Here is a 115343-nt window from a genome sequence, read left to right on the forward strand (position 1 = left end):
GAACGTTGAAGTGGCCGTTGCTGGCCGCATGATGACCCGTCGTATCATGGGCAAAGCCTCCTTCGTGACCTTGCAGGACGTGGGCGGCCGTATTCAGCTGTACGTTTCCCGTGACGACCTGCCGGAAGGCATTTACAACGAGCAGTTCAAGAAGTGGGACCTGGGCGATATTCTGGGCGCGAAAGGTAAACTGTTCAAAACCAAAACCGGTGAACTGTCTATCCACTGCACCGAGCTGCGTCTGCTGACCAAAGCCCTGCGCCCGCTGCCGGACAAATTCCACGGCCTGCAGGATCAGGAAGCGCGCTACCGTCAGCGCTACCTGGATCTCATCTCTAACGATGAATCCCGCAAGACCTTCAAAATTCGCTCCCAGATCATGGCCGGTATTCGCCAGTTCATGGTGAACCGCGACTTTATGGAAGTGGAAACCCCAATGATGCAGGTGATCCCTGGCGGCGCGTCTGCGCGTCCGTTCATCACCCATCACAACGCCCTGGACCTGGACATGTACCTGCGTATCGCGCCGGAACTGTACCTGAAGCGTCTGGTGGTCGGTGGTTTCGACCGCGTGTTCGAAATCAACCGTAACTTCCGTAACGAAGGTATCTCCGTTCGTCATAACCCAGAGTTCACCATGATGGAACTCTACATGGCGTATGCAGATTACAAAGATCTGATCGAGCTGACCGAATCCCTGTTCCGTACCCTGGCGCAGGACATCCTGGGCACCACGCAGGTTCCTTACGGTGAAGAAGTCTTCGACTTCGGCAAGCCGTTCGAAAAACTGACCATGCGCGAAGCGATCAAGAAGTACCGTCCGGAAACCAACATGGCGGATCTGGATAACTTCGACTCTGCGAAAGCGATCGCGGAAAGCATCGGTATCAAGGTTGAGAAGAGCTGGGGTCTGGGCCGTATCGTGACCGAGATCTTCGAAGAAGTGGCCGAAGCGCACCTGATTCAGCCGACCTTCATCACCGAATACCCGGCTGAAGTCTCTCCGCTGGCGCGTCGTAATGACGAGAACCCGGAAATCACCGATCGCTTCGAATTCTTCATCGGCGGCCGTGAAATCGGCAACGGCTTTAGCGAGCTGAACGATGCGGAAGACCAGGCTCAGCGCTTCCAGGATCAGGTTGACGCGAAAGCGGCAGGCGACGACGAAGCGATGTTCTTCGACGAAGACTACGTGACCGCGCTGGAGCACGGCCTGCCACCAACGGCTGGTCTGGGTATCGGTATCGACCGTATGGTGATGCTGTTCACCAACAGCCACACCATCCGCGACGTGATCCTGTTCCCGGCGATGCGCCCGGTGAAATAAGTCGTTTAGTTGTCAAAAAAGCCCCGAAAGGGGCTTTTTTATTGCGCCGCGAAGGCTTTGAGTTTTTCGCGGGCGGTCGTCGCTTCCATGACCATCCACGGGCTAAAGGCCCAGGGCGTCGCGTCCAGCGCGCGGAATAACGCGTCCAGCTCAACCCACTGATAGTCCATCACTTCATCTTCGTTTATCGTCACGTCATTGGTGATGCGGGCGGCGAATACAGGGCAAATTTCGTTTTCCACAATCCCCGACGGGTCGGTTTCCCGATAGCGAAATTCAGGGGCGACGGCGGTGATATCGGCTAGCTCAGCGCCCACTTCAAAGCGGCAGCGGCGGATTATCGCCTGGACTGTCTCTTCGCCGGACTGTGGGTGCCCGCAGACGGAGTTGGTCCAGACGCCGGGCCAGGCCTTTTTGCTTAAGGCGCGTCGGGTGATCAGACACTCGCCTTTTGCGTTAAAAAGCCAGGAAGAGAACGCCAGATGCAGCGGGGTATGTAACGTGTGCGCGGCATATTTTTCCTGAGTGCCAATCACCTTTCCCTGGTCATTTACCAAAATAACGTGTTCTTGAATACTCATTGATGCTCCAGTGCCAAAATGCCGAGTGGTTCAGCACCATCAGCCGGATCATTATACTGCATTCTTATACGAACGGTTTGGCGCGTAGAGCGGAAAAGGGCATGACCCATATTCGTTTTGGCTGTTATCATAGTGCGCCATTCACGCTGACCGAGGATCTGTTTTGTTTGCAGGAAGCCTGACGAGAAATCCCATCATCGCCATTTTTTGCCTGACGCTGACGCTATTGCTGGCGGGCTGTTCAGGGAGCAAATCTTCGGATATGGGTAGCTATTCCGGTTCGGTCTATACCGTTAAGCGCGGGGATACCCTGTATCGAATTTCGCGCGCAACGGGGACCAGCGTGAAGGATCTGGCGCGTCTGAATAATCTCTCACCACCCTACACCATCGAGGTGGGGCAAAAGCTGAAGGTTAGCGGCGGCTCGTCCTCGGGCAAAAAATCCTCTTCGAAAGGCAAAACCGCCAAAGTGACGCCGTCCTATCAGGTGCCGCAATCGTCATGGCCGCCGGTCGGTCAGCGCTGCTGGATCTGGCCTGCCAGCGGTAAAGTGGTCGCCCCTTACTCGCTCTCTGAAGGTGGCAACAAGGGTATTGATATCGCCGCTGCGCGCGGTACGCCGGTTTATGCCTCCGGGGCCGGGAAGGTGGTTTACGTGGGTAACCAGCTGCGCGGCTACGGTAACCTGATCATGATTAAGCATGGTGAAGACTACATTACGGCCTATGCGCACAACGACACGATGCTGGTCAACAACGGGCAGAACGTCAAAGCCGGGCAGAAGATTGCCACCATGGGCAGCACCGGTACGGACGCAGTGAAGCTGCACTTCCAGATTCGCTATAAGGCAACGGCCATCGACCCGCAGCGCTATCTTCCTGCGCCCGGCAGCAAACCGAAGTGCTAAGTGATTATTTAATCGCCGGTTAGTTGTGAATAGGCTTGTATGAAGGTGCGTAAGGTCTATAATGCCTTACGCACCTCAAAGCGGGCGTAGTTCAATGGTAGAACGAGAGCTTCCCAAGCTCTATACGAGGGTTCGATTCCCTTCGCCCGCTCCATAATTTCCGCTTGTAAACAAGTATTTAAAGCCTTTTCTATCAGGAACTGAAATAGTTACCTATTTTTGTAACCTATGGGTTCTACCATTCTGATCCGCCCTTGGTAACTGTCACGCTAAGTTACATGGTGAGATGACCGTATAACTCAGCGTTGGCGGCAGTTGCATCCTCACACCTCAATAGCAAAACGTGAAGAAAAAGCCCATCCAGTCATCGTTATGTCATCGACAGATTGATCACATGCATTAAAGCCCGACGTGCGGCCTTATGAGCCATGTAAACAGGTATGGTACAAACGATATGTAGGCTCTATCAGCGTTTCAATCACGCTCCGCAAGGGTATACGGTTATCCTGATAAGGTGTGATCCCTCTGACAACCTGATGAAGTCGCTACGCTCCGCTTGTTGTTGTATCACCAACGGGGCTTTATGACTTCTATTGTCCTAAATCTGTTAGTTGCGCGTTTTATGCTCCCTGGATACCCTGATATAAATCATACAAGGAGGACAATTAATGAGCGCACAGGCAGAGGAAGGAACATTACGCCGGATGACGTTAGGCGAGATTGCAATGGCTCGTAGGGTGTTCGGTGATTCGATAGTTTATAGCCGTGTCTGGATTCATTGCGACAGTTATTTACCATTCGGACTACAAAAACAAAACTACGCGATGACTCCAAACGGAGAGTTATGGTACAGAAAGTCGATGTACAGAGAAGACTTTTCCGCAAACTCGATTTTCATCGAAGATAAATATGTTTTCATCCATGAGCTGGGGCATGTCTGGCAACACCAACACGGGCAATGGGTGAGAATGCGGGGAGCTTTTAGCTGGGCAGCTGAATATACCTACAGGCTGGATAAAGAAAAACTCATTGATTACTCTCTTGAACAGCAAGCCTCTATTTTAGCTGATTACTGGTTACTGCTGGTTTATGGGGTCAGTAAGTGGTCTTACTATCAGAGACCAGGGCGCATGGGGATGTACAGGGGCGTAGATTTGTTGCAGGATGTCCCTTCGCTTTACCAGAAAATCGTAACAGGGAAGGGGCGTTAAACATGAAGAACAAAATGTTGCTGGGTGTTGTATTCATCTTAACGGGATGCCCTGGGCCTGGTGATCGAATGGTAGATCGTGAATCTACAACGGCATTAATCAAAGATAATCAAGTTTGTGTGGTGTCACCACTGGAGCCACAGGAACGGATCACTGCTATCCAAATCAACAGCGATAATAGCGACTCTCTTCACAAGATTTTTTATGACAAGCCCGTGTATGTTCAAAAGGGCGGGTGTCTTCCTGTGTTCGGATTTAAGTTTGCACCTGGAGAGCGGTATAACTTCGCGTATGACGTCCAATCTGGTAAATCAGAATCGCATTTAGTCACTGCTGAATTTTCTTATCCCAAAGAATAAGGGGGCAAACCGCCCCTGAATCACCACGGGTTTAACAGAGACCTCAAAGTCATTTATAGATTTACTCCGCCCCGGCAGACGATTCTGCCCTATCTAAAAAAATGAGGATTTTTGGTACGCTGTTCCTGTTTTCTAATGTAAAAAGGCTGCATTACGCAGCCTTTTAAAATTCACCCTTTCGGGAACACCCACACATGCTTCTCCGGCAGCGAAAGATGGCAGTGCTGCGGATCCCGAACCTCATGCCCATACGCGCGAATGACAAAATCATCTCCCACCGTGCGGAACAGGTACTCCCAGCGGTCGCCGAGATACATGCTGGTGAGCAGCGGCAGCTCAAGCTGATTTTCCCCTGGCCCCTCGACCACCGCCACGCGCTCGACGCGTATCACTGCCGTGGCTTCTTCACCGCTCTGCACCCCTTCACCGGCCTGACCCCACAGCACCCAGCCTTTTCCTTCGATACGCGCTTTGCCGTCGCGCACATCGGTGACTTTGCCGTGCAGGCGATTGTTGCTGCCCATAAACTCGGCGGTAAACAGCGTTTTCGGCGAGCCGTACATCTCCTGCGGCGTGCCCTGTTGCTCAATTTTGCCGTTGTTAAGCAGCAGGATGCGGTCGGAAATCGACATCGCTTCGTTCTGGTCGTGCGTCACCATCAGCGCCGATAGCCCGAGCTTGATAATCAGCTCGCGCAGGAACACGCGGGCCTCTTCGCGCAGCTTGGCGTCGAGGTTGGAAAGCGGCTCGTCCAGCAAAATCACCGGCGGGTTGTACACCAGCGCCCGGCCAATCGCCACGCGCTGCTGCTGCCCACCGGAGAGCTGGTGCGGGTGACGTTTGCCAAGATGGCCCAGACCAAGCTGGTCCAGCACGTCCTGCACGCGCTGCTGGATCTCTTTGGCCGGGACTTTGCGCAGCTTGAGCGGATAGGCCACGTTCTCAAACACGGTCTTGTGCGGCCACAGGGCATAGGACTGGAATACCAGCCCCAGGTTACGCTCTTCCGCCGGGACCTCGCTGCGCGGCGTGCCGTCGTAAACCTTATTGTTGCCAATAACAATCGACCCCTGGGTCGGTTTTTCCAGACCCGCGACGGCGCGCAGCAGGGTGGTTTTACCGCTGCCGGAGGGGCCTAACAGGGAGACCACTTCGCCGCGCTTCAGGTTCATGGAGACACCTTTTAAAACAGGATTGTCGCCGTAGGTTAAGTGCAGATCGTCAACCGCTAATTCAATCATGTATTTTCACTCCGAAACGAAGGGCAATGCCCAGACCTACCACGACCAGCAGGATGTTAATGAAAGAGAGCGCCGCCACGATATCGATGGCACCCGCGGCCCAGAGGGAAACCAGCATCGAGCCGATGGTTTCCGTGCCGGGTGAAAGCAGGTACACACCCGTTGAATATTCGCGCTCAAAGATTAGGAACATCAGCAGCCACGAACCGATCAGACCGTAGCGGGAAAGCGGAATGGTGACGTGGCGGGTGATCTGCCCGCGCGTCGCCCCGGTACTGCGCGCCGCCTCTTCAAGCTCCGGCCCTACCTGCAGCAGCGTGGAAGAGATCAGCCTCAGCCCGTAAGCCATCCACACCACGGTATAGGCCAGCCAGACGCTGAAAATGGTGCTGCGCAGCGAACGCAGCCAGACGATGACGTTTTCGCGCATCCAGTCGGTCCAGGCGAACCCGGAAAGCCAGCCGGATTTCAGCGAGTTATCGAGCCACATCGGCAGGAACAGGAACACCCACAGGAACGCCAGACCCGCCAGCAGGCCAGGCACGGCGCGAGGCACCAGCACGCTGTAGTCCAGAAAACGCGTGGTGTTGTCCGGCTTGCGGTGCATGGCAATGCCGACAAACAGGTAGCACACCACGGCCAGCGCGCCGCCAATGACGCCAATCGCCATGGAGTTGACGATGGCGCGCAGCAGGTTGGGCTGCGCCCAGATTGTGCGGAAGGTGTTCAGAGAAAGCTCGTCCCACAGCGAAACGCCCACGCCCCAGTTGGAGATAAACGCGCGCAATACCACGCCGAGCAGCGGAACGCCGATGGTGACGGTGAGCCAGAAGGCAATCACTCCGCCAGCCACCCAGCGCCATTTACCCAGCGGCAGCGCGCGGGCCTGCGAGGCTTTGCCCTTCATGGTGACGAAGCGGTTGGCGGTGCGCATCAGGCGACGCTGGAGCATCACCAGCGGGATGGTGATGCAGATCAGTACCACGGCAACCGCCGCCATCAGGTTATAGGATGGGGTGCCCATCTTGTTCGTCAGCTTATAGAGATAGGTCGCCAGCACCATGTTGCCTTCCGGGTCGCCGAGGACCAGCATCAGGCCGAACACTTCCAGCCCGAGGAAGAACAGCAGCACGGTGGCGTACAGAATGGACGGGCGCACCATCGGCAGGCTGACGGAGGTCATTACCTGCCAGGGCGACGCGCCCGCTGTGCGCGCGGCTTCTTCCACATCGGAGCCCACGCTGCGCAGCGCAGACGAGATATAAAGATAGGCGTGCGGGACGTGCGTCAGGCCGGCGATGACCACAATGCTCGACATGTCGTAGATATTCCACGGCACAAAGCCGATCAGCGCCTGAGCCCACTGGGAGAGAAAGCCCACCGGACCGGCGGCCACCACGTAGCCGAAGCCCAGCACCATCGGTGAAACGAAAATCGGGACCAGGATCAGCGGCTCAATCAGCCGGCGGCCGGGCAGGTCGGTACGCACCATCAGAAACGCCAGCACGCCGCCCAGCGGTATGGAGATAAAGACCAGCCCGAAAGCAAGAATAAAGCCGCTTTTCAGGGCTTTATAAAAATCAGGGTCGGTGAAAATAAACTCAAACGATTCAAAGCTCCACTCTTTTGACGGCGAAAAGAACGGGGCGGACAGGAAGCTCTGTATCACGATAAACGACAGCGGGGTGTAGATAACCAGGGCGGTTATCAGCACGACGATGCCTCGCGGCAGGCTTTGCCACTTTCTGCGTAATGTATTCATGGGGTATCCCTGGTGTTGCAGCCCAGAAAAACGAACTCAGTCGATAAGGGAGCGCGGCGGCCTGCGCCGCGCTCAGACGCTTATTTACCGGCGGCGGTACGCCACTCTTTGATGTACTCCAGGCGTTTTTTCGGCTGCAGGTATTCCAGCAGCGTTTCATCAACCGGAATTGGCTTCAGCGCGTTGCCGAGGATTTTGGTCAGGCCGTCGATATCATTTTTCCCTTCGATATCGTTACGAATGGAGGGGATGTCCGCCTGACTGGCCAGAATACTTTGCCCTTGTTCAGACAGCACATAGTCAAGCCACAGCTTCGCGGCGTTGCTGTTTTGCGATTGCTGGCTGATGAACGACACGCGCGACAGCACCAGGGTGTAATCTTTTGGATAGGAGATGCCGAGCGACGGATCGTTCTTCGCACGCGCTTCCGCGTAGGAACCGAGGATGTTGAAGCCGATCAGGTTTTCACCGGAGGAGACGCGCTCCATCATGGTGCCGGTAGAGGACTGCACCGATAAGCCACCTTTGGCGACGTCGGCCAGGGTTTTGAAGTAATTAGGATCGGCGTTGTGATCCTGAACTGAGAGCATAAAGCCCAGACCCGATTTTTCGATGTCGTAGGTGGTGACTTTGCCCTTGAATTTATCCGTCTGGCTGGCAATCAGCTTCGCCAGCGCGGCGTGAGAATCCGGCACGTCGCCGGCCGGGATCAGGCGCTTGTTGTAGATGAAGACCACCGGCTCATAGGTAGTGCCATAAGCCTTATCTTTCCAGACCGCCCATTTCGGCAGCTGGCTTTGCTCCGGCGATTTATACTCCATGGCGTAGTCGGTGGCGAGCTTCAGGCCGGTGTCCATAGAGGAGCTCCAGACCACGTCGCCGCTCACCCCACCGGAGGCCTGTTCGCTGATAAAACGGTTGTACAGCTCGGTGCTGTTCATGTCGTTATATTCAACTTTAATGCCCGGGTAGGTTTTTTCGAAGCCCTGGATCAGCGGCCCGGCGGCCTTAATGTCGGTGGTGGAGTAAATAACAACCTTGCCCTCTTTCGTTGCGGCATCAACAACTTTTTGATACTCAGCAGGATAGCCCTGCGGCAGGGCAGAAAGTGCAGAAGCAGAGAACAATACAGTAGCGGTAAGCAGAGAAATTCGGAACGTGTTCGACATTATAGTTAACCTTTTAGTTACATTTGAGGAACTAATTGTCAACATAGCGTATCGGGCTCCACCCACAAGAGGGTGAAGCGGGCAATGATTCCGAAGTGTGATTGTCGCCGTCGTTTCAGCAATTAACACCATAAAATCCGCGAACGTTAGCCAACGAACGGTTACGGATCACGGTTTATCGGGCGCTTTGCGGTATAACCTGCGCGGATGACCAATATTGCCGTACAGCATTTCAATGCTGATTAACCCGCTCTCCACGCAGTATTCAAGGTAGCGACGCCCCGTGGTTTTGCTGATCCCCACGCTTTCCACCACCTCTTCAACCGACATCGCGGTGTCGGGATACTCGGCGAACAGGCATTTAATCCGTTCCAGCGTCTGGGGTTCAATGCCCTTCGTCGACGGCGTAATGGAGGCTTCCGCGGCGGGAAGATTAAACAGGCGATCCAGCGCATGCTGGTCGACCACCTTCACCTGCTGCACGGTGTGGATGAAGCGCATAAACCGTTCCAGCGAGGCGTGCAGGCGCTGGAAAAAGACGGGCTTAATCAGGTAGTCAAACGCGCCGCTGCGCATGGCGTGGCTGCAGGTCTGCATATCGCTGGCGGCGGTGATGAAGATCACCGAGCATTCATAGCTTTTCAGCAGCGGATTATCGATGAGCTCCACGCCTTTACCGTCCGGGAGATAGTTGTCCAGCAGGATCAGCCGCGGCTGATGCTGACGAATCAGGCTGCATGCCTGCTCAATCGACGCGGCGATGCCCACCACGCGCAAATGAAAATTCTGCTCAATATACTCGCGATGCAGCTCCGCCAGGTGCGGCTCATCTTCAACGATCACAACGTCAAGTGGTCGGGTCATGCTTTTGTCCATTCGGGATAAACACAGAAAAAATAGTGCCCTGCGGGGTGTTGTCGGCAATCTCAATGCTGCCGCCGACCTTGTCGATATATCCTGCCACCAGGAACAGGCCGATACCGTGCTCGGTACCCACAATGTCGTTTTCGCTGTTCGGCTTACTGCTGAATCCCTGGCGGAAAATGTGCGGCTTCAACGCATCGTCCACCCCGCAGCCCCGGTCAGCCACCTCGATCAGCAGCTCCTGGTTACGATCAGAAATGTAGAGCTCTACCGGCGCGTGAACCGGGGCGTTGAGGGTCGCCTCCACGGCGTTGTCCAGCAGGTTACCAATAATGGACATCAGCTCCGTTTCACTCAGCGCGGCAGGCATGCGGGTGAGCTGGCAGGCGGGGTCAAACAGCAGCTCGATGCCTTTTTCGCGCGCGCTGACGTATTTTCCGAGCAGCAGCCCGCACAGCGCCGGGGAGACAAAATGGGCTGAGACAAAGTCCAGCACGCGCTGCGCGCCTTCTGACTGTACCTGAATGTAGCGGATCGCCTCGTCATAGTGCTTCATCTGCAGCAGCCCCACCAGCGTGGCGGTCCAGTTCAGCTGTTCGTGGCGCATAATGCGCAGGTTATCCGCATAGCGTTTGATCTGGCTGAGCTGGCTGCTGAGCGTGTTGATGTCATTTTTGTCGCGAAAGCTGTACACCCAACCGCTTTCAACGCCCGGTTCGACCTCAATCGCTACCCGGTTGACGATCACCTCGCGCTGGTTCAGCACCGCAATCTGGTCATGGCTGCCGCTGCTTACCGAGGCGTAGCGCTGGGATAAAAAGCCCGGCGCCGTCTGCAGAATGTCTTCCAGCGGTTTACCGATAAGCTCTTTCTCACTTTGCCGAATATCCAGCATTTCGCGTGCCGCGCGGTTAATTAAAATCAGCTGCTTCTCGCCATTAACGGCAAATACGCCCTCGTACATGGCTTCTAATAGTGCGCGCTGCTGCAAAACCAGCTGAGCGATATCTTTCGGCTCCAGCCGGAACATCTGTTTTTTTAAATTGCGGGTAAACAGCCAGGAGAAAATAAACAGCAGCAGCAGAAGCGCTGCGCCGTAAAGCCCGGCCTGCCAGAGAATGCGGGCGTTAATATTGGCAATATACGACGTCAGATAGCCGACCGAGACAATGCCAATCACCTGGTGCTGCGCGTTAAAAATCGGCGCTTTGCTGCGCAGTGAAACCCCAATTCCGCCCTGACGTACGGAAATAATGGTTTTGCCCTTTAACACCTCCGCATTATCCCCGCCGATCATCGGTAAATTAATCCGCTCCGGGGATTCCGAATGATAGAGGTGCTGTTCCTCGGTATCGCCAATCACAATGTAGCTGGCATCGCTTTCGGCGCGCAGCGGCTGAATTAAGCGGGCTATTCCCGGAATATCCCTGGCCGCAACCATTGCCGCCAGACCCGGCATCAGCGCGATCTGGCTGGCCTGAACCCGGGCGCGCTGGCCGAGATCGTGGTGGAGCTGACGGTCAATAAAATGAAACAGGATTGTTCCCAGCAGAACTAACAGCAGGCAGGAGAAGCACACCAGCGCTAAAAACAGCTTTACCTGAAAAGAGAGTCTGCGTTTCATTCAACCTGCGGAAGTTATGTAAAAGTGACATTTGCCGAGCCTGACATGGGCCAATAGCGGACGCAATCTGGCGAGAAAAGAGTTGTGACCTGGCTTTTCGTTTTCGGCGTTATACCCTAAATAATTCGAGTTGCGGGAAGGCGGCAAGGGAACGAATCCCCGGGAGCGTACATAAGTACGTGACTGGGGTGAGTGAGTGCAGCCAACGCACCTGCAGCTTGAAGTATGACGGGTATATAGCCATCAGGATCCCGTAAGGCTATGCTTCATTCAGCACGATAATAATTACAGAGGCAATGTCATGGATAAAGAACTACTGGATGCGGGTTACCGGGCCTATACCGGCGAGAAAATTGACGTTTACTTCAATACCGGGATCTGCAAACACTCAGGTAACTGCGTGCGTGGCAGCGCTAAGCTGTTTAATCTGAAACGTAAGCCGTGGATCATTCCCGATGAAGTGGACGTTGAAACGGTTGTACGCGTAATTGATACCTGCCCGAGCGGTGCGCTGAAGTATCGCCAAAAATAAGCGAGGAACCATGGATATTCTGGAAGGCCATAACAAGTTTTACGTCAATGATGCGAACGGCAACCAGGTTGCGGAGATTGTCTTCGTGCCGACCGGCGAGCACCTGAGCATTATCGAGCACACCGACGTGGATGAGAGCCTGAAAGGGCAGGGCGTCGGTAAACAGCTGGTGGCGAAAGTGGTGGAGAAGATGCGCGGTGAGAACCGCAAAATTATCCCGCTGTGCCCGTTCGCGAAGCATGAGTTTGATAAAACGCGGGAATATGACGATATTCGGGCGTAAATAACACCGGCGATGGCCGGTGTTTTTTTATCTTACCTGCTCAAACAGCAATACCATCGCGATCAGCACCATTATCCCTCCCGACGCCCTGCTCACCAGACGCGCTGCCTGTGGCCGGGTCGCCAGTACCGCTTTCGAACCATACCCCACCAGCATATAGACCAGCGTACAGGTGATAAGGTGCATCACGCCAAGCGCGGACATCTGCATCGCTATCGACCAGCTTCCGGTCGGGTCGGTAAACTGCGGAAGCAGCGCCAAAAACAGCAAAAAAACTTTCGGGTTAAGGCCGCTAATGCAGAGCCCTTTCACCGCCCACTGTTTCCAGTTTCCCGCGTGGTGGCTGGCCTTTTCCGGGGCGGCCGGATGACGCAGCAACGTTATGCCAAGCCACAGGAGATACGCGGCCCCCGCGACGGTCAGCCCGGTTAACGCCATCGGGTGTTGAGCAATCACTACGCCCACGCCTGCCACCACAATCAGCGTGGCTAACAGATGCCCGGACATTAACCCCATCACCGCCGGTACCACGCGTCGCCCGTTAATCCCGGCGCTAATGGCGTAGGCCCAGTCGGCGCCCGGCGTCATGATAAGCAGAAAAGAAACCACCCAAAAGCCGGCCACAATACTCATTTCCATCGTCCTGAAGACTCCCGCAGTGCGTCAAAAGTTGAGAAAAAGAATATCGCTAACCCTGCGAAATAGGCTTTCAATGTTATGCTCATAACACCGTGAAAATGAGAAAATCTTCCACATGGATAGCATCGATCGAAAAATTCTTGCTGAGCTGCAGTCTGATGGCCGTTTATCCCTTACCGAGCTGGCGGAAAGAGTGAATCTGAGCCTCTCGCCGTGCCATCGCCGCGTGCGGGCGCTGGAGCAAAGCGGGGCGATAACGGGATACCGTGCCAGCCTCGACCCCGCCAAAATGGGATTCAACTTCCTGGCGATAGTGTTTGCGACGCTGAAGGAGGGTGACAGAAAGGCGGTTAGCGCGTTTGAAGCGGCGGTGGAGGAAATTCCGCAGATCGTGCTGGCACAGCGTCTGTTTGGCGATCCCGATTATCTGATGCACGTCGTGACCCGCGACCTCTCCGCTTTCCAGAAGCTCTATGACGAGAAGCTCTCCGCCATGCCTGGCGTGCAGCACCTTCGCTCTACGCTTGTCATGAAAACGGTTGTGCAGGACAGGCCTTTTCCGCTGTAAGCAATGGCCTGCCCGGCAGAGCACCGGGCAGAAAAGGGGATTAGCCGACAAACATCACCGACACGCATAGCACGCCGACGATCAGCGTCAGCAGGTTGCCAATCGAGCGGTACTGTTTCAGGGAGGGGATCAGATACGTCGACAGCGTCGGCATGATAAACAGGATCATGGCGATAAGCGGGCCGCTGATGGCGTAAATCATCGAAATGGCGTTCGGGTTAATGCAGCAGACGGCAAAGGTGATTAACGACACCCCCATAATGGAAATCGCGCGGTTAAAGGCGCGGCTCTTTTTCACGCCTATCTGATTGAGCGACGACTTCACGATCTCCGTCGCCCCTTCAATCACTCCAAAATAGGTGCCGAGGAACGATTTCGACATCGCAATAATCGCCACGATAATCCCGGAAATGCCCAGCCACGCCGGTGAAGAAGGCATCATCGACAGCGCGGACAGGATCGTTACCCCTTGCTCTTTGGCGGCCACAATATACGACGGCGGAATTGAGAGCAGGCAGCTGAAGACAAAGAATAGCACGCTCAGGCAGATGATCAGGTACGCCATCTTCATGATTTTCTTGCATTTATCCATGGCGCCGTCGGCAAACTTCTCGCGACGGTCAACGGCAAACGTTGAGATAATCGGGGTATGGCTGAAAGCAAACACCATCACCGGAATCGAAATCCATACCTGGTGCAGCGTATGGCGATCGAACGCCATCTGGCTGGTCAGCAGCGAGGGTTGCCAGCTGACGGTCAGATAGAGCGAGACAAACAGAAAATAGGCAATCAGCGGAAACACCAGGAAGCCCATCACTTTTATCGTGATATGGCGCCCCATCAGGAAGATCAGATTCAGGACCAGCACCACCCCCAGGCTGACCAGCACGCGAACGGCGGTATCCACCGTCAGGTGTTTCGCCAGCTGCTCGGTTAACGAGTTGGTGATGGCCACCGCATAAATCTGCACCACCACAAAGAAGGCGATGAAATAGAGCGTGGTGATCAGGTTGCCAATCTTCCTGCCGTAGTAGTGCGAAACGGCGCCAGTGATCCCTTCGTTGCCTTTTGTTTTCGACGACAGGATAAATTGCGCCAGCGCTTTATGCGGCCAGTAGGTTAAGGGGTAGGCCACGAGGGCGGTAATAAACAGGACGATAGCGCCTGCGGATCCCAGCTGAATGGGTAAAAACAGCGTCCCTGCACCCACGGCAGTGCCGTAGAGAGCGAAACTCCAGAGAGTCTCATCTTTTGACCAAATTTTCGACATTAGAGCAACGTATCAACTATCAAACCATCGGAATGGAGTGCAATTTACCATAGTTATGCACGGAGAGCGCAGTTGCTTCGAAGGAGTTTGGCCGGAACGGGCGTCCGGCCAGAGGCTATTTAGCCTGCCAGGGCGCGCCGTTGCTGGCGACGCTTAAGAAATTTCTCGCGAAGGCAATCGTATGCCCAGTTATAGAACATGGTGTACGGCAGGAAGAACAGGAAGAAACCTATTTCCAGCGTGAATGCCTGAAGCAGGGTAACGCCCAGCACGGCGGCGACAATCGACACGCCAATCACGATAAACCCGCATTCGAACCCCAGCGCATGCAGCGCACGCACTTTTGCGGTACGTTTGACGCGCTGAACGGGCCAGAAACGGTCGAAGCCGAAGTTATAAATAATGTTCCACAGCATGGCGGTGGTGGCCAGAATAATGGTCAGCCAACCCATCTCCACCACGGAACGCTGCATGAGCCACGCCGCCGTAGGGGCGAGGATCGCCGTCGCAATCCCTTCAAAACAGACAGCATGAAAGATCCGCTCCGGCAGTTTACGTTGGAGTGCATCCTGATGTTGCATAGTCATAGACCTCATTAATTCGCCGGTATGGGCGTTGATGTGGCCTATTTTTATCGCTAAAGCTGATATATTAAAGATGGTATCCATCGCTAAAGTAGATAGGTTATGCGCTATTCACCCGAAGCCCTTAAGGCGTTTGTCGAGACCGTTGCGGCGGGCTCTTTTTCTGCTGCCGCGCGAAGGCTGCGTAAAAGCCAGTCGACGATCAGCACGTCCATTGCCAATCTTGAAGCCGATCTCGGTTTCGAGCTGTTTGACCGCTCGGCGCGCCAGCCGGTGTTAACGGTGCAGGGAGAACAGGTGCTGGGCTACGTGCAGGCGATCCTGGCCGCCAGCACGCGGCTGGATGAGCTGGCGGTGTCGCTAACGGCGCAAACGGAGGCGCGTTTGACGTTTGTCCTTTCCGATACCCTCAACCCGGACGTGCTGGAAGAGATGATGAAACAGTTTGACGCGCGTTTTCCCCATACGGAATTCGAATGTCTGATTGGTGAGGAGGAGGACGTGATCGATCTGCTGCAAAAGGAGCGAGCGCAGATTGGCCTGACGGAAGCGCGAGACAGTTACCCTACGGATATCGGTGTCATCCGCCTGCCGATGCAGACCCGCATGGCGATCTACGTCGCGACCACGCATCCGCTGGCCGGACAACATGACGTTCAGCATGACGAGCTGCACGGCTGGCGGGAGCTGCGGCTCAGCACCTATCTTGAGCGCGAGGCTGAGATCGCGCGCGGGCCCGTCTGGTCAGCGCCGAATTACCTGTTACTCTTGAGTATGGCGGTACAGGGATTTGGCTGGTGCGTGCTGCCGTGCGCGCTGGTGGATGAATTTGCCGCCGCGAAATCCCTGGTACAGCTCAATGTTCCCGGCTGGCCGCGGGCGATCGGCATCGATCTGCTGTGGAATAAACGATCCCCTCCCGGCGTTGCCGGAAGCTGGCTGCGGCAGTATCTGCAGGATGCGCGCTGATCCTTGTGATTAAACTCACTATTTTTAAACAATTAAGATAATTGCCAGTAACAATCCTCTACTATCGTCATGTCATTTAACACAGAGGTCGTGATGAAAGATGTCGTAATAGTGGGTGCGTTGCGTACAGCTATCGGCTGTTTTCAGGGATCGCTCGCGCGTCACTCGGCGGTTGACCTGGGCAGCGTAGTGGTAAAAGCGCTGGTGGAACGCAGCGGGATTGCAGCACATGAAGTTGATGAGGTGATCCTGGGACAGGTCCTCACGGCCGGTGCCGGGCAAAACCCTGCGCGTCAGGCGGCGCTGAAGGGCGGGCTGCCCAATACCGTTTCGGCCATCACCATCAACGACGTCTGCGGTTCAGGATTAAAAGCGCTGCATCTCGCGACGCAGGCCATTCAGTGTGGTGAAGCGGATGTGATCATCGCGGGCGGGCAGGAAAATATGAGCCGCGCGCCGCACGTGTTGACCGACAGCCGGACCGGCGCACAGCTGGGCAACAGTCAGCTGCTCGACAGCCTGGTGCATGACGGGCTGTGGGATGCGTTCAATGACTATCATATGGGCGTGACGGCGGAAAACCTGGCGCGCGAGTACGGCATCAGCCGTGAGGTGCAGGATGCCTATGCGCTAAGCTCGCAGCAAAAAGCGCGCGCGGCGATTGATTCCGGTCGTTTTCGCGACGAAATTGTCCCGGTCAGCACGCAGCGTCAGAGCGGCGAGCGTATCCTCGTTGATACCGATGAACAGCCTCGCACCGACGCCAGTGCCGAAGGCCTGGCGAGACTGAACCCCGCGTTTGAAATGCAGGGCTCGGTGACGGCGGGAAATGCCTCTTCCATTAACGACGGCGCTGCCGCCGTGATGATGATGAGCGAAAGTAAAGCCCTTGAACTCGATCTTCCCGTCCTGGCCCGCATTAAAGCATTCGCCAGCGTAGGGGTTGATCCTGCGTTAATGGGGATCGCACCGGTCTACGCGACCCGCCGCTGTCTGGAGCGCGCGGGATGGCAGCTTTCGGATGTGGATCTGATCGAAGTGAACGAAGCCTATGCCGCGCAGGCGATCTCCGTCGGAAAAATGCTGGAGTGGGATCCCCTGCGGGTCAACGTTAACGGCGGCGCGATCGCGCTGGGTCATCCTATCGGTGCGTCCGGCTGCCGGATCCTGGTTTCGCTGGTCCACGAAATGAAGAAGCGCAATGCCCGCAAAGGGATTGCCACGCTCTGTATAGGCGGCGGGCAAGGGGTGGCGCTGGCCATCGAACGCTAACTTCTCCTTATTGAAAATGACCTCCTTCGGGAGGTTTTTTTTCGCCTTCTTTTTCTCCCTGCGGCTTAAATGTGATCCGAACATCATTTTCGTTATAAACAAAAATAAAAATGAAACGTTGTTTTAAATATAATTGAAAAGCCCACTTTATGCCGATAGTATGTGCTTATTATGAAAAACGGAACGCTGTTTCGTTTATTTCCGCCTTAGGGCATGACCACATCTGGAGGTTACCGTGGACGTCAGAGAAAGCATCCACAGTGCGCACGCCAAAACGCTGGATACTCAGGGGCTGCGCAATGCATTTTTAGTCGAGCAGGTATTCGAGGCCGACAGGTACACCATGGTTTACAGCCATATCGATCGCATTATTGTGGGCGGGATTATGCCCGTCACGAAAAGCGTCTCCGTGGGCGGTGAGGTCGGTAAACAGCTGGGCGTGAGCTACTTCCTGGAGCGTCGCGAGCTGGGGGTGATTAACATCGGCGGGCCGGGCACCATCACCGTAGATGGAAAGTGCTATGAGATTGGCCATCGTGAGGCGTTGTACGTGGGTAAAGGGGCGAAAGACGTAGACTTTGCCAGCATCGACGGCAGCAGGCCTGCGAAGTTTTACTACAACTGCGCGCCGGCTCACTCCACCTACCCAACCAAAAAAGTGACCACCGCAGACGTTGCTCCCGTGACGCTGGGCGACAACCTCACCAGCAACCGCCGCACCATCAATAAATACTTCGTGCCGGACGTGCTGGAGACCTGTCAGCTCAGCATGGGATTGACCGAGCTGGCACCGGGCAACCTGTGGAACACCATGCCGTGCCATACCCACGAGCGCCGCATGGAAGTCTACTTCTACTTCAATATGGATGAGGACGCCTGCGTGTTCCACATGATGGGACAGCCGCAGGAAACGCGCCATATCGTGATGCACAACGAGCAGGCGGTGATTTCACCGAGCTGGTCCATTCACTCCGGCGTAGGGACGAAAGCCTACACCTTTATCTGGGGAATGGTGGGTGAAAACCAGGTCTTCGATGATATGGACCATATTGCGGTCAGCGATCTGCGCTAGTCGCGGGCGGTGAAGCATAAATCTGCCTGTGAGTGACAGGCTCTGAAAGAGTAAGGAATAAACATGATTCTGGATGCATTCTCTCTGCAGGGAAAAGTGGCTGTGGTTTCCGGGTGCGACACCGGGCTGGGTCAGGGGATGGCGTTAGGCCTGGCGGAAGCGGGCTGCGATATCGTCGGAATTAATATCGTTGAACCGACTGAGACGATCGAACGCGTGACGGCCCTGGGCCGCCGTTTCCTGAGCCTGACCGCTGACCTGCGTAAAATCGATGCCATTCCTGAACTGCTGGACCGCGCGGTGGCTGAATTCGGTCATATCGACATTCTGGTGAACAACGCCGGGCTGATCCGCCGCGAAGACGCCATCAGCTTCAGCGAGCGCGACTGGGACGACGTGATGGATTTGAACATCAAGAGCGTATTTTTCATGTCCCAGGCGGCGGCGAAGCATTTTATTGCGCAGGGGAAAGGCGGCAAAATCATCAATATTGCCTCTATGCTCTCGTTCCAGGGCGGCATCCGCGTGCCGTCGTACACCGCGTCCAAAAGCGCCGTAATGGGCGTGACCCGCCTGCTGGCAAACGAATGGGCGAAACATGACATCAACGTGAATGCGATTGCGCCGGGCTACATGGCGACGAACAACACGCAGCAGCTGCGTGCGGACGAGCAGCGTAGCGCGGAAATCCTCGACCGCATTCCGGCGGGACGCTGGGGTCTGCCGAGCGATCTAATGGGGCCGATTGTCTTCCTGGCCTCCTCCGCATCGGATTACATCAACGGCTACACCGTGGCTGTAGACGGTGGCTGGCTGGCGCGTTAATTCCACCTGTATTAAGAACCTCTGCCTGTGGGCGGAGGTTTTTTTTGCGCAATAATTGGCTTAGTCCATATCGATAAAGATGAAAAATCCATACTAAAAAATCACAAATGACGGTAATCACATTTTTATTGCTTAAATATTAACTGATTAGTAAAAATGCGTGATTATTCGCCACGAGTTGAAAGTGTAATGTCCATCACAGAACCGTATGCCGTAGCGGAATAATCCATAACTTCGCGATTTCCGGCCTGACACTTTTCCTCGCTTTCTCGTAATTTCAGTTAACGAATTTTGCTGTTGAGGCAGGAAAAATATGACATCGATAAATGACTCTACCCTAATGCCCGCTGCGCTGCGCGATACTCGCCGCATGAACCAGTTTGTCTCCATTGCCGCCGCCGTGGCGGGTCTGTTATTTGGACTGGATATAGGCGTCATTGCCGGCGCTTTACCGTTTATTACCGATCACTTTACCCTCAGCAGTCGCCTGCAGGAGTGGGTAGTGAGCAGCATGATGCTCGGCGCGGCCATTGGCGCGCTGTTCAACGGCTGGCTGTCGTTCCGTCTGGGGCGCAAATACAGCCTGATGGTCGGGGCGATTCTGTTCGTTGCCGGCTCCATTGGCTCGGCGTTTGCCGCTAACGTTGAAATCCTGCTGCTCTCCCGCGTGCTGCTGGGCGTGGCGGTGGGGATTGCGTCCTACACCGCGCCGCTTTATCTCTCCGAAATGGCGAGCGAAAACGTGCGCGGCAAGATGATCAGCATGTATCAGCTGATGGTCACGCTGGGTATTGTGCTGGCGTTCCTGTCTGATACCTACTTCAGCTACAGCGGCAACTGGCGCGCGATGCTGGGCGTGCTGGCCTTACCGGCGCTGGTGCTGATCGTCCTGGTGATTTTCCTGCCAAACAGTCCGCGCTGGCTGGCGCAAAAAGGGCGTCACGTGGAGGCGGAAGAGGTGCTGCGCATGCTGCGCGATACCTCGGAAAAAGCGCGCGAAGAGCTGAACGAAATCCGCGAAAGCCTGAAGCTAAAGCAGGGCGGCTGGGCGCTGTTTAAGATCAACCGCAACGTGCGCCGGGCGGTTTTCCTCGGCATGCTGCTGCAGGCGATGCAGCAGTTCACCGGCATGAACATCATCATGTACTACGCGCCGCGCATTTTCAAAATGGCCGGGTTCACCACCACGGAACAGCAGATGATCGCGACTCTGGTGGTCGGGCTGACCTTCATGTTCGCCACCTTTATTGCGGTATTCACCGTGGACAAAGCCGGGCGTAAACCGGCGCTGAAAATTGGCTTCAGCGTGATGGCGCTCGGCACGCTGATTCTCGGCTACTGCCTGATGCAGTTTGATAAAGGCACGGCCTCAAGCGGACTCTCCTGGCTTTCTGTCGGGATGACCATGATGTGTATCGCAGGTTACGCGATGAGCGCCGCGCCCGTGGTGTGGATTCTGTGCTCCGAAATTCAGCCGCTCAAATGCCGTGACTTTGGCATCACCTGTTCCACGACCACCAACTGGGTGTCGAACATGATCATCGGCGCGACGTTCCTGACGCTGCTGGACGCGATTGGCGCAGCGGGAACCTTCTGGCTCTATACGGTGCTGAACGTAGCGTTTATTGGCGTCACGTTCTGGCTGATCCCGGAAACCAAAGGCGTGACGCTGGAACACATCGAGCGCAAGCTGATGGCTGGCGAGAAACTGCGGAACATCGGCGTGTGATTGTATTGCCTGTTTACGTATCCTAACGTATGCAGAAGCTAACCGATTTTTGTTTAAAAAGGCGCTGAATAAAGCGCCTTTTTTTATGTACTTCGGTTGTGTTACAAAAGGAACAAAGAAAAGGAGGGATGATGAAAACGATCGGCCTGTTAGGTGGAATGAGCTGGGAATCGACAATCCCTTATTACCGCCTGATTAATGAAGGGGTAAAGCAGCGTCTTGGCGGTCTGCACTCCGCCAGCCTGCTGCTGCACAGCGTTGATTTCCATGAAATCGAAGCCTGCCAGTCGAGCGGGGAGTGGGATAAAGCCGGGGAGATCCTGGCCCAGGCGGCGCTGGGGCTGGAGCGCGCCGGCGCCGAGGGTATCGTGCTTTGTACCAATACCATGCACAAAGTGGCGTCGCATATTGAGGACCGCTGCGCGCTGCCGTTTCTGCATATCGCGGACGCAACGGGGCGTGCGATTGCGGCATCCGGGATGCGCCGCGTAGCCCTGCTGGGCACACGCTACACCATGGAACAGGATTTTTATCGCGGGCGTTTGCACAGTGAATTTGGGATCGAGAGCCTGATCCCGGATGAAGAAGATCGGGCGCGCATCAATCAGATTATCTTTGACGAGCTCTGCCTCGGTACCTTCAGCGAATCTTCCCGCGCGTATTACGTCAGCGTAATTGAAAAGCTGGCGCAGCAGGGGGCAGAAGGCGTGATCTTCGGCTGCACCGAGATTGGCCTGCTGGTGCCGGCCGATCGAAGCCCCGTCCCGGTATTTGATACCACCGCCATCCATGCCGCGGATGCCGTGGCGTTTATGCTGTCATAACGGGTTTTGCAGGTCAGGTAAGCGAAGCGCCACCTGACGCGCATGCTCCATTAAGTGTTCGGTGAAAGCGTCCACCAGCGCGGAAGCCGGACGGTGCAGCGGGCGGATCAGGCTCACGGTGAACGGGACGGAAACGCTAAAGCGGCGGATGACGATCCCGCTTCCGGCATAGTCCAGCGCCGTGAGCGGATTCACCACCGCGACGCCGACGCCCGCACGCACCATCGCGCAAATCGAAGCCGCGCTGTGCGTTTCCACCACCATTCGCCGTTTGACCTGATGCTCGGCAAATAGCGTATCCAGCAGCTGTCTGTAACTGTCGGTCTGCGACAGGCTAATGTAGTTTTCCCCGTGGAAATCCTCTGGCGTGAGCACCGCCTTACCGGCAAGCGGATGCCCGGCGGGCAGAACGCACACTTCATCTAACGAGATCAGCTCCGTGCGCGCCGTTCCCGCCGGTGTGGAAAGGGTTTCGGTTAGCCCTAAATCATGGCGCTGGGCCGAAAGCCACTCTTCAAGCAGAGGTGATTCCTGAGGCACGATAGTGAGGCTGACCTCCGGGTAACGGGCCAGAAAGGGCTGCAGCAGCATCGGCAAAAAGGATTGCGAAAAGACGGGCAGGCAGACGATCGACAGCTCGCCCTGGCGAAACTCGCGCAGGCTTTCCGCAGCACTCACTATTCTGTCCAGTCCGTACCAGGAGCGCTGAACTTCCTCGAACAGGCGTAACCCCTGCACCGTCGGGTGAAGCCTGCCCCGGGTACGCTCGAACAGCTTCAGCCCCAGCACTTTCTCGAAGCGGGCCAGTTCGCGGCTCACCGTCGGCTGCGAGGTATGCAGCATCTGTGCGGCTTCGGTGAGATTGCCGGTGGTCATCACGGCATGAAAAATTTCGATGTGGCGCAAATTGACGGCGGGCATAGGGCACCTGAAAGCAGAGAACTGTGCATATCATTTTTGCATAGACTCGCGATAAAACGATATTTTTTATTCTCTTTGCGCTGTGGCGTAATCATCAAAACGCATTTATCCGGAGAAGACCATGCCACGCCCGCTGAACCAGACTGATACCGATTTGAACGCCGACAACCTGCTGCGCCTGCCTGCCGAATTTGGCTGTCCGGTGTGGGTCTACGACGCGCAGATTGTCCGCGAGAAGATCGCCGCCCTGCATCAGTTTGACGTGGTGCGTTTTGCCCAGAAGGCATGCTCCAATATTCATATTCTGCGCCTGATGCGTGAGCAGGGCGTGAAGGTGGATTCCGTCTCGCTTGGCGAAATCGAGCGTGCGCTGGCGGCCGGATTCGATCCGAAAGCCGACGGCGACACGATCGTCTTCACCGCCGATGTGATCGACGATGCGACGCTTGCGCGCGTCCATGAACTGCAGATCCCGGTGAACGCCGGTTCTGTGGATATGCTGGAGCAGCTGGGGCAGGTTTCTCCCGGCCACCGCGTCTGGCTGCGCGTGAATCCGGGCTTTGGTCATGGTCACAGCCAAAAAACCAATACCGGCGGCGAAAACAGCAAGCACGGGATCTGGTATGCCGATATGCCTGCCGCGCTGGAGGTATTACAGCGCTACGGCCTGAAGCTGGTGGGTATTCATATGCATATTGGCTCTGGCGTGGATTACGGCCACCTGGAGCAGGTGTGCGGCGCGATGGTGCGCCAGGTTATCGACTTCGGCCAGGATCTTGAGGCGATCTCAGCCGGCGGCGGTCTCTCCATTCCTTATCGCGAAGGCGAAGAGGCGATCGATACCGATCACTATTACGGTCTGTGGAGCGCCGCGCGTGACCAAATCGCCGCGCATCTTGGCCACGCGGTGAAACTGGAAATTGAGCCGGGTCGTTTCCTGGTCGCGGAAGCCGGCGTGCTGGTTTCACAGGTGCGCAGCGTGAAAGAGATGGGGTCTCGCCACTTCGTATTGATTGACGCAGGTTTTAACGACCTGATGCGTCCGTCCATGTACGGCAGCTATCACCACATTACCGCCCTGGCCGCCGACGGCCGTGATTTAACGCAGGCGCCGCGCGTTGAGACGGTCGTTGCGGGCCCGCTGTGCGAATCGGGTGACGTTTTTACCCAGCAGGAAGGCGGCAAAGTGGAGACCCGCGCGCTGCCAGAGGTCAAACCGGGTGATTATCTTGTGCTGCATGATACCGGTGCCTACGGGGCGTCGATGTCATCTAACTACAACAGCCGCCCGCTGCTGCCGGAAGTGCTGTTTGATAACGGCAAGGCGCGGCTGATCCGTCGTCGCCAGACCATTCAGGAACTGCTGGCTTTAGAACTCATCTGATGAAAGTACGGCCCCGTTGTGACCGAATCGCGTAACACCAGCGTGCCGGTAAACGGCGGGATGGCATCGACCGGCTGGTTTTTTGCCAGCCGGATCGCCTGATCGATGGCCGTGACAATCATATTGTCGATGGGCAGATAAACCGATGAGAGCGCAGGCTCCAGCCATTTCGCGCTTGGGGCATCGTCAAAGCCGAACAGTGAAATATCCTGCGGAATTTTAAGCCCCGCCTGGTGTAACGCTTTGGACGCACCCAGCGCCATATCGTCGTTACAGGCAAACAGGGCGCTAAACGGTACTCCGTCGGCAATCAACTCTTTACACAGCTCGTATCCCCGCGTCATTCCCGCATCGCCGTACTTTATCCGACGCTCGTCCAGGCGAATGCCGTGCTTTTCCAGCGCCTTACGGTAGCCCATCAGCCGTGCTTTCCCGGTTGGGGTGTGGATCGGAACGGTGATACAGGCGATCTCCCGATGGCCCTGGGCGATCAGGTAATCCACGGCCTTAAACGCGGCATCCTGCTGCTCGAAAAACACGCAGCGATCCGGCGCCTGGCTCACTTCTCGGTTAATGACCACCAGCGGCGTTTTCACGGTGTTCATCAGTTTGACTATCGCTTTTTCGCTCATGTAGCGCGTGTAAAGCACGATGGCATCGCACTGGCGATCGGCCAGCATCTGTACCGCCTGTTCTTCCTGTTCCGGCGCGTCGTGACCGTCGGTGACGATCAGCTGTTTTCCGTGAGTTTCCGTCTGCCGCGACGCCTGCTGGAGAAGACGACCAAAGTAAAAGCCGTCGAAGGTCGAGACGACCAGACCAATGCTGTTGCTGGTCTGGTTAGCCAGTGAACGCGCGAGAAAGTTCGGGCGATAGCCCAGCTCTTCCATCGCAGCAAAGACCTGCTGACGCGTACTCTCTTTAACCTGACCTGTGCCGTTCAGCACGCGCGAGACGGTAGCCTTCGACACGCCCGCACGCAGTGAGACATCCAGCATTGTTGCCATTCTACATTCCTGCTTCCACGTAATGGCTTGCAGTTTAACACAGACCTCACGGCGTATAAGCGATGCGGGAAGCGCAAAACTTCTGCCACGATCACGCTTTTTGGTCACGATTCGTCTGGCCTGCGTGAAGTAAAACGAAATAGTCTGACTCTGGTAAAGTAATCGCCGAACCGAGCTGGGGCGACAGGCCAGCAAAACATGAGAAAACGCAGGTGAAACGTGAAAAAGATAGCCATCCTCCCGCTTTACCAGGCACCGCACTATGCGGAGCAGGTCACCGACTGGCTCTGGCAGGCCTTTGGCGAAGGGCTTCCCCGGGAATTTTTCCACAGCATTATTGAGCACAGCCAGACGCCGGGAGCATTACCGCTGACCTTTATCGCCGTTGAAGACGAACAGCTTCTGGGTACAGTAGGGCTCTGGCGCTGCGATTTGATCACCCGTCAGGATCTCTTTCCGTGGCTGGCGGCGCTCTACGTTGACGACGCGACGCGAGGCAAGGGGCTGGCAGGAAAGCTACAGCAGCACGTTATTACCTGGGCCGCGCAGGCGGGATATGAAGAACTGCACCTCTGGTCTGCCTGCCGCGACTTCTACGAACGTTACGGCTGGCAGTATATCGGTGATGGGCTGGAATACCCCAACACGAGGGTTCACCTCTATCGTTATTCGCTCTGCGCTTCCGCAGGTGACGCAACGGAGTGACGGCGAACCAGCGTCGGGCTAAACAGATGCGTAATATCCGGCGGCTGGCGCTGTTCAGCCAGCGCTAGCGCCAGTTCGGCGGCCTGCGTCGCCATGGTGATAATCGGGTAGCGCACGGTGGTCAGACGCGGGCGAACATAGCGAGAGACCAACACGTCATCGAAGCCAATCAGCGAAATTTCTGCCGGTACCTCAATCCCGTTGTCATTCAGCACCCCCATTGCCCCCGCGGCCATGGAGTCGTTATAGCTGGCAACCGCCGTGAAATTTCGTCCGCGACCCAGCAGTTCGGTCATGGCCTGTTCACCGCCGCTCTCATCCGGTTCACCGTAGGCCACCAGACGATCGTTACACGGCAGACCGTTTTCACGCAGGGCGTCGTAGTAGCCCTGCAGGCGGTCTTCCGCATCAGAAATGGGATGATTGGAACAGAGATAGCCAATTCGGGTATGGCCCTGTTGAATCAGATGACGGGTCGCAAGCCAGGCACCGTAGCGGTCGTCGAGGGCCACACAGCGTTTTTCAAACCCGGGAATAATGCGGTTGATGATCACCATTCCGGGCATCTGCTTCATCAGGTGAATCAGCTCGGCATCCGGGATCATTTTGGCGTGAACTACCAGCGCCGCGCAGCGGTGGCGGATCAGCTGTTCGATGGCCTGGCGTTCTTTTTGCTCATTATGATAGCCATTGCCGATCAGCAAAAAATTACCCGTCTGATAAGAGACCTGTTCAACCGCTTTCACCATGGCGCCGAAAAAGGGGTCGGAAACATCACCCACCACCAGCCCAATGGTTTCGGTGGACTGCTGGGCGAGCGCGCGGGCATTGGCATTGGGATGATAGTTCAGGGATTCCATGGCGTTTTGTACCGCCTGGCGCGATGCGTCACTGGCTTTCGGTGAGTCGTTAATCACGCGGGAGACGGTTGCCACCGACACGCCTGCCAGACGGGCCACATCCTTTATTGTCGCCATTCATTACCTTCTTGTTGGGGGTAAGCGTTTACACACCAAATAGTGTTGCGGAAAAGCGCCGCGCATTCAAGGGGAGCGGATTTTCGCTCTCCACAAACGTGACGCAGGACAACACTGGTAGTGTAATCGTTACACGCGCAGTCATGTCTGAAAAATGTCAATCTGAACCTTTGGTTACACTTTGCCTCAGGCTGTTGCGATTGTCTGATAGCGGGAACGTTAACAGGATTGATACAGTCGAGATCCCAGAGGTATTGATTGGTGAGAATTCTTAGTACGGCTTCGTACTCATCTCTTGCACCAACCTGCGCGGATGCGCAGGTTTTTTTTCGCCTCCACTTTTGCTGTCGCTCCCGTATCACTTCTCGTGTAATCTGCCACCATTTACTATCAACCCTCCACACTGGCTGGCAAAGGGAGTTGAGATGCTATTTGGGTTCTTCCGTACACTCTTCCGTATTCTTTTTCGCATCCGCGTCACTGGCGATGCCCATGCCCTTCGCGGCGAACGCGTTCTTATCACGCCAAATCATGTTTCCTTTATAGACGGCATTCTGCTGGCGCTATTTTTACCCGTGCGCCCGGTGTTTGCGGTCTATACCTCTATCAGCCAGCAGTGGTACATGCGCTGGCTCACGCCGCTGATTGATTTTGTGCCGCTCGACCCGACAAAGCCGATGATGATTAAGCATCTGGTGCGTCTGGTTGAGCAGGGGCGTCCGGTGGTTATTTTCCCGGAAGGGCGTATTTCAGTGACCGGTTCGCTGATGAAAATCTACGACGGCGCGGGGTTTGTCGCGGCGAAATCAAAAGCGACCGTGGTACCGCTGCGCATTGAAGGCGCAGAGCTAACGCATTTCAGCCGCCTGAAAGGGTTGGTGAAGCAGCGTCTGTTCCCAAAAATCACGCTGCACATTCTGCCGCCCACGTCGTTACCGATGCCGGACGCGCCGCGTGCCCGCGATCGCCGTAAAATCGCCGGGGAAATGCTGCATCAGATTATGATGGAAGCGCGCATGGCCGTGCGCCCGCGCGAAACGCTGTACGAATCTCTGCTTTCCGCGCAGCACCGCTATGGCGCGAAGAAAAACTGCATCGAAGACGTCAACTTTACCCCGGATACCTATCGCAAGCTGCTGACCAAGACCCTGTTTGTGGGCCGCATTCTGGAGAAGTACAGCAAAAAGGGCGAAAAGATTGGCCTGATGCTGCCTAACGCCGGCATCAGCGCGGCGGTGATTTTTGGTGCGGTTTCCCGGGGGCGCATCCCGGCAATGATGAACTACACGGCGGGCGTGAAAGGGTTGACCAGCGCCATCACCGCGGCCCAGATTAATACCGTCTTTACCTCTCGTCAGTTCCTGGACAAAGGCAAGCTCTGGCATCTTCCCGAGCAGCTCACCCAGGTGCGCTGGGTTTTCCTGGAGGATCTGAAAGCGGACGTAACCACCGGCGACAAGCTGTGGATTTTTGCTCACCTGCTTATGCCGCGTCTGGCGCAGGTCAAACAGCAGCCGGAAGATGATGCGATTATCCTCTTCACGTCGGGATCGGAGGGCAACCCGAAAGGCGTCGTCCACAGCCACAAGAGCATTCTGGCGAACGTTGAGCAGATCAAAAGCATTGCCGACTTTACCGCGAATGACCGTTTTATGTCGGCGCTGCCGCTGTTCCACTCCTTTGGCCTGACGGTGGGACTCTTTACGCCGCTGCTGACCGGCGCAGAAGTGTTCCTCTACCCAAGCCCGCTGCATTATCGCATTGTGCCTGAGCTGGTGTATGACCGTAACTGCACCGTCCTGTTCGGCACCTCAACGTTCCTCGGCAACTACGCGCGTTTCGCCAATCCGTATGACTTCTATCGCGTGCGGTATGTGGTGGCCGGTGCGGAAAAACTGCAGGATAGCACGCGTCAGATCTGGCAGGACAAGTTTGGCCTGCGCATTCTTGAAGGCTATGGCGTTACCGAATGTGCTCCCGTGGTCTCGATTAACGTACCGATGGCAGCGAAGCCGGGTACGGTGGGCCGAATTCTGCCGGGGATGGATGCGCGTCTGCTGGCCGTGCCGGGCATTGAGGACGGTGGCCGTCTGCAGCTGAAAGGGCCAAACGTGATGAACGGTTATCTGCGCGTGGAAAACCCAGGCGTGCTTGAGGTGCCGACGGCGGAAAACGTCAACGGTGAGGTTGAAACCGGCTGGTACGACACCGGTGATATTGTCCGTTTTGATGAACAGGGCTTTGTACAGATTCAGGGGCGCGCTAAGCGCTTCGCCAAAATCGCCGGTGAAATGGTCTCTCTGGAAATGGTTGAGCAGCTGGCGACGGCCGTCTCCGCGGATAAAATGCATGCGACGGTGGTGAAGAGTGATGCCAGCAAAGGCGAAGCGCTGGTGCTGTTTACGACCGACGCTGAGCTTAAGCGCGACAGGTTACTGAGCTATGCGCGTGAACACGGTATTCCTGAACTGGCCGTGCCGCGCGATATTCGCTACCTGAAGCAGCTCCCGGTGCTGGGTAGCGGGAAGCCCGATTTCGTGACCCTGAAAGGCATGGTTGAAGAGGCGGAACAGCAAAATGCGTGAGTCAGTACACACTAACACATCGCTCAGGTCGAAAGGCATGATGGCCGTCATCGCTGCGCAGTTTCTCTCTGCGTTCGGTGATAACGCGCTGTTGTTTGCCACGCTGGCGCTGCTGAAGGCCGAGTTTTACCCCGACTGGAGCCAGCCGATCCTGCAGATGGTGTTTGTGGGCGCTTACATTATCTTTGCTCCGTTTGTCGGGCAGGTGGCGGACAGTTTCCCGAAAGGCCGGGTGATGATGTTTGCCAACGCCCTCAAGCTGCTGGGTGCTGCCAGCATTTGCTTTGGCTTCAATCCGTTTATTGGTTACACGCTGGTGGGCATTGGCGCTGCCGCTTACTCCCCGGCGAAGTATGGCATTCTCGGAGAACTGACCACGGGTGATAAGCTGGTGAAAGCCAACGGCCTGATGGAGTCGTCAACCATCGCCGCAATCCTGCTCGGATCCGTCGCGGGCGGCGTACTGGCCGACTGGCATGTCCTGGCGGCACTGGGCATCTGCGCGGTGGTGTATGGCGGGGCAGTTGTGGCGAACCTGTTTATTCCTAAGCTACCTGTGGCTCGCCCGGGGCAATCCTGGCGCTTTAAACCGATGACCGGCAGTTTCTTTACCGCCTGTCGCGTGCTGTGGCGTAACGGAGAAACGCGTTTCTCCCTGATGGGAACCAGTATGTTTTGGGGGGCGGGCGTCACGCTGCGCTTCCTGTTGGTGCTGTGGGTGCCGGTGGCGCTTGGAATTACCGACAACGCGACGCCGACCTATCTTAACGCGATGGTGGCCATCGGCATTGTGGTGGGGGCAGGTGCGGCGGCGAAGCTGGTGACGCTCGAGACGGTAGCACGCTGCATGCCCGCGGGGATCCTGATTGGCGTCGTGGTGCTTATTTTCTCGCTGCAACATGCATTATTGCCTGCGTATGTCCTCCTCATCCTGATTGGTATTCTGGGCGGTTTCTTCGTGGTACCGCTAAACGCGTTGCTGCAGGAACGTGGCAAGCAGACCGTCGGGGCGGGGAATGCCATCGCAGTACAAAACCTGGGTGAAAACCTGGCGATGCTGCTAATGCTCGGGCTCTACTCGCTGGCGGTAAAAGTCGGTGTGCCGGTGGTGGGGATTGGCGTCGGGTTTGGTGGGCTGTTTGCGCTGGCGATTGCGGGATTGTGGGGTTGGCAGCGTCGGCGTTGATAAGTGCGGCCTGATGCCCTCACGCCACTCCTCTCCCACAGGGAGAGGAAGCAAACCCTAAAAACGGCAACCGGTGTTGCCGTTTTGCTTTTATTAAGGTGCCGGGTATGTGTATACCTGATGCACCGCTTCAATCTCCGCTAACACCTCTTCACTCAGGTTCAGGTGGAAACTCTCAATATTGGTTTTCAGCTGTTCCATCGTGGTTGCGCCCAGCAGGGTGCTGGCAACAAACGGCTGACGACGCACGAAGGCCAGCGCCATCTGTGCAGGGTCAAGACCGTGACGCTTCGCGATATCCACATAGGCTGCAACGGCTTTCTGCGTCTGCTCGCCGCTGTAGCGGGTAAAGCGGCTAAAGAGGGTATTTCGCGCCCCGGCCGGTTTCGCGCCGTTCAGGTATTTCCCCGTCAGCGTGCCAAAGCCGAGACAGGAATAGGCGAGCAGTTCCACTTCTTCATATTGCGTCACTTCGGCCAGACCCACTTCATAGCTTCGGTTAAGCAGGCTGTACGGGTTCTGGATGGTGACGATACGCGGCAGATCGTGTTTATCCGCCAGGTGAAGATAGCGCATTACGCCAAAGGCCGTTTCGTTAGAGACGCCAATGTAGCGTATTTTTCCCGCGCGCTGGCACTCGGTCAGCGCTTCCAGGGTTTCCAGCAGCGTTACGGCGGGGGCGCTCTCATTCCAGCTGTAGCCGAGCTTGCCAAAGCAGTTGGTTGGCCGCTGCGGCCAGTGCACCTGATACAGATCGAGATAGTCGGTTTGCAGGCGCTTCAGGCTGGCGTCCAGCGCGGCGCGGATATTTTTGCGATCGAGGATCTGATTCGGGCGGATCCCGGTATCGTTGTTGCGCGCGGGGCCACTGACTTTGGAGGCAATCACCAGCTTTTCACGGTTGCCGCGTTTTGCCAGCCAGTTACCGACGTAGGTTTCGGTAAGTCCCTGCGTTTCCGGACGTGGTGGAACAGGGTACATCTCTGCAACATCAATCAGGTTAATCCCCTGGCTGACGGCGTAATCGAGTTGTGCATGGGCATCGGCTTCGCTGTTTTGTTCACCAAATGTCATCGTGCCCAACCCCAGTTGGCTAATTTCCAGAGCGCTGTGGGGGATACGGTGATAATGCATAGCCGGCTTCCTCAGTAGACATATAAACCGCGTCAGGGCGTACCCGACAAAGGAATATAAACATGGCAGAGGGGAAGCAAAAGGGGAAGAAAAAAATCAAAAAGGCCAGCAAGCGACTGACCTCTCTCTGTTTATCGCTCGATAATTTGCGATACTTCGTCGCGATTGATCTGCATTTTATTGCCTTCCTGGTCGCGGTAGCTGACCAGACCGGTATCATCGTCGACTTCGGGTTTGCCGTCGGTCAGGATCATTCGACCATCTTTTGTCGCCATGACGTAATCGCTGCTACAGCCCGATACGGCAAACGCTAAACCGACTGCTGAAACTAACACTGCCCATTTTTTCATCGTTATCGTCCTCATCTGGCTCGTATCAAATCATAGTTTAGTTTTAACCCGATATGGCAACAGGAGGAAGCGGTAAAATCTTAAAAACCAGCTGATTATGTTTGAGAGCTCGCAAAATAAGTAAAAAACTATGTTTTTAGAAGAAAATGGCGAGCAAGAAGCGCGCCTGTGAAGTTCTTTTTGAGATAAAAACCGCGCGGCAACGTTAGTATCGGCTCACCCTTCGCGCCGATTGCCTCGGTAAGCGCTTTGCTGTTAGCCGCTTTCGGGCGCAGCTGTAATACTTCTCCGTGCCGGGCGGTGATGCGCTCTACCTGCCCAAGCACAATCATGTCCATCAGCTCCTCCCAGTCCAGACGCAGCTGTTGCTCCTCATCGTCGTTCGGGCTCCAGAGCAGCGGCGCACCAACGCGACGCTCAGCCAGGGGGATCTGACGCTCACCTTCGACCGGCACCCACAACACGCGCTTCAGCTTGTGACGAACGTGGCTGGTTTCCCACGTCACGCCGGTGTTGCCGGTTAGTGGCGCAACGCAGACGAAGGTGGTCTCAAGCGGTTTGCCCTGGCTGTCTATGGGGATGGTTTTTAACTCCACGCCAAGCGCTGCAAAATCCTGCTCGGGTTTGCTCCCTGCGCTGGCACCCAGCCACAGCTCAAGCAGCATGCCGATCCAGCCTTTATCCCGTTTCAGATCCTTCGGGATCTGAAGCCCTGCCATTGCCGCCAGCTCGCCAAGCGAAAAGCCTGCAAGACGCTGTGCCTGCTGTAGCAACTGGCCCTCGCTGGACGGCGGCGAGAGCAAGGGTGTAAGCGGATGCATGAAGGTAACCTTTTGATTAAAAAATAAACGAAGAAATTGTCCCCTGTGGATAGAGTTTAACTATTTCTGTACCAATATTCCATGTCTATGATTTATAGGTTTTTTTAGTGGTTTGAAATCGTTTCACCTGAGGCGGAAAACCGGTTGTTCAAATCTGGTCACTGACAATGAACAGGATCTTACACCATGTTATCCACAGAAAAATGGGATAACTGGGCATAACCCTGACTACTGTTTCAATTTACAGCCTTGACGTGCGATGAAAATCCAATTTTCAAACAAATTGTGACTAACTTATTGGCACAATCTGTGGATAAAACCGACGCTGTTCGATCTTTCATCAGCACGACGATCTCTGATGTGACGATCGTCACGCTATTCTGCTTTTGGTTCATGGAAATACATTTAACGTTATGAAAAGTATTAGGTTATTTAACTGTCGCGAAAGCGGTGGCAAGGCAGGGTTTGAGGTTGTTCATCGGTAATCAGACACTTCTTCACAACTATATCCACAGAAAAGGTGAATAAAATTCCCTTCACCGCCTCTCATCTGTTTATAACTCAGCGCTTATTTGTGAGTTATTCAAATGTTATTAGGTTGCAGCCCTGTAAGAGAGTGGTTTACCGCCTCCCTGTAGTGTGAAACAATCATTCATATATAAGGTTTAGTTTGGGGTAGTCCGGTGATTGATGACGATGGCTACCGCCCGAACGTAGGAATAGTAATTTGTAATCGTCAGGGCCAGGTAATGTGGGCCCGGCGATATGGTCAGCACTCCTGGCAGTTCCCGCAAGGCGGGATCAATCCGGGAGAGTCCCCAGAACAAGCGATGTACCGGGAGCTTTTTGAAGAGGTCGGTTTAAGCCGAAAAGATGTTCGCATCCTGGCTTCGACCCGCAACTGGTTGCGTTACAAGTTACCGAAACGTTTGGTGCGTTGGGACACAAAGCCGGTTTGTATCGGCCAGAAACAGAAGTGGTTTCTGTTGCAGTTGGTGGGCAACGATTCAGACATCAATATGCAAACCAGCAGTACGCCGGAGTTCGATGGCTGGCGCTGGGTGAGCTATTGGTATCCTGTTCGTCAGGTCGTGTCATTTAAACGCGATGTTTACCGTAGGGTGATGAAAGAGTTTGCAAGTGTGGTAATGCAGCTTCAGGAGATCCCGCCTAAGCCGCAGAACGCACCTGCATGGCGACGTAAAAGAGGTTAAGCTACGCAAATCATGCTCACCCGCTTGCGAGAAATAGTCGAGAAGGTGGCCAGTGCTCCGCGTCTGAACGAGGCGCTGAATATTCTGGTCACTGACATCTGTCTTGCGATGGAGACCGAAGTCTGTTCGGTGTATCTGGCCGACCACGATCGGCGCTGCTATTACCTGATGGCGACCCGTGGTTTGAAAAAACCACGTGGACGCACCGTCACGCTCGCATTTGATGAAGGTATCGTGGGCCTGGTTGGGCGGCTGGCTGAACCCATCAACCTTGCTGACGCGCAAAAACACCCCAGCTTTAAATACATCCCTTCCGTAAAAGAAGAGCGATTCCGCGCTTTCCTTGGCGTGCCGATTATCCAGCGTCGCCAGCTGCTCGGCGTGCTGGTCGTCCAGCAGCGCGAGCTACGTCAGTACGATGAAAGCGAAGAGTCTTTCCTCGTCACGCTGGCCACGCAGATGGCGGCGATCCTCTCCCAGTCCCAGCTTGCCGCGCTCTTTGGTCAATATCGCCATACGCGCATTCGTGCCCTTCCTGCATCGCCGGGCGTAGCGATTGCTGAAGGCTGGATGGACGCCACGCTGCCGCTGATGGAGCAGGTTTACGAAGCCTCTACGCTTGATGAAGCGCTTGAGCGAGAGCGTCTTACCGCCGCGCTGGAAGAGGCGGCGAATGAATTTCGTCGTTACAGCAAGCGCTTTGCCGCAGGCGCACAGAAAGAGACGGCGGCCATCTTCGACCTCTATTCGCACCTGCTCTCCGACGCGCGTCTGCGTCGTGAGCTGTTTGCGGAGGTGGATAAAGGCTCGGTCGCAGAGTGGGCGGTTAAGAAGGTCATCGAAAAATTTGCCGATCAATTTGCGGCACTGACCGACGGTTACCTGAAAGAACGGGCTGGCGATCTCCGTGCCCTGGGACAACGTCTGCTGTTCCATCTTGATGACACCATTCAGGGGCCGAATGCCTGGCCAAAACGGTTTGTTCTGGTCGCCGATGAACTCTCGGCAACGACGCTGGCTGAACTGCCCCAGGACAGGCTGGCCGGTGTGGTGGTGCGCGATGGCGCCGCCAACTCGCATGCCGCCATTATGGTGCGCGCGCTGGGTATCCCAACCGTTATGGGCGCGGATATCCAGCCGTCGGTGCTGCACCGCCGTACGCTGGTCGTTGACGGCTATCGCGGTGAGCTGCTGGTCGATCCTGAGCCGGTTCTGCTCCAGGAATACCAGCGTCTTATCAGCGAAGAGAATGAATTAAGCAAGCTGGCGGAAGATGACGTTAACCTGCCCGCACAGCTTAAGAGCGGAGAGCGGATCAAAGTCATGCTCAACGCCGGTTTAAGCCCTGAGCATGAAGAAAAGCTTGGCAGCCGCATCGACGGTATTGGCCTGTACCGTACTGAAATCCCGTTCATGCTGCAGAGCGGTTTCCCCTCCGAAGAGGAGCAGGTGGCGCAGTATCAGGGAATGCTGCAGATGTTTAACGACAAACCTGTCACCCTGCGAACCCTCGATGTCGGCGCGGATAAACAGCTGCCCTATATGCCGATCAGCGAAGAAAACCCGTGCCTGGGCTGGCGTGGGATCCGCATTACGCTCGATCAGCCGGAGATCTTCCTGATCCAGGTGCGTGCGATGCTGCGCGCCAACGCGGCGACGGGCAATCTCAGCATTTTACTCCCGATGGTCACCAGCATTGATGAGATCGACGAGTCCCGGCGACTGATCGAACGTGCCGGCCGTGAAGTGGAAGAGATGATCGGCTATGCGATCCCGAAACCGCGGATCGGGGTGATGCTTGAAGTGCCGTCTATGGTCTTTATGCTGCCGCAGCTGGCAAACCGTGTTGATTTTATCTCTGTCGGCACGAACGACCTGACGCAATATATTCTGGCCGTCGACCGTAACAATACCCGTGTCGCCAGTATCTACGACAGCCTGCATCCGGCGATCATTCGTGCGTTAGCGATGATCGCCCGCGAGGCTGAACAGTACGGCATTGATTTACGCCTGTGCGGTGAAATGGCCGGGGATTCCATGTGCGTTGCGATCCTGATTGGTCTGGGATACCGCCATCTGTCGATGAACGGTCGCGCTGTCGCCCGCGTGAAGTACCTGCTGCGGCATATCGACATCAACGATGCCCGAGAGCTGGCTGAACGCAGCCTTGACGCGCAGCTTGCGGCTGAGGTTCGTCATCAGGTCGCGGCGTTTATGGAACGACGCGGTATGGGCGGCCTGATCCGCGGCGGCCGCTAATCATCTTTCTGCCTCTCCCTCCGGGAGAGGGCTCCAGCGCGCATAAAACCCTATACACATCTTTTACATCTCTGGCGCATCCTCCGCGCCCGCCTTGTGCTATGATTCGCAACTTTGGAGCCTCTGCTTACGGCAGAATCGCATTTCTACCGCTGTCCACTTTCAGCGGAATAACAACATCTTGTGGTGACAGATGAACAGTGGTTATCTGCATTTTCCGGAATTTGATCCGGTCATTTTCTCAGTAGGACCTGTTTCGCTTCACTGGTACGGTCTGATGTACCTGGTGGGCTTCATTTTTGCCATGTGGCTTGCCGGCCGTCGCGCCAGTCGTCCGGGCAGCGGCTGGACGAAAAACGAAGTTGAAAACCTGCTCTATGCGGGTTTCCTCGGCGTGTTCCTCGGTGGCCGCATTGGGTACGTGCTGTTCTATAACTTCCCGGTATTCCTGAACGATCCGCTCTATCTGTTCCGCGTCTGGGACGGCGGCATGTCCTTCCACGGCGGCCTGATTGGGGTGATCCTGGTGATGGTGATTTTTGCCAAACGCACCAAACGCAACTTCTTCCAGGTTTCAGATTTTATCGCACCGCTGATCCCGTTTGGTCTCGGCGCTGGCCGTCTGGGTAACTTTATCAACGGCGAGCTGTGGGGCCGCGTCGACCCGAGCGTGCCGTACACGATGCTCTTCCCGGGCTCCCGCGCGGAAGATATCGCGCTGCTGCCATCACACCCGGAGTGGCAGTCCATTTTCGATACCTACGGCGTGCTGCCGCGCCATATGTCTCAGCTGTACGAGCTGGCGCTGGAAGGCGTGGTGCTGTTTATCATCCTCAACCTGTTTATCCGCAAACCGCGTCCGATGGGCGCTGTCTCCGGCCTGTTCCTGATCGGCTACGGCGCATTCCGTATTATCGTCGAGTTCTTCCGTCAGCCTGACGCACAGTTTACCGGCGAATGGGTACAGTACATCAGCATGGGGCAGATCCTCTCCATTCCGATGATTGTCGCGGGTGCCATTATGATGATTTGGGCGTATCGTCGTCGTCCACAGCAACAAATTTCCTGAGGAACCATGAAACAGTATCTTGAATTGATGAAAAAAGTGCTCGACGAGGGCACGCCGAAAAACGACCGCACCGGCACCGGTACGCTCTCTATTTTTGGCCACCAGATGCGCTTCAATCTGCAAGAAGGCTTCCCACTGGTGACGACAAAGCGCTGCCACCTGCGCTCGATCATTCATGAACTGCTCTGGTTCCTGCAAGGCGATACCAACGTTGCGTATCTGCACGAAAATAACGTCTCAATCTGGGACGAATGGGCAGATGAAAATGGCAACCTGGGTCCGGTTTACGGCAAGCAGTGGCGCGCATGGCCAACGCCTGATGGCCGCCATATTGACCAGATCACCACCGTGATGAACCAGCTGAAAAACGATCCGGACTCGCGCCGAATCATCGTTTCTGCCTGGAACGTCGGCGAGCTGGATAAAATGGCGCTGGCACCGTGCCACGCGTTCTTCCAGTTCTATGTGGCGGATGGCAAGCTCTCTTGCCAGCTCTATCAGCGCTCCTGTGACGTGTTCCTCGGCCTGCCGTTTAACATTGCCAGCTATGCGCTGTTGGTCCACATGATGGCGCAGCAGTGCGATCTGGAAGTGGGCGATTTTGTCTGGACCGGTGGGGACACCCATCTTTACAGCAACCATATGGAACAGACGCATCTCCAGCTGACCCGCGAACCGCGTGCGCTGCCGAAGCTGATTATCAAGCGCAAACCGGCATCAATCTTCGATTACCGCTTTGATGATTTCGAGATTGAGGGTTATGACCCGCATCCGGGCATCAAAGCGCCTGTCGCTATCTGATGCGATAAAGCGTGACACAACCGGTGCTGTTTAGCGCCGGTTTTTTTTCGCCTTTATCCCGTTTCCCGAAGCGCTATCCAGAAAGCGTGCAACGCGCTGCAACACTCCTGATTCTCCGGATAACGCCTCGTAAAACGAGGATCCGTCGCTCGTCATGTTCACCGCGCTTCGCCACACTCCCGGTATGAAAAAAGAGAACGGTTTTACGCTTATCGAAACGCTGGTCGCGATTTCGCTTGTCGTTATCCTCAGCGCCTCAGGGCTGTACGGCTGGGACAGCTGGCAGCGGCAGCAGCGGCTGTGGCAAACCGCCAGTCAGGTGCGAGATTACCTGCTGTTTCTGCGCAATCATGCCAACCGCTACAACCGCGACCATCAAATTACCCGTCAGCGGGTGGGTGGTCGGGACTGTCTGGTGAGCTCTGCCGCGCAAGGCTGTGAGAAGGGCAGTCCCTTTGTGCTGATACCACTCTGGCCTGAGGTCGCGATCGGCGAGGTCACGCCGTCGCTCGCGTTCTATGGATTAAAGGATACGGCCTGGGCAGGGCGGATACGCGTTCAGAGCCGTGCAGGAGAATGGCTGATTATTGTCTCAAATGGAGGGCGCATCAGGATGTGTAAGGTCTCTGCGGGAGGTTCATGTCGATGAAGCAGCGAGGTTTCTCACTGTCTGAAGTTCTGATTGCCACGGCGATTAGCAGCCTCCTGCTGATAAGCGCATCGCGTTTTTTACCCGGCTTGCAGCGGGCGGTCTTAGGGCAATCTGGCCAGAGACAACTGGAGGAAGAGGTCTGGCACCACCTGTTTGCCTTGGGCAAACAGCTTCAGCGTGCGGGGTACTGTGCGGGAAACTGTCAGGGACAGGCGCTGGTGACCGCGAGGCTTGGAGGTTGCGTCATTGTGCGGTGGGATGCCAACAGTAACGGCAGCTGGGATAACAGCTCATCAGAAAATGACAGCACTGGTTTTCGACTGGAGTCTGGTGCGCTTGAAACCCAGCGTGGAGCGACCTCATGTGAAGGAAAAGGATGGGAAAAGCTCACGGACCCTGACAGGCTAGCGATCACGCATTTTGTGGTGAGGACAGTTGAACATGCCGGTTTTGCGCCAGAGGTTAATATCGAACTGGCGGCGATTCGTAAAGGCGAGCAGGGGGAGCCCTGGCAGGCGTTGTATACGGTCACGGGGTACAACCTGTGAATCGTCAACGCGGCATGTCTTCGCTGGCGATGGTTCTGCTTTTACTGGTGCTCGGTACCCTGATCCTCACCGGTCTCAATCAGCAGCTCACAACCTTTAGCGCGCTCGTTGGCGGTGAGAAAAGTTCGATTCAGCAGCAGGCGACGGTGCAGTCCGCGCTTGAGTGGGGACGAGTTCAGAGCTGGTCGTCGGAGCCACAGGTTCAGTGCAAAATGACACCGGCGTGGCGAGTGTGTTTGCGCCAGTTGAATGGAGCGCGTGTGTTACTGATTGCCGGAGACAGCGACCTGCTGCTCTGGCGCGCAGGAGAGATTGTCGACGGGAATGTTCGCTTTTCGCCTCACGGCTGGAGTGATTTTTGTCCCATTAAGGAGAGTGCGTTATGTCAGTTGCCGTGAGCAGAGAAAAAGGATTTAGCATGGTTGAGGTACTGCTGGCGATGATGCTGCTGGTGATCGTCGTGACGGCTCTGTCGGGTTATCACCGGGCGCTGGCGGCGCGGTTCACCCTGTTTAACCAGTATCGCCAGTTCTGGCACCATGCCTGGAATCAGTCTCAGCTCTCAACAAATGTTCTCCCGGCAGGCTGGCAGGCCAGTCGGGGGCAGACAACGCACGCAGGATGTGTCAGCATCACGGTCACACTTATTTCTCCTCTGGGGCGGCGCGGTGAGATAACGCGTCTGCATTGCCCGGTTAGCCAGTAGTCGGGAGCGTCTATGTTAAGGGTCTACCACTCAAATCGTCTGGATGTGCTGGAAGCGCTGATGGAATTTATCGTAGAGCACGAGCGGCTTGACGATCCTTTTGAGCCTGAAATGGTGCTGGTGCAGAGCACCGGTATGGCACAGTGGCTGCAAATGTCGCTTTCCCGTAAATTTGGCATAGCCGCAAATATTGATTTCCCGCTGCCCGCGAGCTTTATCTGGGAGATGTTTGTGCGCGTGTTGCCGGACATCCCGGAGCAGAGCGCCTTCAACAAACAAGGCATGAGCTGGAAGCTCATGGCGCTGCTGCCGGAAATGCTGCAGCACGATGAATTCGCCATGCTGCGCCACTACCTCAATGACGATACCGATAAGCGCAAGCTGTTCCAGCTGGCATCGCGCACCGCCGATCTCTATGACCAATACCTTGTTTACCGTTCTGACTGGTTAATTCGTTGGGAAGCGGGCGAGTTGGTTGAAGGGCTACCGGAGGCGCAAATATGGCAGGCACCGCTGTGGAAAGCACTGGTAGAACACACGGAGAAACTTGGGCAGCCTAAGTGGCACCGTGCCAACCTGTACGAGCGGTTTATCTCAATACTCGAGAATGCTCCGGAGCGCCCGGCCCGACTGCCGTCACGCGTTTTTATCTGCGGGATATCCGCATTACCGCCTGTTTATCTGAAGGCGTTGAACGCGCTGGGTAAACATATTCATATCCATATTTTGTTCACCAACCCTTGCCGACAGTATTGGGGGGATATCCTCGACGAACGTTGGCTTGCGCGGCTGGTAACTCGCCAGCGAAAGCGTCTTTTTGAAGAACGTTCCGTCCCGCTGTTTAAAGACGGCTCGACTGCCGGGCAGCTTTTTGATGAAGACGGTACCCAGAACCTGCCCAATCCACTGCTTGCCTCGTGGGGGAAGCTGGGGCGTGACTACATTCACATGCTTTCAGACATCACTTCATCAGGCGAAGGCGACGTGGATGCCTTTGTCGATATTACCCCGGATAGCCTGCTGCATCATATTCAGCTTGATATCCTCGATCTGGAAAACCGTGCCGTGATGGGCGTGACGGCGAAAGAATTCGAACGTAGTGACAGCAAGCGCAAGCTGGATGCTGACGATCGCAGCGTCACGATCCATGTTTGCCATAGCCCTCAGCGTGAGGTCGAAGTGCTTCACGACCAGCTGCTGGCGATGCTGCAGGACGATCCCGAACTGACGCCACGCGATATTGTGGTGATGGTGGCGGATATCGACAGCTACAGTCCCTTCATTCAGGCTGTCTTTGGTAGTGCGACGGGCGAGCGATATCTGCCTTACGCTATCTCTGACCGTCGTGCCCGCCAGTCGCATCCGGCACTGCAGGCCTTTATCACTCTGCTTTCACTCCCGGATAGCCGCTTTATCTCCGAAGATGTCCTGGCGTTACTGGATGTTCCCGTGCTGGCTGCACGCTTCAGCATCACTGAAGAGGGGCTGCGCTACCTTCGTCAGTGGGTGAACGAATCTGGCGTTCGTTGGGGGATCGATGACGATAACGTTCAGGAGTTCGAACTTCCTCCAACCGGGCAGCATACGTGGCGTTTTGGCCTGACGCGTATGCTGCTGGGCTACGCCATGGAGAGCAGCCAGGGCGAGTGGAATGAGGTGCTGCCTTACGATGAGTCCAGCGGGTTAATTGCTGAACTGGTGGGGCATTTAGCGTCACTCCTGATGCAGCTTAACCGCTGGCGACACGAGCTGATGCAGCCGCGTCCGCTTGAAGCGTGGCTCCCGGTTTGCAGGGCATTGCTAAATGATTTCTTCCTGCCAGACAGTGACACCGAAGCGGCAATGGCACTGATTGAAACGCAGTGGCAGGCGATCATCGATGAAGGCGTGAACTCCCACTATCAGGAGGCCATCCCGCTTTCGCTATTGAGAGATGAGCTAACGCAGCGGCTCGATCAGGAGCGAATCAGCCAGCGTTTCCTGGCTGGCCCCATCAATATCTGCACCCTGATGCCAATGCGTTCTATCCCGTTTAAAGTGGTCTGTCTGCTTGGCATGAACGATGGCGTTTATCCGCGAGCGCTGGCACCGCTGGGGTTCGATTTGATGAGCGCAGATCCAAAGCGGGGCGACCGTAGCCGCCGCGATGATGACCGCTACCTCTTCCTTGAGGCGCTCATTTCCGCCCAGAGTAAGCTCTATATCAGCTATATCGGCCGTTCCATTCAGGACAACAGCGAGCGTTTTCCCTCCGTTCTGGTGCAGGAGCTGGTGGACTATATCGGCCAGAGTCACTATCTGCCGGGGGATGAAGAGCGCAACTGCGATGAAAGCGAGAAGAGGGTGAAAGCCCATATCACCTGTTTCCACAGCCGCATGCCGTTTGACCCGGTCAACTACACGCCCAGCGAGCGCCAGAGCTATGCACAGGAGTGGCTACCGGCGGCGAAAAAGGAGGGGAATGCGCATACCGATTTCATTCAGACGCTTGACCCGCTGCCCATTAACACCCTGACCTTCGAACAGCTTCAGCGGTTTTGGGCGCATCCGGTGCGCGCCTTTTTCCAGCAGCGATTGCAGGTCAACTTCCGTTCTGAAGAGAGTGAAATCCCTGATGCAGAGCCTTTTACGCTGGAAGGGCTGGAGCGCTATCAGCTAAATTTCCAGCTGCTGAATGCGCTGGTTGAAGAAGAAGATGCTGACAAACTTTACCGCCGCTACCGTGCTGCAGGGCAGCTGCCCTATGGGGCATTCGGGGAAATTGTCTGGGAGGCGCAGTGTCAGGAGATGACCGCCCTGGCAGAGCGAGTAAGAGCGTGCCGGCAGCCGGGCAAAAGTATTGAAATCGATCTCAACTGCAATGGCGTAGAGCTTACGGGCTGGTTAACCCAGGTTCAGCCGGACGGGCTGCTGCGCTGGCGGCCTTCTATGCTTAGCGTTTCACAGGGTTTGCAACTCTGGCTGGAACATCTTGTCTACAGTGCCGGTGGTCATAAAGGTGAAAGTCGGATATTCGTGCGCAAAGAGGGCGAATGGCGCTTCCCGCCGATGGAAGCAGAGCAGGCGTTAGGTTATCTGTCTTTGTACATTGAAGGCTACCGTCAGGGAATGAATAAACCGCTCCTGCTGCTGCCGGAAAGCGGCGGTGCCTGGATAAAAGCCTGTTATGACGCGCAGAATGATGCGATGTTAACGGATGAGGCGTCACTGCAGAAAGCGCGCAGTAAATTTATGCAGGCCTACGAAGGAAACATGATGGTGCGGGGCGAAGGTGAAGATGTCTGGTATCAGCGCTTATGGCGAACGCTTGAGCCAGAGTACTTTGAGGCCATCACGGAAGAGGCGCAGCGCTACCTGCTGCCGTTGTTTAAATATAATCAGTCCTGAGCGCTGTATAAAAATTGCGCAGCATAGGGTGTTCATTTATGATGCACTTCTTATCACGGACTGATGTACCCAATAAAGAGATGTTGGCGTGTCCAGCACGCAATTTGTTAATGATGTAGCCGTGATAAAGAGGTCGTAATGCCAGGCAGCACCTTGTTTAAAGCGTTTGTTTTGTTTGTCGCCCTCTGGGCACCTGTCACTCAGGCAGGCTCCGGTTGGCAACCCGTTCAGGAAACTATTCGTAAAAGCGAAAAAGATACCCGTCAATATCAGGCTATTCGTCTTGATAACGGCATGACCGTACTGCTGGTTTCCGATCCGCAGGCGGTGAAGTCCCTCTCGGCATTAGTGGTGCCGGTTGGATCGCTGGAAGATCCTGACGCGCATCCTGGGCTTGCACACTATCTGGAACATATGACGCTGATGGGGTCAAAAAAATACCCGCAGCCGGATAGCCTGTCCGAATTTCTGAAAATGCATGGCGGCAGCCACAATGCCAGCACGGCACCGTACCGCACGGCCTTTTATCTTGAAGTCGAAAATGATGCGCTGGAAGGCGCGGTCGATCGCCTTGCTGATTCCATCGCCGCCCCCCTGCTAGATAAAAAATATGCCGACCGTGAACGCAATGCCGTCAATGCCGAGCTGACCATGGCCCGCACGCGAGACGGTATGCGCATGGCCCAGGTCAGCGCTGAAACCATCAACCCTGCGCACCCGGGTTCGCGTTTCTCCGGCGGTAACCTGGAGACGTTAAGCGACAAACCGAACAGCCCGGTGCTTGATGCCCTGCACGCGTTTCGCGATAAATACTACTCCGCCAACCTGATGAAAGCGGTCATCTACAGCAATAAACCGTTGCCAGAACTGGCCGGCATGGCGGCTAAAACGTTTGGCCGGGTGCCGAATAAAAATATCGATCTGCCGCAGATAGACGTACCGGTGGTCACGGACGCGCAAAAAGGGATCGTTATCCACTACGTGCCGGCGCTGCCGCGCAAAGTGCTGCGCGTGGAGTTCCGCATTGATAACAACACCGCACAGTTTCGCAGTAAAACCGATGAGCTGGTGACCTACCTGATAGGTAACCGCAGCCCGGGTACGCTTTCTGACTGGCTGCAAAAACAGGGGCTGGTGGAAGGTATTCGCGCCGATTCCGATCCAGTTGTAAACGGCAATAGCGGCGTGCTGGCGATCTCCGCCACCCTGACCGACAAAGGCCTGGCAAACCGTGATGAAGTGGTGGCGGCGATCTTCAGCTACCTCTCTTTACTGCGTGAGAAAGGCGTCGATAAGCGCTACTTTGATGAGCTCGCGCACGTGCTGGATCTCGATTTCCGTTACCCGTCCATTACCCGCGACATGGATTACGTTGAGTGGCTGGCGGATACCATGATCCGCGTGCCGGTGGAGCACACCCTCGATGCGGTGAATATTGCCGACCGCTATGATGCCGATGCGGTAAAAGCCCGCCTTGCGATGATGACGCCGGAGAATGCCCGCATCTGGTACATCAGCCCGAACGAACCGCATAACAAGACGGCGTATTTTGTCGATGCCCCCTATCAGGTGGATAAAATTAGCGCGCAGACCTTCGCCGACTGGCAGAAGCAGGCCGGGGAGATTGCGTTGAAGCTGCCGGAGCTGAACCCCTATATTCCGGATGACTTTTCGCTGATCAAAACGACTCAAGATTATCCGCACCCGGCGCTCATCGTTGATGAGCCGACGCTGCGCGTCGTGTATACCCCAAGCCGCTATTTCGCTAGTGAGCCTAAAGCCGATGTCAGCGTGGTGCTGCGTAACCCGAAAGCAATGAACAGCGCCAAAAATCAGGTGATGTTCGCGCTCAATGACTATCTCGCCGGTATCGCGCTCGATCAGCTCAGCAACCAGGCAGCCGTGGGTGGGATCAGCTTCTCCACCAACGCCAACAACGGTTTGATGCTCAATGCAAACGGCTATACCCAGCGTTTACCCCAGCTGTTCCAGGCCCTGCTGGAAGGGTATTTCAGCTACACGCCGACGGAAGAGCAGCTTGAGCAGGCCAAATCATGGTATGCGCAGATGATGGACTCTGCGGAGAAGGGCAAAGCTTACGATCTGGCGCTTATGCCGGCGCAAATGCTGTCGCAAGTTCCTTATTTCCAGCGAGAGGATCGCCGTGCGCTGTTGCCTTCGATCACCTTAAAAGACGTGCTGGCTTACCGCGACGCGCTGAAAACCAACACGCGTCCGGAGTTTCTGATCGTCGGCAACATGAGTGAGGAGCAGGCCAAAACCCTGGCGGAGAATGTGCGCGCTCAGCTCGGTTCGAAAGGCGACGAGTGGTGCCGCAACCAGGACGTGCTGGTTGAGAAAAAACAGAATGTGATTTTTGAAAAGGCGGGTAACAGCACGGATTCCGCGCTGGCCGCGGTATTTGTGCCAACGGGCTATGATGAATTCGCCAGCTCGGCACAGAGTGCCGTACTGGGGCAAATTATTCAGCCGTGGTTCTACAACCAGTTACGCACTGAGGAGCAGCTTGGCTACGCGGTGTTTGCCTTCTCCATGAACGTAGGCCGACAGTGGGGGCTGGGTTTCCTGCTGCAAAGCAGCGATAAACAGCCAGCGTATCTCTGGAAGCGTTACCAGGCCTTCTTCCCGCAGGTGGAAGCAAAACTGCGCGCCATGAAGCCGGAAGAGTTTGCGCAGATCCAGCAGGCCGTCATCGCACAGGTGATGCAGCCGCCGCAGACGCTGGGTGAAGAAGCGTCACAGCTGAGCAAAGATTTCGATCGCGGTAATCTGAAATTTGATTCGCGTGATAAAGTAGTGGCCGAGATAAAACAGCTGACGCCGCAGAAGGTTGCCGACTTCTTCCATCAGGCGGTCATTAAGCCGCAGGGAATCACCATCCTGTCTCAGGTTTCCGGTAGCCAGAACGGGAAAACGGAATACGTGAACCCGAAAGGCTGGAAAGTCTGGAAGAGCGTCAGCGCGCTGCAGCAATCTATGCCCTGGAGTAAGAAAGAATGACCGATACCGCTGAGTCCCTTGATCCCTTACGTTTACCTCTGCAGGGTGAACGATTGATTGAAGCCTCAGCGGGAACGGGAAAAACCTTCACCATTGCCGCCCTTTACCTGCGTCTGCTGCTGGGGCTTGGCGGCAACGCCGCTTTTCCACGCCCTTTGAGCGTGGAAGAGCTGCTGGTGGTCACCTTCACCGAGGCTGCCACCGCTGAGCTCCGGGGCCGTATTCGCAGCAATATCCACGAGCTGCGCATCGCCTGTCTGCGTCAGAGCACGGATAACCCTCTCTACGCGAGCCTTCTGGAAGAGATTGCCGATAAGCAACAGGCAGCCCAGTGGCTGCTCCTCGCTGAACGGCAGATGGATGAAGCGTCCGTCTTCACCATTCACGGTTTTTGCCAGCGTATGCTGAGCCTGAATGCATTTGAATCCGGAATGCTGTTTGAACAGCAGCTCATTGAAGATGAATCCGTGCTTCGCTATCAGGCCTGCGCGGATTTTTGGCGTCGCCACTGCTACCCGTTACAGCGCGATATCGCCGAAGCGGTACATGCGCTGTGGAAGGGCCCGGAGGCGCTGCTGCGCGCTATCGATCGTTATCTGCAGGGTGAAGCACCTGTCATCAAATCCCCGCCGCCAGCGGATGAAACCCTGGCCTCACGCCATGAAAAAATCATCGCGAGAATTGCCGACATCAAGCAAAAATGGATGGAGTCAGTCGGCGAGATTGACGCCATCATCGAAAACTCCGGGATTGACCGTCGCAAGTTCAACCGCGGCAATCAGGGGAAATGGATCGACAAGATCAGCGCCTGGGCGCAGGAAGAGACGCGAGGTTACCAGCTCCCGGATGCGCTGGAGAAATTCTCCCAACGTTTCCTGGCTGAGCGGACCAAAGCCGACGGCATTGTGCCTGAGCATCCTCTGTTTGTGGCGATTGAAACCCTGCTGGCTGAGCCCTTAACGCTCAACGATCTGATGATTACCCGCGCCATGACGGAAATTCGCGACGCCGTCGCGCGTGAGAAACGCCGCCGGGGTGAACTGGGGTTTGACGATATGCTGAGCCGCCTCGATGCGGCGCTGTGCAGTGAAAATGGCGAAGCGCTTGCCGCCGCGATTCGCACCCGCTTCCCGGTGGCGATGATCGACGAATTTCAGGATACCGACCCTCAGCAGTACCGCATTTTCCGCCGTATCTGGCGCCAGCAGCCCGGTACCGCGCTGTTGTTAATCGGCGATCCGAAACAGGCCATCTACGCCTTCCGCGGTGCGGATATTTTCACTTACATGAAAGCCCGCAGCGAGGTTGACGCGCACTACACGCTCGATACCAACTGGCGCTCCTCTCCCGGCATGGTGGAAAGCGTCAACGCGCTCTTCAGCCGCATGGATACGGCGTTTATGTTCCGTGAGATCCCGTTTCAGCCGGTAAAGTTCGCCGAGAAAAATGCCTCGTTGCGCTTCGAGTTCAACGGCGAGACGCAGCCTGCCATGAACTTCTGGCTGCTGGACGGGGAAGGCTGCGGCGTTGCCGACTATCAAAATGCCATGGCCCAGCACTGTGCCGCACAAATCCGCGACTGGCTCAGCGCGGGCGCGCACGGTAAAGCGCTGCTGTGGAAGGGGGATAAACCTGCCCCGGTAAAGGCATCTGATATCACGGTGCTGGTGCGCAGCCGTCAGGAGGCCGCGCTCATCCGCGACGCCCTGACGTTACTAAATATTCCCTCCGTCTACCTCTCAAACCGCGACAGCGTCTTTGAAACGCTGGAAGCGCAGGAGATGCTATGGCTGCTGCAGGCCGTGCTGGCTCCGGAGCGGGAAAACACGCTGCGTAGCGCACTGGCGAGCGCGATGCTCGGGCTGAACGCGCGGGATATCGATGCGCTCAACAATGACGAAGCCGCGTGGGATGCCGTGGTAGAAGAGTTTGTTCGCTACCGCGAAAAATGGCAGAAGCGTGGAGTCATGGCGATGGTGCGCGAGCTCATGGCGCAGCGCCACATTGCCGAGAATATGCTGGCGACAGCAGGCGGCGAGCGCCGTTTGACAGATATTTTACATATCAGCGAACTGCTGCAGGAAGCCGGTACGCAGCTGGAGAGCGAACACGCCCTGGTGCGCTGGCTGGCGCAGCAGATTGCCGACCCAAACAGTAATTCGTCCAGCCAGCAGATGCGCCTTGAGAGTGATAAACATCTGGTGCAGATCGTCACCATCCACAAGTCGAAAGGCCTGGAATATCCGCTGGTCTGGCTGCCGTTTATCGCTAATTACCGCGTGCAGGATCAGGCCTTTTACCACGATCGCGAGTCTTTTGAGGCGGTGCTCGATCTCAGCAACGCGGAGTCCAGCGTTGAGCTGGCCGAAGCCGAGCGTCTGGCGGAAGACCTGCGCCTGCTTTACGTGGCGCTGACCCGTTCGGTCTGGCACTGCAGCCTGGGCGTTGCGCCGCTGTTCCGTCGCCGTGGCGAAAAGACCGGGGAGAGCGATTTTCATCTGAGCGCGCTGGGGCGGCTTATTCAGCACGGCGAACCTAAAGACGCGGCGGGCCTGCGCCAGTGCCTCGAATCGCTTTGCACGGAGCATGTTGCCCTGCATATTCCGTCGCAGCCCGACAACAGCCGCTGGCAGATGCCGGAGCTGCGTGAGTCAGAGCTACATGCCCGCAAGGTTGTGCGTACCATTGCCGACGACTGGCGCGTCACCAGCTACTCCGGTCTACAACAGCACGGGCAGAGTATTGCGCAGGATCTGATGCCAAAACTGGACGTGGACGCCGCAGGAGCCGGTAGCGTACCCGCTGAGCCGGTGCTTACGCCGCACCAGTTCCCGCGCGGCGCCTCGCCGGGCACGTTTTTGCACAGCCTGTTTGAAGAGCTGGATTTTACCCAGCCGGTATCCGAAGAGTGGGTGCTGAAGATGTTACAGAGCGGTGGTTACGACGCACAGTGGCAGCCGGTTCTGACCGACTGGATCCGCGCGGTTCTGCACGCGCCGCTCACGACGCAGGGGATCTCGCTGAACCAGTTGACCGCCAAAGATAAGCAGGTGGAGATGGAGTTTTATCTCCCCATCGCCAGCCCGCTCAGGGCCGAGGCGCTTGATGCGCTGATCCGCGAGTACGATCCGTTATCCGCCGGGTGCCCGCCGCTGAATTTCCGCCAGGTACAGGGGATGCTCAAAGGCTTTATCGACCTGGTTTTCCGCCACGAAGGGCGCTACTACCTGCTGGATTACAAATCAAACTGGCTGGGTGAAAGCAGCGAGGCCTACACCCAGAACGCGATGGCCTCTGCCATGCAAATGCATCGCTACGATCTGCAGTACCAGCTTTACACCCTGGCGCTGCACCGTTACCTGCGTCATCGCATGGCCGATTACCGCTACGAAACGCATTTTGGCGGCGTCATTTACCTTTTCCTGCGCGGAGTGGATGCTAACGACCCGCGTTCCGGCGTCTTTAGTACGCGTCCGTCTGCGGAACTGATTGAAAAAATGGATAACCTGTTTGCTGCAAGCACGGAGGAGGTGGCATGACGATGCAGGCGCTACTGCTGGACGCGGTTGAACAACGATTACTGCGCCACCTGGATGTGCAGTTCGCCATGATGGTGGCAGGCGAGGAGCCTGCCGTCATGCTTGCCGCCGCCATTCTGAGCAAAGACGCGGGAGAGGGGCACGTATGTCTGCCGCTGTCGCGTCTGGCGGTGGATGAGAAAATGCCACCGGCTTTACAGGCGTGTTTCGCGCTGCTGGGTGACACAGTGGACTGGCAGGGGATATTACTCGGCTCGCCTGCCGTGAGCGGAGCCGATACCGGGACGCCGATGATCCTTGTCGGCGAGCGTTTGTATCTTAACCGGCTGTGGCGTAACGAACTGACGGTAGCGCGCTTCTTCAGCGAGACCAACGCCCCGCTTCCCTGCGATGAAGTAAAGCTCCGGCAAACGCTGGATGCGCTGTTTATCTCTGACGACGCGACGGACTGGCAGAAAGTGGCGGCAGCCGTGGCCTTAACGCGACGGATCTCGGTGATTTCTGGCGGCCCGGGCACAGGGAAAACGACCACCGTGGCAAAGCTGCTTGCCGCGCTGATTCAGCTATCGGGTGAGCAAAAGTGCCGTATTCGCCTGGCGGCCCCCACCGGTAAAGCGGCGGCACGTCTGACGGAATCGTTAGGCGGCGCGCTGCAAAAACTGGCGCTGACCGGGGAGCAGCTTGCGCTTTTCCCCAATGAAGCCAGCACCCTGCACCGTTTGCTAGGCGCACAGCCGGGTAGCCAGCGTCTGCGCTATCATGCCGGTAACCCACTGCACCTTGACGTGCTGGTCGTGGATGAAGCGTCGATGATTGACCTGACGATGATGTCGCGTTTGATCGATGCGCTACCGCCTCACGCGCGCGTTATTTTCCTCGGCGATCGCGACCAGCTTGCCTCCGTTGAGGCCGGGGCCGTATTGGGGGATATCTGCACCTATGCAAGCCTGGGATATACCGCGGAACGCGCTCAGGAGTTAGCCCGTCTCACCGGATGTTCGCTCACCTCTGAAAACCATTCGCTTGCAGGGGCGCTGCGCGACAGCCTGTGTTTGCTGCAAAAAAGCTACCGTTTCGGCAGCGACTCCGGTATCGGCCAGCTTGCGGCGGCGGTGAACCGGGGCGACCGGCGCACCACCACAGCGGTATTTGACGGTACCTTTACGGATATTGAGAAAAAATCGCTGCAAAGCGGGGAAGAGTATCAGGCGATGCTGGACGACGCCCTGCAGGGGTACCAGCACTTTCTGACTGGCGTACAACAGCAACGTACGCCGGAGCAGGTCATTGCCGCGTTTGGCGAATACCAGTTGCTCTGTGCGCTGAGGGAAGGCCCCTTTGGCGTCCGGGGTCTGAACGACAGGCTGGAACAGCTGCTGGCGCAAAAACGCAAAATTAACCGTAACCCGCACTCGCGATGGTATGAAGGGCGGCCGGTGATGATCTCCCGCAACGACAGCGCGCTGGGGTTGTTTAACGGGGATATCGGGATTGCGCTCGACTGCGGTCAGGGCCTGCGCGTCTGGTTCCAGATGCCGGACGGGAGCGTGAAGTCCTTCCAGCCCAGCCGTTTACCCGAGCATGAAACCGCCTGGGCAATGACGGTGCATAAATCCCAGGGCTCCGAGTTTAACCATGCGGCGCTGATCCTGCCCACGCAGCTTTCACCAGTCGTTACCCGCGAGCTGATCTATACCGCCATTACGCGCGCGCGTCAGCGCCTGTCGCTCTATACCGATGAACGTGTGCTGGTGCAGGCGATCGCCACCCGAACGGAACGCCGAAGCGGGCTGGGCGCGATATTTGAGTCACTCTGAACAACGCCAGACATCCAGGCCGGGTACGCGCAGCGCTACCTGGCAAGCGTTGTATTATCCCAGGTCAGCCATCAGCACCTTTGAACGACGCTGATAGTTGTACATCTCTTTCTTCGTTTCCGGCAGAGAATCGATATCCACCGGCGTGAATCCGCGCTCCTGGAACCAGTGAATGCTGCGCGTCGTCAGGACGAACAGCTTGCTTAGCCCCATCTGGCGCGCCTGTGCCGCCACGCGTTCAAGCAGCATTTCGCCGCGTGAAGAGCTACGGTAATCAGGATGCACCGCCACGCAGGCCATTTCACCGATCTTCTCTTCCGGGAACGGATAGAGCGCGGCGCAGGCAATGGTCAGGTTATCGCGCTGAATAATGGTGAATTTGTCGATCTCCATCTCCAGCTGTTCGCGTGAGCGACGCACCAGAATACCCTGCTGTTCCAGCGGGCGGATCAGCTCCAGAATGCCGCCGATGTCGTTGATGGTGGCGCGGCGGATCTGCTCCGCACTCTCCATCACAATCTGTGTGCCAATACCGTCGCGGGAGAATAGCTCCTGCAGCAGGGCCCCGTCTTCCTGATAGCTGATCAGGTGGCTGCGGCGCACGCCGCTGCGGCAGGCCTTCACGGCGCCACGCAGGAAGCGGACGGTGCCGGAGTGGTAATCACCTTCGGCTTCCAGCGCTTCCACGCGGGCCTGGGCTTCATTCGGGAAGAGTTCCGGTACGATCGTTCCTTCAGCGTCCACGACGCCCTGGGAGGAACAGAACCCAATCATTTTTTCCGCCTTCAGCTTGATCGCCAGCTGCGTGGCGATCTCTTCGGACGTCAGGTTAAAGCTTTCGCCGGTCACGGAAACGGCGACCGGGCCCATCAGCACGATGGCGCCGCTGTCCAGCTGGCGGTGAATAGCTTCCTCATCAATACGACGGATACGGCCGCTGTGGCAGTAATCCACGCCATCGTCCACGCCGAGCGGCTGGGCAATGATAAAGTTGCCGCTCACGACGTTGATATGCGCGCCCTGCAGCGGCGTATTGTTCAGGCTCATGGAGAGACGCGCGGTAATATCCAGCTGCAGCAGACCCGCCGCCTGTTTCACCAGCTCCAGGGTTTTGGCATCGGTGACGCGGGTATGTTTATGGTAAATCGGCTCGTGGTGGTGAGCGGCCAGGTTGGCGTCGATCTGCGGACGCGCGCCATAAACCACCACCAGGCGGATACCGAGGCTGTGCAGCAGGCCAATGTCATTGACGATGCTGGAAAAATTTTCATGCTCAATGGCTTCGCCACCCAGCATGATGACAAACGTTTTTCCCCGATGGGCGTTGATATAGGGAACAGAATGGCGGAATCCCTGGACCAGTTCGGTTCTACGTTCCTTCACCATGGCACAACCCTTAATGAATGTTTATTCGTAATTTGTGTATTTTTATTCGATTGTGACCGCGTGTGCAAGTGCAAATTTTCCGCGACCCACAGAAATTGGTAAGTAATCCGTGCGTTAGCGTATGATTGTTTACCCTTTTATAGATGACAGTTTATGCGTCATTCGTTAAAGTTTTCGGTCAATTTGGACATTTTGTATATCAGTCAGTGTTCTTGCTCGGGAGAAGCATGTCGGGATCCAATTCAGCAATAAGCCGCCGCCGTTTGTTAAAAGGGGCCGGGGCAATGTGGTTGCTTAGCGTCAGTCAGGTCGGTCTTGCCGCCACGAGTCAGGTGGTGGCGGTGCGCGTCTGGCCGTCGTCGACCTATACGCGCGTGACGGTCGAATCCAATCGCGTGCTGAAATATAAGCAATTTGCCCTCAGCAACCCGGAACGCGTGGTGGTGGATCTCGAAGGCGTTAACCTCAACTCCGTGCTGAAGGGGATGGCGGCGCAGATCCGCGGCGACGATCCTTTTATTAAATCAGCACGCGTCGGGCAGTTTGATCCGCAAACCGTGCGCATGGTGTTTGAACTTAAACAGAACGTTAAGCCGCAGCTGTTCGCCCTGGCGCCCGTCGCGACCTTTAAAGAGCGCCTGGTGATGGATCTCTACCCGGCCAACGCAACGGATATCCAGGATCCGCTTCTCGCTCTGCTGGAGGACTACAACAAGGGCGATCTTCAGCGTCAGGTGCCGCCTGCGCAAAGTGGCCCGCAGCCCGGGAAAGCAGGGCGCGATCGTCCGATTGTGATCATGCTCGATCCCGGCCACGGCGGCGAAGACTCCGGCGCGGTGGGGAAATACCGCACGCGTGAAAAAGACGTGGTGCTGCAAATTGCACGCCGCCTGAAGGCGTTGATTGATAAAGAAGGCAATATGCGCGCCTATATGACGCGCAATGAAGATATCTTTATTCCGCTGAAGGTCCGGGTGGCGAAAGCGCAGAAGCAGCGCGCCGATTTGTTCGTGTCGATCCATGCGGATGCGTTTACCAGCCGCCAGCCAAGCGGCTCGTCGGTGTTTGCGCTCTCAACTAAAGGCGCGACCAGTACCGCAGCAAGATTTCTGGCTGACAGCCAGAACGCCTCTGACCTGATTGGTGGCGTGAGCAAAAGCGGCGACCGCTACGTCGACCACACTATGTTCGATATGGTGCAGTCGCTGACCATTAACGACAGCCTGAAGTTTGGTAAAGCGGTGCTGGGCAAGCTGGGCAACATTAATAAGCTGCATAAAAACAGCGTTGAACAGGCCGGGTTTGCGGTACTCAAAGCACCGGATATCCCGTCCATCCTGGTCGAAACCGCGTTTATCAGTAACGTCGAAGAGGAGCGTAAGCTCAAGACGGCAAAATTCCAGCAGGAGGTTGCGGAGTCGATTCTGGCGGGGATACGGGCGTATTTCTCTGACGGGGCGACGCTGGCGCGACGCGGGTAAATCTTTCAGCCGGGTACACGCCCGGCAAATTCACAAACGACAGATACAAAAAAACACCCTTAAGGGTGTTTATTGTTTTAGAAGTGTTGGTTGCGGGGGCCGGATTTGAACCGACGACCTTCGGGTTATGAGCCCGACGAGCTACCAGGCTGCTCCACCCCGCGTCCGTCTTTCTACTCGTGTAGAAACTTACTTCTTGAAATTTGATTGGTTGCGGGGGCCGGATTTGAACCGACGACCTTCGGGTTATGAGCCCGACGAGCTACCAGGCTGCTCCACCCCGCGTCCGTCTTTCTACAGTCGTAGAAGATACTTCATCAAATTTTAATTGGTTGCGGGGGCCGGATTTGAACCGACGACCTTCGGGTTATGAGCCCGACGAGCTACCAGGCTGCTCCACCCCGCGTCCGTGGATGCGCACTATACTCGGATAGGTTTGTGATGCAACCCCTTTTTCACATTTATCATGATTTTGTATGCAAATTGAACGACATGGCGCTGTTTGGACTATTTTTTGCGCAAAATTTGCCAAAGGGCATGCGATCGCATTTCATTAGCCCTGTCGGTTTGTTATCTTCATCACGCGGAAATGGGCAACTTAAAGACGAGATATAATGAAAGGACGTTGGGCGAAGTATCTGATGGCAGGCGCAATGGTAGCGATTCTTGCGGCCTGTTCTTCCAAACCGACCGATCGCGGTCAACAGTATAAAGACGGGAAGTTATCCCAGCCTTTCTCTTTAGTTAATCAGCCTGATGCCGTTGGCGCACCGATTAATGCCGGTGATTTCTCCGAGCAGGTCTACCAGATCCGCAACGCGTCGCCGCGTCTGTATGGCACCCAGAGTAGCGTGTATAACGCGGTCCAGGACTGGCTGAAAGCAGGTGGCGATACGCGCAACATGCGCCAGTTTGGTATCGACGCCTGGCAGATGGAAGGGGCCGATAACTACGGCAACGTCCAGTTTACCGGCTACTACACCCCGGTTATCCAGGCACGACACTCGCGTCAGGGCGAGTTCCAGTATCCTATCTACCGCATGCCGCCAAAACGCGGTCGTCTGCCGTCGCGCGCCGAGATCTACGCCGGTGCGCTGAGCGAAAACTACGTTCTGGCCTACAGCAACTCCCTGATGGATAACTTCATCATGGACGTTCAGGGCAGCGGCTACATTGATTTTGGCGACGGTTCACCGCTTAACTTCTTCAGCTATTCCGGTAAAAACGGCCACGCCTATCGCAGTATCGGTAAGGTACTGATCGACCGCGGCGAAGTGAAGAAAGAAGATATGTCGATGCAGGCGATCCGCGAGTGGGGCGAAAAGCACAGCGAAGCCGAGGTGCGCGAGCTGCTGGAGCAGAACCCGTCTTTCGTCTTCTTTAAACCGCAAAACTTCGCGCCGGTGAAAGGGGCCAGCGCGGTTCCGCTGATTGGCCGCGCGTCGGTAGCATCGGATCGTTCTATTATTCCTGCAGGCACTACGCTGCTGGCTGAGGTCCCTCTGCTGGACAATAACGGCAAGTTCAACGGTCAGTATGAGCTGCGTCTGATGGTGGCGCTGGACGTCGGCGGGGCGATTAAAGGCCAGCACTTCGACATCTATCAGGGTATTGGCCCTGACGCAGGCCATCGCGCGGGCTGGTATAACCACTACGGACGCGTGTGGGTACTGAAGGCGGCGCCGGGTGCCGGAAACGTATTCAGCGGCTGATTGTGGTATTCTGAGCGCAATACGGATTACTGTTCAGGGTGAGGAAAACCTCACCCTTTTTACATCTGAGGTTTTATGTCTGTGGTAATCAGCGACGCCTGGCGCCAGCGTTTTGGCGGGACGGCACGTTTATATGGTGAAAAAGCCCTGCAGCTGTTTGCGGATGCGCACGTCTGCGTCGTGGGCATTGGTGGTGTGGGGTCGTGGGCGGCAGAAGCGTTGGCGAGAACCGGTATTGGCGCAATCACGCTGATTGACATGGATGACGTTTGCGTCACCAACACTAACCGTCAAATCCACGCCCTGCGCGATAACGTCGGCCTGGCAAAATCCGAGGTGATGGCGGAGCGTATCCGTTTGATCAACCCGGAGTGCCGCGTGACGGTGATCGACGACTTTGTGACGGCCGATAACGTCGCTGAATACATGAGCAAAGGCTACAGCTATGTGATTGACGCCATCGACAGCGTGCGGCCAAAAGCGGCGTTGATCGCATACTGCCGTCGCTACAAGGTGCCGCTGGTCACCACCGGCGGTGCGGGCGGGCAAATCGATCCGACGCAGATCCAGGTAGCCGACCTGGCGAAAACGATCCAGGATCCGCTGGCGGCCAAGCTGCGTGAGCGCCTGAAGAGCGATTTTAACGTGGTGAAGAACAGCAAAGGCAAGCTGGGCGTCGACTGCGTATTCTCGACCGAAGCGCTGGTCTACCCGCAGGCGGATGGGTCAGTCTGCGCGATGAAAAGCACGGCGGAAGGGCCAAAACGAATGGACTGCGCCTCAGGCTTTGGTGCGGCCACCATGGTGACCGCTTCCTTTGGCTTTGTGGCGGTGTCTCACGCCCTGAAGAAGATGATGGCGAAAGCGGAACGTCAGGCCTGAGCGTGACGTGCGGCATCCAGTACCGCGTCGCTGAGCGCGATCAACCCCTGACCGCGCGAGGCGCTGAGCTGCGCGCGCAGCCCAAGCTCATCAAATAACGCCAGCGGCGAATGCGCCAGCAGTTCCGCCGCGCTTTTCCCTTCCACAGCGGTCAGCAATACGGCCAGCAGGCCCCGGACGATGCGGCCTTCGCTGTCGCCGAAGAAGTGCAGCTTCTCGCCGGAGACGCTCACGCCCAGCCAGACTCGGTTTTCACAGCCTGCGATCTCTTTCGCCTGCGCTTTAAGATCGCCTGAAAGGGCTGGGAGCTGTTTACCCAGCAGGATCAGCTGTCGATATTTATCTTCCCACTGCTGGAGCGGGGCAAATGTCTGTTTTAAGGTCTCTTCTGTGATGACCGTGCCAAACGGATGTCCGGCTAAAGCAGCGCTAGTCATTAATCCACCAGTATTTCAAGGGCGCGGTCAACGGCGGCAACCAGCGCGTCGACATCGCTTTGGGTATTATACGGCGCAAACGAGGCGCGCAGCGTACCGTTAACGCCAAGCGCCGCCAGCAGCGGCTGGGCGCAGTGCTGTCCGGCACGCAGGGCAATGCCATATCCGGCCAGTAGCGTCACCATGTCGCTATGGTGAAAGCCCGCAAAATCAAAGGCGAGCAGGCTTGAGTCCTGAACGCGGAACGAGCGGAAGCCCGGGCGCTTTTTGAGCTCTTCCTCTGCCAGCGTCGCCAGCCCCCGGCTCCAGCTTTCAGCCTGAACGATGTCGGTTTCAGCCAGCCACTCCAGCGCCGCGCTTAAGCCAATCACCCCCGCCACGTTCGGCGTACCGGCCTCCAGGCGATAGGGAACATCCTGAGTTTTGAAGCCATCGAACGACACTTCGGTGATCATTTTGCCGCCACCGAGCCACGGCGTCATTTTTGCCAGCAGTTCTGGCTTGCCGTACAACGCTCCTGTACCGGTTGGCCCGTAGAGCTTATGTCCTGAGAAGGCATAGAAATCGATATCAAGCGCCTGCACATCAGCGGGGAAGTGCACCACGCCCTGAGCGCCATCGACCATCACCACCATCCCGCTGGCATGGGCGATACGAATGGCCTGAGCCAGGTCCGGGCAACCACCCGTGACGTTCGACATCTGTCCGAGCGCCAGAATGCGGCTGCGGGGGGTAATCAGCTCGGGGAGACGGGCCACGTCGGGCAGAAGGTCTGCACCCAGTGGGAGCTTCACTACGCGCGCACCCGTTTGCTCGGCCACCATCATCCATGGCACCAGGTTGGCGTGATGTTCCGCCTCGCTGACGACGATCTCATCGCCCGGCTGAAGCAGCGGACGCGCGTAGCACTGGGCCACCATATTGATGGCTTCGGTCGTGCCGCGCGTCCAGACGATGTTTTTCCCGCTTTCGGCATTGATCAGGCGCGCGACCTGATCGCGTGCGGCTTCGTAGCGCGCGGTTAATCGCTGCGCTTCGGCAAACTGGCTGCGATGCACGTTCCCGGCGCTCAGGCTGTAGAACTGCTGCGTGGCCTCAATCACCGCCTGTGGCTTAAGGGCGGTGGCGGCGCTATCCAGGTAAATACCGGCATCGGCCAGGGCCGGAAACTGTGCGCGGAACTGCGCAGGACTGAAAGCGTTCATGGGATTCCTCATTTCAATATAGCGATCGTCGCGCAATTTCAGCGGCAGGGCAAGGAGGTTGATATCTATCAGAATTGTCTGCTTATCCTTACGACCTCAAAAAAGCAGGTTATGCTAAATAGTGTTAGGCGGATGTTTTAGCCTGTTATAAATCGAGGTTTGAATAGCATTAATTGCTAAAGGAGAATAATCATGAATAAGACAGCTGCAATCATTTCTGCCTGTGCGTTTACTTTTGCCCTGAGCGCGTGTTCTGGTAACAACTACGTGATGCACACCAACGATGGTCGTTCTATCGTTTCGGAAGGGAAACCGACTACCGATAATGATACCGGGATGATTTCGTACAAAGATGCTAACGGGAACAAGCAGCAGATCAACCGCACGGACGTGAAAGAGATGAAAGAGATCGAGCATTAACAGATCGCAGGCGAAAAAAAAGCACCGCAAATTGGCGGTGCTACATTAATCACTATGGACAGACAGGGTAAATGTACAGGAAGTGAAAAATTGGTAGCGTTGCTACCGTGGTCTGAATCGCAGACCAATTGCAAACACAACAACACAACATCACAACCGTAAGCCAAAAGCCCTTCAGAACACGCATTCCGAAAAAAGCTCTTCGTTCCGGCTCAGGAAGTGCCGCCACTATAGGTATTTGCTGGTAGTTCCTCAACGGACAAATTATAATGGCTCAGATAAAAAAAACTAATAGGTTAAACGTTGTTTCCTGTTTGTTAAAATCCGTTAACATCTAAGCCAGATAACCATGTCAAAGCGATTGCCACCCCTTAACGCATTACGTGTTTTTGATGCAGCAGCACGTCACCTGAGCTTCACCCGCGCGGCAGATGAGCTTTTTGTGACACAGGCCGCAGTAAGTCACCAAATCAAGTCTCTGGAGGGTTTTCTGGGCCTTAAGCTGTTTCGTCGACGCAACCGTTCGTTGCTGTTGACTGAAGAGGGGCAGAGCTATTTTCAGGATATTAAAGAGATTTTTTCCCAGCTTACGGAAGCCACGCGTAAGCTGCAGGCTCGCAGTGCAAAAGGTGCTCTGACCGTCAGTTTATTGCCCAGTTTTGCCATTCATTGGCTGGTGCCAAGACTCTCAAGCTTTAACTCAGCTTATCCGGGGATCGACGTTAGAATCCAGGCGGTAGATCGTCAGGAGGACAAGCTGGCCGATGACGTGGATGTCGCCATTTTTTATGGTCGCGGTAACTGGCCGGGCTTGCGCGTTGAAAAATTATACGCAGAATATCTCCTGCCGGTCTGTTCTCCCCTGCTGTTAACGGGCGAGAAGGCGCTGAAGTCACCCGCCGATCTGGCTCAGCATACGCTTTTGCATGATGCCTCTCGCCGCGACTGGCAAACTTATACCCGTCAATTAGGTCTTACACATATAAACGTGCAGCAGGGACCCATTTTTAGCCACAGTGCGATGGTGTTACAGGCTGCCATTCACGGACAAGGCGTGGCGTTGGCGAACAACGTTATGGCGCAGTCCGAAATTGAGGCAGGTCGCCTGGTTTGCCCTTTTAATGATGTACTGGTCAGCAAGAATGCGTTTTATCTGGTTTGTCATGACAGTCAGGCAGAACTGGGTAAAATAGCCGCCTTCCGGCAGTGGATACTGGCGAAAGCGGCAACCGAGCAAGAAAAATTCCGCTTCAGGTATGAACAATAACGTTTGTGTGCCGGGCACGCATCAACTCAGGACTTAAACATGACCAGCCGATTCATGCTGATTTTTGCCGCGGTGAGTGGCTTTATTTTTGTTGCACTGGGCGCCTTTGGCGCACATGTATTAAGCAAGTCTTTAGGCGCAGTAGAGATGGGCTGGATCCAGACCGGCCTTGAATATCAGGCGTTCCACACGCTGGCTATTTTTGGGCTGGCGGTGGCGATGCAGCGTCGTATCAGTATCTGGTTTTACTGGAGCAGCGTGTTTATGGCGCTGGGTACCGTGTTATTCAGCGGTAGCCTGTACTGCCTTGCGCTCTCACATCTGCGCCTGTGGGCGTTCGTTACACCCGTCGGCGGCTTCAGCTTCCTGGCGGGTTGGGTATTAATGTTTATCGGAGCTATCCGTCTGAAACGCAAGGGCGTTGTTCATGAATAAGGTTGTTTTATATTGTCGCCCGGGGTTTGAGAAAGAGTGCGCCGCGGAAATTACCGATAAAGCGGTGAAGCGCGAAGTCTTCGGCTTTGCCCGCGTAAAAGAGAACGCGGGCTATGTGGTATTCGAGTGCTACCAGCCTGAAGACGCAGACAAGCTGGCGCGCGAGCTGCCGTTCAGCTCGCTGATCTTCGCTCGCCAGATGTTTGTCGCGGGTGAGCTGCTGAAGGATCTTCCGCCGGAAGACCGCATCACGCCTATTGTCGGCATGCTGCAGGGCGTGGTGGAGAAGGGCGGCGATCTGCGCGTTGAAGTGGCGGATACCAACGAAAGTAAAGAGCTGATGAAGTTCTGCCGCAAGTTCACCGTGCCGCTGCGTGCGGCGCTGCGTGATGCAGGCGTGCTGACGAACTACGAAACGCCGAAGCGTCCGGTGGTGCATATCTTCTTTATCGCACCGGGCTGCTGCTATGCAGGCTATTCGTACACCACCAACAACTCTCCCTTCTTTATGGGCATCCCGCGTTTGCGCTTCCCGTCCGATGCGCCAAGCCGTTCCACGCTCAAGCTGGAAGAGGCGTTTCACGTCTTTATCCCGGCGGATGAGTGGGATGAGCGTCTGGCAAACGGCATGTACGCTGTCGATCTCGGCGCGTGCCCGGGCGGCTGGACCTATCAGCTGGTGAAACGCAATATGTGGGTATCGTCCGTTGATAACGGCCCAATGGCGCAAAGCCTGATGGACACCGGGCAGGTCACCTGGCTGCGTGAAGACGGTTTCCGCTATCGCCCGAATCGTAACAACATCTCGTGGATGGTGTGCGATATGGTTGAGAAGCCGGCAAAAGTCGCCGCGCTGATGGCCTCCTGGCTGGTGAACGGCTGGTGTCGTGAGACCATTTTCAACCTCAAGCTGCCGATGAAAAAGCGCTATGAGGAAGTGTCGCAGAACCTGGCCTACATTCAGGAGCAGATGGATGAACACGGAATCAACGTGGAGATCCAGGCGCGTCAGCTGTATCACGACCGTGAAGAGGTGACGGTGCATATTCGTCGCTGGTGGGCTGCGGTCGGCGGACGTCGCGACGAGCGATAGTCCGTGTTGTATTGCCCGGTGGCGCTACGCTTACCGGGCCTATAGTAAAGCGTTAACGCTCTAACCTTAACTGCTGTAAATTCCCGTCCAGCTGCAAATCCGTCTGTAGCGTTGCGATCTCCCGGCAGGTAAACGCCATCTCTTTATGCACCTCCAGCTTCTTGCGCCACTTTTCCGGTACCTCATCCAGACGGGCGTAAATCCCTTCCAGACTCTGAAAATCGGTCAGCAGCTGCGCGGCGCTCTTTGGCCCAATACCGGCGACACCCGGAACTTTAGAACTGCTGATGCCTGCCAGCCCCCAGTAGTCCGGCAGTTGTTCAGGTGAGACGCCGAACTCGCTGGCAATAAACGGCGCGTCCAGCCAGCGTTTTTGAAAATAGTCACGAATGCGGATAGTCGGCGAGAGCAGCTGGCAGTAGCCTTTGTCAGTTGAAACGATAGTAGCCTGATGCCCGGCACTTGCCACCTTGACGGCCAGAGTGGCCGCAAGATCGTCGGCTTCATTTCCCTGTGCGCCCCAGCAGGGAACGCCCCGCTGTTCAAATGCAGCGCGCAGCATGGGCAATTCAGCGTGAAGATCGTCCGGCATCGGGGCGCGTCCGGCTTTGTAGTCGGGCAGACGCTGGTGTCGCCAGCCCGTGTTGCGGGCTTCGTCATCAAATACCGCGACCGCGTGGGTGGGCTCACTGTGGCGGATAAGCTGCTCCAGCGCGTGCAGGCAGGTGTCTTTACAAGGCGTCCCCTGTACCGCATGGATACGGCGGATCAGGTTAAGAGCATCGACGATAAGTAAATGAACGGCCACAGATAATCTCCCTTCTATCTCATGCGTGAAGGGTAACACTGTCAGCAGCGTGAAACTATGAATGGTGGGGAAAACAGGAAGAAGCCTCGCAAAACGAGGCTTCCTGAGAGGCTTAATCGCAGGTTACGATCTTCATCGCCAGGCCGCCGCGAGAGGTTTCGCGGTATTTGGCGTTCATATCTTTACCGGTTTCGTACATGGTTTCGATAACCTTATCGAGACAGACGCGCGGCTCGCTGGTTCGGCGCAGCGCCATACGTGCCGCGTTCACCGCCTTCACGGAGGCAATCGCGTTACGTTCGATGCACGGTACCTGTACCTGTCCGGCAACCGGGTCACAGGTCAGTCCCAGGTTATGTTCCATGCCGATTTCCGCAGCAATGCACACCTGTGTCGGGCTTGCACCCAGCAGTTCGGCCAGACCCGCCGCCGCCATGGAGCACGCCACGCCGACTTCACCCTGACAGCCCACTTCCGCACCGGAAATAGACGCGTTCATCTTATACAGCGAACCAATTGCACTGGCGACCAGCAGGTAGCGCGCCAGTGAGTTCGCGTTCACTTCACGGATAAACTTGTCGTAGTACGCCAGCACCGCCGGAACGATACCGCAGGCACCGTTAGTCGGCGCGGTGACCACGCGGCCCCCTGCGGCGTTCTCTTCATTCACCGCCAGTGCGAACATATTGATCCAGTCTACAACGGCCATCGGGTCCGTCGTCGTTTTGTCGGTGCTTACCAGCATACGGCGCAGCGCAGCAGCGCGACGCGGCACGCGAAGCTTGCCCGGCAGAACGCCTTCGGTGGTTATCCCGCGCTCAATACCACCGCGCATCACTTCCCAGACGTTAGTGAAGTGCTGTTCGAGCTCCTCTTTGCTGTGAAGCGCCAGCTCGTTTTTCATCATCAGGCCGGAGAGGGAAAGGCCCGTCTCCTGGCAGTGACGCTGAAGATCCGCCGCCGTTTTGTACGGATACGGCACCTCGACAGAAGAGGTATTGGTTTGACCAAAGTGGTCTTCGTCGACGATAAAACCGCCGCCGATAGAGTAATACGTCTGGCTGTATACCGCTTTGTCGCCGGCCAGCGCGGTAATGCGCATGCCGTTTTCGTGCAGCGACAGGTTGTCCGCATGGAAATTCATGCAGTGGTCAACCGGGAATTCAACCTCATGCTCACCGTTCGCCAGCAGCAGGCGACCGTGGGTGTTCACATCCTGGATGAAGCCAGGGATCGCATCAATATCAACGGTATCCGGCAGATTTCCCGCCAGGCCCATGATAATGGCGATATCGGTATGGTGGCCTTTCCCGGTAAGGGAAAGCGAGCCGTATACATCGACAACCACGCGGGTAATGTCATGCAAGATGCCGCGTGCAATCAAGTCATCCGTGAACTGCTTACCGGCTTTCATTGGTCCGACGGTGTGAGAGCTGGAAGGACCAATACCGATTTTGAAGATATCGAATACGCTAATCATGATGCGTCCATTGCTTTCAGTCAGAGAGGGAGGAGTGCGCCGTCCGAAGACGGCGCGGGTGATAATCAGAACATGGTGTACAGGGAGTAGAAGATCGCAGAGATTGCGATAAGACCCATGATAACCACAAAGACGTTGCTCACATGACCGCTGTACTTACGCATAGCTGGGACTTTCTGAATCGCGTACATCGGCATCAGGAACAGAATCATCGCGATGACCGGGCCGCCCAGGGTTTCAATCATGCCCAGGATGCTTGGGTTCAGGGTCGCTACCGCCCAGGTGGTGAGCAGCATGAACAGCGCAGTGATTTTGTTCAGCTTGTTGATTTCAATGCTCTTGCCTTTACCGCGCAGAGATTTAATCACCATACCGTTGAAGCCTTCGCGCGCGCCGAGGTAGTGGCCCAGGAAGGATTTGGTGATGGCGATAATCGCGATGATAGGTGCCATCCACGCAATGACCGGTGCGTTAAAGTGGTTCGCCAGATAAGACAGAATAGAGATGTTCTGCTCTTTCGCTGCCGCCAGATCCGCCGGGGAGAGGCTCAGTACGCAGCTGAAGACGAAGAACATTACGGTCAGTACCATCATGATGTGAGCGCGCGCCAGGATGCTGGAGCACTTCTTCTCTGCGCCATTACCGTACTCTTCACGTTTCGCAACGGCGAAAGAAGAGATGATTGGAGAGTGGTTGAAAGAGAACACCATCACCGGAATCGCCAGCCAGAGGGTCATCAGCAGGCCGTTACCGGTTGCCGATGCGCTGCTCAGGGACAGGGTTTCCAGCGCTGCACCGTTCCACTGTGGGATCAGGTAGCAAGCCAGTACCATCAGAGCAATAACGAACGGGAAGACCAGTACGCTCATTGCTTTCACAATCATCTGCTCACCGAAGCGAACGATGGTCATCATGCCCACGATCAGGATCAGAGACAGAATGGCACGCGGCGGCGGCGTCATGTGCAGCTGGTGCATCATGAAGCTTTCAACGGTGTTGGTGATTGCCACGCTGTAGACCAGCAGAATAGGGTAAATCGCGAAGAAGTAGAGCAGGGTAATCAGTTTACCTGCGCCCACGCCGAAATGCTCTTCAACAACTTCAGTGATGTCCTCGCCCGGGTTTTTACCGGACAGCACGAAGCGGGTCAGACCGCGGTGTGCAAAGAAGGTCATCGGGAAAGCAATGATAGCCATAATGATCAGCGGGATCAGACCGCCGACGCCTGCGTTGATAGGAAGGAACAGTACACCAGCGCCGATTGCTGTGCCATAAAGGCCAAGCATCCACATGGTATCCGTTTTGCGCCAACCACTTCGGGATTCAATCGAAGCAACGGTGCTGGTTTGAGTGGTTTCCATCTGTATCTCCTGGAGGAAGCAAATTGTCAGGTTTTTAGTCAAATCCGATGAAAAAGTGCCTGACGGTAATATGAAATTCGTTCAGTGACGGTTTTTTAATAATTTTTGCCCGTAACTATTGGCGGGCGGAAAGATACATTCTAGTTATGAATCTATCAGTGATCCTGATCCCAAATGCAATAATCCACTTATGAAGTGGGCATCTTTAGACCATTTCTCTGTTAAAAAAACGTCAAAGAGAATTTACGGGCGCGAAGGCTACCACCAACGACATGTGAGCTGAAAGACTGACCCGTGATATAGGTGTCTTTAGCTGTAAAGAAATGGGTTTTTAGTATTTTCTGGCAGGTAATTTGGATTAAGGCTGATAATTTATGGTTGAAAAAACAAGGTAATCGTTTGCGTTTGCGCATAGTTTGTAAAAGATATAAGTGATGCGTATGAATTACCTCGTTAATAAAAAAGCCGGGACGCATGACACGGCGACCCGGCTTTGATGAGATGCTGCTGCGCGTTATGTGCAGATTTCGTAGCAAGGGATATAGGCTGAGCCCGGCAGCTTCATGCGGTGCTGAGCGACAAAGCCCTGCAGCATGTCGTCCATGCGGCGCATCATCTCCGGGTCGCCGTGGATTTTGTACGGACCGTACTGTTCAATGGCGCGGATGCCCATCTCTTTGACGTTGCCCGCCACAATCCCGGAGAAGGCACGACGCAGATCGGCAGCCAGGACTTCCACCGGCTGGTCCGGGTAGAGTTTCAGGTTCGCCATATTTTCATGCGTTGGCTCGAACGGGATCTGCAGGTCCGGCGCAATACGGATTGACCAGTTAAAGCTGTACGCATCGCCGGTATCGCGACGGTTTTCCTTAACCAGCGGCATCGCCTTTTTCATCTGGCGCGCCACTTCCGCGGCATCGTCAATGATGATGCGATAGTGACGGCGCGCGGCTTCGCCCAGCGTGTGTACGATAAACTCGTCCAGCACGCGGAAGTAGTCGGCGCTCTCTTTTGGCCCGGTAAGGATCAGCGGCAGAACCTGATCTTTGTTGGCCGGGTTCATCAGAATACCCAGCAGGTAGAGCAGCTCTTCCGCTGTCCCCACGCCGCCCGGGAAAATGATAATGCCGTGGGCGATACGGACAAACGCTTCAAGACGTTTCTCGATATCCGGCATGATAATCAGCTCGTTAACCAGCGGGTTAGGCGGCTCAGCGGCAATGATTGACGGCTCGGTCATGCCGATAAACCGCCCCTCTTTATAACGCTGTTGCGCATGCCCAACCGCCGCACCTTTCATTGGCGCTTCCATCGCACCTGGACCGCAGCCGGTACAGATATTCAGCTCGCGCAGGCCGAGCTGGGTGCCCACCCGACGCGCATAAAGGTATTCAGTTTCGTTAATGGAGTGGCCGCCCCAGCAGACGACCATGTTCGGCGCTTCGCCAACGTGCAGGGCACGGGCGTTACGCAAAATGGAGAATACCAGGTTGGTGATATGGACTGAGCTTTCCAGGTCGAGATGCTGGAAACGGCCTGCGTTGTGGATCTGCCCGTTAACAAACAGGATGTCACGCAGCACGGCAAACAGGTTCGCCTGAAGTGAACGAATAATGCGCCCGTCGACAAAGGCCTCTTCCGGCGGGTTGATGACTTCAAGCTTCACGCCACGCTCGCGGCGCAGCACATTGATATCAAAGCTTTCGAAGCGGGACAGCAGTTCTTTACTGTTATCTGTCAGGCTTCCGGAGTTCAGTACGGCAAGTGAACAATTACGAAACAGTTGATAAAGATCGCTGCTGGCCGTGCGCTTAAGCATGTCCACTTCCAGCTGCGACAACATATCCATTGAGCCAAGCGGGCTAATATGTGTAATCAAGTGAGCTCCTTACGGGACGATTATCGTCTTTCCCTGTTGATTACAATAGCCCTGGCGCGTGACGTTTCACAACCTAAAGCGCGGAAGATACCGCGCATATTGTGAAAATATTTATATTACTGACGCACCAGCCGTCCCGTTGCTGGCACAAAATCGGTGTTGGTGCGCCATGGGTTGATGTCCAGACCGCCACGGCGGGTGTAGCGCGCGTAAACGCTCAGTTTTTCTGGCTGGCAGAAACGCTGAATATCGCTAAAGATACGCTCCACGCACTGCTCGTGAAATTCGTTGTGATGGCGGAACGACACCAGGTAGCGCAGCAATTTTTCCCGGTCAATTTTCGGGCCGCGGTACTGGATCTGCACCGAGCCCCAGTCCGGCTGGTGGGTGATCAGGCAGTTGGATTTCAGCAGGTGGCTGACCAGCGTCTCTTCGACCACCTTTCCGCTCGCGGCGTTTTCGAGGTAATCGGCGCTGAATTCATAATTCTCCACCTCAATATCCTGATCGTCGATGCAGGTCCCGTTGAAGTGGGCGACTGGCAGCCCCTCCAGCTCGTGCAGGCGATACAGTGAAACGCTTACCTTTCCCTGCGCGCAGGCGCTTAAATCACGTTCCAGGGTGTGCTGAACGTCGTCCCAGCTGTTGAATTTTGTCTGGTTAAAGCTGTTGAGATAGAGCTTAAAGCTTTTGGACTCGACGAGATTCACGCTGGCGTAATCCAGCTCAACGTGGCCCACTGCCACCTGCGGCAGGCCGCGCGCGTTGAGCCAGGAGAGTTCGTACAGCGTCCAGATGTCACCGCCGACAAACGGCAATGCGTCTGCATGCAGGCCCAGAGGATCGCGGTTCAGGCTGCGCGGCACGCCCTGCAGCAGGCTTGCATCGTAGGTATCGCGGTAATCGGTCGATTTGCCCAGCGTTAAGCCGGTTAACGCCTGATGATTTTCGTAAGACATGTTTCATAGCCACTTTACAGGTACACTTATGGCCTGAGTTTATCCTGTCTGACAAGAAGAGAGAAATCGGTGGACATCGAAACTGCAAATGCCCTCACTACCTTCACGACCCGCTATTGCGACGCATGGCATGAAAAGCACCAGACATGGCCGCAAAATGCTGATTTGTATGGCGTACCTTCGCCGTGCATTATCTCTTCAGTCGACGATCATGTTATCTGGCAGCCAAAACCTTTCGACGGCGAGCAAAATGTAAATGCGGTTGAACGGGCAATGGACATTGTGGTACAACCAGCGGTTCATGCGTTTTATACCACGCAGTTAGCAGGGGATATGCCCGCGCGCTTTGCTGATATCACGCTGACGCTGTTGCAGACCTGGAGCGAAGACGATCTGCAGCGCGTTCAGGAAAACCTGATTGGTCATCTGGTCACGCAAAAACGCCTTAAGCTTTCTCCTACGCTCTTTATTGCCACGCTGGACAGCGAACTGGACGTTATCTCCGTCTGTAACCTGTCAGGTGAAGTGGTTAAAGAGACTATCGGCACCCGCAATCGCGAGACTCTCGCCCCCTCTCTTGCGGATTTCCTCACCCGACTTGAGCCACTTCTGTAATCCATGATGCTATAGAGCGTGTGAGAGATCTCTTACAACGTTTGTGAGAGATCGCTGAAGATTCAGTATTACCTCATTTTGTTCAGATTAATATCACTCTATTTTTCAACGAATTACTTGTTCATTGTATTGTTTCCAGGGATTTCTTACGGCTTACAACCCAGAAAGGGTGGGTTGTAAGACGAAGCGGAATAGCGGATTCTATTTCTGTCGACAGGACGCCGACACGACAAACGAACATCAGGATGATGGCGTTTCTCAAACAGGACTCGTCAGGATGGCGCTGCAGGAAGGCTTCAGGATGAAGCGAAGGGGATAACGCAGGATGCGTAAGGGACACCTCCAGGAAGGAGAACGAGAGCCGGTCAGGATGGCCGGTGGGTCAGGAAGGCCAGGACGTTTCAGGATGAAACAAACGCGTCAGGAAGATGTGTGCAGGATGTATTGGCTTACGGATGACCAGGCCTTCGGGCTTCAGGAAAAGTTGTCACGGATGAGCAGGGAGCACGAATTGTAGCTGGAATGCTGCGAAACGAACCGGGAGCACTGTTTTTACAGTGCTCCCTTTTTTTATTTCTGCCTTCCGCAATGCTATGCTGCGCGCCGTTCACTTTTTCAGTTGAGGTTACTATGACGCAACACGATAGCGTTCGTGCTCAGTTGCACGCCATCGAAGCCCTTTTGCGCCAACATCAGCTGTGGCAGGAGACCGCGCCGCAGCCTGAAGCGTTCGCGAGCACTCAGCCCTTCTGCCTGGATACGCTGGCCCCGTTTGAGTGGCTGCAGTGGGTGTTAATCCCGCGCATGCACGCCCTGCTTGAGGGCGGTCACCCGCTTCCGCAGGCGTTTGCTGTCTCTCCCTACTATGAAATGGCGCTCGAGGCGACGCACCCTGCGCGCGACGTGATGCTGGTCGAACTGGAAAAACTGGATGCCCTGTTCGCCGGTGAAGATGCATGACGCTTGAGATCCTCTATCAGGACGAGTGGCTGGTGGCGGTGAATAAACCGTCAGGCTGGCTGGTGCACCGCAGCTGGCTCGATCGCGATGAGAAAGTGGTGGTGATGCAGACCGTTCGCGACCAGATTGGTCAGCATGTTTTTACCGCCCATCGTCTCGACAGGCCGACCTCCGGCGTGCTGCTGATGGGGCTTTCCAGCGAGGCGGGGCGTCTGCTATCACAGCAGTTTGAACAGCATCAGATGCAAAAGCGCTACCACGCGATCGTGCGCGGCTGGCTGACGGAAGCCGCCACGCTGGACTATCCGCTGGTGGAGGAACTGGACAAAATCGCCGATAAATTTTCCCGCTATGACAAAGGTCCGCAGCCCGCGGTGACGGACTATCGCGGCATGGCGACGACCGAAATGCCGGTGGCAACCAGCAAATTCCCGACCACACGCTACAGCCTGGTTGAGCTTCTGCCTAAAACCGGGCGTAAGCACCAGTTGCGACGCCATCTTGCGCACCTGCGCCACCCGATTATTGGCGACAGTAAACACGGTGATTTACGCCAGAACCGCAGCGCGGCCGAACACTTTGGCTGCCATCGTCTGATGTTACACGCCAGCGAGCTGAGCCTGACGCACCCGTTTACCGGCGAGCCGCTGACTATCCGCGCGGGGCTGGACGACGTCTGGATGCAGGCGCTGTCACAGTTTGGCTGGCTGGGACAACTCCCCGAAAATGAAAGGGTTGAGTTTGTACCGGGCAACGTTCAGGATGAAGAGTAAGCGCATTCAATATGGGAAAATAGCATGGCTGAAGTAGGCATTTTTGTCGGCACAATGTACGGCAACTCGCTGCTGGTAGCGGAAGAGGCTGAGGCAATACTCGCCAGCCAGGGCCATAAAGCCACGGTCTATGAAGACCCGGAGCTGGCAGACTGGGAAAAGTATAAAGATAAATACATTCTGGTGGTGACCTCCACCACCGGGCAGGGCGATCTGCCGGACAGCATCGTGCCGCTGTACCAGGGCATTAAAGACCAGCTTGGCTATCAGCCGGACGTGCACTACGGCATCATTGCCCTGGGCGACCGTTCTTACGCCAACTTCTGCGGCGGCGGCAAGCAGTTCGATGCGCTCCTGCAGGAGCAGAGTGCCCAGCGCGTCGGCGAGATGCTGCTGATTGACGCGGGTGAGCACCCTGAACCTGAAAGCGAATCAAACCCGTGGGTCGAACACTGGGCAACGCTCCTTAAATAGTTCTCCTGGCCGGGTAAGGCTTAGCCGCCACCCGGCGATACACCCCGCTCCAAACGCCAATTCCGTGAACCACCTTCCATTCCCCTGGGCTTATGCCATAAACAACCTCTCATGCACCCTTCAATACTGTGTTTTTGCACGGTGAGAGAACGGACCACTCCTTCATATACTTTTCCGGTCACTATAAAACGGCGTCAGGCCGTACCAAAACGACAAATACCAATCTCATTCTGATTACCCTACCGGTGCTGTACAGAATGAACCAGGCGAAAGCTATGTTTCAGGAGTGCAACAATGAGTACATTAAGCCACGCAGCGAGCGGCGCTGAAAAGCGCACTAATGCCCGCTACTGGATAGTGGTGATGCTGTTTATCGTCACATCCTTTAACTATGGTGACCGCGCCACGCTGTCGATTGCCGGTTCGGAAATGGCAAAAGATATCGGCCTTGATCCGGTGGGCATGGGTTACGTTTTCTCCGCATTCTCATGGGCCTACGTCATCGGGCAAATTCCTGGCGGCTGGCTGCTGGACCGTTTTGGATCTAAACGCGTCTATTTCTGGTCCATCTTTATCTGGTCGATGTTTACCCTGTTGCAGGGTTTCGTCGATATCTTCAGCGGCTTCGGCATTATCGTGGCGCTCTTCACGCTGCGCTTCCTGGTAGGCTTAGCGGAAGCACCTTCCTTCCCGGGGAACAGCCGCATTGTGGCGGCCTGGTTCCCGGCGCAGGAGAGGGGAACGGCGGTGGCGATTTTTAACTCCGCACAGTACTTCGCGACGGTGATCTTTGCGCCCATTATGGGCTGGCTGACCCATGAGGTGGGCTGGTCACACGTTTTCTTCTTTATGGGCGGGCTTGGGATCGTCATCAGCTTTATCTGGCTGAAAGTGATCCACGAACCCAACCAGCATCCAGGCGTGAACAAAAAAGAGCTGGAGTATATTGCGGAAGGCGGCGCGCTGATCAACATGGATCAGAAATCCGCAAAAGCAAAAGTCCCGTTCAGCCAGAAATGGGCGCAGATCAAGCAGCTCGTCGGCTCGCGCATGATGATCGGTATCTATCTGGGCCAGTACTGTATTAACGCCTTAACCTACTTCTTCATCACCTGGTTCCCGGTATACCTGGTGCAGGCACGCGGCATGTCGATCCTGAAAGCGGGATTTGTCGCGTCGGTCCCGGCAATCTGCGGCTTCGTCGGCGGCGTGCTCGGCGGAGTGATTTCCGACTGGCTGATGCGCCGCACCGGCTCGCTGAACATCGCGCGTAAAACCCCGATTGTGCTCGGCATGCTGCTCTCCATGACCATGGTGTTCTGTAACTACGTCAACGCCGAATGGATGATTATCGGCTTTATGGCGATGGCCTTCTTTGGCAAAGGCATTGGCGCGCTGGGCTGGGCGGTGATGGCGGATACGGCGCCGAAAGAAATCAGCGGCCTGAGCGGCGGTCTGTTCAACATGTTCGGCAACATCTCCGGGATTGTTACGCCGATCGCTATCGGCTACATCGTCGGCACCACCGGCTCTTTCAACGGTGCGCTAATTTACGTGGGTGTGCATGCGCTGGTGGCGGTACTGAGTTACCTGGTGCTGGTAGGGGATATCAAACGCGTCGAACTTAAACCTGTTGCGGAGCGTGGATGATGACAACGCAATCGAGCCCAACCGTTACGGAGATGAAGGTCATTCCGGTGGCCGGGCAGGACAGCATGCTGCTCAATATTGGCGGGGCACATAACGCCTGGTTTACACGTAATATCGTCGTGCTGAAAGACAGCGCAGGGAATACCGGCGTGGGCGAAGCCCCGGGCGGAGAGGTTATCTACAAGACGCTGGTCGATGCCATTCCGCTGGTCGTGGGTCAGGAGGTTGCCCGTCTGAACAAGGTCGTTCAGCGGGTCCATAAGGGCAATCAGTGGGCAGACTTTGATACGTTCGGTAAAGGTGCCTGGACGTTTGAACTGCGCGTCAACGCGGTCGCCGCGCTGGAGGCCGCCCTGCTCGACTTGCTGGGTAAGGCGCTCAATGTTCCGGTTTGCGAGCTGCTGGGGCCCGGCAAACAGCGTGATGCGGTCACCGTGCTGGGCTATCTGTTCTACGTTGGCGATCGCAATAAAACCGATCTCCCCTATCTGGCGCGATCCACGGGCGATCACGACTGGTATCGCCTGCGCCACCAGGAAGCGCTCTCCAGCGACGCGGTGGTGCGTCTGGCCGAGGCGGCGCAGGATCGCTACGGCTTTAAGGATTTCAAGCTGAAGGGCGGCGTGCTGCCCGGCGATCAGGAGATTGAAACGGCCCGGGCGCTGAAAAAACGCTTTGCGGATGCGCGGATCACCGTTGACCCGAACGGCGCCTGGCTGCTGGATGAAGCGATTAGCCTGTGCAAAGGGCTAGGGGATGTCCTGACCTATGCGGAAGATCCCTGTGGCGCGGAGCAGGGCTTCTCGGGCCGCGAAGTCATGGCTGAGTTCCGTCGCGCCACCGGGCTGCCGGTCGCGACCAATATGATCGCCACCAACTGGCGTGAAATGGGTCATGCGGTGATGCTGAACGCTGTCGACATACCGCTGGCGGACCCTCACTTCTGGACACTTTCAGGCGCAGTGCGCGTGGCGCAGCTGTGCGATGACTGGGGGCTGACCTGGGGCTGTCACTCGAACAACCACTTTGATATTTCGCTGGCGATGTTTACCCACGTTGGCGCGGCGGCGCCGGGTAACCCGACCGCCATCGACACCCACTGGATTTGGCAGGAAGGTGAAGCCCGCCTGACGAAAAATCCGCTGGAAATCATCAATGGCAAGATTGCCGTACCGGATGCGCCGGGCCTGGGCGTGGAGATTGACTGGGATCAGATCCATAAAGCCCATGAGGCGTATAAAAAGCTACCGGGCGGCGCGCGTAACGACGCGGGCCCGATGCAGTACCTGATCCCCGGCTGGACATTTGACCGCAAGCGCCCTGTTTTTGGCCGTCACTGATAAAAGGATTACACGATGAGTACTTTTACGACCCCTGTCGTCACTTCCATGCAAATCATTCCGGTTGCGGGTCATGACAGCATGCTGATGAACCTGAGCGGCGCGCATGCGCCGTTCTTTACCCGCAACATTGTCATTATCAAAGACAATTCCGGCCATACGGGCGTGGGCGAAATTCCGGGCGGAGAGAAGATCCGCCGGACGCTGGAAGATGCCATTCCGCTGGTGGTGGGCAAAGCGCTGGGCGAGTACAAAAATGTCCTCAACACCGTGCGCAATACCTTTGCCGATCGCGATGCCGGAGGGCGTGGCCTGCAGACCTTCGATCTGCGCACCACCATTCATGTGGTGACCGGGATTGAATCCGCGATGCTGGATCTGCTGGGTCAGCATCTGGGCGTTAACGTTGCGTCGCTGTTGGGCGAGGGGCAGCAGCGCAGCGAAGTGGAAATGCTGGGCTATCTGTTCTTTGTCGGCGACCGCAGGCTGACGCCGTTGCCTTATCAGAGCCAGGCGGATGAACAATGCGACTGGTATCGACTTCGCCACGACGAGGCGATGACCCCGGAAGCGGTGGTGCGCCTGGCGGAAGCCGCTTACGAAAAATATGGCTTCAACGATTTCAAACTGAAGGGCGGCGTGCTGGCCGGTGAGGAAGAGGCGGAAGCCGTCACCGCGCTGGCAAAACGTTTCCCGCAGGCACGCGTGACGCTGGATCCGAACGGCGCGTGGTCGCTAGATGAAGCGATCAAAATTGGCAAGCAGCTGAAAGGCGTGCTGGCGTATGCGGAAGATCCGTGCGGGGCTGAACAGGGCTTCTCGGGCCGTGAAGTTATGGCGGAATTCCGTCGCGCCACGGGGCTGACGACCGCGACCAATATGATTGCCACCGACTGGCGTCAGATGGGACACACCCTGTCATTGCAGTCCGTCGACATTCCGCTGGCGGATCCGCACTTCTGGACGATGCAGGGGTCGGTGCGCGTGGCGCAAATGTGCCACGAGTTTGGCCTGACCTGGGGCTCGCACTCTAATAACCACTTCGACGTGTCGCTGGCGATGTTCACGCACGTTGCCGCCGCCGCGCCGGGCACGATTACCGCTATCGACACGCACTGGATCTGGCAGGAAGGTAATCAGCGTCTGACTAAGCAGCCCTTTGAGATAATAGGTGGCATGGTGCAGGTGCCTTCCACGCCGGGGCTGGGGGTTGAGCTGGATATGGACCAGGTCATGAAAGCCCATGAGCTGTATCAAAAACACGGTCTGGGCGCGCGCGACGACGCGATGGCGATGCAGTATCTGATCCCCGACTGGGCATTCGACAATAAACGCCCGTGCATGGTACGATAAACGCATTGGGACCGCTCCCACTGGCGGTCTTTTACGTGGTGTATGCTTAACGTAACGACTATGCGTAAGGATGGCTTATGAAAATTGTTATCGCACCGGACTCGTATAAGGAAAGTTTGAGTGCGCTTGAGGTTGCGACAGCGATAGAACGTGGTTTTCGCGAGATCTTTCCCGAGGCGGTTTACGTCAAACTGCCGGTCGCGGACGGTGGCGAAGGGACGGTTGAGGCGATGATCGCGGCAACGCAGGGACGCATTGTGCATGTTCCGGTGACCGGCCCGCTGGGTGAGCGCGTGGAAGGGTTTTATGGCTTATCCGGTGACGAGCAGAGTGCCTTTATTGAAATGGCGGCGGCAAGCGGCCTGGAGCTGGTCGTTCCTTCACAGCGTAATCCCCTGAAAACCACCTCGTGGGGGACGGGCGAACTTATTCGTCACGCGCTGGACGCAGGCGTTAAGCATATCATCATCGGCATTGGCGGCAGCGCCACCAATGACGGCGGAGCAGGGATGGTGCAGGCGCTGGGGGCAAAGCTGCTGGACGACAGCGGGCAGCCCCTTGGGCAGGGCGGGGGCGAGCTGGGAAAACTCGCGCGTATCGACCTGAGCGGGCTGGACAGACGTCTGGCGGAGTGCCGGATAGAGGTCGCCTGTGATGTGACGAATCCGCTCACCGGTAAGGATGGCGCGTCAGCCGTATTTGGTCCGCAAAAGGGGGCCACTCCCGAGATGATCGTCACCCTGGACAACGCGCTGGCGCAGTATGCAAGAGTCATTGCCCGGGATCTGGATATCGACGTGCTAAACCTTGCTGGCGGCGGCGCGGCGGGTGGCATGGGGGCCGCGCTGTACGCCTTTTGCGGCGCGCAGCTGCGCCAGGGCATTGAGATCGTGACCGATGCGCTACACCTGGCCGACCAGGTGGCCGATGCGGATCTGGTGATCACGGGAGAAGGCCGCATCGACAGCCAGACGATCCACGGCAAAGTCCCGGTGGGCGTGGCGAAAGTGGCGAAACGCTTTAACAAACCCGTCATCGGCATTGCAGGCAGCCTGACGGCGGACGTTGGCGTGGTACACGATCACGGCATTGATGCGGTTTTTAGCGTGATCTACACCATCTGCTCGCTGGAGGATGCGCTGGAAAATGCCAGCGAGAACGTCAGGATGGCCGCCAGGAATATCGCGGCGGTGCTGAAAGTGGGGCAGGGAATGTAGTGCTCCCTCTCCCTGTGGGAGAGGGCATCAGGCCGCACCCGCAATTGTAGGCCCGGTAAGCGTAGCGCCACCGGGCTTTTACCTCAGCTTCCCAGCACCTTCGTTGCTTCCCGCGTTACGTTATCCATCTCATCCAGCAGCTCCAGGAACTCCGGTTCAAGCTCCGATTCCGGCGTGCCGGAACGCAACTGCTGCTCCAGCAGTTGGCAAAGATTTTTCAGCCGAGGTACGCCGCTGTACCCGCAGCTGCCGTGCAGCTTGTGGATTGCTTCCAGCAGCGCTTCCGGGTTTTCACCCACCAGCTGCTCTTCCACCTTATTGCGAATTTCCGGCAGAAACGCGACCAGCATTTGCAGCATTTCGCGGGCCAAATCGGGTTTACCGGCCGCCTGGCGCAGCGCGAGCTGCCAGTCAAAGGTGGCGTTCTGGTTAACGCTGATTTCAACCGGCTCGCTGGAAACCGTGTATGTCCCGCCAATGTGACCCGGCTTATAGCGTAACAGCAGGTTATGAAGCTTCTCTTCATCGATGGGCTTCGCCAGATAGTCATTCATCCCGGCGCTCAGCAGCTTCTCTTTCTGACCGGCCATCGCGTGCGCGGTGACCGCAATGACCGGAGTTTGCTGCTGATGCGGCAACTGGTGGATCAGCTCGCAGGCCCGAATGCCATCCATGCCCGGCATCTGAATATCCATCAGGATTAAATCGAACTGCATCTGCTTCGCCTGTTCAACCGCCTGCGCGCCGCTGGTGCACAGCTCAACGTGCTGAACCTGGTCCTCAAGCAATGCGCCAATCAGCTTCAGGTTGGCCGGATTATCATCCACCGCCATCACGCTCATCGGCAATTTTTGCTCGTCGTTAATCAGCGGGAGAGCATGCTGGCTATGACGGCAATACTCCGTGAGCGCGGGCAGGAGGCGGGTCGAGGTGAGCGGTTTCAGCAGACACGCGGCGGCTCCGTCGTTTTTCAACTCCTCCGCATTAATCTGGGCGTGGCAGGGTAGCGCCAGCAGCAAATAGTCGGTCATCGATGCGGCTTTCGCCAGCCGCTCCTGCTGCATGGTCAGTTCGCCGGTGAAGGTGACCGGGATCCCCATCAGCAGAATGTCGTAATGCTCAACGGCAAGGGCTGAGAAGGTAGGGCTGTAGACCACCTCCAGCGGCGTGGTGCTTAAAATATCGAGCGCACACTGCGCTGCCGCCGCATTAGGTTCGACGTAGGCCAGACGCTTGCCTTTCAGGCAGTCCGTCACCGGGCCATCGGTCAGCACGTTCGGATTGAGATCCAGATTAATGTGGAACCAGAAGGTTGAACCGCGGTTTGGCTGGCTGTGGAAAGAGATATCGCCGCCCATCTCGTTCACCAGGCGCTGCGTGATCACCAGCCCCAGACCGGTGCCGCCATGACGGCGGGAGATACTGGCATCCGCCTGACGGAACGCCTGGAACAGACGCGACTGATCCCGTTCCGGAATACCGATGCCGGTATCGCGGATCTGGACTTCAATCTGCACCTTATTACTGCTGATCGAGCGTTTCTCTACCAGGACGTCGATATTACCGCTTTCGGTGAATTTAATGGCATTCCCGACAAGGTTGGTAATGACCTGCTGCAGGCGGAGCGGATCGCCAATGACGTTATCCGGCACGTCGTTTTTAATGTTGAGCGTCAGCTCAAGGCCTTTGTCATGCGATGAGTGCGCGAGCAGCGTCACCACCTCATCGAGCGTACTGCGCAGCGGGAACGGAATGCTTTCCAGGATCAGCTTGCCCGCTTCCAGCTTGGAGAAGTCCAGCACGTCGTTGATGATCGCCAGCAGGTTGTTGGCCGAGCGTTCAATGGTGTGCAGGTGATCGCGCTGAGTAGGATTCAGTTCGCTTTTCAGCGTCAGGCGGGTAAAGCCGATCACGCCGTTCAGCGGGGTTCTCAGCTCGTGTGACATATTGGCAAGGAATTCGGATTTAATGCGCGCGGCTTCCTGGGCGCGCTTTTTCGCCAGATCCAGCTCAACGTTCTGGATCTCCATCTGCTCCAGCGTTTCGCGCAGGTCGGACGTCGCCTGGTCAACGTTGTGCTGCATCTCTTCATGATACGCCGCCAGCGACATGGCCATCGAGTTGATGCCGTTTTTCAGCATATCCAGCTCGCCCAGCATAAACCCTTCCACGCGGCTGTCGAGCTGTCCCCGGCGGATGCGGTCAACCGTGTTAACCATGTTGCGGATGGGGCCCGTCACGTCACGCATCAGGCGCCAGCCGAAGATCAGCGCAATGCCAATGCAGAACAGCATCATCACGCCAGAGATGAAAATTTCTTTGTACTGCTGTAGCCGGACCGACTTGAGATCCAGCTCGAGCGCCACGTATCCCAGCATATTGTTGCTGGATTTAGCGTCGGATTGCGCTGACTCATCGGGTGAATAGCTTTCCGACACGATCGGCGTGCGCAGGATCATGATATCACCGCGCCGCAATACGGTGAGATGGCGCGGGAACGGCGTGCCGTCAGGAATTTTCAGGGACGTCGGGTCAAGGTGAAAATTCGAGGTAACAAACAGACGGTTGTTTTCATCATAAACGGAGATAGCCCGCACGATGTCCGAGTGACGACGATGCAGGACGCTAATTAACTGACCAATGGATTCCCGGTTTTGCAGGTTCATCCCGTACTCGCTGGAGACCGCCAGCGGTTCGATAATGCTGGCTCCGGCGTCTTCCAGCTGTCGCTGCAAATCGTTATAGCGATGCACCACAAAGAAGATACTCAGCAGCAAACCGATCAATACGGTGGGGGCGAGGATCAAAATCATCATGCGTGCACGCAGGCTGTAGTTGGTCATGGCGTTCCGTTATGGGACAATTAGGACAATTATGTTTATATGTGAGAAAAATCTCAGCGATGGCGCAATTCTACTCTGCAAAGCGACGCGTGACGACGCGTCAGATCATAACTGTTGAAGCCGCGGACCTCGATCCTTTTGGCCAGGGGGTGGCGCGGCACAACGGTAAGACACTGTTTATAACAGGTTTGCTGCCATCAGAACGAGCAGAAATTACGCTGACGGAAGATAAACGCCAGTACGCGCGCGGCCAGGTAAAGCGCCGACTGAGCGATAGCCCGGAACGGGAAGTGCCTCGCTGCCCCCATTTTGGCGTCTGCGGGGGCTGCCAGCAACAGCATGCGAGCACAGGATTACAGCAAAAAAGCAAAAGCCGCGCGCTGGCGCGCCTGCTTAAACACGACGTTAATGAGATCCTCGCCGACGAGCCCTGGGGCTATCGTCGACGCGCGCGCCTGAGCCTCAGCTATCAGCCAAAAACGGATCGTCTGGAGATGGGGTTTCGCAAGGCCGGTTCCAGTGACATTGTCGATGTGCAGCAGTGCCCCATTTTGGCGCCCCATCTTGAGGCATTGCTTCCGGAAGTGCGCACCTGTCTTTCCGGGCTGGACGGCGTTCGCCACCTCGGGCATGTCGAACTGGTCATGGCCAACAATGGACCGCTGATGGTCCTGCGCCATACCGCGCCGTTGTCGAAAAAAGATCGCGAAAAACTGGAACGCTTTTCGCATTCCCACGACCTGGCGCTTTTCCTTGCACCACAAAGCGAGATACTTGAGCAGGTTACCGGTGAGGCGCCCTGGTATGCGTCAAACGGGCTACGCTTAACGTTCAGCCCGCGGGATTTCATTCAGGTGAATGATGGCGTTAACCAACTGATGGTTGAGAAAGCGCTGACGTGGCTGGATGTTCAGAAAAGCGATCGGGTGCTCGATCTGTTCTGCGGAATGGGCAACTTCACGCTGCCGCTGGCGCGAAAAGCGGCCAGCGTCGTCGGCGTGGAAGGCGTTGAGGCGCTGGTGGCGAAAGGGCAGGAGAACGCGCAGCAGAACGGCTTGCAAAATGTGACATTCTTTCATCAAAATCTTGAGGAAGATGTCACCCAACAGCCGTGGGCAAAACAGGGCTTTGATAAAATTTTGCTCGACCCGGCACGTGCCGGTGCCCCGGGCGTGATGGCACATATTATTAAACTCGCGCCGAAGCGCGTGGTCTATGTTTCCTGTAACCCGGCAACGCTTGCACGAGACAGCGAGGCATTACTCAGCGCGGGTTACCAGATTCAGCGTCTGGCAATGCTGGACATGTTCCCGCACACTGGACATCTGGAATCGATGGTGTTGTTCGAGCACATCTAATTTGTTTGGCTTGTCGACTTCGACAGGCCCTGGTCCCTAAAGGAGAGGACAATGGTTGCGGTAAGAAGTGCACATCTCAATAAAGCTGGGGAGTTTGACCCACAAAAATGGATCGCAAGTCTGGGAATTTCCAGCCAGCAGTCGTGTGAACGCTTAACCGAAACCTGGGCCTATTGTCTGCGCACCACGCAGGGGCATCCGGATGCCGATCTTCTTCTGTGGCGCGGCGTGGAGATGGTGGAAATCTTATCCATGCTGAACATGGATATTGAAACGCTGCAGGCCGCGCTTCTCTTCCCCCTCGCGGATGCGGACGTGGTCAGCGAAGACGTGCTGCGCGACAGCGTCGGGAAATCCGTCGTCGCGCTGATCCACGGCGTGCGCGATATGGCGGCCATTCGCCAGCTCAAAGCCGCACACACCGATTCCGTATCATCTGAGCAGGTCGATAACGTTCGCCGGATGCTGCTGGCCATGGTGGATGACTTCCGCTGCGTGGTCATCAAGCTTGCCGAGCGGATTGCCCACCTGCGAGAGGTGAAGGATGCGCCGGAAGACGAGCGCGTGCTGGCGGCCAAAGAGTGTACAAATATCTACGCGCCGCTGGCGAACCGCTTAGGGATTGGTCAACTGAAATGGGAGCTGGAAGATTACTGCTTCCGCTATCTGCACCCGGCAGAATACAAACGCATTGCCAAACTGCTGCACGAGCGCCGTATCGACCGCGAGCACTATATCGAGGAATTTGTCGGCGGGCTGCGCCAGGCGATGAAAGAAGAGAACGTGCGCGCCGAAGTTTACGGTCGGCCTAAGCATATCTACAGCATCTGGCGCAAAATGCAGAAGAAACACCTCGCCTTTGACGAGCTGTTTGACGTGCGCGCCGTGCGTATCGTGGCGGAGCGTCTGCAGGACTGCTACGCCGCGCTGGGGATAGTACACACTCACTTCCGTCATCTTCCCGATGAGTTCGATGACTATGTCGCCAACCCCAAACCGAACGGCTATCAGTCTATCCATACCGTTGTGCTTGGCCCTGGCGGCAAAACGGTCGAGATTCAGATCCGTACCAAACAGATGCACGAAGACGCCGAGCTGGGCGTTGCCGCGCACTGGAAATACAAAGAAGGCACCTCCGGCGGAGCGCGTTCTGGTCACGAAGACCGCATTGCCTGGCTGCGCAAGCTGATTGCGTGGCAGGAAGAGATGGCCGACTCCGGCGAGATGCTCGACGAAGTGCGTAGCCAGGTCTTTGACGATCGCGTCTACGTCTTTACCCCAAAAGGGGACGTTGTCGACCTGCCGGCGGGCTCTACGCCGCTCGATTTTGCCTACCACATCCACAGCGATGTGGGACACCGCTGCATCGGGGCGAAAATTGGCGGACGAATCGTACCGTTCACCTATCAACTGCAGATGGGTGACCAGATTGAAATCATTACCCAGAAGCAGCCCAACCCGAGCCGTGACTGGCTTAACCCGAACCTGGGCTACGTCACCACCAGCCGCGGGCGCTCAAAAATTCACGCCTGGTTCCGTAAGCAGGATCGTGACAAGAACATCCTTGCCGGTCGTCAGATCCTCGACGACGAGCTGGAGCATATCGGAATCAGCCTGAAAGAGGCGGAAAAATTCCTGCTGCCGCGCTACAACTTCAACGAGCTTGACGAGCTGTTAGCGGCCATTGGCGGCGGTGATATTCGTCTGAATCAGATGGTGAACTTCCTGCAGGCGCAGTTCAATAAGCCAAGCGCGGAAGAGCAGGACGCGGCGGCGCTGAAGCAGCTGCAGCAGAAAACCTACGCGCCGCAGCAGCGCAGCAAAGACAACGGCCGCGTGGTGGTCGAAGGTGTCGGTAACCTGATGCACCACATCGCCCGCTGCTGTCAGCCTATTCCGGGTGACGATATCGTCGGCTTTATCACCCAGGGGCGCGGAATTTCGATTCACCGTTCCGACTGTGACCAGCTTGCCGAGCTGCAGTCGCATGCGCCGGAGCGCATCGTGGAAGCGGTCTGGGGTGAGAGCTATTCCGCTGGCTACTCGCTGGTGGTGCGCGTCACTGCCAACGACCGCAGCGGGCTGCTGCGCGACATCACGACCATTCTCGCCAACGAGAAGGTCAACGTGCTGGGCGTCGCCAGCCGCAGCGATACCCGCGAGCAGCTTGCCACCATCGATATGACCATCGAAATCTACAACCTGCAGGTGCTGGGCCGCGTGCTTGGCAAGCTGAACCAGGTGCCGGATGTGATAGACGCGCGTCGTCTGCACGGCGGTTAAACACACTCTTCTGTAGGCCGGGTAAGGCTTTACCGCCGCCCGGCTTGTTTTTTAATGGAAAACACTATGACTCAAATCGACCGCCTGCTCGGCATCATGAAACGCCTGCGCGACCCGGAAAATGGCTGTCCGTGGGACAAAGAGCAGACTTTCGCCACCATTGCGCCTTATACCCTCGAAGAAACCTACGAGGTGCTGGACGCCATTTCCCGCGAAGACTTTGACGACCTGCGCGGCGAGCTGGGCGATCTGCTGTTCCAGGTGGTGTTCTATGCGCAAATGGCGCAGGAAGAGGGGCGCTTTAACTTTTACGATATCTGCGCTGCCATCAGCGACAAGCTTGAGCGCCGTCATCCCCATATTTTTGGTGACGCCACCGCAGGGAACAGCGCGGAGGTGCTGGCCCGCTGGGAGCAGATCAAAAGCGCCGAGCGAGCGGAAAAATCCCAGCATTCGGCGCTGGACGATATTCCGCTGAGCCTGCCCGCGCTGATGCGCGCGCACAAAATCCAGAAACGCTGCTCCGCCGTGGGTTTTGACTGGACCTCCCTCGGCCCGGTGCTGGATAAAGTGCACGAAGAGATTGACGAAGTCATGCACGAAGCGCAGCAGGCGGTGGTGGATGAAGCAAAGCTTGAGGAGGAGATGGGCGATCTGCTGTTTGCGACCGTCAACCTTTCTCGCCACCTGGGTGTAAAAGCGGAAACCGCCCTGCAAAAAGCCAACCTAAAATTCGAACGGCGCTTTCGCGAAGTTGAGCGGATTGTCGCCTCGCGAGGCCTGGAAATGAGCGGTATTGACCTCGAAGCGATGGAAGAAGTCTGGCAAGAAGTAAAGCGCCAGGAATCTGATCTCTAACGAGATTTTGCGATCAAGCGCAATTTGTGTGATTTTTTAAATGACAAGCGCTTGATTTGCGTCAAAAACATTTACCCAAAAGGGGCTATTTTCTCACTCCTTATGATTGTCATGGCCTGGAGTGGAGACGGAGAATGAAAGTTTGTGGCGCTCGCCGTGTTCGGGTATACTACTTTCCCGTCCTGGTTATTCCATCGTTTCACCCTAACTTCTCAGGTTCAGCATGACAACGAACTATATTTTTGTGACCGGCGGGGTCGTATCCTCTCTGGGTAAAGGCATTGCCGCAGCCTCCCTCGCAGCCATTCTTGAAGCCCGTGGCCTCAATGTGACCATGATGAAACTGGATCCGTACATCAACGTCGATCCGGGCACCATGAGCCCAATCCAACACGGGGAAGTGTTCGTTACTGAAGACGGCGCTGAAACCGATCTGGATCTTGGCCACTACGAGCGTTTCATCCGCACCAAAATGACCCGTCGTAACAACTTCACGACTGGCCGCATCTACTCCGACGTTCTGCGTAAAGAGCGCCGTGGTGACTATCTGGGTGCAACCGTTCAGGTTATCCCGCACATCACTAACGCAATCAAAGAACGCATTGTTGCGGGTGGCGAAGGCCACGACGTGGTGCTGGTTGAAATCGGCGGTACCGTGGGTGATATCGAATCCCTGCCATTCCTGGAAGCGATTCGTCAGCTGGCGGTAGATATCGGCCGTGAGCACGCGCTGTTCATGCACCTGACTCTGGTGCCGTACATGGCCGCCGCTGGTGAAGTGAAAACCAAGCCGACTCAGCACTCTGTGAAAGAACTGCTCTCCATTGGTATTCAGCCAGACATCCTGGTTTGCCGCTCCGATCGCGCGGTTCCGGCGAACGAACGTGCGAAAATTGCATTGTTCTGTAACGTGCCTGAAAAAGCCGTTATTTCAATGAAAGATGTCGATTCCATTTATAAAATCCCGGGCCTGTTGAAATCTCAGGGCCTGGACGATTATATTTGTAAACGATTCAGCTTGAACTGTCCGGAGGCTAACCTGTCTGAATGGGAACAGGTTATTTATGAAGAAGCCAACCCGGCAGGCGAAGTGACTATCGGTATGGTCGGCAAGTACATTGAACTGCCGGATGCCTATAAGTCAGTGATCGAAGCGCTGAAACACGGTGGTCTGAAGAACCGTGTTTCCGTGAACATCAAGCTGATTGATTCGCAGGATGTTGAAACGCGTGGCGTTGAAATCCTGAAAGATCTGGATGCTATCCTCATCCCTGGCGGCTTCGGCTACCGTGGTGTTGAAGGCAAGATCGCCACCGCGCGCTATGCGCGTGAAAACAATATTCCATACCTTGGCATCTGTCTGGGTATGCAGGTTGCGCTGATCGAATTTGCGCGCAACGTAGCGGGAATGGAAAACGCGAACTCTACGGAATTTGTGCCAGACTGTAAGTACCCTGTTGTGGCGCTTATCACCGAATGGCGTGACGAAGAAGGTAACGTCGAAGTCCGTACCGAGAAGAGCGATCTGGGTGGCACCATGCGTCTTGGCGCACAGGCCTGCCAGCTGACTGACGATAGCGTGGTTCGCAAGCTGTATGGCGAGCCGGTGATCACCGAGCGCCATCGTCACCGCTATGAAGTCAACAACATGCTGTTGAAACCTATTGAAGCCGCGGGCCTGCGTGTTGCGGGCCGCTCCGGGGATGATCAGTTAGTCGAGATCATCGAAGTGCCAAACCATCCGTGGTTTGTCGCCTGCCAGTTCCACCCGGAATTTACTTCAACGCCACGTGACGGGCATCCGCTGTTTGCAGGCTTCGTGAAGGCCGCCAGCGACTACCAGAAGCGTCAGGCGAAGTAAAAAAAGTTAGAACGGCAACGCGTACCTTTGGTACGCGTTGTTTGTCTGGAGTTTTAGTTTAACTTGTACTGAGGAAAATCTAATGTCCAAAATCGTTAAAGTCATCGGTCGTGAAATCATCGACTCCCGTGGTAACCCGACCGTTGAAGCCGAAGTTCACCTGGAAGGTGGTTTCGTTGGTATGGCTGCTGCTCCATCAGGTGCTTCTACTGGTTCTCGCGAAGCGCTGGAACTGCGCGATGGCGACAAATCCCGCTTCCTGGGCAAAGGCGTACTGAAAGCGGTTGGCGCTGTAAACGGTCCGATTGCTCAGGCAATCCTTGGCAAAGACGCCAAAGACCAGGCTGGCATCGACAAGATCATGATCGATCTGGACGGTACTGAAAACAAATCTAACTTCGGTGCGAACGCAATCCTGGCCGTTTCCCTGGCGAACGCCAAAGCGGCTGCGGCTGCTAAAGGTATGCCACTGTTCGAGCACATCGCTGAACTGAACGGCACCCCAGGCAAATACTCCATGCCTGTACCAATGATGAACATCATCAACGGCGGTGAGCACGCAGACAACAACGTTGATATTCAGGAATTCATGATTCAGCCAGTTGGCGCGAAATCCCTGAAAGAAGCCGTACGTATGGGTTCTGAAGTGTTCCACAACCTGGCTAAAGTTCTGAAAGCTAAAGGTATGAACACGGCTGTTGGTGACGAAGGTGGCTATGCGCCAAACCTGGGTTCTAACGCAGAAGCGCTGGCCGTTATCGCAGAAGCAGTTAAAGCTGCTGGCTACGAGCTGGGCAAAGACATCACCCTGGCGATGGACTGTGCAGCCTCTGAATTCTACAAAGACGGTAAATACGTTCTGGCTGGCGAAGGCAACAAAGCGTTCACCTCCGAAGAGTTCACTCACTTCCTGGAAGACCTGACCAAACAGTACCCAATCGTGTCTATCGAAGACGGTCTGGACGAGTCTGACTGGGCTGGCTTCGCATACCAGACTAAAGTACTGGGCGACAAAATCCAGCTGGTTGGTGACGACCTGTTCGTAACCAACACCAAGATCCTGAAAGAAGGCATCGAGAAAGGCATCGTTAACTCCATCCTGATCAAATTCAACCAGATCGGTTCTCTGACCGAAACTCTGGCTGCGATCAAAATGGCGAAAGACGCTGGCTACACCGCTGTTATCTCTCACCGTTCTGGCGAAACTGAAGACGCTACCATTGCCGACCTGGCTGTGGGTACCGCTGCAGGCCAGATCAAAACCGGTTCTATGAGCCGTTCTGACCGTGTTGCTAAATACAACCAGCTGATTCGTATCGAAGAAGCGCTGGGCGAAAAAGCACCATACAACGGTCGTAAAGAGATCAAAGGCCAGGCATAATTGCTTAAGCCTTAAAATGAAAATGCCAGTCGAAAGACTGGCATTTTTTTTGCTATTTAAAATCGACCGCCATTTGCTCCGGAATGGTCAGCCCCTGGGTGGTTTGCACGCAGCGGGCGATGTAATCCGTAAACCGGGGTGGCTTCGGCATCCCCATGCTCAGCAGCTTATCGTTGCTGAAGCGCACGTTAAGCGTGGCAAACGCACCGTATAACCGCATGGCTTTCAGCATCAGACGTTCGTTGCACGGCCCAAAAATATGTTTCAACTCGCGGCGCATTCTGACCAGCGTTTCGTAGCTGACCTGCGCATATTTATCTCCGACGGGGGCTTTCTCCAGCGCCTGCGCCATTGCCTGATCGATATCCGCAAAGCGAACGCTATTCTCTTCTCCCGCAGAAATGTGTACCACTTCTCCCGGACGAGCGTTGCTGTTGAGCAGCATTAACATCGCGTCGGCGCAATAATCCACCGGAACAACGTCGATCCTGTCTTCCATTGAGCACATAAACTTCTGCAGCATCAGGCCCATGCTAAAGACCCAGAAAATGCTGCTCGACGGCGTGCAGCCGTGACGGGTATGGCCGACGACGATGGACGGACGGGCGATGAGCAGCGGCAGGTTAGGACACTCCTGGCGCATCAGCTGTTCGATTGTTGACTTCGAAAACGTGTATTCCACCAGGTGTTCAGCATTCTCTCTGAATTCAGCGCTTTCGGCGACCAGGGAATCCTGCTCCGGCGTGCATGACATCGCGGTGCCGACGTGGAGGAAACGCTGCAGGCCCGTGACCTGCTCCATGCGGCGCGCCAGCGCCAGCGTTCCTTCAACGTTGACCTTCCAGATCAGCGGGTTGTTACCAAATGAGGCGACGGCCGCACAGTTAACGACATGCGTAACCTGATCCAGACGGGGATCGTTGAGAAAGGCTTCAGGCTGGCTGAGATCGCCAATCAGGATATTATCCACCTTCAGGGAGGCCAGTTTGTCCTCGGGAACGTTGAACTTGCGCATATTCTCCAGCACGCGCTCCAGCCCGCTCTGCGGATCGCCGGCGCGCGCAAGCAAAAGGAGTTCTACGGATTGATCGTTGGTCAGGATTTTTTCAAGAACTGCACCGCCCAGAAATCCGGTCACGCCTGTAATCAGTAACATCTTCATTAATACCGTCTCATTATGATTGATGAGGCGGATTGTAGGCGCGCAAAAGTAAACGGCATTTAAATAATAAATCGCCGAAATCAATGGCGTCTTAAGCTTATTTTAAGGAAAGGAAATCAGGTGGAGATATTGGACATTATCGCAAGGGTAAAAATTCACTCTATTAAAATTTAAATTTTAACTGGTTGAATTTAAATTCTTTTGTGAACTCTGTGTCGAATGGTGAACGTAATTCAAAATGTAATAAATATAATAATTTGTTACACCAAACATTTATCGAATAAATGTTTTAAATACCACTTAACTCAAATCAGACAACATAAGTCGCAGGCTATTTTATTTAGCCTGCGAATGATTTTCAGAGCAAAAGGGGAAGCGTGGCGCTGGCCGTTTGCTGGCTAACGTCGCCGTAATGACCATCCAGCGCAATCATGGACGTGGTCAGCAGCTCGACCAGCAGCATCACCCCAACCTTAGCATTGAGTGCGCCTGCACTTAGAGGGCCTTCTGGTTTGGCGGCAACCAGCTGCATGTCGCTCAGAGACGCCAGCGGGCTGCGGGGCGTATTGCTGAGTGCCAGAACCTTAACGCCGCGCTTGCGGGCAAGCTTCACCACGTGGAGCAAATCCCGCGTTGAACCCGAGCTGGAGATGGCCACAACCAGGGTCTCTTTCGAAAGCGTTGTCGCATTCATGGCCGCACGGTGCATATCGCTAAACAGCTGTGCGGGTTTACCCAGCCGCAACAGCTTGTAGTGGAGATACTCCCCGAGGATCGCGCTGGCCGCGACGCCATAAATCTGCACGGATTGCGCCTGGTGCAGCGCCAGCGCAGCCTTTTCAAGCAGCGTGCGATCGAGGAGTCGGGCGGTATCCTGCAAAGCCTGCACCGACTCATCCACGACGTTATCAATCTCATCCCCCGCCTGACGCGCGGGCTGGCCCTGCTGAATATCCAGCGCAAGCGCCATTTTAAATTCGTTATAGCCCTTGCAGCCCAGCGTCCGGCAAAGGCGCGTGACGCTGGCCTCGCTGGTGTGGCTCTCGCGCGCCAGTTCAGTGATCGTCAGGTAGAGCACCCGGGCAGGATCGCTGAGGACAAACTCGCCGAGTTTTTGTTGCGTTGGGCTGTACCCGGAAGCCTCCTGGCGGAGCTTCAGCAGCAGATTTTCATGGTCCGACATGCCACGTCCTTAATGTGTTTCGCTGCGACTAGTGTGGCGGAAAGGAGGGGAAAGATGCCAGTCATTTTGAAAAAGTATGATCGGCTTCCTGGTTTTTGATGATAATTTTCACTGAATAAAATTTATATGGTAAAAATTTTCATCGTTCGATGGGGAGATGAAAAAATGATGCAGATGTTCAGTGGCGCTTCTTCGGGGGGATGGTTTGAAAAAGCGCAGCGCTTTGGTAAATCCTTTATGTTGCCTATTGCCGTGCTGCCCGCGGCGGGCCTGCTGCTGGGGATAGGCGGTGCGCTATCGAATCCCAATACGCTGGCGGCTTATCCGTTTTTAGATGTGGGCTGGCTTCAGGCCATTTTCACCATCATGAGCAGCGCCGGTTCAATCGTGTTTGCAAACCTCTCGGTGCTGTTTGCGGTTGGGGTTGCCGTCGGGTTGGCAAAAAGCGATAAGGGCACGGCTGGGCTGGCGGCGCTACTCGCGTTTCTGGTGATGAATGCCACCATCAACGCGCTGCTGATCCTCACCGGCAAACTGGCGCACGAGAACCCGGGTGCCGTGGGGCAGGGCATGACGCTGGGAATTCAGACGCTGGAAACCGGCGTGTTTGGCGGCGTGGTGATTGGTCTGGTGACCTGCACGCTCCATCACCGGTTTAATAAAATTGCGCTTCCGCAGTTCCTTGGGTTCTTTGGCGGCTCGCGCTTTGTCCCCATTATCAGCTCGCTGGCGGCGATACTCGTCGGCGCGCTCATGACCGTGATCTGGCCGCATTTCCAGAAGCTGATTTTTGGTCTCGGCGGGCTGGTGGATGCCACCGGCTATCTGGGCACCCTGCTGTACGGCTTCATTTTACGCATGCTGGGCCCGTTTGGTTTGCACCACATCTTCTATCTGCCGTTCTGGACCACCGCGCTCGGCGGCAGTGAGATTGTTAACGGTCACCTCGTCGAGGGCACACAGCGGATCTTCTTCGCCCAGCTGGCCGACCCGAACACGCAGCATTTCTATGAGGGCACGTCGCGCTTCATGTCCGGGCGCTTTATTACGATGATGTTTGGCCTGCTCGGCGCGTGTCTGGCGATGTATCACACGGCAAAACCGGAGAACAAAAAGCGCGTTGCCGGGCTGCTGCTCTCCGCGGCGTTAACCTCGTTCCTGACCGGGATTACCGAGCCTATCGAGTTCTCCTTCCTGTTTATTGCGCCGGTGCTTTACGTCATTCATGCGCTGTTTGACGGGCTGGCGTTCATGCTTGCGCACATGCTGCATATCACCATCGGGCAAACCTTCTCCGGCGGTTTCATCGACTTCGTGCTGTTCGGCATTTTGCAGGGGGAGGCCAAAACCAACTGGATGTTCGTTCCGCTGGTCGGCGTGCCGTGGTTCTTCCTTTACTACTTCACCTTCCGCTACCTGATAAACCGCTTTGATTTTGCCACGCCGGGTCGGGAAAAGGAGGCGATAGCCAGTGAAGTGACCTTCTCGCAGAGCGAGCGCGCCGTTGCGGTGATCGCCGGATTAGGCGGAAAAGAGAATCTGGAAGAGGTGGACTGCTGCGCCACGCGGCTTCGCGTCACGGTGAAGGACAGCAGCAAAGTGAATGACGCGGCGCTGAAAGCCACCGGCGCGCGCGGCGTTATCGTGCGCGGCAACGGGGTTCAGGTCATTTATGGCCCGCACGTCACGATTATCAAAAACGAAGTGGAAGAGATCTTATCGTAATGAAAACTGTACTGGATAACCTGAATGGGAAACTGGTCGTCTCCTGTCAGGCGCTGGAAAATGAACCGCTGCATAGCCCGTTTATTATGTCGCGGATGGCGCTGGCGGCAGCGCAGGGCGGAGCCGCCGCTATTCGTGCCAACAGCGTGGTGGATATTGAGGCCATTAAGCAGCAGGTCTCTTTGCCTGTTATCGGCATCATCAAACGGGATTACCCGGAAAGCGAGGTGTTTATCACCGCCACGATGAAAGAGGTGGATGAGCTCATGAGCATCTCCCCGGAAATCATTGCGCTTGATGCGACGGCGCGCGAGCGTCCCGGTGGTGAATCCCTGGAAACGCTGGTCACGCGCATCCGCTCGCGCTACCCCTCGGTACTGCTGATGGCCGATATTTCCACCGTGGGCGAAGCCGTGACGGCGCAGGCGCTGGGCTTCGACTGCGTCGGCACCACGCTTTACGGCTACACGGCGGAAACGGCAGGCCATTCGCTTCCGGAGAACGACTGCGCGTTCCTGAAGGCCGTGCTGGCTGCCGTGACGGTTCCCGTGGTTGCCGAAGGGAACGTGGATACGCCTGAACGCGCGGCCAGATGCCTGGCGCTGGGCGCGCATACGGTCGTCGTCGGCGGCGCGATCACCCGCCCGCAGCAAATTACCGAACGGTTTATGGCGGCGATTGGCGCGCAAAGCACCGATGGAGCATGACCATCCGGCGGAGATCTGCGATACTTATCGTTTATCCCCTTTACTGAGATGACTATGCAGTACCCGATTAACGAGATGTTCCAGACCCTGCAAGGCGAGGGTTACTTTACCGGCGTTCCCGCTATTTTCATTCGTTTACAGGGATGCCCGGTTGGCTGTGCCTGGTGTGATACCAAACATACGTGGGATAAGCTCGCAGATCGGGAAGTGTCGCTGTTTAGCATTCTGGCGAAAACCAAAGAGAGCGATAAGTGGGGCGCGGGCAGTTCTGAAGATCTGCTGGCCATTATTGGTCGTCAGGGCTGGACGGCGCGCCACGTGGTGATCACCGGCGGTGAACCCTGCATCCACGATCTGACGCCGCTGACCGAGCTGCTCGAAAAGAACGGCTACAGCTGCCAGATTGAAACCAGCGGCACCCATGAAGTGCGCTGTTCACACACGACCTGGGTGACGGTATCGCCAAAAGTGAATATGCGCGGTGGGTATGACGTGCTGTCTCAGGCGCTGGAGCGCGCGGATGAGATTAAGCACCCGGTAGGGCGCGTGCGTGATATCGAAGCGCTGGAAGAACTGCTGGCAACGCTGACGGATGAAAAGCAGCGGGTGATTGCCCTGCAGCCTATCAGCCAGAAAGAGGATGCAACGCGCCTGTGCATTGAAACCTGTATTGCGCGTAACTGGCGCCTGTCGATGCAGACGCACAAATATCTGAATATCGCCTGATCGTTGCGCGGCCCCGCCTATCGCGGGGCCCGTTCTGAAGGAAGCAATGCCCAGGTGACTCCCGCCGAAGCGAGACAAATTGCGCTGTTGAAGAGTAGCGCATACTGTGCGGCGCTGGCCATTCCCAGCGGCAGCAGCAGCGCATACAGCGACGCGGTAACGGCGATCCCCATTGCTCCGCCCAGCGAACTGCCCATCTTGTAAACCCCTGAGGCCACGCCAACTTTGTTTTCAGGCGCATTCATTACCGCAGTATCCGTTGACGGCGTGGCGTAACACCCCAGCCCCAGGCCAAATAAAATGTTGCTGAGAAAAACGGTGACAATATAGATCTCTTTGCTTAAGAAAGTGCAGGAGATCAGCGTGATACCCGTTGCGGTCAGCAGCGGCCCGGTCATCATCGGCAGGCGCGCCCCGTAACGCTGGAGCAGCTTTTCCCCGACCCGAATCATCGCCAGCACGGTGACCAGATATCCCAGCGTCATGATGCCGGTTTGTAGCGGCGAAAGATGGTGTCCTTGCTGCAGCCAGATACTGGCGATCATCATGGTGCCAATGCAGCCGTTGAGCAAAAAATTAGAGAATACCGACGCGCTGTAGGCCCGGTTTTTAAACAGGGCAAAATCAATCAGCGCCACATCACCTTTACGTCGCCCGGTAAGCACAAAGCAGACCGCTGCCAGCGCGGCGCCACCCAGCACAAGTAGCGATAAAACGCTGCTCCAGCCCCAGCTGTGCCCTTTACTGATAAACAGGTTCAGCAGCACCAGCATGCAGACAAAGCTCACCAGGCCGCTGATATCCAGCTTATGGCGGCTCGCGGCGTCGCTTCGGCTTTCCGGCGTACCGCGGATCAGCAGCAGCGCCGCCACCGCGACCAGCATGGAAAAAACAAAAATCCAGCGCCAGCCGAGCGTGGTGGCAATAGTCCCGCCGACAAACGCGCTCAGGCCGCTGCCGCCCCATGAACCAATGACCCAAAAGCTGATGGCCCGCTGCCGCGCGTTTCCTTCATACCAGGTTTTAATCAGCGCCAGCGTGGCGGGCATGATGCAGGCCGCTGACAGCCCCTGTATCGCTCTTCCCAGCAAAAACAGGACCGGCTCCCACGAGATGAAAAGCAGGGCGCTTCCGACGATGCTCAGCGTCAGGCCGATATAGGTCATGCGCATACGCCCAAACTTGTCGGCAAATCCCCCGCAGGCAACGACAAAACAGCCGCTGAACAAGGCGCTGAGGCTGACCGCCAGCGTGAGGGTTTCGAGGGAGATAGTCAGGCTATTTTTCATTGCCGGGACAACGTTAATCACCGACTGCGCAAATAACCAAAACGTCAGAACGCTCATCACAATACCGGCCAGCAGCCGATCGTTACCGGCGTAGGTCGGTGTGCCTGTCAGGGGAACGGTACTCATCGTGCAAGCCTCCGGGGGGGGCGAGAATTAACGCAGATAATGTTCGGTCAACGCGCACCAGAGTGCCGCGCCGGTGAGGAGAAGCTTGTCGTTAAAGTCATAGCCTGGGTTATGCACCATGCAGCGTTCAGGCTCATCTCCCGCACCGAGGGTGAAGTAGCAGCCGTTGGGATTTTTCTCGAGCATGAACGCAAAATCTTCGCTTCCCATAAAGGCATTCACCGACGAGACGGCATCCTGACCGAACAGGTCGGTCGCTACCGTACGCACCATTTCATTGGCCTGCGGGTTATTCCTTAGCACCGGACTCCCGTTCACGTGACGGATCGTGGCCGTGGCGTTGAAGCTCTCAGCCTGCGCCACGGCGATATCATGGATCCGCTGCAGCACGGTTTGACGCACCGTTTCATCCAGCGTGCGAACGGTTAGCTTCATTAACACCTTGTCGTTGATGATATTCGGAGCATGACCCGCCTGGATGCTGCCCACGGTCACGACGACCGGCTGGAACGGGGTGATATTCCTCGACACAATCGACTGCAGGGCGAGGGTGATGTGGCAGGCAACCAGCGTGGCATCGACGGTGTGTTCCGGAACGGCGCCGTGTCCTCCCACCCCGTTGACTTCAATATGAACGGTGTCCGAAGAGGCCATCATGGCGCCATCGCGAAGGCCGATTTTCCCGAGCGGCTGGGAGGGCATATTGTGCAGGCCGAAAATATGGTCGCAGGGGAACTGCTCAAACAGGCCATCCTCCAGCATGACGCGTCCGCCATACAGCAGCTCTTCCGCAGGTTGAAAAATGAGATGTAACGTACCGCTAAAGTTGCGGGTGCGGGCCAAATATTCTGCGGCATAGAGCAGCGTGGTGGTGTGGCCATCGTGCCCGCAGCCGTGGAATTTTCCCTCGACGGTGCTACTCCACGCCTTGCCGCTGTTTTCCTGCATTGGCAGCGCATCCATGTCGGCGCGCAGGCCCAGGCTTTTGCTGCTGTTGCCCACCTTCAGGGTGCCAACCACCCCGGTTTTTGCCATTCCCCGGTGGACCTCATAGCCCCACAGTTGAAGGAGTGACGCGACGCGGTCGCTGGTTTTGTGCTCCTCGAAGCCAATTTCGGGGTGTCGGTGAAATTCGCGACGAAGTTCAGTGAACCGATCTTCGGTGTCCCGCAGAGCGTCAACAATTGGATGTGTCATTTTTGTTATCCTTTTCCTGCCAAACGGTGTTAGTTTCGAGTTTATGTCGATCGCATTGCCGGAAAATGCCCTTTTTTGTTGTAAAGCGACGCCTTTTTTCTGATTGTTTTTCATACGATTCAGTTATGACAAAAAATGGCGCATCATTTTTTGTCCATGCGGGGGAGCCGAATGGAGCAGCATGGGAACGAGTTTGCGGTAGTCGTTGAAGACATTCGCCTGCTCACGCAGGATGAAGGTGATTCGCTGACGATACTGTGGGTTCTGGAAGGGCAAGCCGAACTGCAAACCGCCGCAGGACGCGAGACGGTGTCAAATAACGGTCTTGCGGTGATAAACCGCTATCAGCGCTGGCGCTTCAGTAGCCAGAGCGCGAACGTGACGCTTCGTGTCGTTCTCTCCGGGCGGTGGGTAATCAAGCTGTACAATGACTTTTTTGCCCATGACTACGCGGTTCCGACAGAGTCCGGTGGAAACTGGCCGCAGTGTGACGAACTTCGGCACCTGCTGCGTCAGCTTCTGGTGGTGACGCTGGTGAACGATCCGCACCGCTTCAGGCTGGAGGCAAATCGCTGGCTGAGCGAGATCCTGCTGCTGCTGATTGGCCGCTTTCAGCAGCCTGCCCGCCAGAAACCCCGGGACCAGCACGCCGACGTCAGCAAGCGCATTGCCCGCGTGCTGGAGCGGATCAACGCCAGCTATACCCGGCGCATTACGCTGGCCGAAATTGCAGCGAGTGAGTTCGTCTCCGAAGCGTGGCTCTCCCGCCTCTTTCGAAAAGAGATGGGTGTCAGTTTTATGCAGTACATCACCGCCCTGCGGCTGGAAAAAGCGGCTGACGCCCTGCGCCTCACCAGCCGTCCTTTGCATCAGATTGCGCTGGAGCACGGGTTTGCCAGCACGCGCATGATGACCGATCGGTTCCGGCGCTATCACAATATGTCTCCGGGCGAGTTTCGTAAGGCCAGGCGGCATCGCTCCGATGCGTCTCCGCAGCGGGCAGGCACGGGCGAGCAGCGCTTTCCCGTCGCGGTGGATAGGCTGTTTAGCCTGCTTAGAGGCGCTGAGAACCGCGGCTGGGAACCCGCTCCGCTAACCCACTCTCCGCGTCAGGAGCGAATAGTTGATCTGCAGCAGCTTTATCCGCTCTCGTCCGCGCTGCGCCGCGCGCGGCTGGTCGTCACCCTGCGCGAGCTCGACGATTTACTGCGGGAGGATGTTCGCCAGCATCTTGAGGCGCTTCACGAGGCGATCCCAATTGAGGGGATTGATATCGCTGAACCTTTTCTCAGCAGCCGTCTGTTCGCCACGGGATGGGACGATCCCCATATGGCGGGTTACGCCTGCTGGTACAATTTGCAGCAGCTGTTTACCTGGGTAGCAAAAAAAGGCTGGACGATCCTGCTGCACACGGGGGTCACCACCCGATGCGATCTTCTGAAGCGCTTTTTGCAGCTGTCGGTTAACCGATTTTTACCCGATATTACCGCAGGCTGGCACGTCGTGATGCACTGGTCTCCTCAGGCAAGCGCGGAAACCCAGGAGCACGCCTGGCAGGCTCAGCGGGCGACGGTCGGGACCTACCTTCAACAGGCAAAGTTTGGGGTGTGGCATCGCTTCTCTCCCGTGGGTACTGAACTCGGCGACGACGCGCTGTTCCATTCTGGCATTCTGGACCAGGCCGATTTCCTCGCCTGTCAGGCGGATGCCAACGAGCTGCTCGATCTGGCGCGGCTGGATCCTGCACATCTCTCCTCGGCTGAAAACTATCCCGTGCTAAAGATCCGCCAAATACTCGCCGCCCTTCGCCAGCGGCAGCGCACGCTGCCGGTATGGTTACTCTCGTGGAATACCCTTACCGGGAATACGCGAGCAACCAACGGCTGGTTTTTTCGCGGCGCGCTGCTTATGCAAAATTTACTCGGGCTTTCAGAACAGGTCTGGCTGGCGGGATTCTGGCTGAATTCCGGTTTGCAGGGGGAAGCCAGGGCGAACAACACCCTCGATACATCGAGCCTTGCGCTTCAGTATAATCACGGCCTTCCGCGGCCCATCTACTGGGTGCTCTGGCTGTGGCAACGCCTGCGGGGAGAAGTGCTCATCAACGACAAGAGCGTGCTGCTGCTCCGCCATCAGGGGGGCTATCAGCTGCTGCTGCGTAACGTGGTGGTGTTCAATCCGCTGCTCTCCAGCGAAGAGGCTTTCATCCAACGTTTTCAACAGCAATATCATCTGCAGCTACAGGGGATGTGCGGCGAGTGGCGCATCAGGCGCCATCTTTTCGATCGGCACAATGGTGCGCTCTACCCGCTGCTGGAAGGGGTACGCAGCGACAGCGGGCCTGATGAAGAGATGTGGCGCTGGATTGCGCACAAAGCGCGTCCAACGCTTTCCTTACGCGATGAACGGCTTAATGACGGCTGGCAAATGACAGAATCACTGGAAAGTAACGCGCTCGTGCTCTATGAGTTCATGCCGCTAAACGGGCGTGACGAAGAGGATCACTCTCCGCGATAGATGCAGCCGGCGGTGCAGGTCTCTTTGATCATCACCGCGCTCAGCAGTGGCACCAGCGGCTTCATCTGATCCCAAATCCATTTCGCCAGCACTTCGCTGGTCGGGTTTTCAAGGCCCGGAATATCATTCAGGTAGTAATGATCCAGACGATCGTAGGTCGGCTTAAACGCCGCCTTCAGCTCGGCAAAATCCATGATCCATCCGGTATGCGGATCAACTTCACCGGTGATCTCAAGACGCACCATGAACGAATGCCCGTGCAGACGGCCGCATTTATGCCCCTCAGGGACATGCGGAAGGTGGTGGGCGGCTTCGAAGGTGAAATCTTTAAACAGTGTGGTGGACATGATCGCTCTCAGTAATGCGGAAAAAACCGCCGCATAGTACCGGAAAGCACAATTTTTAGCATTAACTAAAACGGCTCTGAAGCCTGGCGTCTCGTTAACGGGCGTTTTTTGATGTTTTTATCGATAATTTTCAGTGGGTTAATTAATCGCTTTTATCGTTAAGTATGACAACTAAAACAGGTTAGTCCATTTGGTTATTTATTATTTCCATCCCTTCTTTAATTGTTATTATCCTCGCCGTTAACCTTATCTTCAGTTTGGATTTATTCGCTTAAAGTCCGCTTGGCTACTGGAACATAACGACGCATGACAACACAGGCCCCACCTTCAAATTTGCTTCCCCTGAACCCGGAGCAACTGGCGCGCCTTCAGGCTGCCACCTCTGATTTTTCTCCCACTCAGCTTGCCTGGGTCTCCGGTTATTTCTGGGGAATGCTCAATCAGCAGCCTGGCGCTGTGGCGGGTGCACCGGTAACGGCCGTTGAAATTCCGGCCATTACCCTGATTTCCGCCTCGCAGACGGGCAACGCCCGCCGCGTGGCCGAAGCGCTGCGCGACGACCTGCTGGCCGCCAAACTGAACGTGAACCTGGTAAACGCCGGGGATTATAAATTCAAGCAAATCGCGTCGGAAAAACTGCTGGTGGTGGTCGCCTCTACCCAGGGCGAAGGTGAACCCGCTGAAGAAGCGGTGGCCCTGCACAAGTTCCTGTTCTCGAAAAAAGCGCCGAAGCTGGACGGCACGGCGTTTGCCGTATTTGGCCTGGGCGATACCTCGTATGAATTCTTCTGCCAGTCCGGTAAAGACTTCGACAGCAGGCTGGCGGAGCTGGGCGCGGAGCGCCTGCTGGACCGCGTTGACGCAGATGTTGAATACCAGACCGCCGCCGCCGAATGGCGTGCGCGCATCGTTGATGTGCTGAAAGCGCGCGTGCCGAAAGAGACGTCGGCGCAGGCCGCGTTCACCGCGACGGGTGCCGTTAACGACATTCACACCAGCCCGTACACCAAAGAGGCGCCGCTGACGGCGAGCCTGTCGGTGAATCAGAAAATCACCGGCCGCGACTCGGAAAAAGACGTGCGCCATATCGAGATCGATCTCGGCGACTCTGGCCTGCGCTATCAGCCGGGCGACGCGCTGGGTATCTGGTACCAAAACGATCCGGCTCTGGTGAAAGAGCTGGTTGAGCTGGTGTGGCTGAAGGGCGACGAGCCCGTTACCGTTGACGGCAAAACCCAGCCGCTTTCAGAGGCGCTGCAGTGGCATTTCGAACTGACGGTGAATACCCCGAATATCGTCGAAAATTATGCCACCTTAACGCGCAGCGAATCCCTGCTGCCGCTGGTGGGCGACAAGGCGAAGCTGCAGCATTACGCCGCGACGACGCCAATTGTCGATATGGTCCGTTTCTCTCCGGCTCAGCTGGATGCCGATGCGCTGATCGGCCTGCTGCGACCGCTGACGCCGCGCCTGTACTCCATCGCCTCTTCGCAGGCCGAAGTGGAGAGCGAAGTGCATGTTACCGTCGGGGTGGTGCGCTACGACATCGAAGGCCGCGCCCGTGCGGGTGGGGCATCAAGTTTCCTGGCGGATCGCGTGGAAGAAGAGGGCGAAGTGCGCGTCTTTATCGAGCACAACGACAACTTCCGCCTGCCGGCGAACCCGGAAACGCCGGTCATCATGATTGGCCCGGGCACCGGCATTGCGCCGTTCCGCGCCTTCATGCAGCAGCGCGCGGCAGATGAAGCGCCGGGTAAAAACTGGCTGTTCTTCGGCAACCCGCACTTTACCGAGGATTTCCTCTACCAGGTTGAGTGGCAGCGCTATGTGAAAGAAGGCGTACTGACCCGCATCGATCTGGCCTGGTCCCGCGACCAGAAAGAAAAAGTATACGTACAAGATAAACTGCGCGAACAGGGCGCAGAACTGTGGCGCTGGATCAATGACGGCGCCCACATTTATGTCTGCGGCGACGCCAATCGCATGGCGAAAGACGTTGAGCAGGCACTGCTGGAAGTGATTGCCGAATTCGGCGGTATGGATGCCGAAACGGCGGATGAATTTTTAAGTGAGCTGCGCGTTGAGCGCCGTTATCAGCGAGATGTCTACTAATGAGCGAAAAACATCCAGGGCCACTGGTGGTCGAAGGTAAACTGACAGACGCCGAGCGCATGAAGCTGGAAAGCAACTATCTGCGCGGCACCATTGCTGAAGATCTGAATGACGGTCTCACCGGCGGTTTCAAAGGCGACAACTTCCTGCTGATCCGCTTCCACGGCATGTACCAGCAGGACGATCGCGACATCCGCGCCGAGCGTGCCGAACAGAAGCTGGAGCCGCGTCATGCGATGCTGCTGCGCTGCCGTCTGCCGGGTGGGGTGATCACCACCAAACAGTGGCAGGCGATCGACAAGTTTGCCGGTGAAAACACGATCTACGGCAGTATCCGCCTGACCAACCGTCAGACCTTCCAGTTCCACGGCATTCTGAAGAAGAACGTCAAGCCGGTGCATCAGATGCTGCACTCGGTCGGGCTGGACGCGCTGGCGACCGCTAACGACATGAACCGTAACGTGCTTTGCACCTCGAACCCGTATGAGTCCGAGCTGCACGCCGAAGCCTATGAGTGGGCGAAGAAGATCTCTGAGCATCTGCTGCCGCGCACCCGCGCCTATGCTGAGATTTGGCTCGATCAGGAAAAAGTCGCCACCACGGACGAAGAACCGATCCTTGGCCAGACCTATCTGCCGCGTAAGTTTAAAACCACGGTCGTGATCCCGCCGCAGAACGATATCGATCTGCACGCCAACGACATGAACTTCGTGGCGATTGCCGAAAACGGCAAGCTGATTGGCTTTAACCTGCTGGTGGGCGGCGGCCTGTCCATTGAACACGGTAATAAGAAAACCTACGCCCGCACCGCGAGCGAGTTCGGCTTCCTGCCGCTGGAGCACACGCTTGCCGTGGCGGAAGCGGTAGTGACCACGCAGCGCGACTGGGGCAACCGTACCGACCGTAAAAACGCGAAAACCAAATACACCCTGGAGCGCGTGGGCGTGGAGACGTTCAAAGAGGAAGTGGAGCGTCGTGCGGGCATCAAGTTTGAGCCGATCCGCCCTTACGAATTCACCGGTCGCGGCGATCGCATTGGCTGGGTGAAAGGTATCGATAATAAATGGCACCTGACGCTGTTTATCGAAAACGGTCGTATTCTGGATTATCCGGGCCGTCCGCTGAAAACCGGCCTGCTGGAAATAGCTAAGATCCATAAAGGCGAATTCCGCATTACCGCTAACCAGAACCTCATTATTGCCGGCGTGCCGGAAAGCCAGAAGGCGAAGATCGAGAAGCTGGCGCGCGACCACGGGTTAATGGATGCGGTTAAGCCGCAGCGTGAAAACTCCATGGCCTGCGTGTCGTTCCCGACCTGCCCGCTGGCGATGGCCGAAGCGGAACGTTTCCTGCCGTCATTCACTGACAAAGTGGAAGCGATTCTGGAAAAACACGGTATTCCGGACGAGCATATTGTTATGCGCGTCACTGGCTGTCCGAACGGCTGCGGTCGTGCGATGCTGGCCGAGCTGGGTCTGGTGGGGAAAGCGCCGGGGCGCTATAACCTGCACCTGGGCGGTAACCGTATCGGCACGCGCATTCCGCGTATGTTCCGCGAGAACATTACCGAGCCGGAAATCCTTGATTCCATCGACGAGCTTGTCGGGCGCTGGGCGAAAGAGCGCGAAGCGGGTGAAGGCTTCGGCGACTTTACGGTGCGTGCGGGCATCATTCGCCCGGTGCTCGATCCCGCAAGGGATTTCTGGGAGTAATCACGAGAGGTAATTATGTCCGTACTCGATCTAAACGCCCTTAACGATCTGCCGAAAGTCGAACGCATTCTGGCCCTGGCAGAAACCAATGCCCACCTTGAAAAGCTGGACGCCGAAGGGCGCGTGGCGTGGGCGCTGGAAAACCTGCCGGGAGACTATGTGCTGTCGTCGAGCTTTGGTATTCAGGCGGCGGTCAGCCTGCATCTGGTGAATCAGATCCGTCCGGACATTCCGGTGATCCTCACCGATACCGGCTACCTGTTCCCGGAAACCTACCAGTTCATTGACGAGCTGACGGACAAGCTCAAGCTGAACCTCAAGGTTTACCGTGCGACGGAAAGCGCGGCCTGGCAGGAGGCGCGCTACGGCAAGCTGTGGGAACAGGGCGTTGAGGGCATTGAGAAATACAATGAGATCAACAAGGTCGAGCCGATGAACCGGGCGCTGAAAGAGCTCAATGCGCAGACGTGGTTTGCGGGGCTACGCCGCGAGCAGTCCGGCAGCCGTGCAACCTTACCGGTGCTGGCGGTCCAGCGCGGGGTATTTAAAGTGCTGCCGATTATCGACTGGGATAACCGAACGGTGTATCAGTACCTGCAAAAACACGGGCTGAAGTACCATCCGCTGTGGGACCAGGGCTATCTGTCTGTGGGCGATACCCATACCACGCGCAAATGGGAACCGGGAATGGCGGAAGAAGAGACGCGATTCTTTGGCCTGAAGCGCGAGTGCGGGCTGCACGAAGGGTGATCCTTTATCCTCCCTCTCCCGGTGGGAGAGGGTTTGGGTGAGGGCATCAGGCTGCGCTATGCTTAACGACCTCAGGCTTTCCCCGCCTTCGCCAGCTCCTTCACCAGCGGCAGCATGACCTTCACCACATCACGACTGCGGTGCTCAATCCGCTGCGGCAGCGCGCTATCAATGTGCTGCTGATTATCCAGCATCACGTTGTGCCAGCTTGTCCCGTCCGGGAAGGCTTTCGATTTAGCGCGTTGCTGATAGCCATCTTTCTTGCCCAGTGCCCAGTTTGTCGCTTCCACGTACAGCACCGGAATGCCCGCCTTATCGAAGACTTCCCCGTCGTTGCAGCAGCCTGTTCCGCGTGGGAAAGCAGGATTCCCTCCCGGATTGGTCGTGGCATAAACGCCATGGCTGCGGGCAATCGCCAGCGCGCGGTCGCGCGTCAGTTTCCGCACGGGTCCCGGCGTACTCTGCCCGCTGTTGAAATAAAGCTTATCGCCGACGATCAGGTTATCGAGGTTGATCACCAGCAGCGTATTTTTCTTCTCCTCAGCGCTCATGCGTTTAAGGAGATTCTCAGCCCCGAGTTTGCCCTCTTCTTCACCGCTGGTGGCCACGAAACGAATGCCATACTGGGTTGGAATATCTTTCATCCGCTCGGCCAGTTCGAGCATCACGCCCAGGCCCGCCGCGTTGTCGTCCATACCCTGCAGCGTCAGCCCGCCGAGGTTGTTATCCGTATCGGCATCGCTCATCGGGGCGTAGGTATCAAGGTGCGCCATAATAATAATCTGTTCAGCCGCGCGACCTTCATGCGCCGCGATAACGGTACTGCCGGTCACGTTATGCCAGTTTTTCGTTTTATTTCGTGAGGTATAAACGTAGCGGCTGTGAAACGACCGGATATCGCTCTGGTAGCCCATCCCGGCAAACTGCTGGCGAAGATAGTCCGCAGAGAGCATCTCTGCAGGCGAGCCGGTCATGCGGCCAGGAAAGACGGTGGCAATATGCCGCGCCTGCATAGTGGCGATTTCACCATAGGGTTGGTTTTTTGCCTGGGCAGGAAGAATAAAGCAAACGCCGAGCGCCAGGGCAGCAATACGGTGGCGCGTTGCGGAAAACATAGTGAGTCCTTAAAAACAGAGCAAAATATTAACCCGCCTAGTATGAAACTGTGATCGCCCATACACAATTTGAATTGCTCTTAAATGCCCGAAATTTCGCGTGTTAAGCACTTTTTGGTATTAGCTTTTTTACGGCGTTATTCCATTGAGTAACTACTCATTCCAATTCGTAATTTCATTCGGTCTAAGCCGCCCCCTATAGTCCCTTTATTCCTCGTTGTTAGTGAGTTGTTGCTTGTGGACTATCTGCCCTTATTTGCCGCGATAAAAGAGAAGCCGGTGCTGGTTGTTGGCACGGGTGAAATTGCCGATCGCAAAATCGCGTTTTTGCAGCGCGCAGGGGCGCAGGTGCGGGTAGTGGCAGAAGCGGATTTTGACGAATCACAAATCGACAGCGTCGTGCTGGTGATTGCGGCGACCGAAGATCGTGAACTGAACCGGCGGATCTCCGACGCCGCGCAGGCCCGTTACCGCCTGGTGAACGTGGTGGACGACCAGCCGTTATGCTCGTTTATCTTCCCGTCGATCGTTGACCGTTCGCCGCTGCTGGTGGCGATCTCCTCCGGCGGTACCGCACCGGTGCTGGCGCGCGTGCTGCGTGAAAAAATCGAAGCGCTGCTGCCGACCAGCCTCGGGCGCATGGCGGAAAAAGCCAGCTACTGGCGCAACCACCTGAAAACGCGCCTGACCAGCGTGACGGAACGCCGTCGTTTCTGGGAACGCGTGTTTCGCGGCCGCTTTGCCAGCCTGATGCATGCCGGTAATGAGACGGCAGCGCAGAAAATCCTCGAGGACGAACTGGATAACCCCGGCAGCACGGGCGGGGAGATCATTCTGGTGGGGGCAGGGCCGGGCGATGCCGGACTTCTGACGCTGCGCGGCCTGCAGGTGCTGCAGGACGCCGACGTGGTGTTCTACGACCATCTGGTCACCGACGGCGTGCGCGAGCTGATCCGTCGGGACGCGGAGCAAATCTGCGTCGGCAAACGGGCTGGCGAGCACTCGGTGCCGCAGCACGACACCAACCAGATGCTGGTTGACGCCGCCAAAGCGGGTAAAACCGTGGTGCGCCTGAAAGGGGGCGATCCGTTCATTTTCGGTCGCGGCGGCGAAGAGCTGCAGGCGGCAGCCGAAGCGGGCGTACCGTTCCAGGTGGTGCCCGGCATCACGGCGGCCTCTGCGGTTACGGCCTACGCCGGTATCCCGCTGACCCACCGCGATTACGCCCAGAGCGTCACCTTTGTGACCGGCCACTACAAGGCCGACAGCACGCCGTTCGACTGGTCGCATCTTGCCCAGAGCCGCCAGACGCTGGCGATCTACATGGGCACGATGAAGGCGGCGGACATCAGCGAACAGCTTATTCAGCACGGTCGCGAGGCGACGACGCCCGTTGCCGTCATTTCTCGCGGCACGCGCGTCGATCAGCACGTTGCGACGGGCACGCTGGAACATCTTGCAACCCTGGCGAAAGACGCCCCGATGCCCGCCCTGATTGTGGTGGGAGAAGTGGTGCAGCTGCACAGCACGCTCGCCTGGTTCCAACACACAACCGATACAGAAGGCTTTGGTTCTTCTGTTGTAAATTTGGCTTAAGGAACGGTTATGGACCAAAAACGTCTTACACACCTGCGGCAGCTCGAAGCGGAGAGTATCCATATCATCCGCGAAGTGGCAGCCGAGTTTTCTAACCCGGTGATGATGTACTCCATCGGTAAAGATTCCAGCGTCATGCTGCACCTGGCGCGTAAAGCGTTTTATCCGGGCACGCTGCCGTTCCCGCTTCTGCACGTGGATACAGGCTGGAAATTCCGCGAAATGTACGAGTTCCGCGACCGTACCGCCAAAGCCTACGGCTGCGAGCTGCTGGTGCATAAAAACCCGGAAGGGGTGGCGATGGGCATTAACCCGTTCGTGCACGGTAGCGCCAAGCACACCGATATTATGAAAACCGAAGGGCTGAAGCAGGCGCTGAACAAATACGGTTTTGACGCGGCCTTCGGCGGCGCGCGCCGTGACGAAGAGAAATCCCGCGCCAAAGAGCGTATCTACTCCTTCCGCGACCGCTTCCACCGCTGGGACCCAAAAAACCAGCGTCCGGAGCTGTGGCACAACTACAACGGTCAGATTAACAAAGGCGAAAGCATTCGCGTCTTCCCGCTCTCCAACTGGACCGAGCTGGACATCTGGCAGTACATCTATCTGGAAAACATCGAGATCGTTCCGCTGTATCTGGCCGCCGAGCGCCCGGTGCTGGAGCGCGACGGCATGCTGATGATGATCGACGACGATCGCATCGACCTGCAGCCGGGCGAAGTGATCAAAAAACAGATGGTGCGCTTCCGTACTCTCGGCTGCTGGCCGCTGACCGGGGCGGTGGAATCCAGCGCGCAGACGCTGCCGGAGATCATCGAAGAGATGCTGGTGTCCACCACCAGCGAGCGACAGGGGCGCGTGATTGACCGCGACCAGGCAGGCTCCATGGAGCTGAAGAAACGTCAGGGTTATTTCTAAGGAGCCGCCATGAATACCACTATTGCTCAACAAATTGCCAACGAAGGCGGCGTGGAAGCGTATCTGCACGCGCAACAACACAAAAGCCTGCTGCGTTTTCTGACCTGCGGCAGCGTGGATGACGGGAAAAGTACCCTGATTGGCCGCCTGCTGCACGATACGCGCCAGATTTATGAAGATCAGCTCTCTTCCCTGCATAACGACAGTAAACGTCACGGCACCCAGGGTGAAAAACTCGATCTGGCCCTGCTGGTGGACGGCCTGCAGGCGGAGCGCGAGCAGGGCATCACCATCGACGTGGCCTACCGCTATTTCTCTACCGAGAAGCGCAAATTTATTATCGCCGACACCCCGGGGCACGAGCAGTACACCCGCAACATGGCGACCGGCGCGTCCACCTGCGACCTGGCGATCCTGCTGATGGACGCGCGTAAAGGCGTGCTGGATCAGACCCGCCGTCACAGCTTTATCTCCACGCTGCTGGGGATCAAACACCTGGTGGTGGCGGTCAACAAGATGGATCTGGTCAACTTCAGCGAAGAGAAGTTTGAGGAGATCCGCCAGAGCTACCTGACCTTTGCCGAACAGCTGCCGGGCAACCTGGATATCCGCTTTGTGCCGCTCTCGGCGCTGGAAGGGGACAACGTCGCGTCCCAGAGCGCGAACATGCCTTGGTATAGCGGCCCGACGCTGCTGGAAGTGCTGGAAACCGTTGAAATTCAGCGCGTGGTCGACACCCAGCCGATGCGCTTCCCGGTGCAGTACGTGAACCGTCCAAACCTCGATTTCCGCGGTTTCTCGGGCACCCTCGCGTCAGGTTCCGTGAAGGTAGGTCAGCGCGTCAAGGTGCTGCCATCCGGCGTGGAATCGACTATCGCCCGTATCGTCACCTTCGACGGTGACCTGCAGGAAGCGGGCGCCGGTGAAGCCGTAACGCTGGTGCTGAAAGACGAAATTGATATCAGCCGGGGCGACCTGCTGGTCGACGCGCAGGAAACGCTGGCGGCAGTGCAGGGGGCTTCCGTGGACGTGGTGTGGATGGCCGAACAGCCGCTGACCGCAGGCCAAAGCTATGACATCAAAATTGCCGGCAAGAAAACCCGCGCCCGCGTGGACGGTATTCAGTTCCAGGTGGATATCAACAACCTGACCCAGCGTGACGTCACCGAGCTGCCGCTGAACGGCATCGGTCTGGTCGATCTGACCTTCGACGAACCGCTGGTGCTGGATCCGTATCAGCAGAATCCGGTAACGGGAGGGCTGATCTTTATCGACAGGCTGACCAACGTTACCGTCGGGGCCGGTATGGTTCGCGAACCGATTAAACAGGCTGCCGCGACGTCTGAATTCAGCGCCTTCGAGCTGGAACTGAACGCGCTGGTGCGTAAACACTTCCCGCACTGGGGCGCACGCGATCTGTTGGGAGGCAAGTAATGGCCGCCCATGATGAGAACGTCGTCTGGCATCCTCATCCGGTCACCGTCGCCCAGCGCGAACAGCTCCACGGTCACCGTGGGGTTGTGCTGTGGTTTACCGGGCTGTCCGGCTCGGGTAAATCAACGGTGGCGGGCGCGCTGGAAGAGGCGTTGCATCAGCAGGGCGTAAGCACGTACCTGCTGGACGGTGACAACGTGCGTCACGGCCTGTGCAGCGATTTAGGGTTTAGCGACGATGACCGCAAAGAGAACATCCGCCGGGTGGGCGAAGTCGCCAGCCTGATGGCTGACGCCGGGCTGGTGGTGCTGACCGCGTTTATCTCTCCGCACCGCGCCGAGCGCCAGATGGTGCGCGAACGCGTGGGCCAGGATCGCTTTATCGAGGTGTTTGTCGATACGCCGCTGGAGATTTGCGAAGCGCGCGACCCGAAAGGGCTGTACAAGAAAGCGCGAGCCGGAGAACTGCGCAACTTTACCGGGATTGACGCGGTATACGAAGCGCCTGAATCGCCTGAGATTCACCTTGAAGGTCAACAATTGGTAACAAATTTAGTAAGCCAATTATTAGACCTGCTCCGACGGGACGATATTATCAGATCCTGAGGCGGTATCGTTCGGGAGCTGTCTTCCCGAACGATGAGTCACGGTCACAGGATTAGCTATGCGCAACAGTGAACATTACATCACCACCACCGGGTCGGAGCCGCTAGCGACCGACGACGAAACGACCTGGTCATTTCCCGGGGCCATCATTGGCTTCGTCTCATGGCTGCTGGCGCTTGGCATCCCGTTTCTCATCTACGGCGGCAACACGCTGTTCTTCTTTCTCTACACCTGGCCATTCTTTCTGGCGCTGATGCCCGTGGCGGTTGTCGTCGGCATTGCGCTGCACTCGCTGCTCAATGGAAAGCTCCTGTACAGCACCGTGGTCACGATTGTGACGGTGGTTCTGATGTTTGGTCTGTTATTTTTGTGGCTCATGGGCTAACTTCAGCCATAATTCAAACCGTAACCAACTGTGTAACGATATTGTGCAGGACGATTCTGCGGAAAAAATGTGGTACATTTGCCCGCGATGTTGCGGCATCTCTGTTACCCCGGCGTAGTGCTCTGGGGAAGTCTTGGGATGATGATGCCGTTTTTCAGGGGGCAGGATGGGTAAACTAACGCTGCTGTTGCTGGCTTTGCTAATCTGGCTGCAATATTCGCTGTGGTTCGGTAAGAACGGACTGCACGACTATAGCCGGGTAAGCGATGACGTCGCGGCTCAGCAGGCAACAAACGCCAAACTTAAGGCGCGAAACGATCAACTCTTCGCTGAAATTGATGACCTCAATGGCGGGCAAGAGGCGATTGAGGAACGCGCACGCAATGAACTCAGTATGACTAAGCCGGGCGAAACCTTTTATCGTCTGGTTCCGGATGCGTCTAAACGCAATCAGGGCTCAGCACAAAACAATCGATAATCAGGCCCAGGATTACGACATGGCAGTAACTTTTTCGGACGTATGCGCCGTGGTGCCGGCCGCAGGTTTTGGCCGGCGCATGCAGACAGAATGTCCCAAGCAGTACCTCTCTATTGGCGATAAAACGATCCTCGAGCACGCCGTGGCGGCGCTGCTGGCGCACCCGCGGGTGACGCGTGTGATTATCGCTATCAGCCCTGGCGATGCGCGCTTCGCGCAGCTGCCGCTGGCAAATCATCCAAACATTACCGTCGTTGACGGTGGCGCCGAGCGCGCCGATTCCGTGCTGGCGGGCATTCAGGCCGCCGGAAACGCGCCGTGGGTGCTGGTGCATGACGCGGCGCGTCCGTGTCTGCATCAGTACGATCTTGCGCGCCTGCTGGCGCTGAGCGAAACAAGCAAGGTCGGTGGGATTCTGGCCGCGCCGGTGCGCGACACCATGAAGCGCGCCGAGCCGGGCAAACAGGCTATCGCCCACACAGTCGATCGCGTCGATTTATGGCACGCGCTGACGCCACAATTTTTCCCCCGCGAATTACTCCACGACTGCTTAACGCGAGCGCTTAAAGAAGGTGCGACCATCACGGACGAAGCCTCCGCGCTGGAGTATTGCGGTTTCCACCCTGAGCTTGTTGAAGGACGCGCTGATAATATAAAAGTAACGCGTCCGGAAGATTTACAGCTTGCGGAATTTTATCTTACCCGTTCGACCCATCAGGAGAAGGCATAATGCGAATTGGACACGGTTTTGATGTACACGCCTTTGGCGGAGAAGGCCCAATTATCATTGGCGGCGTGCGCATTCCTTATGAGAAAGGGCTGCTCGCGCATTCTGATGGCGACGTGGCGCTGCATGCGCTGACCGACGCGCTGCTGGGCGCTGCCGCGCTGGGTGATATCGGCAAGCTGTTCCCGGACACCGACCCGGCATTTAAAGGCGCGGACAGCCGCGAACTGCTGCGCGAAGCGTGGCGCCGCATTCAGGCGAAAGGCTACACCCTCGGCAACGTCGACGTGACGATTATTGCTCAGGCCCCGAAAATGCTGCCGCATATTCCGCAGATGCGCGTGTTTATTGCAGAGGATCTGGGCTGCCATATGGATGACGTGAACGTCAAAGCGACGACGACCGAGAAGCTGGGCTTTACCGGGCGCGGCGAAGGAATTGCCTGTGAAGCCGTGGCGCTGCTGGTGAAGGCGAGCAAATGACGGACTTCGACAACCTGACCTACCTGCACGGTAAACCGCAGGGGAGCGGAGTGCTGAAAGCTAGCCCTGAAGACTTCCTCGTGGTGGAGGATCTGGGCTTTGAGCCGGATGGCGAAGGCGAACATATCCTGGTACGTATTCTGAAAAATGGCTGCAATACCCGCTTTGTGGCCGACGCGCTGGCAAAATTTCTCAAAATTCATGCCCGCGAAGTGAGCTTTGCCGGACAGAAAGATAAACACGCCGTCACTGAACAGTGGCTCTGCGCGCGCGTTCCCGGCAATACGATGCCTGATTTAAGCAAATTTGAGCTTGAGGGCTGTAAGGTACTGGAATTCGCCCGCCACAAGCGCAAACTGCGTCTGGGGGCGCTGAAGGGAAACGACTTTACGCTGGTGCTGCGTGAAGTGACCGACTGCGAAGACGTTGAAAAACGTCTGAACGCCATCAGTGACCGCGGTGTGCCGAACTACTTTGGCGCGCAGCGCTTTGGCATTGGCGGCAGCAACCTGCAGGGCGCGCTGCGCTGGGCGCAAAGCGACGCCCCGGTGCGCGACAGGAATAAACGCAGTTTTTGGTTGTCGGCGGCCCGCAGCGCGTTGTTTAATCAGATTGTGAGCGAAAGGCTGAAAAAAACGGACGCGAATCAAGTTGTTGTTGGCGATGCGCTACAATTAGCGGGACGCGGAAGCTGGTTTGTGGCAACGGCCGAAGAAATGGCCGATGTGCAGTCGCGCGTGGACGCAAAAGCGCTGATGATTACCGCCGCGTTGCCGGGTACGGGCGACTGGGGAACGCAGGGCGACGCGCTGGCTGCCGAGCAGTTCGCCGTAGCGGATGGGTCAGAATTGCAATCCTTGCTGGTGCGGGAAAAAGTCGAGGCGGCACGTCGCGCGATGCTGCTCTATCCGCAGCAGTTAAGCTGGAACTGGTGGGATGACGTAACCGTCGAGTTACGCTTCTGGCTACCGGCAGGTAGCTTTGCCACCAGTGTTGTCAGGGAACTTATCAACACCTCGGGTGATTATGCGAATATTGCTGAGTAACGATGACGGGATCCACGCGCCGGGTATTCAGACCCTGGCGAAACACCTCCGCGAATTCGCGGACGTGCAGGTCGTGGCGCCCGATCGTAACCGCAGTGGAGCGTCTAACTCTCTGACGCTGGAGTCGTCGCTTCGCACCTTTACCTTTGAAAATGGCGATATTGCCGTGCAGATGGGCACACCAACCGACTGCGTTTTTCTGGGCGTGAACGCGCTGATGCGGCCGCGTCCGGATATCGTCGTCTCCGGCATTAACGCCGGTCCTAACCTCGGCGATGACGTGATTTACTCCGGTACCGTGGCCGCCGCAATGGAAGGGCGCCATCTGGGGTTCCCGGCGCTGGCGGTCTCGTTAAACGGCCACACGCACTACGACACTGCTGCCGCGGTGACCTGTTCGATCCTGCGGGCGCTCGGCCGCGAGCCGTTGCGTACCGGGCGCATCCTCAACATCAACGTGCCGGATCTTCCTCTTGATGAAATTAAAGGCATTCGCGTCACCCGTTGCGGGAGCCGCCATCCGGCCGATCAGGTGATCCCGCAGCAGGATCCTCGCGGCAACACGCTTTACTGGATTGGTCCTCCCGGCGATAAGTGCGACGCGGGCCCGGATACCGACTTCGCCGCCGTGGATGAAGGCTATGTTTCGGTGACTCCGCTGCACGTAGATTTAACCGCGTATAGCGCGCATGATGTGGTGTCGGGCTGGCTGGAACGCGCAGGAGTGAACGCGCAATGGTAAACAAACGTGTACAAACTCTTCTGGAACAACTCCGCGCGCAGGGGATCCGCGACGAGCACGTGCTTGAAGCGCTCGCCCTGGTTCCGCGTGAGAAATTTGTAGACGAGGCGTTTGAACACAAAGCGTGGGAAAACGTAGCGCTGCCCATCGGGCAGGGTCAGACGATTTCGCAGCCTTACATGGTGGCGCGCATGACGGAGCTGCTGGAGCTGACGCCCGACTCCCGCGTGCTGGAGATTGGTACCGGATCGGGGTATCAGACCGCGATCCTGGCGCATCTGGTTCATCATGTATGCTCCGTTGAGCGGATTAAAGGTTTACAGTGGCAGGCGCGTCGTCGCCTGAAACAACTTGATTTACATAATGTTTCGACACGACACGGTGATGGATGGCAGGGTTGGAAGGCGCGCGCCCCGTTTGATGCGATCATCGTGACGGCGGCCCCGCCTGAAATTCCTTCAGCCCTGTTGTCGCAGCTGGATGAGGGGGGCATTCTGGTTTTGCCCGTCGGGGACGAGCAGCAGCTGTTGAAGCGCGTTCGTCGGCGCGGCGGCGAGTATATTATCGACACCGTGGAAGCCGTGCGCTTTGTGCCTCTGGTGAAGGGGGAGTTGGCCTGAGACTCGGAATTATCCAGGGTTATTAAGGCAAATTCAGCGTATGGTGTGGCGCGAAAGATTCGTGCCTTCACGGTAAATTTTAAGTCACTGGTAGTTAACACATTCCTGGGGGATAAATGAGCGCGGGAAGCCCTAAATTCACCATCAGCCGTGTTGCGGCATTATCACTGGTTTCGCTCTGGCTGGCAGGCTGTACAAGTTCTAACAACGCGCCTGCGCCCGTCAGTTCCGTCGGCGGAAACAGCGGCTCCGGTAACACGTCCAGCGGAATGTTAATCACGCCGCCGCCTAAAATGGGGACGGCTGCACCGCAGCAAACACCACAAATTCAGCCTGTGCAACATCCTGTTACACAGCCAATGCAGGTTCAGCCAGTCGAACAGCCTGTCCAGACCCAGAATGGCCGCATAGTCTATAACCGCCAGTATGGGAACATTCCGAAAGGCAGTTACACTGGCGGCAGCACCTATACCGTGAAGCGTGGCGACACGTTGTTCTACATTGCGTGGATCACCGGGAACGATTTCCGTGATCTCGCGCAGCGCAATAACGTCCAGGCCCCATATGGTCTGGAAGTCGGGCAAACGCTCCAGGTGGGCAACGCGACGGGTACGCCGCTCACGCCTGGCAACACCGTTTCAGCGGCCGATGTGACGGCTCAAAATAACAGCGTTAAGCCTGCACAAAAATCCACCACGGTGGTTGCTTCACAACCTGTAATTACGTATTCTGAGGATTCAGGTGATCAGACTGCTAACAAAATGTTGCCGAATAATAAAGGTACTGCGACTGTTGTCACAGCACCGGTGACGGCACCTGTGGTTAGCTCTACTGAACCGACTGCCAGCAGTATGACCTCCAGTTCGCCAATCTCTGCATGGCGCTGGCCAACTGACGGCAAGGTTATCGAGAACTTCTCTTCCTCCGAAGGGGGAAATAAAGGGATCGATATCGCAGGGAGTAAAGGACAGGCTATCATCGCGACCGCAGACGGACGCGTTGTGTATGCCGGTAACGCTCTGCGCGGTTACGGTAATCTTATTATCATCAAACATAACGATGATTACCTGAGTGCCTACGCCCATAACGACACAATGCTGGTCCGGGAACAACAAGAAGTTAAGGCGGGGCAAAAAATCGCTACCATGGGTAGCACCGGAACCAGTTCTACACGCTTGCATTTTGAAATTCGTTACAAGGGGAAATCCGTAAACCCGCTGCAGTACTTGCCGCAGCGATAATTTGACGGGGCATGCCAGCCAGGGTGTCTCGTTTAGGGATCACGGGTAGGAGCCACCTTATGAGTCAGAATACGCTGAAAGTTCATGATTTAAATGAAGACGCGGAATTTGATGAGAACGGAGTAGAGGCTTTTGACGAAAAAGCCTTAGTAGAAGAGGAACCCAGTGATAACGATTTGGCTGAAGAAGAGCTGTTATCGCAGGGCGCCACACAGCGTGTACTGGACGCGACTCAGCTTTACCTTGGGGAGATTGGTTACTCCCCACTGCTAACGGCCGAAGAAGAAGTCTATTTCGCACGTCGTGCTTTGCGTGGTGATGTCGCCTCGCGTCGTCGCATGATTGAAAGTAACCTGCGACTGGTCGTGAAAATTGCCCGCCGTTACGGCAATCGTGGTCTGGCTCTGCTGGATCTGATTGAAGAGGGCAACTTAGGTCTCATCCGCGCAGTTGAGAAGTTTGACCCGGAACGCGGGTTCCGTTTCTCAACCTACGCGACCTGGTGGATTCGTCAGACCATCGAACGGGCTATTATGAACCAGACCCGTACGATCCGCCTGCCGATTCACATCGTCAAAGAGTTGAACGTTTATCTGCGTACCGCGCGCGAGTTGTCCCATAAACTGGACCACGAGCCAAGCGCAGAAGAGATTGCCGAGCAACTCGATAAACCGGTTGATGACGTTAGCCGTATGCTGCGTCTCAACGAGCGCATTACCTCTGTTGACACCCCGCTGGGTGGCGACTCCGAAAAAGCGCTGCTGGACATCCTGGCCGATGAAAAAGACAACGGCCCGGAAGACACCACGCAGGACGATGACATGAAACAGAGCATCGTCAAATGGCTGTTCGAACTGAACGCCAAACAGCGTGAAGTGCTGGCACGTCGTTTCGGTTTACTGGGGTATGAAGCTGCAACACTGGAAGACGTCGGC

99 protein-coding genes and 4 tRNA genes (2 of these 103 only partly in view) are annotated in these 115343 nt (G+C 56.3%); 70 read left to right on the top strand and 33 right to left on the bottom strand.

The window, feature by feature from the left end:
• A protein-coding gene (gene lysS, locus NUX24_RS09720) for a lysine--tRNA ligase (RefSeq protein WP_023309094.1) crosses the window boundary here: on the top strand, positions 1–1327 show its 3' portion. It extends 191 nt beyond the left edge of the window; only the last 1327 of its 1518 coding nucleotides appear in the window; its start codon lies off the left edge, out of view; the stop codon is at positions 1325–1327.
• A gap of 38 nt (positions 1328–1365) precedes the next feature.
• Here lysS and idi read toward each other — a convergent pair whose 3' ends face one another.
• A complete protein-coding gene (gene idi, locus NUX24_RS09725; RefSeq protein WP_193805677.1) occupies positions 1366–1908 on the bottom strand; it encodes an isopentenyl-diphosphate Delta-isomerase in 543 nt (180 codons plus the stop codon).
• 163 nt (positions 1909–2071) lie between these two features.
• Here idi and actS point away from each other — a divergent pair, with 163 nt between their 5' ends.
• The 4 genes from actS (at position 2072) to NUX24_RS09745 (ending at position 4385) form a co-directional block, all read left to right on the top strand.
• Complete coding sequence (actS, locus tag NUX24_RS09730) at positions 2072–2815, top strand: amidase activator ActS (protein WP_047650206.1); 744 nt, start codon at positions 2072–2074, stop codon at positions 2813–2815.
• Positions 2816–2895: 80 nt separating this feature from the next.
• Positions 2896–2969: transfer RNA gene (locus NUX24_RS09735), tRNA-Gly, on the top strand.
• A gap of 514 nt (positions 2970–3483) precedes the next feature.
• A complete protein-coding gene (locus tag NUX24_RS09740; protein WP_126329699.1) occupies positions 3484–4026 on the top strand; it encodes a type IV secretion protein Rhs in 543 nt (180 codons plus the stop codon).
• Positions 4027–4028: 2 nt separating this feature from the next.
• Positions 4029–4385 (top strand): putative T6SS immunity periplasmic lipoprotein, encoded by a 357-nt coding sequence (locus NUX24_RS09745; protein ID WP_126329697.1) that lies wholly within the window; start codon positions 4029–4031, stop codon positions 4383–4385.
• Between the two features lie 170 nt (positions 4386–4555).
• On the opposite strand, the gene NUX24_RS09750 is transcribed toward NUX24_RS09745, so the two are convergent.
• The 5 genes from NUX24_RS09750 to NUX24_RS09770 form a co-directional block, all read right to left on the bottom strand.
• A complete protein-coding gene (locus NUX24_RS09750) occupies positions 4556–5626 on the bottom strand; it encodes an ABC transporter ATP-binding protein (protein WP_126329695.1) in 1071 nt (356 codons plus the stop codon).
• On the bottom strand, positions 5619–7388 hold the full coding sequence (locus NUX24_RS09755; protein WP_023309073.1) for an iron ABC transporter permease: 1770 nt from the start codon (positions 7386–7388) through the stop codon (positions 5619–5621). The genes NUX24_RS09750 and NUX24_RS09755 overlap by 8 nt, the downstream gene beginning before the upstream one ends.
• 80 nt (positions 7389–7468) lie before the next feature.
• Positions 7469–8557: an ABC transporter substrate-binding protein gene (locus NUX24_RS09760; RefSeq protein WP_045355601.1), complete on the bottom strand. Its 1089-nt coding sequence runs from the start codon at positions 8555–8557 to the stop codon at positions 7469–7471.
• Between the two features lie 168 nt (positions 8558–8725).
• Positions 8726–9421, bottom strand: coding sequence for a response regulator (locus NUX24_RS09765; protein ID WP_047650212.1), 696 nt, complete (start codon positions 9419–9421; stop codon positions 8726–8728).
• Positions 9405–11045, bottom strand: coding sequence for a sensor histidine kinase (locus NUX24_RS09770; RefSeq protein WP_126329692.1), 1641 nt, complete (start codon positions 11043–11045; stop codon positions 9405–9407). Before NUX24_RS09770 ends, NUX24_RS09765 begins: the two co-directional genes overlap by 17 nt.
• Positions 11046–11346: 301 nt before the next feature.
• Here NUX24_RS09770 and yjdI point away from each other — a divergent pair, with 301 nt between their 5' ends.
• On the top strand, positions 11347–11577 hold the full coding sequence (yjdI, locus tag NUX24_RS09775) for a 4Fe-4S mono-cluster protein YjdI (protein WP_008499689.1): 231 nt from the start codon (positions 11347–11349) through the stop codon (positions 11575–11577).
• A gap of 10 nt (positions 11578–11587) precedes the next feature.
• On the top strand, positions 11588–11860 hold the full coding sequence (locus tag NUX24_RS09780; protein WP_008499687.1) for a GNAT family N-acetyltransferase: 273 nt from the start codon (positions 11588–11590) through the stop codon (positions 11858–11860).
• Positions 11861–11887: 27 nt separating this feature from the next.
• On the opposite strand, the gene NUX24_RS09785 is transcribed toward NUX24_RS09780, so the two are convergent.
• Positions 11888–12499 carry a LysE family translocator gene (locus NUX24_RS09785; protein WP_047650215.1) on the bottom strand — a complete coding sequence of 204 codons (612 nt, stop codon included), beginning with the start codon at positions 12497–12499 and terminating at the stop codon, positions 11888–11890.
• Between the two features lie 115 nt (positions 12500–12614).
• On the opposite strand from NUX24_RS09785, the gene NUX24_RS09790 reads away from it, so the two are divergent.
• Positions 12615–13067, top strand: a complete 453-nt coding sequence (locus tag NUX24_RS09790; protein WP_029742214.1) for an Lrp/AsnC family transcriptional regulator — start codon at positions 12615–12617, stop codon at positions 13065–13067.
• 40 nt (positions 13068–13107) lie between these two features.
• On the opposite strand, the gene NUX24_RS09795 is transcribed toward NUX24_RS09790, so the two are convergent.
• On the bottom strand, positions 13108–14337 hold the full coding sequence (locus tag NUX24_RS09795) for an amino acid permease (protein WP_257831234.1): 1230 nt from the start codon (positions 14335–14337) through the stop codon (positions 13108–13110).
• 119 nt (positions 14338–14456) lie between these two features.
• On the bottom strand, positions 14457–14918 hold the full coding sequence (locus NUX24_RS09800) for a multidrug/biocide efflux PACE transporter (protein ID WP_257831367.1): 462 nt from the start codon (positions 14916–14918) through the stop codon (positions 14457–14459).
• 105 nt (positions 14919–15023) lie between these two features.
• On the opposite strand from NUX24_RS09800, the gene NUX24_RS09805 reads away from it, so the two are divergent.
• From NUX24_RS09805 to NUX24_RS09830, 6 genes are all read left to right on the top strand, one after another.
• Positions 15024–15890 carry a LysR family transcriptional regulator gene (locus NUX24_RS09805; RefSeq protein WP_257831236.1) on the top strand — a complete coding sequence of 289 codons (867 nt, stop codon included), beginning with the start codon at positions 15024–15026 and terminating at the stop codon, positions 15888–15890.
• A gap of 93 nt (positions 15891–15983) precedes the next feature.
• On the top strand, positions 15984–17162 hold the full coding sequence (locus NUX24_RS09810) for an acetyl-CoA C-acetyltransferase (RefSeq protein WP_047650218.1): 1179 nt from the start codon (positions 15984–15986) through the stop codon (positions 17160–17162).
• Positions 17163–17397: 235 nt separating this feature from the next.
• On the top strand, positions 17398–18234 hold the full coding sequence (gene kduI, locus NUX24_RS09815) for a 5-dehydro-4-deoxy-D-glucuronate isomerase (protein WP_126329686.1): 837 nt from the start codon (positions 17398–17400) through the stop codon (positions 18232–18234).
• Between the two features lie 63 nt (positions 18235–18297).
• On the top strand, positions 18298–19059 hold the full coding sequence (kduD, locus tag NUX24_RS09820; protein WP_193805688.1) for a 2-dehydro-3-deoxy-D-gluconate 5-dehydrogenase KduD: 762 nt from the start codon (positions 18298–18300) through the stop codon (positions 19057–19059).
• Between the two features lie 313 nt (positions 19060–19372).
• Positions 19373–20788, top strand: coding sequence for a sugar porter family MFS transporter (locus tag NUX24_RS09825; protein ID WP_257831240.1), 1416 nt, complete (start codon positions 19373–19375; stop codon positions 20786–20788).
• A gap of 131 nt (positions 20789–20919) precedes the next feature.
• Positions 20920–21612, top strand: a complete 693-nt coding sequence (locus tag NUX24_RS09830; RefSeq protein WP_257831369.1) for an aspartate/glutamate racemase — start codon at positions 20920–20922, stop codon at positions 21610–21612.
• On the opposite strand, the gene NUX24_RS09835 is transcribed toward NUX24_RS09830, so the two are convergent.
• Positions 21607–22533, bottom strand: a complete 927-nt coding sequence (locus tag NUX24_RS09835) for a LysR family transcriptional regulator (RefSeq protein ID WP_047650223.1) — start codon at positions 22531–22533, stop codon at positions 21607–21609. The two genes, NUX24_RS09830 and NUX24_RS09835, sit on opposite strands and share 6 nt — an antisense overlap.
• 121 nt (positions 22534–22654) lie before the next feature.
• Between NUX24_RS09835 and lysA the strand changes: the two genes are divergently transcribed.
• A complete protein-coding gene (gene lysA, locus NUX24_RS09840) occupies positions 22655–23917 on the top strand; it encodes a diaminopimelate decarboxylase (protein ID WP_257831243.1) in 1263 nt (420 codons plus the stop codon).
• On the opposite strand, the gene NUX24_RS09845 is transcribed toward lysA, so the two are convergent.
• Positions 23887–24924, bottom strand: coding sequence for a LacI family DNA-binding transcriptional regulator (locus NUX24_RS09845; protein ID WP_033146449.1), 1038 nt, complete (start codon positions 24922–24924; stop codon positions 23887–23889). The genes lysA and NUX24_RS09845 overlap by 31 nt on opposite strands.
• Before the next feature lie 228 nt (positions 24925–25152).
• On the opposite strand from NUX24_RS09845, the gene NUX24_RS09850 reads away from it, so the two are divergent.
• Positions 25153–25629 carry a GNAT family N-acetyltransferase gene (locus NUX24_RS09850; RefSeq protein ID WP_257831372.1) on the top strand — a complete coding sequence of 159 codons (477 nt, stop codon included), beginning with the start codon at positions 25153–25155 and terminating at the stop codon, positions 25627–25629.
• Here NUX24_RS09850 and galR read toward each other — a convergent pair.
• Positions 25590–26606 (bottom strand): HTH-type transcriptional regulator GalR, encoded by a 1017-nt coding sequence (gene galR, locus NUX24_RS09855; protein WP_047650225.1) that lies wholly within the window; start codon positions 26604–26606, stop codon positions 25590–25592. The two genes, NUX24_RS09850 and galR, sit on opposite strands and share 40 nt — an antisense overlap.
• A gap of 425 nt (positions 26607–27031) precedes the next feature.
• Here galR and aas point away from each other — a divergent pair, with 425 nt between their 5' ends.
• Positions 27032–29191 (top strand): bifunctional acyl-ACP--phospholipid O-acyltransferase/long-chain-fatty-acid--ACP ligase, encoded by a 2160-nt coding sequence (gene aas, locus NUX24_RS09860; protein ID WP_257831246.1) that lies wholly within the window; start codon positions 27032–27034, stop codon positions 29189–29191.
• Positions 29184–30377 carry a lysophospholipid transporter LplT gene (gene lplT, locus NUX24_RS09865; RefSeq protein ID WP_126329678.1) on the top strand — a complete coding sequence of 398 codons (1194 nt, stop codon included), beginning with the start codon at positions 29184–29186 and terminating at the stop codon, positions 30375–30377. Before aas ends, lplT begins: the two co-directional genes overlap by 8 nt.
• 93 nt (positions 30378–30470) lie before the next feature.
• On the opposite strand, the gene NUX24_RS09870 is transcribed toward lplT, so the two are convergent.
• The 3 genes from NUX24_RS09870 to mutH form a co-directional block, all read right to left on the bottom strand.
• On the bottom strand, positions 30471–31511 hold the full coding sequence (locus NUX24_RS09870; protein WP_023309049.1) for an NADP(H)-dependent aldo-keto reductase: 1041 nt from the start codon (positions 31509–31511) through the stop codon (positions 30471–30473).
• 131 nt (positions 31512–31642) lie between these two features.
• Entirely contained in the window at positions 31643–31861 is a 219-nt protein-coding gene (locus NUX24_RS09875; RefSeq protein ID WP_008499668.1) for a YgdI/YgdR family lipoprotein, read from the bottom strand.
• A 128-nt stretch (positions 31862–31989) separates the two neighbouring features.
• Entirely contained in the window at positions 31990–32682 is a 693-nt protein-coding gene (mutH, locus tag NUX24_RS09880) for a DNA mismatch repair endonuclease MutH (protein ID WP_038417291.1), read from the bottom strand.
• 683 nt (positions 32683–33365) lie between these two features.
• On the opposite strand from mutH, the gene rppH reads away from it, so the two are divergent.
• The 12 genes from rppH to recD all read left to right on the top strand — a co-directional run bounded on the left by rppH (position 33366) and on the right by recD (position 51695).
• On the top strand, positions 33366–33896 hold the full coding sequence (rppH, locus tag NUX24_RS09885) for an RNA pyrophosphohydrolase (RefSeq protein WP_047650229.1): 531 nt from the start codon (positions 33366–33368) through the stop codon (positions 33894–33896).
• Positions 33897–33908: 12 nt separating this feature from the next.
• Positions 33909–36155 (top strand): phosphoenolpyruvate--protein phosphotransferase, encoded by a 2247-nt coding sequence (gene ptsP / locus NUX24_RS09890; RefSeq protein WP_023309047.1) that lies wholly within the window; start codon positions 33909–33911, stop codon positions 36153–36155.
• A 193-nt stretch (positions 36156–36348) separates the two neighbouring features.
• Positions 36349–37224 carry a prolipoprotein diacylglyceryl transferase gene (gene lgt, locus NUX24_RS09895; protein ID WP_023309046.1) on the top strand — a complete coding sequence of 292 codons (876 nt, stop codon included), beginning with the start codon at positions 36349–36351 and terminating at the stop codon, positions 37222–37224.
• Positions 37225–37230: 6 nt separating this feature from the next.
• The gene (thyA, locus tag NUX24_RS09900; RefSeq protein ID WP_014885081.1) at positions 37231–38025 is read left to right on the top strand and encodes a thymidylate synthase; all 795 of its coding nucleotides are present in this window, start codon (positions 37231–37233) and stop codon (positions 38023–38025) included.
• A gap of 184 nt (positions 38026–38209) precedes the next feature.
• Entirely contained in the window at positions 38210–38674 is a 465-nt protein-coding gene (locus NUX24_RS09905) for a prepilin peptidase-dependent protein (protein WP_193807229.1), read from the top strand.
• The gene (locus NUX24_RS09910) at positions 38665–39225 is read left to right on the top strand and encodes a prepilin peptidase-dependent protein (RefSeq protein ID WP_047650231.1); all 561 of its coding nucleotides are present in this window, start codon (positions 38665–38667) and stop codon (positions 39223–39225) included. Before NUX24_RS09905 ends, NUX24_RS09910 begins: the two co-directional genes overlap by 10 nt.
• Positions 39222–39623: a DUF2509 family protein gene (locus NUX24_RS09915; protein ID WP_047650232.1), complete on the top strand. Its 402-nt coding sequence runs from the start codon at positions 39222–39224 to the stop codon at positions 39621–39623. Before NUX24_RS09910 ends, NUX24_RS09915 begins: the two co-directional genes overlap by 4 nt.
• On the top strand, positions 39608–39931 hold the full coding sequence (locus NUX24_RS09920; protein ID WP_257831253.1) for a prepilin-type N-terminal cleavage/methylation domain-containing protein: 324 nt from the start codon (positions 39608–39610) through the stop codon (positions 39929–39931). The genes NUX24_RS09915 and NUX24_RS09920 overlap by 16 nt, the downstream gene beginning before the upstream one ends.
• 12 nt (positions 39932–39943) lie before the next feature.
• Positions 39944–43318, top strand: coding sequence for an exodeoxyribonuclease V subunit gamma (gene recC / locus NUX24_RS09925; protein WP_257831255.1), 3375 nt, complete (start codon positions 39944–39946; stop codon positions 43316–43318).
• A gap of 138 nt (positions 43319–43456) precedes the next feature.
• Positions 43457–46339: a pitrilysin gene (gene ptrA / locus NUX24_RS09930; protein WP_257831256.1), complete on the top strand. Its 2883-nt coding sequence runs from the start codon at positions 43457–43459 to the stop codon at positions 46337–46339.
• Positions 46336–49878, top strand: a complete 3543-nt coding sequence (gene recB, locus NUX24_RS09935; RefSeq protein WP_257831257.1) for an exodeoxyribonuclease V subunit beta — start codon at positions 46336–46338, stop codon at positions 49876–49878. Before ptrA ends, recB begins: the two co-directional genes overlap by 4 nt.
• Positions 49875–51695 carry an exodeoxyribonuclease V subunit alpha gene (gene recD / locus NUX24_RS09940; protein WP_257831259.1) on the top strand — a complete coding sequence of 607 codons (1821 nt, stop codon included), beginning with the start codon at positions 49875–49877 and terminating at the stop codon, positions 51693–51695. The genes recB and recD overlap by 4 nt, the downstream gene beginning before the upstream one ends.
• A 54-nt stretch (positions 51696–51749) precedes the next feature.
• Here recD and argA read toward each other — a convergent pair whose 3' ends face one another.
• Positions 51750–53081 carry an amino-acid N-acetyltransferase gene (gene argA, locus NUX24_RS09945; RefSeq protein ID WP_023309037.1) on the bottom strand — a complete coding sequence of 444 codons (1332 nt, stop codon included), beginning with the start codon at positions 53079–53081 and terminating at the stop codon, positions 51750–51752.
• A 227-nt stretch (positions 53082–53308) separates the two neighbouring features.
• Here argA and amiC point away from each other — a divergent pair, with 227 nt between their 5' ends.
• A complete protein-coding gene (gene amiC, locus NUX24_RS09950; RefSeq protein ID WP_029740496.1) occupies positions 53309–54562 on the top strand; it encodes an N-acetylmuramoyl-L-alanine amidase AmiC in 1254 nt (417 codons plus the stop codon).
• 87 nt (positions 54563–54649) lie between these two features.
• Here the strand turns inward: amiC and NUX24_RS09955 are convergent.
• The 3 genes from NUX24_RS09955 to NUX24_RS09965 form a co-directional block, all read right to left on the bottom strand.
• Positions 54650–54726 (bottom strand) — tRNA-Met (locus NUX24_RS09955).
• Positions 54727–54770: 44 nt separating this feature from the next.
• Positions 54771–54847, bottom strand: a tRNA-Met gene (locus tag NUX24_RS09960).
• Between the two features lie 44 nt (positions 54848–54891).
• Positions 54892–54968: transfer RNA gene (locus NUX24_RS09965), tRNA-Met, on the bottom strand.
• A 208-nt stretch (positions 54969–55176) separates the two neighbouring features.
• On the opposite strand from NUX24_RS09965, the gene mltA reads away from it, so the two are divergent.
• Entirely contained in the window at positions 55177–56274 is a 1098-nt protein-coding gene (gene mltA / locus NUX24_RS09970) for a murein transglycosylase A (RefSeq protein ID WP_023309035.1), read from the top strand.
• 75 nt (positions 56275–56349) lie between these two features.
• On the top strand, positions 56350–57156 hold the full coding sequence (gene tcdA / locus NUX24_RS09975; protein WP_006811804.1) for a tRNA cyclic N6-threonylcarbamoyladenosine(37) synthase TcdA: 807 nt from the start codon (positions 56350–56352) through the stop codon (positions 57154–57156).
• Here the strand turns inward: tcdA and csdE are convergent.
• Positions 57147–57593, bottom strand: coding sequence for a cysteine desulfurase sulfur acceptor subunit CsdE (gene csdE, locus NUX24_RS09980; RefSeq protein ID WP_257831263.1), 447 nt, complete (start codon positions 57591–57593; stop codon positions 57147–57149). The genes tcdA and csdE overlap by 10 nt on opposite strands.
• Positions 57593–58798 (bottom strand): cysteine desulfurase CsdA, encoded by a 1206-nt coding sequence (gene csdA, locus NUX24_RS09985; RefSeq protein WP_257831265.1) that lies wholly within the window; start codon positions 58796–58798, stop codon positions 57593–57595. Before csdA ends, csdE begins: the two co-directional genes overlap by 1 nt.
• Before the next feature lie 192 nt (positions 58799–58990).
• Here csdA and NUX24_RS09990 point away from each other — a divergent pair, with 192 nt between their 5' ends.
• The 4 genes from NUX24_RS09990 (at position 58991) to rlmM (ending at position 62013) form a co-directional block, all read left to right on the top strand.
• Positions 58991–59218, top strand: coding sequence for a YgdI/YgdR family lipoprotein (locus NUX24_RS09990; RefSeq protein ID WP_008499648.1), 228 nt, complete (start codon positions 58991–58993; stop codon positions 59216–59218).
• 349 nt (positions 59219–59567) lie between these two features.
• Complete coding sequence (gcvA, locus tag NUX24_RS09995; protein ID WP_257831267.1) at positions 59568–60485, top strand: glycine cleavage system transcriptional regulator GcvA; 918 nt, start codon at positions 59568–59570, stop codon at positions 60483–60485.
• Positions 60486–60524: 39 nt separating this feature from the next.
• A complete protein-coding gene (locus tag NUX24_RS10000; protein WP_023309031.1) occupies positions 60525–60920 on the top strand; it encodes a DUF423 domain-containing protein in 396 nt (131 codons plus the stop codon).
• Entirely contained in the window at positions 60913–62013 is a 1101-nt protein-coding gene (gene rlmM, locus NUX24_RS10005; protein WP_257831270.1) for a 23S rRNA (cytidine(2498)-2'-O)-methyltransferase RlmM, read from the top strand. The genes NUX24_RS10000 and rlmM overlap by 8 nt, the downstream gene beginning before the upstream one ends.
• Before the next feature lie 52 nt (positions 62014–62065).
• Here the strand turns inward: rlmM and xni are convergent, their stop codons facing one another.
• The 5 genes from xni to queF all read right to left on the bottom strand — a co-directional run bounded on the left by xni (position 62066) and on the right by queF (position 68500).
• On the bottom strand, positions 62066–62821 hold the full coding sequence (gene xni / locus NUX24_RS10010) for a flap endonuclease Xni (RefSeq protein WP_257831272.1): 756 nt from the start codon (positions 62819–62821) through the stop codon (positions 62066–62068).
• Between the two features lie 112 nt (positions 62822–62933).
• Entirely contained in the window at positions 62934–64301 is a 1368-nt protein-coding gene (locus NUX24_RS10015) for an L-serine ammonia-lyase (protein ID WP_033146431.1), read from the bottom strand.
• A 65-nt stretch (positions 64302–64366) separates the two neighbouring features.
• Positions 64367–65662 (bottom strand): HAAAP family serine/threonine permease, encoded by a 1296-nt coding sequence (locus NUX24_RS10020; protein ID WP_024909280.1) that lies wholly within the window; start codon positions 65660–65662, stop codon positions 64367–64369.
• Between the two features lie 514 nt (positions 65663–66176).
• Positions 66177–67541 (bottom strand): nucleotide 5'-monophosphate nucleosidase PpnN, encoded by a 1365-nt coding sequence (gene ppnN / locus NUX24_RS10025; RefSeq protein WP_023309027.1) that lies wholly within the window; start codon positions 67539–67541, stop codon positions 66177–66179.
• Positions 67542–67657: 116 nt separating this feature from the next.
• Entirely contained in the window at positions 67658–68500 is an 843-nt protein-coding gene (gene queF / locus NUX24_RS10030; RefSeq protein ID WP_214577228.1) for an NADPH-dependent 7-cyano-7-deazaguanine reductase QueF, read from the bottom strand.
• 69 nt (positions 68501–68569) lie between these two features.
• Between queF and syd the strand changes: the two genes are divergently transcribed.
• The 8 genes from syd to NUX24_RS10070 all read left to right on the top strand — a co-directional run bounded on the left by syd (position 68570) and on the right by NUX24_RS10070 (position 76882).
• Positions 68570–69115, top strand: coding sequence for a SecY-interacting protein (syd, locus tag NUX24_RS10035; protein WP_257831278.1), 546 nt, complete (start codon positions 68570–68572; stop codon positions 69113–69115).
• 630 nt (positions 69116–69745) lie between these two features.
• Positions 69746–70075 (top strand): YqcC family protein, encoded by a 330-nt coding sequence (locus NUX24_RS10040; RefSeq protein ID WP_023309024.1) that lies wholly within the window; start codon positions 69746–69748, stop codon positions 70073–70075.
• Positions 70072–70848: a tRNA pseudouridine(65) synthase TruC gene (truC, locus tag NUX24_RS10045; protein WP_047650245.1), complete on the top strand. Its 777-nt coding sequence runs from the start codon at positions 70072–70074 to the stop codon at positions 70846–70848. Before NUX24_RS10040 ends, truC begins: the two co-directional genes overlap by 4 nt.
• Before the next feature lie 24 nt (positions 70849–70872).
• Positions 70873–71322 (top strand): flavodoxin, encoded by a 450-nt coding sequence (locus NUX24_RS10050; protein WP_047650246.1) that lies wholly within the window; start codon positions 70873–70875, stop codon positions 71320–71322.
• Positions 71323–71616: 294 nt separating this feature from the next.
• On the top strand, positions 71617–72972 hold the full coding sequence (gudP, locus tag NUX24_RS10055) for a galactarate/glucarate/glycerate transporter GudP (RefSeq protein WP_047650247.1): 1356 nt from the start codon (positions 71617–71619) through the stop codon (positions 72970–72972).
• Entirely contained in the window at positions 72972–74312 is a 1341-nt protein-coding gene (locus tag NUX24_RS10060) for a glucarate dehydratase family protein (protein ID WP_257831375.1), read from the top strand. Before gudP ends, NUX24_RS10060 begins: the two co-directional genes overlap by 1 nt.
• A 15-nt stretch (positions 74313–74327) precedes the next feature.
• On the top strand, positions 74328–75665 hold the full coding sequence (gudD, locus tag NUX24_RS10065) for a glucarate dehydratase (protein ID WP_257831283.1): 1338 nt from the start codon (positions 74328–74330) through the stop codon (positions 75663–75665).
• Between the two features lie 77 nt (positions 75666–75742).
• On the top strand, positions 75743–76882 hold the full coding sequence (locus NUX24_RS10070) for a glycerate kinase (protein WP_032660254.1): 1140 nt from the start codon (positions 75743–75745) through the stop codon (positions 76880–76882).
• 83 nt (positions 76883–76965) lie between these two features.
• Here the strand turns inward: NUX24_RS10070 and barA are convergent, their stop codons facing one another.
• Positions 76966–79725, bottom strand: coding sequence for a two-component sensor histidine kinase BarA (barA, locus tag NUX24_RS10075; RefSeq protein ID WP_047650249.1), 2760 nt, complete (start codon positions 79723–79725; stop codon positions 76966–76968).
• Between the two features lie 59 nt (positions 79726–79784).
• On the opposite strand from barA, the gene rlmD reads away from it, so the two are divergent.
• From rlmD to eno, 5 genes are all read left to right on the top strand, one after another.
• Positions 79785–81083, top strand: coding sequence for a 23S rRNA (uracil(1939)-C(5))-methyltransferase RlmD (gene rlmD / locus NUX24_RS10080; RefSeq protein WP_257831287.1), 1299 nt, complete (start codon positions 79785–79787; stop codon positions 81081–81083).
• Positions 81084–81134: 51 nt separating this feature from the next.
• The gene (gene relA, locus NUX24_RS10085) at positions 81135–83366 is read left to right on the top strand and encodes a GTP diphosphokinase (RefSeq protein WP_008499628.1); all 2232 of its coding nucleotides are present in this window, start codon (positions 81135–81137) and stop codon (positions 83364–83366) included.
• Between the two features lie 66 nt (positions 83367–83432).
• Positions 83433–84224: a nucleoside triphosphate pyrophosphohydrolase gene (gene mazG, locus NUX24_RS10090; protein ID WP_047650251.1), complete on the top strand. Its 792-nt coding sequence runs from the start codon at positions 83433–83435 to the stop codon at positions 84222–84224.
• A 223-nt stretch (positions 84225–84447) separates the two neighbouring features.
• A complete protein-coding gene (gene pyrG / locus NUX24_RS10095; RefSeq protein ID WP_032648095.1) occupies positions 84448–86085 on the top strand; it encodes a glutamine hydrolyzing CTP synthase in 1638 nt (545 codons plus the stop codon).
• An 82-nt stretch (positions 86086–86167) separates the two neighbouring features.
• Positions 86168–87466, top strand: a complete 1299-nt coding sequence (gene eno / locus NUX24_RS10100; protein ID WP_045355766.1) for a phosphopyruvate hydratase — start codon at positions 86168–86170, stop codon at positions 87464–87466.
• Between the two features lie 52 nt (positions 87467–87518).
• Here the strand turns inward: eno and NUX24_RS10105 are convergent, their stop codons facing one another.
• Both NUX24_RS10105 and NUX24_RS10110 read right to left on the bottom strand, forming a co-directional pair.
• Positions 87519–88628, bottom strand: a complete 1110-nt coding sequence (locus tag NUX24_RS10105; protein ID WP_257831292.1) for an SDR family oxidoreductase — start codon at positions 88626–88628, stop codon at positions 87519–87521.
• Between the two features lie 358 nt (positions 88629–88986).
• The gene (locus NUX24_RS10110) at positions 88987–89811 is read right to left on the bottom strand and encodes a MurR/RpiR family transcriptional regulator (RefSeq protein WP_010434594.1); all 825 of its coding nucleotides are present in this window, start codon (positions 89809–89811) and stop codon (positions 88987–88989) included.
• A 165-nt stretch (positions 89812–89976) separates the two neighbouring features.
• Here NUX24_RS10110 and NUX24_RS10115 point away from each other — a divergent pair, with 165 nt between their 5' ends.
• From NUX24_RS10115 to queE, 3 genes are read left to right on the top strand one after another with little or no spacing between them, the layout of a single operon-like run.
• Positions 89977–91536, top strand: a complete 1560-nt coding sequence (locus tag NUX24_RS10115) for a PTS transporter subunit EIIC (RefSeq protein WP_257831295.1) — start codon at positions 89977–89979, stop codon at positions 91534–91536.
• Complete coding sequence (locus NUX24_RS10120; RefSeq protein WP_257831297.1) at positions 91536–92243, top strand: N-acetylmannosamine-6-phosphate 2-epimerase; 708 nt, start codon at positions 91536–91538, stop codon at positions 92241–92243. Before NUX24_RS10115 ends, NUX24_RS10120 begins: the two co-directional genes overlap by 1 nt.
• Before the next feature lie 54 nt (positions 92244–92297).
• Entirely contained in the window at positions 92298–92969 is a 672-nt protein-coding gene (gene queE, locus NUX24_RS10125; protein ID WP_126329631.1) for a 7-carboxy-7-deazaguanine synthase QueE, read from the top strand.
• Between the two features lie 17 nt (positions 92970–92986).
• Here queE and NUX24_RS10130 read toward each other — a convergent pair whose 3' ends face one another.
• Positions 92987–94384, bottom strand: a complete 1398-nt coding sequence (locus NUX24_RS10130) for an MFS transporter (protein ID WP_214577219.1) — start codon at positions 94382–94384, stop codon at positions 92987–92989.
• Between the two features lie 27 nt (positions 94385–94411).
• Positions 94412–95581 carry a M20 aminoacylase family protein gene (locus NUX24_RS10135; protein ID WP_047650257.1) on the bottom strand — a complete coding sequence of 390 codons (1170 nt, stop codon included), beginning with the start codon at positions 95579–95581 and terminating at the stop codon, positions 94412–94414.
• A 171-nt stretch (positions 95582–95752) separates the two neighbouring features.
• Between NUX24_RS10135 and NUX24_RS10140 the strand changes: the two genes are divergently transcribed.
• Complete coding sequence (locus NUX24_RS10140; RefSeq protein ID WP_257831301.1) at positions 95753–98098, top strand: AraC family transcriptional regulator; 2346 nt, start codon at positions 95753–95755, stop codon at positions 98096–98098.
• On the opposite strand, the gene queD is transcribed toward NUX24_RS10140, so the two are convergent.
• Positions 98083–98445 carry a 6-carboxytetrahydropterin synthase QueD gene (gene queD, locus NUX24_RS10145; RefSeq protein WP_023309002.1) on the bottom strand — a complete coding sequence of 121 codons (363 nt, stop codon included), beginning with the start codon at positions 98443–98445 and terminating at the stop codon, positions 98083–98085. The genes NUX24_RS10140 and queD overlap by 16 nt on opposite strands.
• Positions 98446–98751: 306 nt before the next feature.
• On the opposite strand from queD, the gene cysJ reads away from it, so the two are divergent.
• The 3 genes from cysJ to cysH are packed head-to-tail and all read left to right on the top strand — an operon-like array spanning position 98752 to position 103019.
• A complete protein-coding gene (gene cysJ / locus NUX24_RS10150; RefSeq protein ID WP_257831304.1) occupies positions 98752–100557 on the top strand; it encodes an NADPH-dependent assimilatory sulfite reductase flavoprotein subunit in 1806 nt (601 codons plus the stop codon).
• Positions 100557–102269, top strand: a complete 1713-nt coding sequence (gene cysI, locus NUX24_RS10155; RefSeq protein ID WP_023309000.1) for an assimilatory sulfite reductase (NADPH) hemoprotein subunit — start codon at positions 100557–100559, stop codon at positions 102267–102269. Before cysJ ends, cysI begins: the two co-directional genes overlap by 1 nt.
• A 15-nt stretch (positions 102270–102284) precedes the next feature.
• Positions 102285–103019, top strand: coding sequence for a phosphoadenosine phosphosulfate reductase (gene cysH, locus NUX24_RS10160; RefSeq protein ID WP_023308999.1), 735 nt, complete (start codon positions 102285–102287; stop codon positions 103017–103019).
• Between the two features lie 71 nt (positions 103020–103090).
• On the opposite strand, the gene NUX24_RS10165 is transcribed toward cysH, so the two are convergent.
• Positions 103091–104134: an aminopeptidase gene (locus tag NUX24_RS10165; RefSeq protein ID WP_064673516.1), complete on the bottom strand. Its 1044-nt coding sequence runs from the start codon at positions 104132–104134 to the stop codon at positions 103091–103093.
• 237 nt (positions 104135–104371) lie between these two features.
• Here NUX24_RS10165 and cysG point away from each other — a divergent pair, with 237 nt between their 5' ends.
• The 13 genes from cysG to rpoS form a co-directional block, all read left to right on the top strand.
• Entirely contained in the window at positions 104372–105730 is a 1359-nt protein-coding gene (cysG, locus tag NUX24_RS10170; protein WP_374693104.1) for a siroheme synthase CysG, read from the top strand.
• Between the two features lie 9 nt (positions 105731–105739).
• Positions 105740–106648 (top strand): sulfate adenylyltransferase subunit CysD, encoded by a 909-nt coding sequence (cysD, locus tag NUX24_RS10175; protein WP_006811770.1) that lies wholly within the window; start codon positions 105740–105742, stop codon positions 106646–106648.
• Positions 106649–106657: 9 nt separating this feature from the next.
• A complete protein-coding gene (gene cysN / locus NUX24_RS10180; RefSeq protein WP_023308996.1) occupies positions 106658–108082 on the top strand; it encodes a sulfate adenylyltransferase subunit CysN in 1425 nt (474 codons plus the stop codon).
• Positions 108082–108687 carry an adenylyl-sulfate kinase gene (gene cysC / locus NUX24_RS10185; protein ID WP_010434543.1) on the top strand — a complete coding sequence of 202 codons (606 nt, stop codon included), beginning with the start codon at positions 108082–108084 and terminating at the stop codon, positions 108685–108687. Before cysN ends, cysC begins: the two co-directional genes overlap by 1 nt.
• 58 nt (positions 108688–108745) lie before the next feature.
• Positions 108746–109072, top strand: a complete 327-nt coding sequence (locus NUX24_RS10190; protein ID WP_008499610.1) for a DUF3561 family protein — start codon at positions 108746–108748, stop codon at positions 109070–109072.
• A gap of 166 nt (positions 109073–109238) precedes the next feature.
• Positions 109239–109550, top strand: a complete 312-nt coding sequence (gene ftsB, locus NUX24_RS10195; RefSeq protein ID WP_008499609.1) for a cell division protein FtsB — start codon at positions 109239–109241, stop codon at positions 109548–109550.
• Between the two features lie 19 nt (positions 109551–109569).
• Positions 109570–110280 carry a 2-C-methyl-D-erythritol 4-phosphate cytidylyltransferase gene (gene ispD / locus NUX24_RS10200; RefSeq protein ID WP_257831309.1) on the top strand — a complete coding sequence of 237 codons (711 nt, stop codon included), beginning with the start codon at positions 109570–109572 and terminating at the stop codon, positions 110278–110280.
• Positions 110280–110759: a 2-C-methyl-D-erythritol 2,4-cyclodiphosphate synthase gene (gene ispF, locus NUX24_RS10205; RefSeq protein ID WP_008499607.1), complete on the top strand. Its 480-nt coding sequence runs from the start codon at positions 110280–110282 to the stop codon at positions 110757–110759. Before ispD ends, ispF begins: the two co-directional genes overlap by 1 nt.
• Positions 110756–111805: a tRNA pseudouridine(13) synthase TruD gene (gene truD, locus NUX24_RS10210; protein ID WP_047650267.1), complete on the top strand. Its 1050-nt coding sequence runs from the start codon at positions 110756–110758 to the stop codon at positions 111803–111805. The genes ispF and truD overlap by 4 nt, the downstream gene beginning before the upstream one ends.
• A complete protein-coding gene (gene surE, locus NUX24_RS10215; protein WP_029741539.1) occupies positions 111786–112547 on the top strand; it encodes a 5'/3'-nucleotidase SurE in 762 nt (253 codons plus the stop codon). Before truD ends, surE begins: the two co-directional genes overlap by 20 nt.
• Positions 112541–113167: a protein-L-isoaspartate(D-aspartate) O-methyltransferase gene (locus NUX24_RS10220; protein WP_126329613.1), complete on the top strand. Its 627-nt coding sequence runs from the start codon at positions 112541–112543 to the stop codon at positions 113165–113167. Before surE ends, NUX24_RS10220 begins: the two co-directional genes overlap by 7 nt.
• Positions 113168–113283: 116 nt before the next feature.
• Positions 113284–114408 (top strand): murein hydrolase activator NlpD, encoded by a 1125-nt coding sequence (nlpD, locus tag NUX24_RS10225; protein ID WP_045286502.1) that lies wholly within the window; start codon positions 113284–113286, stop codon positions 114406–114408.
• Positions 114409–114467: 59 nt separating this feature from the next.
• Positions 114468–115343, top strand: partial view of an RNA polymerase sigma factor RpoS gene (gene rpoS / locus NUX24_RS10230; RefSeq protein ID WP_008499600.1) — the 5' portion only. 117 nt of this gene lie beyond the right edge of the window; the window shows 876 of its 993 coding nt (coding positions 1–876); it begins with the start codon at positions 114468–114470; its stop codon lies off the right edge, out of view.

The organism is Enterobacter sp. HG048, assembly GCF_024702055.1.
Taxonomy (GTDB): domain Bacteria; phylum Pseudomonadota; class Gammaproteobacteria; order Enterobacterales; family Enterobacteriaceae; genus Enterobacter; species Enterobacter dykesii.

Excerpts from the sequence above, each read along its gene's own strand:
- idi (WP_193805677.1), bottom strand. The coding sequence starts at position 1,908 with ATGAGTATTCAAGAACACGTTATTTTGGTAAATGACCAGGGAAAGGTG.
- NUX24_RS09740 (WP_126329699.1), top strand. The coding sequence starts at position 3,484 with ATGAGCGCACAGGCAGAGGAAGGAACATTACGCCGGATGACGTTAGGC.
- NUX24_RS09745 (WP_126329697.1), top strand. The coding sequence starts at position 4,029 with ATGAAGAACAAAATGTTGCTGGGTGTTGTATTCATCTTAACGGGATGC.
- NUX24_RS09750 (WP_126329695.1), bottom strand. The coding sequence starts at position 5,626 with ATGATTGAATTAGCGGTTGACGATCTGCACTTAACCTACGGCGACAAT.
- NUX24_RS09755 (WP_023309073.1), bottom strand. The coding sequence starts at position 7,388 with ATGAATACATTACGCAGAAAGTGGCAAAGCCTGCCGCGAGGCATCGTC.
- NUX24_RS09760 (WP_045355601.1), bottom strand. The coding sequence starts at position 8,557 with ATGTCGAACACGTTCCGAATTTCTCTGCTTACCGCTACTGTATTGTTC.
- NUX24_RS09765 (WP_047650212.1), bottom strand. The coding sequence starts at position 9,421 with ATGACCCGACCACTTGACGTTGTGATCGTTGAAGATGAGCCGCACCTG.
- NUX24_RS09770 (WP_126329692.1), bottom strand. The coding sequence starts at position 11,045 with ATGAAACGCAGACTCTCTTTTCAGGTAAAGCTGTTTTTAGCGCTGGTG.
- yjdI (WP_008499689.1), top strand. The coding sequence starts at position 11,347 with ATGGATAAAGAACTACTGGATGCGGGTTACCGGGCCTATACCGGCGAG.
- NUX24_RS09780 (WP_008499687.1), top strand. The coding sequence starts at position 11,588 with ATGGATATTCTGGAAGGCCATAACAAGTTTTACGTCAATGATGCGAAC.
- NUX24_RS09785 (WP_047650215.1), bottom strand. The coding sequence starts at position 12,499 with ATGGAAATGAGTATTGTGGCCGGCTTTTGGGTGGTTTCTTTTCTGCTT.
- NUX24_RS09790 (WP_029742214.1), top strand. The coding sequence starts at position 12,615 with ATGGATAGCATCGATCGAAAAATTCTTGCTGAGCTGCAGTCTGATGGC.
- NUX24_RS09795 (WP_257831234.1), bottom strand. The coding sequence starts at position 14,337 with ATGTCGAAAATTTGGTCAAAAGATGAGACTCTCTGGAGTTTCGCTCTC.
- NUX24_RS09800 (WP_257831367.1), bottom strand. The coding sequence starts at position 14,918 with ATGCAACATCAGGATGCACTCCAACGTAAACTGCCGGAGCGGATCTTT.
- NUX24_RS09805 (WP_257831236.1), top strand. The coding sequence starts at position 15,024 with ATGCGCTATTCACCCGAAGCCCTTAAGGCGTTTGTCGAGACCGTTGCG.
- NUX24_RS09810 (WP_047650218.1), top strand. The coding sequence starts at position 15,984 with ATGAAAGATGTCGTAATAGTGGGTGCGTTGCGTACAGCTATCGGCTGT.
- kduD (WP_193805688.1), top strand. The coding sequence starts at position 18,298 with ATGATTCTGGATGCATTCTCTCTGCAGGGAAAAGTGGCTGTGGTTTCC.
- NUX24_RS09825 (WP_257831240.1), top strand. The coding sequence starts at position 19,373 with ATGACATCGATAAATGACTCTACCCTAATGCCCGCTGCGCTGCGCGAT.
- NUX24_RS09830 (WP_257831369.1), top strand. The coding sequence starts at position 20,920 with ATGAAAACGATCGGCCTGTTAGGTGGAATGAGCTGGGAATCGACAATC.
- NUX24_RS09835 (WP_047650223.1), bottom strand. The coding sequence starts at position 22,533 with ATGCCCGCCGTCAATTTGCGCCACATCGAAATTTTTCATGCCGTGATG.
- lysA (WP_257831243.1), top strand. The coding sequence starts at position 22,655 with ATGCCACGCCCGCTGAACCAGACTGATACCGATTTGAACGCCGACAAC.
- NUX24_RS09845 (WP_033146449.1), bottom strand. The coding sequence starts at position 24,924 with ATGGCAACAATGCTGGATGTCTCACTGCGTGCGGGCGTGTCGAAGGCT.
- galR (WP_047650225.1), bottom strand. The coding sequence starts at position 26,606 with ATGGCGACAATAAAGGATGTGGCCCGTCTGGCAGGCGTGTCGGTGGCA.
- aas (WP_257831246.1), top strand. The coding sequence starts at position 27,032 with ATGCTATTTGGGTTCTTCCGTACACTCTTCCGTATTCTTTTTCGCATC.
- lplT (WP_126329678.1), top strand. The coding sequence starts at position 29,184 with ATGCGTGAGTCAGTACACACTAACACATCGCTCAGGTCGAAAGGCATG.
- NUX24_RS09870 (WP_023309049.1), bottom strand. The coding sequence starts at position 31,511 with ATGCATTATCACCGTATCCCCCACAGCGCTCTGGAAATTAGCCAACTG.
- NUX24_RS09875 (WP_008499668.1), bottom strand. The coding sequence starts at position 31,861 with ATGAAAAAATGGGCAGTGTTAGTTTCAGCAGTCGGTTTAGCGTTTGCC.
- mutH (WP_038417291.1), bottom strand. The coding sequence starts at position 32,682 with ATGCATCCGCTTACACCCTTGCTCTCGCCGCCGTCCAGCGAGGGCCAG.
- ptsP (WP_023309047.1), top strand. The coding sequence starts at position 33,909 with ATGCTCACCCGCTTGCGAGAAATAGTCGAGAAGGTGGCCAGTGCTCCG.
- lgt (WP_023309046.1), top strand. The coding sequence starts at position 36,349 with ATGAACAGTGGTTATCTGCATTTTCCGGAATTTGATCCGGTCATTTTC.
- thyA (WP_014885081.1), top strand. The coding sequence starts at position 37,231 with ATGAAACAGTATCTTGAATTGATGAAAAAAGTGCTCGACGAGGGCACG.
- NUX24_RS09905 (WP_193807229.1), top strand. The coding sequence starts at position 38,210 with ATGAAAAAAGAGAACGGTTTTACGCTTATCGAAACGCTGGTCGCGATT.
- NUX24_RS09910 (WP_047650231.1), top strand. The coding sequence starts at position 38,665 with ATGTCGATGAAGCAGCGAGGTTTCTCACTGTCTGAAGTTCTGATTGCC.
- NUX24_RS09920 (WP_257831253.1), top strand. The coding sequence starts at position 39,608 with ATGTCAGTTGCCGTGAGCAGAGAAAAAGGATTTAGCATGGTTGAGGTA.
- recC (WP_257831255.1), top strand. The coding sequence starts at position 39,944 with ATGTTAAGGGTCTACCACTCAAATCGTCTGGATGTGCTGGAAGCGCTG.
- ptrA (WP_257831256.1), top strand. The coding sequence starts at position 43,457 with ATGCCAGGCAGCACCTTGTTTAAAGCGTTTGTTTTGTTTGTCGCCCTC.
- recB (WP_257831257.1), top strand. The coding sequence starts at position 46,336 with ATGACCGATACCGCTGAGTCCCTTGATCCCTTACGTTTACCTCTGCAG.
- recD (WP_257831259.1), top strand. The coding sequence starts at position 49,875 with ATGACGATGCAGGCGCTACTGCTGGACGCGGTTGAACAACGATTACTG.
- argA (WP_023309037.1), bottom strand. The coding sequence starts at position 53,081 with ATGGTGAAGGAACGTAGAACCGAACTGGTCCAGGGATTCCGCCATTCT.
- amiC (WP_029740496.1), top strand. The coding sequence starts at position 53,309 with ATGTCGGGATCCAATTCAGCAATAAGCCGCCGCCGTTTGTTAAAAGGG.
- mltA (WP_023309035.1), top strand. The coding sequence starts at position 55,177 with ATGAAAGGACGTTGGGCGAAGTATCTGATGGCAGGCGCAATGGTAGCG.
- tcdA (WP_006811804.1), top strand. The coding sequence starts at position 56,350 with ATGTCTGTGGTAATCAGCGACGCCTGGCGCCAGCGTTTTGGCGGGACG.
- csdE (WP_257831263.1), bottom strand. The coding sequence starts at position 57,593 with ATGACTAGCGCTGCTTTAGCCGGACATCCGTTTGGCACGGTCATCACA.
- csdA (WP_257831265.1), bottom strand. The coding sequence starts at position 58,798 with ATGAACGCTTTCAGTCCTGCGCAGTTCCGCGCACAGTTTCCGGCCCTG.
- NUX24_RS09990 (WP_008499648.1), top strand. The coding sequence starts at position 58,991 with ATGAATAAGACAGCTGCAATCATTTCTGCCTGTGCGTTTACTTTTGCC.
- gcvA (WP_257831267.1), top strand. The coding sequence starts at position 59,568 with ATGTCAAAGCGATTGCCACCCCTTAACGCATTACGTGTTTTTGATGCA.
- NUX24_RS10000 (WP_023309031.1), top strand. The coding sequence starts at position 60,525 with ATGACCAGCCGATTCATGCTGATTTTTGCCGCGGTGAGTGGCTTTATT.
- rlmM (WP_257831270.1), top strand. The coding sequence starts at position 60,913 with ATGAATAAGGTTGTTTTATATTGTCGCCCGGGGTTTGAGAAAGAGTGC.
- NUX24_RS10015 (WP_033146431.1), bottom strand. The coding sequence starts at position 64,301 with ATGATTAGCGTATTCGATATCTTCAAAATCGGTATTGGTCCTTCCAGC.
- NUX24_RS10020 (WP_024909280.1), bottom strand. The coding sequence starts at position 65,662 with ATGGAAACCACTCAAACCAGCACCGTTGCTTCGATTGAATCCCGAAGT.
- queF (WP_214577228.1), bottom strand. The coding sequence starts at position 68,500 with ATGTCTTACGAAAATCATCAGGCGTTAACCGGCTTAACGCTGGGCAAA.
- NUX24_RS10040 (WP_023309024.1), top strand. The coding sequence starts at position 69,746 with ATGACGCAACACGATAGCGTTCGTGCTCAGTTGCACGCCATCGAAGCC.
- truC (WP_047650245.1), top strand. The coding sequence starts at position 70,072 with ATGACGCTTGAGATCCTCTATCAGGACGAGTGGCTGGTGGCGGTGAAT.
- NUX24_RS10050 (WP_047650246.1), top strand. The coding sequence starts at position 70,873 with ATGGCTGAAGTAGGCATTTTTGTCGGCACAATGTACGGCAACTCGCTG.
- gudP (WP_047650247.1), top strand. The coding sequence starts at position 71,617 with ATGAGTACATTAAGCCACGCAGCGAGCGGCGCTGAAAAGCGCACTAAT.
- NUX24_RS10060 (WP_257831375.1), top strand. The coding sequence starts at position 72,972 with ATGACAACGCAATCGAGCCCAACCGTTACGGAGATGAAGGTCATTCCG.
- gudD (WP_257831283.1), top strand. The coding sequence starts at position 74,328 with ATGAGTACTTTTACGACCCCTGTCGTCACTTCCATGCAAATCATTCCG.
- NUX24_RS10070 (WP_032660254.1), top strand. The coding sequence starts at position 75,743 with ATGAAAATTGTTATCGCACCGGACTCGTATAAGGAAAGTTTGAGTGCG.
- barA (WP_047650249.1), bottom strand. The coding sequence starts at position 79,725 with ATGACCAACTACAGCCTGCGTGCACGCATGATGATTTTGATCCTCGCC.
- rlmD (WP_257831287.1), top strand. The coding sequence starts at position 79,785 with ATGGCGCAATTCTACTCTGCAAAGCGACGCGTGACGACGCGTCAGATC.
- relA (WP_008499628.1), top strand. The coding sequence starts at position 81,135 with ATGGTTGCGGTAAGAAGTGCACATCTCAATAAAGCTGGGGAGTTTGAC.
- mazG (WP_047650251.1), top strand. The coding sequence starts at position 83,433 with ATGACTCAAATCGACCGCCTGCTCGGCATCATGAAACGCCTGCGCGAC.
- pyrG (WP_032648095.1), top strand. The coding sequence starts at position 84,448 with ATGACAACGAACTATATTTTTGTGACCGGCGGGGTCGTATCCTCTCTG.
- eno (WP_045355766.1), top strand. The coding sequence starts at position 86,168 with ATGTCCAAAATCGTTAAAGTCATCGGTCGTGAAATCATCGACTCCCGT.
- NUX24_RS10105 (WP_257831292.1), bottom strand. The coding sequence starts at position 88,628 with ATGAAGATGTTACTGATTACAGGCGTGACCGGATTTCTGGGCGGTGCA.
- NUX24_RS10110 (WP_010434594.1), bottom strand. The coding sequence starts at position 89,811 with ATGTCGGACCATGAAAATCTGCTGCTGAAGCTCCGCCAGGAGGCTTCC.
- NUX24_RS10115 (WP_257831295.1), top strand. The coding sequence starts at position 89,977 with ATGATGCAGATGTTCAGTGGCGCTTCTTCGGGGGGATGGTTTGAAAAA.
- NUX24_RS10120 (WP_257831297.1), top strand. The coding sequence starts at position 91,536 with ATGAAAACTGTACTGGATAACCTGAATGGGAAACTGGTCGTCTCCTGT.
- queE (WP_126329631.1), top strand. The coding sequence starts at position 92,298 with ATGCAGTACCCGATTAACGAGATGTTCCAGACCCTGCAAGGCGAGGGT.
- NUX24_RS10130 (WP_214577219.1), bottom strand. The coding sequence starts at position 94,384 with ATGAGTACCGTTCCCCTGACAGGCACACCGACCTACGCCGGTAACGAT.
- NUX24_RS10135 (WP_047650257.1), bottom strand. The coding sequence starts at position 95,581 with ATGACACATCCAATTGTTGACGCTCTGCGGGACACCGAAGATCGGTTC.
- NUX24_RS10140 (WP_257831301.1), top strand. The coding sequence starts at position 95,753 with ATGGAGCAGCATGGGAACGAGTTTGCGGTAGTCGTTGAAGACATTCGC.
- queD (WP_023309002.1), bottom strand. The coding sequence starts at position 98,445 with ATGTCCACCACACTGTTTAAAGATTTCACCTTCGAAGCCGCCCACCAC.
- cysJ (WP_257831304.1), top strand. The coding sequence starts at position 98,752 with ATGACAACACAGGCCCCACCTTCAAATTTGCTTCCCCTGAACCCGGAG.
- cysI (WP_023309000.1), top strand. The coding sequence starts at position 100,557 with ATGAGCGAAAAACATCCAGGGCCACTGGTGGTCGAAGGTAAACTGACA.
- cysH (WP_023308999.1), top strand. The coding sequence starts at position 102,285 with ATGTCCGTACTCGATCTAAACGCCCTTAACGATCTGCCGAAAGTCGAA.
- NUX24_RS10165 (WP_064673516.1), bottom strand. The coding sequence starts at position 104,134 with ATGTTTTCCGCAACGCGCCACCGTATTGCTGCCCTGGCGCTCGGCGTT.
- cysD (WP_006811770.1), top strand. The coding sequence starts at position 105,740 with ATGGACCAAAAACGTCTTACACACCTGCGGCAGCTCGAAGCGGAGAGT.
- cysN (WP_023308996.1), top strand. The coding sequence starts at position 106,658 with ATGAATACCACTATTGCTCAACAAATTGCCAACGAAGGCGGCGTGGAA.
- cysC (WP_010434543.1), top strand. The coding sequence starts at position 108,082 with ATGGCCGCCCATGATGAGAACGTCGTCTGGCATCCTCATCCGGTCACC.
- NUX24_RS10190 (WP_008499610.1), top strand. The coding sequence starts at position 108,746 with ATGCGCAACAGTGAACATTACATCACCACCACCGGGTCGGAGCCGCTA.
- ftsB (WP_008499609.1), top strand. The coding sequence starts at position 109,239 with ATGGGTAAACTAACGCTGCTGTTGCTGGCTTTGCTAATCTGGCTGCAA.
- ispD (WP_257831309.1), top strand. The coding sequence starts at position 109,570 with ATGGCAGTAACTTTTTCGGACGTATGCGCCGTGGTGCCGGCCGCAGGT.
- ispF (WP_008499607.1), top strand. The coding sequence starts at position 110,280 with ATGCGAATTGGACACGGTTTTGATGTACACGCCTTTGGCGGAGAAGGC.
- truD (WP_047650267.1), top strand. The coding sequence starts at position 110,756 with ATGACGGACTTCGACAACCTGACCTACCTGCACGGTAAACCGCAGGGG.
- surE (WP_029741539.1), top strand. The coding sequence starts at position 111,786 with ATGCGAATATTGCTGAGTAACGATGACGGGATCCACGCGCCGGGTATT.
- NUX24_RS10220 (WP_126329613.1), top strand. The coding sequence starts at position 112,541 with ATGGTAAACAAACGTGTACAAACTCTTCTGGAACAACTCCGCGCGCAG.
- nlpD (WP_045286502.1), top strand. The coding sequence starts at position 113,284 with ATGAGCGCGGGAAGCCCTAAATTCACCATCAGCCGTGTTGCGGCATTA.